This is a genomic window from Amycolatopsis bartoniae, from assembly GCF_014191255.1.
Taxonomy (GTDB): domain Bacteria; phylum Actinomycetota; class Actinomycetes; order Mycobacteriales; family Pseudonocardiaceae; genus Amycolatopsis_E; species Amycolatopsis_E bartoniae.
Genome location: NZ_JACHWH010000006.1, coordinates 54,102 through 167,366 on the forward strand (window position 1 = coordinate 54,102; position 113,265 = coordinate 167,366).

Consider the following 113,265-nt stretch of genomic DNA (forward strand, 5'->3'; position numbering starts at 1 on the left):
GGTGTGGACGAAGCCGAGTCCTGGTGCGCAGGCGAGTGCGACGATGATGGCGTGGACCGTGCCGTAGAGGCAGGTGTTGGCCGCTGAGAGGGCTTGGTTGGCCGGGGTGCCTGCGGCGAAGTCGTCGGAGATGCAGTCGCGGCGTTTCCATTCGATGCCGGTTCGTTCGGCGTTGTCGCGGTAAAGCCGTTTGACGCGTGTTCCCTCTCGCCACGCCGCGCTGCTTGCCGGAGGGCCTCAGGGCCCTTGTTCCGGGGCGAAATCCGTGGCGCCGCCCAGTGACCCCCGGAAGACGGCACTGGCAGTGATGGTGCGGCCGATGGCGGCCGCACAGTCTCGCAAGCGGGGGAGGATCGAGCCGAACAACGTGTCGTCGTCGATCTGGCTGGTGTGGGTGCCGACCGTGACGGCGGCGACTACTTGGCCGCTGTCGTCACGGAGCGGGACCGCGACGCTGCGCACGCCTCGCTCGAGTTCCTGGTCGATCAGCGCCCACCCCTGGGCACGGACTTCGTCGATCCGGGCCACGCTGTTCGCCCGGATGCCGTTGGGCCGAGCACCTGCGTCAAGGCCGCGATCATGTTCGCGATCCCCGCCGTGGTGACGTCGCCTGCTGTGGGGCGCCGCCGCCTTCGTCAGGTGGAAAAGCGCGCTGAGGTTCGTCGCTGGGGTTGTGCCCACTACTCGTCGGAAATGTCCTCGATCCACTCGTGGGACATCTGGAACGCCGCATTGCTCACCAGCACCGCCTAGCGCCCGGCTTCCTCGAGCCACCGTTGAGTCTCGCGCGCATCCTCGTACTCATCGAGGTAGGAGATGAGCACGTCCGCGCCGTCTCGGGCGAACGCGACCGCCACGGCACGGGTTCCCTGGAGCCGGTGGCGCCCGGTGGGGCCTGCTGCTGAGGTGGCTGGGACACGGGAGCCTTCTGTCGACGCCGTTGGTCCTGGTGCCCAGCCGATGCTCGCGACTGCCGTGGTTCACACCCCTGATCCTTGCCGCCGCGGTCACGACCACCTCCGGTGGACAGTCACGTGCTCGCACGCCGGGCAAGCGGTTGGGCCGCTGCGGTTCGCGGTCTCTTGACCTGCGCTGCAACCGGTTCGGTCGCCGATGCCGGGGGTCGCGCGCACAATGGGGATTTCACCGGCGAGCTGGAGATGCGATGACCGACGAGCACGGAACCTTGCCGCTCCGATCTCCGGTCGGAAGCCGGGACGAGCCGGAGCTCGAGGAAGCGTTCGACCGGATCATCGGCGAAGGCCGCGACCGGCTCGGACGCCCGTTGCTGCCGTTGGTGGCCACCGGCTTGCTCGGCGGGGTTGACGTCGCGGTCGGGGTGCTGGCCTATCTGGTCGTCGAGCACGAGACCGGGCAGCCGCTGCTGGCCGCCGTCGCGTTCACGATCGGGTTCATCGCGCTGCTGCTCGCGCGCAGCGAGCTGTTCACAGAGAACTTTCTCGTCCCGGTCACCGCCGTCGTGTCCGGAAATGGTTCCTGGTCACGGTTGCTCCGGCTGTGGGTGATCACCCTCGCCGCGAACCTCGCCGGAGGTTTCGCGATGGCCGGGATGGTCGTCGTCGCGCTGCCCGAACTTCGTGACACCGCAGCCGCGACCGGTATGCACTACGCCACGCTGGGCACGTCCTGGCGCTCGCTGGTGCTGGCCGTGCTGGCCGGCGCGGTGATCACGCTCATGACCCGGATGCAGCACTCGACCAACGACATGGGCGTCAAACTGGTCGCCGCGGTCGCCATGCCGTTCCTGCTCGTCGGAGCACAGTTGTTCCACTCGGTGCTCGACTCGATCGTCATGTTCGCCGGACTGCTGGGTGGCTCGGCGCACTACTCGTGGGGGGACTGGGCACTGGCGCTGGCCTGGTCATCGCTGGGCAACGTCCTGGGCGGCATCGGCCTGGTCACGTCGATCCGGCTGCTCCGGGTCTCTCACCGAGTCGAAGAGGCGCAGCGCGATGTCCGCGAAGAACGGGTTGACCAGACCAGCTGACTCCGTGGGGCGGGCATTCCGGAAAGGGTTGTGCGCAGTTGTCGCGTCCGCTGGTCGAGCAGGGATTCCTCTGACCCGATTTTCAGGGACTGTTCAGTCGTGTGGTCGTCGCCGACGGCAGCCGTGGGCGGACAGACTGTGCCTCATGAGAAGCCTTATGAGGAATTTTCGGCCCCGGCTGATCGTCCCGCTGCTCGCGACGACGGTCGTGCTGGTCCTGGGGACGACCACGGCAACGGCCGCGCAGACCAGCAGCACCGGGCTGGCACGGGCATTACGCGCCGAAATCGACCAGTACCTGGCCACCCGGGGCACGGCAGAGCACATCTCGGCCGTCTCGGTGCGGGTGGACTACCCCGGATTCAAGCCGAGTATCGACGAGACGGTCGGCACCACGCAGTACGGCGGAACGACGCCCGTGCCGCGCCACTCGGAATGGCAGATCGGCAGTAACACCAAGGCGTTCACCTCGGTCATGCTTTTGCAGCTGGAAGCCGAGGGGAAGCTGTCGATCCGCGACACGCTTGGCACGTGGCTGCCGCAGTACCCGGCCTGGCATGACATCACCATCCAGCGGCTGCTGGACATGACCAGCGGAATTCCCGACTACACGAGCCAGGCCGCCTTCGTGACCGCCGTGGCCACGGACCCGGACACCGTTTTCACCAGTGACCAACTGGTGTCGTATGTCGCGAATCTCCCGGTGGGGCCGGCCGTCTACGCCTACTCCAACAGCAACTACATTCTGGCCCAGCTGATCATCGAGCGGGCTACCCACGACACGTACGCGCACCAGCTCACCCGGCGCCTCATCGTGCCGCTCGGCCTGCGCGACACCTGCTATGCCCCCTACACCTGCCCACCCGGGACCGCTGACCGGATGGCGACGGGATACTTCGCCAACGCGGGCTTGCCGTCCCTGTTCGGCACCCCCATGCCGCCGCTGAACCTGACCTTCGCGCAGGGCGCGGGTGCCATCGTGGCGTCGCTGGCCGACTTGACCACCTGGGAACGCGCGCTGTACACGGGCCAGCTGTTGCCGCCGCGCCAGCAGCACGAGTTGGAAAGCCTGGTGTCGACCACGACCAGCCAGCCGATCGCCCGGACCAGCCTGGCCGATCCGACCGGTTACGGCCTGGGCGTCGGCCAGGCGACGACCACCGCGACGGGCACGGTCTGGACCTACGAAGGCCAGACATTCGCCTTCCGGGCGCTGCACATCTACGACCCGGAGACCGGCGTGATCGTCGTCGTCGCGGTGAACAGCTCAGTCAGCGGCGAGCAGGACAATCTGTCCGCCCTGGCGATCCAGGCACTTCAGACCGTCCAAGACAGCAACGTCTCGCCCTCCGGAACCCCTAACGACCGCACCACTGGCTGATTGCCAGAACGGCATCGACGCGGCCCAACGCGCCCGCGCCGAACACGTTGTGCTGATGTCGGTGACCCACCCGCAACTGGAGCCACTGCTCGACCACCAGTCGAAACTCGCCGCCGAGCGCCACCTCCTCGGCTCGCGGCGCCGACACTCGGCTCGTCACCGATCCGCAGGTCCGTTTCGTCCAGCGTGTCGAAGGTCAGGTTCTCGCCGAACAAGCCGTCCGCCAGTTCCGTCTCCGGTAGTGCCAGGCGGCTCGCCCAGTACGCGTAGCGCGGACTGCGGTCGGTACGGTGGCGTCGTCGATCACCTGCTCGCGGATGCGCCCGACCGGGAAATTGAGGAGCGTACTGATGCGGGGGACGCTCCGTCGCGCCGGACGGTGGATCGTGCGCGGCGGAATCAGGCTAGCTCTTCGGGTGTTTTCGCCGTGACCGGAGCCCGGCCGCCGTCGGTGTTGATGACGACTCCGGTGACGACGCGGGCGGCGACGGGGTCGGCGAGGTAGAGAAACGCGCCGGCGTGGTCTTCCGGTGTGGCCGTGGTCTGGAGCAGGGTGGTGGCGGCGATGCGTGCTGAGCGACCACCTCGGGCATCCACGGTGGATTCCGCCCCGCCAAGGGCGCTCAGGCCGGAGAACTTCGTGCCCGACGTGCCGCCGGGGGCGACACCGTTGACGCGGACCGCCGGCGCGAGGTCCACCGCGAGGTGCTGAACCACGCCGCGCAGCGCCCACTTGGAACTGCCGTAGAGCACCCCACCACCGACGGGGTGGAAGGCGGACTCGGACAGGGTCAGGATGGCTGAACCGCGGGCCCGCTCCAGCTCCGGCCACGCGGTGCGCACAGCCGCGAGCGCGCTCACCACGTTGCTGTGCCAGATCTCCTGTGCCGCGGCCACAAGGTCGGCGACAGGCAGGTCGCGGATCGACGCGTAGTGGTCGAACACGCCGACGCAGCAGGTCAGCCGGTCGAGCCGGCCGCCGGTGCGCACGGCGGTACGTACGGCCTCGGCCAGCACCTCCGATGAGGTGGCGTCGCCTTCCACGACGGTCAGTGGCAGTGCCGCGGCGTCGGTGCGCAGCGCCGCGGCGTGGGCTGGTGAGCGCTCCACGACAGTCACCCTCGCGCCTGCTCCCAGGTAGGCCAGGGTGGCGGCCCGGCCGATGCCGGAGCCGCCACCGCTGACGAGGATGCTCAGCCCGTCGAGGCTCACGGTTGGGGCCGCCGTTGCAACAGCGCCGAGATGAGTCCGGTTCCTGGAAACTGAGGCAGTCGAGCGCGACGGCGTCGAGTTGCACCCGCGAACCCCGGCGTGGTGACCAGATGTCCAGGCGCATCCCGTTGCGCGTCTCGACCTTGCGGACCACGACGTCGACGAACTCGTTCGCGATCACGATCGGCCCGTCACCCGGCTCGACGCCGAGTTCGACGACGTCGCCGATCGGTGGCCGTTCGATCGTCGGCTCCATGGCACACCTCCCTAGATGAAGATCGACAAGTTGTGGGCATTGATGAGCGACTGGTTGAATGCCGCCCACCGCCGCGCCAGCCGCCAGCCGCCCGCGGTGCGGCGGACGACGTCCTTGCGGGCCAGCGAGTAGAAGCTCGGCGTCGGGTTGTCGCCCCGGCTGCGGTGAGGACGGCTGGTCGATCACCCATTCCCGCCGGGCCGTGTTCCCGGTAACGCTGAGCCCAGCGGGCCGCGATCGTGGGCGAAGATCCAGTCGTCCTGGATGATCATCCGTCTGCCGAGCGGTGATGTTCAGGTGCCAAGTAGTATGAAACTCATATTATCTGTGACAGATATCATACCGTTCCGAGGGTTGCCCGCGGATACGCTGCCGTTATGACTGAAGAAACGCCGAAGGCGCGGAGCTACCGCCGAACGGTCAACAGGATCAACAAGGTGATCACCGGGCTCCAGCGGCTCGGCATCGCGTTCGGGCCGATGCAGCTGCTCACGGTTGCCGGGCGGCGAAGCGGTCAGCCCCGCACCTTCCCGATCGCCGTGCTCCCGCTGACCGGCGGTGAGTATCTGGTCCAGGCATTCCAGAACGCGGCGTGGGTCGCCAACGTGCGGGCCGCGGGCACCGCCACCCTCAGCCGTGGCCGGCGCAGCTCTACCGTACGGCTGATCGAGGTGCCGGTGGAGGAGCGCCGTCCGCTGCTGCGCGAGGTGGTGGAAACCCAGCCGGCGAGCGCGGCCCAGCGCTATGTGACCAACGGCCTCGCCGACGCGCCCACGCCCGACGCGGTGGCCGCCGCCGCGGACCGGATCGCCGTGTTCCGCGTCGAGGCGGTCTGATACCGGCAGGGATGCCGCGGGCGAGAACGTGCCTTCGGCCAAGCCGTCAGCCGGCGGCCAGGTCGTCGGTGGCGTCACGTCCCGCGTCGGCGACCCGGCGGAGAAAACCGGCGAGGAGCTCAAGTTCGGCTTCGTCGTACCCGGCGCAGATGTCGTCCATCAGGTTGTTCATCCCGGCGTACTGCCGCAGCAGTTCCCCGTTGCGTTCGCGAAGCGGCCGGACGACGACGGCACGCCGGTCGGCCCGGTCGCGTTCCCGGACCACCCACCCGCCCCGCTCGAGGCGGTCGAGAATGCCGGTCATGGTGGCGGGATGGAGCCCGGCCTGCTGCGCGAGGGCACTCGGGCTGAGCGGGCCGTGCCGGTTCACCAGGTCGAGGCAGTCCAGGTCGACGTCCTTGAGGTCCACCCGCGCGCCGACCCGGTGGTTGAGCAGGGCCAGCTGCACACGCAGATCCCGCAGCGACTCCTTCACGGCCGTCGTGAGCCGTCGACGCCGCCGCGCCTGCCCGGCATCCGACTTCGCTACCACTTGCTTCTCTCCTCGTACCATACGGATTGCCGATCATACGGGTGAGGACACCGTCATGGGGGCGTGGGCGGATGGCCGAACCGTCGGAAGACGCGGTGCGCTGGGCGGAGTCAGCCTGACGTGGCGGACGGCGGCGGGTAGGCGCAGGTGTCCCTGCGGCGTCACGCTGGCCGAGCCGTGTGGGACGAGGAGGCCCTGGGCTTCGCGGATCCCCAGGAGGGTGCCGGGGCGCCAGCCGAGTGCGGCGACGACGGCCCGGTCGGTGATCCGGCCCCGGCAGTCCACAGCGGACAGCCCCTACACGACATCGCTCGTGCGTCGTGTCGGCAAGGTCGGTAACGGCAGAACCCGGCGGCCCGCTATCCGAATCGGGTTCTTCGCCCGCGCAGCAGCGGACGGGACGGCCACGGGAGTGATGACGGGGCCGGTCATGACGACCACTGCCGGAAAGCACGAAGCCGTGGCCTGGAGGCCACGGCATGGTGTTGAAGTGCCTTCTGGCACTGATACGTCAGATGTAGCACGGTTGCCACGAAACTGTGCCCCAGGGGGGAGTTGCACACTAACCACACGGTTGCAGCTCTGAACAAATATGCTGAGCCGCGCGATCGCCGCTGCCAGCTCCAGAGCAGGGCGCCACCGACGATCGGCTACCCACGGTGAGAACGTTCCTCCAGAAGGGGGGACCACCCATTCACCCGCGCAAGTTTCTGCGCTAATCCGAATGCTTGAGTAAGGTCCGCCGATGTGGACGATCGACGATGGGGTTTCGAAGAAGCTGAGGACTGGGAGTAAGAGAGGCCGAGCGGTCAGCCGGTTTCCGCCGGAGCGTCGGAGGAGATACTGGTCGGGCAAGACGCCCACCGGGTAGTGGAGGTGGTGGTGTCGCCGACGGCGGAGGTGATCGCCGTGCGGTTGTCGCCGCGGTGGCGCGGGTCTGTCGATCCCCGTGCGCTGAACGCGAGTGTGCTTTCGGCCGCGAATGCCGCAACGATGCGCGCGCTGGCTCGCAGTCTCGAACACACCGACCTGTCGGCCTCCGCGCCCGCGCCGCCACACAACGGCGGTGACGAATCGCCGCTGACCAACCAAGACGTGCAGCGGCTGCTCGACTCGGCCTCAGCCGAATTGGATCAGTTCACCACGCGGCTCTCGGCGGTGGTGGACCAGCCGGTGCAGGTGCGCAGTTCCGGCGGCCACGTGCAGGGCTCGGCGCAGCGTGGACAGGTGCTCACGCTCGACGTTGACAGCACCTGGGCCGGGCAAATCCGTCACAGTGAGATCGAGATGGAGTTCGTGGAGGTGCTGCGCGGCCTGCGCGACGCCAGCACCCCGGGGGAGCTGGCCGCGGGGCCGGGTGACGGGGCGATTTCCGAACTGATGGCGCTGGCGGCGGACCCGCGCCGCCTCATGCGACGACTGGGCATGCCGGTGGGCACTGGGACTGCAGGGGAGTCCTAGAAGGTGGTTGACATCAAGACGGCGGTCGCCGCGCTGCGGTCAGACGCGGACATCTGGGACGGCGCGGCGAACGACCTGAATGCCCCGCGGCAGGCCATCGGTTCGCTCGGACTGAGCCCTCGTGATGTGTCGATTTACGGGGTGGATAAGGGAATCGATACCACCTACGCCGGCGCGCAGAGTGTGCTGCTGAACATGATGCAGCAGGCAGTGCAGAACTTTCACGACCTCGCGGGCGCGTTGCGGCACGCCGCGGACCTGTACGACCAGACCGAGGCTGACCACCAGCAGCGCATCCAGCGCGCCGCCGGGAACTGACGAAGGGTGACCTTGGCGTGACGAGCCCCGCCATCCAGCAGGCCAACGACAAGTTCCACGAGCTCCAGCAGAAGATTGACGACTTCTTCAACAAGGTCAATGACGTTCTGAGCTGGGTCCCTGGTTTCCTCTCCGATTTGATCAAGCCGATCGAGGACGGGATGAACGCGCTTCGCGACAAGGTGAAGGAATTCTGGGGCCGGGGCAACCAGCTGATCGACCAGCCGGGCAGCCCCGACCGGTTGCACCAGGTGGCCGAGGACTGGGTGAACAAGGTCGGCGACGTCGTCGGTGACATCGCGGGCCAGATCAGCCTCGATAAAATGCAAACCAACCTGGACTGGCAGGGCCGTGGCGCCGAGGCCTACAAGGCCGCCGTTCCGGCGCAGGTCAGTGGCCTGAACTCGGTGAAGGACCTGGCGAATCAGCTGCGCAGTTCGCTGGACAACCTCGGCAACGGGATCGAAACGTTCTGGACGGCGATGGCCGTCGCGGGCGGTGTCTTCGTGGTCGGGGCGATCGCCGCCGCGTGCACGGTGGTGGGCATTCCCGCGGCGATCGCCGCTATCGTCACCGCGGCGGGACTCTCGATCGGACTTATCACCACGGCGATCCTGTCGCTGCAGGCGCTGACCAACACCATCTCCACGGAGCAGACCACCATCGCGCAGAAGGTACATGACCTGGGGGACCAGTGGGCCAAGTCGAACATCGGAGCCATGCAGGAGAAGTCCGACTGGCACGTGACCAAGTGACGGCAGTGGCTCCCGCCACGCGCCCGGTCGCCGCGATGGCGATCAGTGTGGCCATTGTGGTGTTGGTGGCCGTGATCTGGCTCGGTTTCGCGGCGCCGGCTGGTATCCACCCGATGTTCTACTTCGTACTCATTTTTCTCGGTGGCGGAGGGTTGAGCCTCCTGTTCTCCGGTGTCGTCGCGGTCATGGCCGGATCGCGCGTGCCCACCACCCCGGCGCTGGATCTGCAGTTCTTCGCCGGGATCCGCAGGGGAGTGCTTGCGATGGCGCTGTGCGCGATCGTGATGGACGGTCTCGGTGTCCTGCTCATGCTCGCGATCGCGGGCGGACGGGGTACCGGCATACCTGTGGACACCGCCGTGTCTACGGTGGTGTTCGCCGCGGCGGCGGTCACAGTGGCGTGTGTCGTCATCGCGTCAGTCGTCCTCCGCCGTGTGCTGCCCACGGGTTGACGGTGCGCCGCCGAAGCCAGGGAGATCGTCTCGACTACCGAGCGATCGATCCTGGCCGTGCCCGACGTATCAGCGCGAGCGCCATGCCACTTGGGCTGGGCTCGCTCGCGTTGCCCGCGGCTCCCACCGCTAGTGTTGTGTACCTGCCGGCGGGGTGGACGTCGGAGGTGCCGCTGTTGGCGGTGACTGTGGGCACGGATGGAGCACTGGCGCTCATCGCCGGGGTCTTCGGAACCGTCGTCATGTCCATGCGCCGCGTGATCTCGGCGGGGCGGCTTGAACTTGGGTTGGCCAATGCGGTCCGCCGGAACCTGCTCGTCCTGTGGAATCTCTGCTTGCTCATGGCGTGCCTGGGGTGGCTCGCTTTCGGCGCCGGGGCGGCCACCGCGCGGACGCCGATCGGTACCTTGGCAACGATTGTCGAGATCCTCATGCCGACGGTGCTCGTGGTCTACGACGGTACTGTGATGGTGTTGGTCAGTCGTTGGCTGCGCAGCTGAGCAGCGCGCCCACAGCTGGTCGCACACCGCCAGCAAATACAGTGGCTGGTCCTCTCGGCGGGGACGCTGCTCCACGGCAACCAAGCGCTGCTTACCATTGGTGATGGCTGTCCCTGGGGACTTGAACCCCCACTGTGTCCGAGGGGGAGCTGTTCACTATCTACACGTCTGCCACTCGGCTAGTCTTCGCTAGCCAAGAGACGCCTCCAAACCTCACGCCGACACAGCCACCGGTCGTTTGGGTCAGCGCAGACGCTCACAGGACGGCACTGGTCTAATAAATCTCAGCTATGTAATTTTCCTTGTGCGCATAAGATGTAGCATCTTGAAGGCTGCCGATCAATAGGACAAAAGAGGTACCTTCGGCCGACATTCGCTACACATGGCAAACTCACGTAGGACAATGAGGTTCCGTGTCGCCCATTGGACGGATGCGTACGTCAAAGGTCACGTCTCAGACTGATCAGCATGGCCAAAGCGGGGCGTAGTCACAGCGAAGTAAGGGACGCCGTCGCAGAGCGATCGCAAGAACGCTTCAGCGACGACGACCTATTTCCGCCAGAACTCAAAGTTCTGCTGCGTCGGATAGCCGGGCAGGATAGAGCTCGCAGCGAAGCAACGTTGCAAGCAGATATCCGACAGTTGCTACTGACAGCAAATTTCGGCCTAACTGACCAAGATCTCGACGTTGACCTAGAGACAGCAGTCGGTGACGGTCGACGCATCGACATCGAACTCGGTTGCGTAGTGATCGAGGTCAAAAGAAGCCTTGCCCGGCCGGGGACGGTAAAGAATGCCGTTCAGCAGTTGGCAGGATACGTGAGGACGCGAACAGAACGTAGCGGTCAGCACTACTTAGGCGTCCTGACTGACGGTGCTCAATGGCGGGCATACCACTTATCCGGCGGCCACCTGGTCGAAATTACCCGGCACACCATCTCGGCAACTCGGCCCAACGCGATGGCGTTGTTCTTCTGGCTCGAAGGCGTGCTCGCCACCGGCAGAGGGGTGACGCCGACACCGTCCGAGATCGGACGCCGTCTCGGCGCCGAAAGCTCGGCGCACGCTGTTGACCGAGCAGCCTTAGCAGCTTTGTATGCCGAGCACGCAGAGACTCCGACGGTTGCACTCAAACGACAACTTTGGGCACAGCTACTCCGCAGCGCGCTCGGCACTCAGTTCATCGATGATGATGATCTCTTCATCGAGCACACCCTCTTGATGAACACCGCAGACGTGATCGCCCATCTGGTTGCCGGCCTTGACGTACTTGACCTTGAGCCTGCCACAATCCTAAGCGGCCAGCGTTTTGACCGTGCACAAATTCTCGGCGTAGTTGAACCAGATTTCTTCGACTGGACGATCGAGGTTCCAGGCGGCAGTCCCTTTATTCGCAGTCTGGCACGCCGAGTGGCACGATTTGATTGGTCCGAAGTAGAACACGATGTCCTCAAGGTTCTTTATGAGTCCATAATTGGACGCGACACACGCAAGCGAATGGGCGAGTACTACACGCCAGACTGGCTAGCCGAGCGTATTGTGGAAACGTGCGTTCGGCACCCGCTCAGTCAACGTGTACTTGACCCCGCTTGCGGCTCGGGAACCTTTCTATTCCATGCCGTCCGGAGATACCTAGACGCAGCAGAAAGAGACGGAACGCCGCTTGCGGCAGCTCTCACGAGCCTATCGTCGCATGTAATCGGGATTGATCTGCATCCGGTTGCAGTCGCCCTCGCCCGCGTGACCTACCTGCTAGCGATCGGACACGAGCGTTTGATCAGGTCGGATCGCGGCGCAGTGACCGTACCTGTGTACCTTGGTGACAGTATGCAATGGCGCGAAAGACTCGACCTATTCACTGAGGAACACCTCAAAATTAGCGCAGGATATGGCGAATCTCTATACGAGGATATCCTGCGGTTTCCCGAGAAGTTGCTAACAGACGCTGCGCACTTCGATCGACTGGTGTCTGGCCTGGCCGGCCTTGCAGCCAAACCACGTGATCCCGGTACCCTGCCTTCGCTTACCGCCCTATTCCGACGACTTGCAGTAGCACCAGAGGACCGGCCGATGATCACCGAGACCTTTGCCGTAATGTGTCGCCTGCACGACGAGGATCGCAACCATATCTGGAACTACTACATTCGAAATCTGGTTCGCCCGGTATGGCTTGCGATGCCAGACAATCGCGTCGATGTCCTCATCGGCAACCCGCCCTGGCTATCATACCGAAACATGCCGCCAGAGATGCAGGTACTCTTTCAGCAGCTCTCGAAGGAGCGTGGGTTGTGGCATAGTAAACAAGTTGCGACACACCAAGATTTGTCTGCATTATTCGTAGCTCGCACAGTACAGCAGTACTTGAACGTTCATGGGACGTTTGGTTTTGTACTACCCAATGCAGCACTCGACCGCGACTACTTTGACGGATTCCGCTCAGGTTGGTACGAGGACATTGTCGAACCAACCGCCGTCGCTTTCAGTAAACCGTGGGACTTACGGCGGCTCCGGCCACATTTCTTTCCGCGTGGAAGCTGTGTCGTCTTTGGCCGTCGCGCAGGCTACTCCAGCCGCAAGCCCCTGCCGAGGACCGCGCAATGTTGGTCTGGCGTTCTGCCCAAGAACGAAGGATCCTGGCGCGCTGTTAGTAGTCACATAACTCGCACCGATGCGCGCCTCGTCGGTGGCCACGAGGAGACCGAGCGCTCCCCGTACGCGGACCAGTTTGCCGAAGGTGCGACGATCGTGCCCAGAGTGCTTTTCATGGTGGAAACAGATTCGGCCGGGCCGTTGGGTCTCGGCGGCGGACGACAGGCAGTACGTTCAGGAGCCAGCAGCTACGAGAAGCGGCCGTGGCGGGACTTGCGCCGCTTGGAAGGCGTCGTCGAAGTCGAATTCGTTCGGCCGGTACTGCTTGGCGAGAACATTGTACCCTTTCGAGTTCTCAGTGCCCGAGAGGCCATACTTCCCATAATTGGCGATTCCCTAGCTGACGGCACCGATTCGAGAATCGACTATTACCCGGGACTTGCTGAGTGGTGGGAGCACGCGGTGGCGACTTGGGAAAAGTACCGGACCAGCGACCGACTCACCTTGACCGAGCGCCTAAATTTCCGCCGTGGCTTGACAAACCAGTTGCCGACCGCGCAGTTCCGCGTTGTGTACGGCAAGGCGGGTATGCACGTTGCAGCCGCCCTGGTCGACGACGGCTATAGCATTATAGATCACAAACTCTACTGGGGTTCTGTAGCTACACGCGAGGAGGGTCTATATCTCTGCACAATAATCAATAGTCCAGCCATCACCGAATTGGTCAGACCGTTCATGTCCTACGGCAAAGATGAACGGGATATCGACAAGCATTTGTGGAGATTGCCGATACCTAGATACGACGCGAAGGATGCGGTGCATCAAAGACTCGTTCAAATTGGCATAGAGTTAACCGACGAAATTGCCTCTCTATCAATGGTCGACGCCGGCTTTGTCGCACTGCGTCGACGAGTGCGAGAGTTCCTAAGTAGGCATGCCACGGCGAGCGAGATCGACCAGCTAGTTCGCAGTTTGATCGAGACGTGAGTACAAGTCTCAACCCGGAGGAAATAAGGCGCTGTCGTACCATCTTCGACTGCTGGACTCTTGGACGATCCGACGCGCGCGCCTTCTTGCTTCCTCGCCATTCCCTACCCTTCCTGAGCGGCGAGAGCCTGCTACAGGCAATCGCTACGCTCAGTCGACGGCTGCCTGCATCGTCAACGGCGATGCGCACCTCCTTGAGCTGTCTGCGCTGGATGGCGACCAGGGACCGCAGCTCGGGTATGAGGGGTTTATCGAGTTGGTCGGTGGCCAGGGTTCGGGTGGTGGCCACGGCGGCTTCTAGTTCGGGCCGGTAGGAGAAGTCTGTTTCGTCGAGGGCGGCGAGTCCCATGTCTAGCAAGTGCAGGCCGAAGTCCAGCAGTTCGCGTTCGGCGATCTTGCCCAGGTCTTTGATGCTGGTCATGGGGTTGAGGGTCTTGTCGAGTTGTTCGTCGAAGCGCTGGCGCAACCGCTGGTGCCAGTTGTGCACGTCCTCGTTCACGCCGTTATTCCTTTCCGGCCTTGGGTGTTGGTGGTCGTCTCCGGGGGATTCGTCGCAGGCGCAGGCCTCGGGCGAGGTCGCGGGGGTCCAGTTCCAGAGCGGCGGCCAGGTTTGCCACGTCTGTATGGGTGGTGAGGCCAGGCCGTGTTCCAGCAGCCACACCTGCGGCGTCAGCAGGCCGCAACGGTGGGCCAGCTGACGGCGGGTGAGGCCGAGAAGGTCGCGGTGTCGCCGCACTCGTTGCCCCAGTTCGCGCATGGCGGGTTGGGCGTTCCAGCGGCGACGCAGCCAGGTCATGGCAGGTCCTCGTCGTCTGGCGGCTCGTTGTCGGTGCGGTCGGTCGAGATGGTGAGCGTGAGGGGGCCGAGACGAAGCACCCGGCTTCGGCGACCGGGTGCGGCCGATGGGGCGGGTCGGTCGAGGGTGGCCGCAATACCGATCAGCTCGTCGATCGCGGTCTCGGCGTCGTCTTTGCGTCGCAGGAGAGAAGCGGTTTCGGCCTCGATGGCGTAGTCGAGACGTCGGAGCCGGGCATCGAAGTCAGTCATGGCGGGCACTCGCTTGCGGCCGGGCCGGTCCGTTCGGTCCCCGCAGGCGTTCGGAGACCGCGACGATGCCGGGCAGAACGGTGGCTTCGACTTCGGTGCTGTCGATGTAGGGGACCTCGCCGCACAAGTTGATGCCCAGGAGGTGACAGGCGATGCGAGCTGCTCGGTCGATGGCCAGCTTGCCGTCGTCAATGCGCTCGGCCAGCGGAACGAGTTCGGCACCGATGGCTTGGTCGATGCGGCGAATTTGGGCGGTGGCGTTGTTCATGAGGTTGAAGCCTCTCCTTTATAGGCAGTGGAACGAGGCCGGCGGTTGGCGATGTAGGTCCCTTTGGAGCGCACGGTCACGACCAGTCCGCGGAACCGCAGGAGCCGGGTGGCGTGCCGTGCTGTGCCGAGTGAGACGCCGTACTCGGAGGCCAATTGGTGCTCCGATGACAGCGACGTGTTCGGCGTCAGTTCGCCGGACTCGATTCGCGCGGTCAGGTGATCGGCCATCTGTTCGTAGAGGTAGCCCGCCGCGTCGTTCGGCGTGAAATCATTCATCGCGTTCTCGTGGATGTCGTGCTCGGCCATCGGTGTGTCAGGGACAACACGCAGGCTGGAACTGTGAGTCCTCAATAGACGCGGGAATCCAGCGCTGCGCGGTTCATCGCTCGTCATCGCTTGTCCCGCTCTGCTGCGGGGATGCCGGGGCGGGTATCTCCTGTAGGCCGCCGGCGAATTCGTGGAGTTGCTCACCCAGCAACAGCAGGTCGGCCGCAAAGTGCCGGTGCTGATTCCCGAGTCGCGTCGCCTTGGTAGCGGAGTTGTGCAGTCGATTGATCAGGTCGGTCAGCGTCGAAGGCAGAGATGCCCGATCATCACAAGATGACTCGCCTTCGGTCGAATGGACTTGTTCGCTCAGGCGGGCGGTCATAGCGCGCTGTCCTTCCGTCTGGGTTCTGTCCGGGGGCGGTCCGTCACGCAACAACCCGCACGCGGGGACAGCGGAACGGCGGGGGAGGCGGGAGCGGTGTTCCTCACGTGTCGTCCCCTCCGAGTGGTGTGGAAACGATGCTGTGAGCCTCTCGGCGACGGGACGCGGGCGGGAGGACACAGCCGTGCCACAGCGCGGCCATCACGGCGCGTCGCGTTAGTCCGCAGCCGGCCGGACCCGTCCTCGGTGCGGTCGAGGCAGGACGGCGATCGGGACGGGCCCAGACACCCCTGAGCAGGGACTATGAGGGCAACAAGTGTCGGGACGGGTTGCCTGCGACCTGTCCCGGTGGTCCCGGGGACACTAGGGATTGAATGGATCGTGGCGCTATGGGACGGGACACCTGGCCGCAAGTGTCCAGCGGGAGCCGCTGCGGATGGCGTAATGAAATCATGCGTAGATCAGCCTCAGGTCAGCTTCCGGCGACCGTGCGGTACAGGACGCTGCTGGAGCAGAAGATCCGGGAGCGCCGGCTGACGCTGGAGGAGGCGGATCTTCGCCGAGTATCTCGCAGGGAAGGGTGATCGGGCCATCGCCAACGGCCTGAACCGAGACGGCATCCCGTGTCCGTCCGCGCGGCGGCCGGAGCAGAATCGGCACCGGTTGGCGGATGGGTGGCAGGGGAGTTCGGTGCGGGGATTCTGGAGAACCTGCGGTACACGGGTTACGCGTTCTTCGGTCGGTGGGCTCGGCAAGAGATGTTGCGCGATCCGGAGGACGTGTCTGCCGGGCATATGGTGCGGTTCCGCAGGGCGGCGGCGGAGAAGGCCGTGCGTTCGCGGACTCCGGCTCACCCGGAGATCATCTCCGTGGAGGTATTCACCGAGGTTCAGCTTCTCCGCCGTTCAAGGGCGGCCGGAGGTTTTGAGCGCGCGGCGCAAGCTGGTACGTGGGCCAAAGCGAATGACCAAGCGGGCGTACCCGTTGCGGGGAAGGGTGCGGCCTCGGGCAGCGGCACGCGGCGGATGGAGGGCACGCCGCGCGAGGACCGCACGTATTACCGATGCGCCGCGGGGACGTTGGTTCCAGGCTCGCCCACCTTGAATAGGCACCCAAAGAACGTGTACCTGCGTGATGCAGCGGTCACGGAGTTGTTGAACACGTGGCTCGGCGAGGTGTTCGCTCCGGAAAATCGAGACCGGACGGTTAAGGCGCTGGTGGCTTCGCAGGGTGGGGCGGCGGAGACGGGTGCGCACGACGCGGCTCGGCATCGTCTGGAGGCTGCGGAGGCGAAGTTGCGTCGCCTCCGATCAGCGATCGAGGCAGGAGTTGATCCGGCCGCGCTGGTCGAAGTTATCAACGACGCGCAGGCGCAGCGGACAGCCGCGCGGGCCGAGTTGGACGGGGCGTCGGCGCCGAGTGTGCTGACCCCTGCCGAGGTGTACGCCATGATCGACTCGCTCGACAGAGGTCGCCCGTCGCCGCATCGCGTGGCTGCCCTCTAAGTGATCAGTTCAGAATGAGCTGGCGAAGGCAGATGATCGAGCAGGCCAGCCTGAGGATGGCTTGGTGGACATCAGCTCGTCGTTCTGTGCGGATGCGTAGTCGTCGGAAGCCCTTGAGCCAGGCGAAGGTGCGTTCGACTGGCCAGCGACGTTTGCCCAGGCCGGGAGCCGTGTTCGACGCCGCGGCGGGCGATGAACGGGGTGATGCCGCGGGCGCGGACCAGGCGGCGGTACTTGTCGTGGTCGTAGCCGCGGTCGGCGTAGAGCCGGCGCGGACGGCGGCGTGGTTTGCCGATCACGCCGCGGATCGGCGGGATGGCATCGATGAGCGGGATCAGCTGGGTGACGTCGTTGCGGTGGCCGCCGGTGAGCGTGACCGCGAGTGGGGTGCCGGTGGCGTCGGTGATCAGATGGTGTTTGGAGCCGGGTTTGCGCCGGTCAACTGGGCTGGGCCCGGTGTGGTCCCCCCTTTGAGAGCGCGCAAGTGGGTGGAGTCGACCAGCGCGGCGGACAGGTCCAGCAGGCCCGCCGCCCGCAGCTCAGCCAGCAGCCGCTCGTGCAGTTGCTGCCAGACGCCGGCCTCGTGCCACTCGGTCAACCGCCGCCAGCAGGTGGCACCCGAAGCGCCGAACAGGGCGGTGGGAAGCCGGTTCCAGCCGATACCGGTGCGCACCACGTACAAGATGCCTTCCAACGCAGCCCGATCGTCGGCACGTTTGCGACCCGGATGACGGAAGCGCCTTGGATGCACCGGAATCAACGGTTCCAGCCGTGCCCACAGCTCGTCGGTCACGACCTTCTCAGACACCGCTCGATCGTGGAACGTCCCGAGCCGCAGACAAAGCCGACACGCCAGCTCATTCTGAACTGCCCTCCAAGTGGCACCACGCGCCCCCACCGCCACACCCTCAGAGCTGGAAGGGCTTGTACTCCAGTGCCTTGTCCACGACCTGCTCCGCGGTCAGGCCCTCCTCGTTCTGGATCAGCCTGAGCACATGGGGGTTGCCGGTGGTGCTGCGGATCTCCTCGATCCAGCGGTCCTGCTCCTCTTCGGGAGCCTCGCCCTGCCACACCTTTTCGACCAGCTGGATCATTTCCTCGCGGGTCAGCTTCGCCATTCCCTTAACCGTTTCCGTAGTGGTACCGGGGGTCGAGTATATCACGGTGGTATCTCGGCGTGACGATCACGATATTGCGCATGTCGTAAACACCGCCGCCGTGCTGGATGGGTGTCACGTGGTGCAGTTCGTAGCGGCTGCGGCCGCCGAAGGTCTGCTCGTCCACGACGAACGGCGAGTGCCCGTTGGCCATGTTGCCCTGGCTGCCCGGCGGGAACTGTGAGCGCAGGTTCGGGTCGGCGTGCACCTCGCGCCAGAACGCCTCGCGGAACTCGTCGAAGTTGTTGAAGTGCCTGCCTTCCAGCTGTCGCGCGACCTGACCGGGGAAGCGCGCCGCGTTGCGCTGGCTGCCGCGCCGCCACTGCCCGTCCACGTCCGGGATGCCCGCGGAACCGTGCGCGGTGCCCGGCTGGTCGCGAGGGTCGCACTTCTTCAGCCCGAACGGGTCGATCCACTGCAGTGGGTTCGGCACGTACGAATACGGATTCGGGCCGCCGCCGAGGCCGAGCGGATCGGCACTGGAATAACGGCCGAGCGACGGATCGTAATAACGGAACAAATTGTAGTGCAGCCCGGTTTCGGCGTCGAAGTACTGGCCCGGAAAACGCAGGGGAGTGCCGCCCGCGGGCTGTTCTCCCCACACCGAGCCGCGGTTGTGCCACGCCACCGTGCCCAGCGGGTCCACCAGCTCGGCCGGGCTGCCCACGAGGTCCGTCACGATCGAGTCGAACTGCTGGTCCACCCACTGCTGCGGGGCGTCGCGCAGCGGCAGGCGCTCGGTCTGCGTCAGCGCCCGCAGGCCCGCGCCCCAGTTCCAGGTGGTCGCGCTCGTCCCGTCCCGCACCTCCTCGGCGAGGGTGACCCCGTCCCACGTGAAGTCCACGCGCTCGACGACCGTGCGGCCGTCGGGCGCCAGCCGCTCCTTCGCGATGCGGCGGCCCATCGGGTCGTAGGAGTAACGCCAGACCGTGCCGTCCGGCGTCGTCACGGCGGTCAGCCGGTCGCCCGCGTCCCAGGAGTACCGCCACGGGCCGGACTCCCCGGGCGCTTCCCGCACCGCCAGCCGGCCGTGACCGTCGTAGCGGTACCGCACGTTCCCGGCGCGCTCCACCAGCGTGCCCCGGTACTCGCGCGGCCCCTGCCCACGCCGGTCGGCGGACGGCCACGCCCCACCGGTGATGTTGCCCGCCGCGTCGTAGTTGTAGCGCTCGGTGTAGCCGTTGCGCTGAACGCCGGTGAGGCGCGACGCGGCGTCGAACTCGAAGCGGCGCACGCCCGACAGCAGGTCTTCGACCTCGGCGATGCTCCCGTCGGGCCGGTACCGGTACTGGCGACTCTGCACCACGCGCGGCGGCGCGGTGCGGGACACGGCCGACACGGTCTGTGTGGTCAGCTGGTTGTTCCCGTCCCACGACTGGGCGAGGATCGTGCCCGTGTCGAGTAACCGCTCCACCTCACGGCCCGCCGCGTCGTAGCCGAAGGTGAGCGTGCGCCCGGCGCAACGCAGCTCGGTGGGCCTGCCCTCGGCGTCGTACGACCAGGCCGACTCCGCTCCCGTGGGCGTGCGGCGGTGGGTGCGACGCCCCAGCGCGTCGTAGCGGGACGTCACGGTGCGGCCGTTGACCGTTTCGCTGACCACGCGACCGATCGGGTCGTGCCCCAGGACGAGCTCCGCGTTCGCGTTGACGGCCCGGACGAGCCGTCCGACCGGGTCGTAGGTGAACGTCGCCCGCGTGCCGTCGGGGAACTGCTCCTCGGCGACCCTGCCGAGCGGGTCCCGCACGAGGCGAACCGTCTCGCCCGCGCCGTTCGTGCGCGCGACGACCTGCCCCGCGGCATCGTGCTCGTAGGTGGTGGTGCGCCCGTCGAAATCGGTTTCCCGCACCAGATTGCCGCCACGGTCGTACTCGTAGCGCCACACCAGGCCCTGCGGGTTGCGCACGCTGACCGGTTTCAGCTCCGTGTCGTAGCCGAACTCGTACCGGCTGCCGTCCGGCAGTATCTGCGCGGCGACGAGGTCGAAATGCGTGGTCTCGACCGTGGTGACCCGGCCGAGCGGGTCGACGTGCCGGATCTCGTTGCCCTCCCCGTCGTGCACCCACCGCTCGGTGACGCCGTCCGGGGTGGTGCGCGACAGCAGCCGGCCCTCGACTGTCCACTCCAGACGGACAACACCGCCCGCGGGATCGGCGACCTCGACGAGGCGGCCGAACTGGTCGCGGCGGCAGCGGACCAGGACGCCGGAGGGATCGGGCACGGTCAGCGGCAGGCCCGCGGCGTCGGTCTCGATCCGGCGGACCTGGCCGTGCGCGTCGGTGACCGCGGTCAGGAAACCGCTTTCCCCGTAGCTGTACCGGGTCACCGCGCCCACCGGATCGGTGACCGCGACGAGGTTTCCGGCCTCGTCGTAGTCCTGGCGCCACACCGCGCCGTCGGCGTCGACGAGCACGGTGGGCAGGTTCAGCTCGTTGTACTCGGTGAGCCGCTGGGTGCCGTCGGGCAGGGTGGTGGCGAGCAGGTTGCCCCGCTCGTCCCAGGTGTAGCGGGTGGTGCGGCCCAGCGGGTCGGTGATCGACAGCAGCCGGTCGTGGCGGTCCCACTCGCGGACGGTCTCGCCGCCGAGCGGCCCGACCTCGCGGACCACCTGCCCCAGCTCGTTGAGGTGGTGCGCGGTCGCCTCGCCGAGGGAGTTCGTGTGGATGGTGACGCGGTTTTCCTCGTCGTAGTCCCAGGTTCCGGTCAGCGCGCCGCCGGAGCCCTCGGTGCGCACGCAGCGGCCGCGGCCGTCGAAGTGGTAGCGGTACCACTCGCCGTTGCGGTCGGTCCACTGCGTGATGCGCCCGGCGAGGTCGTAGCCGAACCGCGTCGCCTGGTTCGACGAGTTGACCACCTCGGTGAGCCGGCCGCGGTCGTCGTAGGCGTAGCGCATCAGCGTGATCGGCTCGCCCGCGACGTTGTGCAGCCAGAGCCGGGTGACGCGGCGGCCTTCGGTGTCGATGCCGAGGCGGTAGCCGCCGGAGTGCCGGATCTCGGCCGGCGCGCCCGTCTCGTCGTAGTGGAACTCGATGCGGCGGCCGCCCCGGTCGGTGATCGTGGCCAGCGGGATTCTTCCGGTGGTGCCGGGAAAGTCGAGCGTGCAGCCGTCGCGGAGGCGGGTGATGCGGTAGCCCTCCGCGGTGCGGGTGAGCGGCCAGCGCGGACCTTCGATCGGCAGCACCTCCGCCCCGTCGGTGAGCGGCACCGGGTAGACCAGCCGCATGCCGTCCGCCGCGGCGAAGTGGATGCCGTCGTCCTCTACCTCGACGCGCTGATCCACTGTGGACGTCCACGAAGGACCGAACCACGTGCCGGCGCGGTAGGAGGAATAGTGCGTGCGCTCGAACACCAGCGGGAGCACGCCCGGCAGCTCGGCGTCGATCTCGGTGGAGAACATCTGCCCGGTGGCGACGTCGATCGGGTCGCCGGAACCGGGCACGCACTCCTGCTCGCGGGACTCGGTTTTCGGGTTCTCGCTGCTCTCCTTAAGCGAACCCGGTGTGGTGCCGTCGCCGGGGTGACTGGCGCCGGGGAGGTCCGCGCCATCCGGCGTGTCCGGTGCGTGTGGCGCGTCGGGGCTGTGCACCTGCGGGGTGTCGAGGGAGTGTGCCGCCGAGGGGGTGGTGGCGCCGTCGGCGCGGCGGGCGAACTTCTTGCCCAGCTTCGCCAGTTTCTCGATGATCTCCCCGAGCTTGTCCACGATCCGCCGGATCTTCGGGGTCACGTTGCCGATCGTCTTGAGCAGCTTGCGCACCAGCTCCGAAACCTTGGTGATCGTGCTCGTGATCGCCGTGGTGGCCTGCGCCGCCACCAGCGGGGTGGCGAACCCCAGCGTGCACGCCTCCTCCAGCACCCACGAAATCAGCTTCCCCACCAACTCCGCCACCAGATCGCGCACGGTCTCCCGCACCATCGCCACGACCTGGCCCATCACCATCACACCGGTGGAAATCCCGTCCGCCAGCGTCGCCGCCCCCGCCAGCGCGTCCGTCTGCTCCGCCACCCGCCCCCGATAGCCCTCCGCGCCGGTACCCGACCAGCCCGCCGTGCCATTGGTGACCTCCGCCCGCAAATCCCCCGCAACCGCGGCCACCTCACCGGCGACATTGCCCCACGTGTCGGCGAAGGACTGGATCACCGGCGGATCCCCCGCCAGCCAATCCAGCGCCTCCTTCAACGGCTGCACGTGCTCGATCAACCACGACGCCCCGTACTGCGCCAGCGTCCCGATCGGATCCACCACCATCGACAGGGCTTCCATCCCCACCCCGACGGCACCCAGCCCGACCTCGACCCACGACCCGTCCTTGACCCCGTTGGCCAGATCCACCGCCGACTCGGCGATCCCGATCCCCGTGACCCCCGTCGTCTGCGACTGCGCCCGCGCCACCAGCGGGTTCCCGTCCGCCATGGCTCCGCCTCCCGTCGCCGCGCAGGGTTGCACGAAACGGGCAGCGCGGGCGTTCCATTCTGGCCCGCGCGAGCCGCGCCGGGAAGCGCTTTCCGGGAATCAGCCGCCCAGGGCGGCGGGATCGTAGCGGCAGGCGGCGTTCCACAGCAGGAACGAGTCCATGCCGTTCTCGTGCGCCGCGGCGATCTGGGCCTTGATCTCGGCCGGGCCGTAGGGGATGTGCATGCTGAACGCCTGCAGCCACGGCACCGTCACGGCCCCGCCCTGCCGTGCCTGCTTGGCGAAGTCCGCGAGGGAGCGGGCGGTGATGTCGTGCGGCGCGGCCTCGGGGTCGTCGAGCCCGTACTCGCCGGCGCCCCAGTGCGACGGGTACACCATCGGCGCGACGTAGTCGACCTCGTGCGACATGGCCGGGATGTCCTGCGCGATCTGGGTGGGCCGGGTGATCGCGATGCCGAAGACCGACGCGCCGAGGAACGCGCCGTGGGCGTGCACGGCGTCGCGGTTCTGCGCGAGGAACTCGGTGATCGCCTGCTCCGGGGTGCCCTGGAGGCCGGGCAGCCGCATCCGGTCGAGCGAGCCCTCGGGGCGGCGCACGTAGTCGTAGAGGATGTCGTCGAAACCCAGCGCCGCGGCCTCGGTGGCCAGCTGGGTGTTGTAGTCGCGGACCTCCTGGTTCGCGGGGTTGGTGAAGGTGTAGTCGCCGTAGCCGCTGGCCCAGGCCTGGCCGTCGGCGGTCTGCACGAGGCGGTCGTGGTGGCCGGAGTCCCACGAGGCGCGGGCGAGGATGGGGTCGCGGAACGCGACGAGCCTGCCGACGACGCGGATCTTCATCCCGTGCAGCTCGTCCAGTGCCGCGCGGGCGTCGTAGTAGCCCTTCGCCGCGCCGATCTCGCGTGCCAGCGGGACCTGCGAGTCGTAGCCGATCTCGCCGTCCTCGTCCTTGATGTCGAGCTCGACGGTGTCGATGAGCCCGTCGCGGGCCAGTTGCAGCACCGGCTCGCGCAAGGCGGGTGACGCCCAGGCGAGCGCGGTCATGTGGACGCCGCGCATGCCGGGGTGGTGTGCCTGGACCGTGACCTCGGTGCTCGCCACGTTGCCCGCTTCGTCCACAGCGGACAGTGCGATGCTGCCGGGCGGGGAGGGGAGCGTGGTGCTGAACGCGCCGTCGGGGTCGACGTTCACTTCGGAGCCGTTGATGTTCACCCGCTGCGCCCCGCTGGCCGAACCGCGGACCGTGACCGGCTCGTGCAGGTCGGTCGCTTCGACGGGGGCGAGGGAGACCTGGGGCGGGGTGTCGTCGACGGTGAAGGTGCGGGTGACGTCGGACTGGGGAAACGCTTCCAGGCGGCCGAGCCGGGCGGTGAGCGTGTGCGGGCCTTCGGGCAGGCGCAGCTTCGGCAGCACGAGCCGGTTGCCCTCGCGGACGACGGGCAGCGGCTTGCCGTCGAGCAGGAGCCGTACGGCGTTCGGGTCGTGGGCGGTGACGCTGACCTGGTCGAAGACGGCGGAGGTGGTGACCGCTCCGTTCGCGAGTCCCTGGACGAGTGGCGCGGCGGGCCGGGCGGCGAGCCCGGTCTGGACGGCACCGGTGAGCAGCGCTCCGGTGAGGACGGCGAGCAGGACAGGGCGCGGATCCACGCGGGTCTCCTCCAAGCGGCGGACTGGCCGAAGTCTTCCCTGAGGAAGATCACCTCATGCCGTGGTCCACTCGTTCGAGTTGCCCCGCTCGCCCGGTCGGGTGGCGGTGTGAGGGTGGGCGCCCGAGTGGGTGCCGTGGGGTGGCCGGGGTGGTGGCGGATCCGGCGGCGGTGAGGGCGATGGTGCCGCGCGACTGTGCGGCCGGGGCCGGTGGCGAGACTCGGTGGCGGTTGAGTCGCCGGACCCGGCGGCGGGGCAGCAGCGCCACCGTCAAGCAAGCTTCACCGGTGGGCCCGCCCGGGCGCGCCACTGGCGCAGTCGTCAGCTTTTGTGTGCTCGGGCGGCCGCGAAGCAGTACACGCCGAAGGCGGCGAGGCCCAGTGCGACGATTACCAGCAGCACCATGCCGAACGGCTGCGCCGCGAGGGTGTGCAGCGCCTTGTCGAGGCCGCCCGCCTGGCGTGCGTCCGAGCGAAGCGCCGCGTAGCCCAGCAGCACCGCGATGATCGCGTACACCACGCCCTTCGCGACGTAGCCCGCCAGGCCCAGCCACTCCACCGCCTTCCGGCTGCCGCCCGGCAGGTCGGCCGTGTCGAGGTCCTTCAGGAAGCTGCGCTTGAACCCCTTCACCGCCGCCGCGACGGCGACCCCCAGCACGACCGCCGCCGCGACCGCCACCAGGAACGGGCCCGCGGGCAGACTGAGCAGCTTCGCCGTGAACTCCTGCTGCTTCTGGTCGCCCGAACCGGAACTCCCGCTGCCCGTGGCGAGCCGGATCGCCGTGTACGCCAGCCCGAACACCACGACCGCCCGCGCGCCCGAACCGATGCGCTTGCGCGTCCGCTTGCCACTCTTGGTCACCCAGCCGTAGCCGTTCGCGGCGAGCATGCACTGCCACAACCCGAACGCCACCAGCCCCACCGCCAGCACCCACAGCACGACCTGCCCGAACGCCGTCGAACCGATCTCGGCCAGTGCGCCCTTCTGGTCGGTCTCCCGCCCGGGGTCGCCGAACGCGACCCGCAGCGCGAGGTACGCCACCACCAGGTGCACGACGCCCCAGCACGCCATCCCCAGCCGCCCGGCGATCTGCGCCGTCTTGCTGCCTTCGACGCGCGAAGCCCCCCGCGACGCCGCCCGTGCCGCCTGACTCGCCATCTGGTCGCCTCCTCGTGTCCAGAGCAGTTTCACCCGGATGGAGGGACACCGCCGGGCGACTGCTCCATTCGGCCCAGTGCGGAGGCGATTCCACTGTGGACAGTTTGGGTTTCGCTCTCGGCGGATTCGCCATCGGCGAAACTCCGCGCGCGACGAGACGCCCGTCGCCAGGGTGAACGCATGACGCACGACGAGCGCGCCGACGACGACCAGGCGGCGGCCGAGTTGATCGACGACGTGGTCTGGTTCCTCGCCATGCTCGACGGTGTTCCCGCTGAACCGCCGGGCTGCGCTGTCACCGAAGGCCGCACACCACGGCGGAGGCGGCGCGGGCCGTCACGGCCGGGGCGCCGCACCTCGTCGGCGGGTTTCCCTCGACAGCGCGCGACTTGAGCGGTACTGGTCAGGTATGACCGAGCCGGACCCCGGCGAGCAGTTGCTGCGCCTCATGGCGCCGATGCGCCGTGCGATCATCCGGGCGACGCGGGTCGCCGAGGGACTGCCCACCCTGCCGGAGGCGAAGGTCGCCGTCCTGCGCACGCTCGTGCGCACCGGGCCGCTACCACCCGCGCAGCTGGCGCTCGAACTGCACCTGGCGCGGCCCACGGTCAGCAACCTCGTGCGCGACATGGTCGGCGAGGGGCTGCTCGAACGCCGTCCCTCCGACCTCGACAAGCGCTCAGTCCTGCTCGTGCCCACGGCGCGCGCCCGGCGGGTGCTGGACAAGTTCACGCGGGGGCGCAAGGAAGTCGTCTCCCGCGCGCTGGCGGAGATCCCGGCCCGTGACCGCGCCCGCGTGCTGAACGCGCTCCCGTCGCTGCACCGCCTGCTCGTCCGCCTGGAGGCGATGGCCGACCAGTCCGGCGCGGAGGAGACGGCCTGAGCCGCCGTCGTCAGGGGGTGCGGAAGCCCCGGAAGGTCACCGGCTTGCGGAGCCGGAACCCGAGCCGTTCGTACAGCGCGATCGCGCCGGTGTTGGCCTCGGCGACGTGGAGGAACGGCCGTTCGCCGCGGGTCAGCACCCGTGCGACGAGCGCGGTGACCAGGCGGGCCGCGTACCCCCGACCCCGTGCTTCGGGAGCCGTGCAGACCGCGCTGATCTCGGTCCAGCCCGGAGGACGGAGCCGTTCGCCCGCCATGGCCACCAGGGCGCCGTTCTCCCGCACGCCGAGGTACGTGCCCAGTTCGCGGGTGCGCGACCAGAACGGTCCCGGCCGGGTCCGCGCGACGAGATCGAGCATCTCCGGCACGCTGTCCGCCCCCAGCTCGACCACCCCCGCGTCCACGGAGGACACCGTGCCGCCGCCCCACACCAGCTGCCGGCCCTGAAGCTCGAACACCGGCTCCCACTCCGGTGGCGGAACCGCCGGGTGGCTGAAGAGGTCGGCGAACTCGTCCGGGCCGAGCAACCGGGCGAGGTCGGACCAGTCCCGGGGGCCCGGGTCCGGGGCGAGGGTGGCGAAGGTCGCCACCTCGGGCGCGTAGGTGGCCGCGCGGCCGAGCCGCCGGGCCAGATGGGCGTGGTGGCCGCGGAGGGACTCACCCACCGGGTCGTCGAGCACGGCCTCGTCGTTCACTGTCACGTCAGGACGGCCGTGCCCCGGGCTTGCGGGCCACGCCGCCGATCACCCGGGACTCCGAAGGCTGCGCCGCGAACACCGTGTCCTCGTCGGGGTGCCACGCGGGCGCGTACACGAGCCCCGGTTCGAGCAGTTCCCAGTCGCCGAAGAAGCGGCTGAACTCCTCCGTCGTGCGCAGCTGCGCGGGGTTCGTGGTCTCCTCGTAGTACGCCACGAGGTCCGCCAGCGCCTGGCGTTCGTCCTCGCCGCGCGGGTTCTCGTTCGTCATCTGCGACAGCACCAGCAGCGAGCCCGGCGCGAGCGCCTCGCGGTACTCCGCGAGCATCGCGTCCGGATCCGTCTCGTCCTTGATGAAGTGCAGCACCGCGTTGACGACGAGCGCGACCGGCTGCTCCAGGTCGATGATCCCGGTGTCCAGCACCCGTTCGAGCACCTCGCCCGGCTGCCTGAGGTCCCCGGCGATCGCGCGGTGCCGGTCCGGGTCGGCGGTGTCGGCCAGCAGCAGCGTCGAATGCGCCAGCGCGACCGGCTCGTTGTCGATGTACACCACGTGCGTGTCGCGCTGCGGCCGCGTCTCGTCGGCCACGTCGTGCACGTTGCCCGCCGTGGGCAGGCCGGAGCCGATGTCGACGAACTGCGTCAGGCCCAGCTGCGCGGCCCGGCGCACCGCGCGGGCCAGGAACTGCCTGCTGGTGCGCATGTACTGCCCGATCAGCGGCACGCGGTCGCGGATCTTGTGCGCGAACTCGCGGTCGATCGCGTAGTGGGTGTCGCCGCCGAGGAGGTAGTCGTAGACCCGCGCGGCCGACGGCCGGTCGAGGCTGCTTTCCACGGCACGCAGTGCTTCGTCGTGGCCGAGCACCAGGACCTCCTCCGCGGTCGGATGTGAACAATATTCATCTTGGCCGGACGGGGGTTAGCCCGACGCGGGCACGGCGACCGCGTCGCGGCGGGCCCGTACCCGCGAGTAGCCCCAGATCCCCAGCCCGAGCACCGGAAGTGCCGCGCCGAACAGGCTCGACCCGGTCCAGCCGCTCGCATCGTAGAGGGCGCCCGCGATCGCCGACGCGACGGCACCGCCGACGAAGATGGTCGTCATGAACACCGTGTTGATCCGCGCCCGCGCGTCCGCCCGCAACCCGTAGATCTCCTGCTGGCTGAGCACCTGGTGCCCTTGTACGGCCAGGTCCAGCAGCACCCCGGCCACCGCCAGCGCCACCACGCTGTGCACGCCCAGGTCGGCCACCACCATCGCCACCGCGCCCAGCGCGAGCGCCGCGCCGCTGCCGAGCACGCCGTGCCCGCGGTCGCCCAGCCGGCCGGCGATCGGCGCGGCCGCCGCGCCCGCGGCGCCGACCAGCGCGAACACCCCGACCCCGGTCTGGCTCAGCCCGTGCTGCCGCGTCAGCTCGAACGCCACGGTGGTCCAGAACGCGCTGAACGCCCCGAACATCAGGGCCTGGCACCCCGCCCGCCGCCGCAGCGCGGGCTCCTCGCGCACGAGGGTCAGCACCGACCGCATGAGCTGCCGGTAGCGCACGTCGTGCCCGGGGTCGCGGTGCGGCAGCAGCCGGGTGACGGCGATCGCGACCAGCAGCATCAGCGCGGCCGAGACCAGGTAGATCGTGCGCCAGCCCCACGCCGCGGCCACGAGGCTCGACACCGTGCGGGCCAGCAGGATGCCCAGCAGCAGCCCCGTCATCACCGTGCCGACGAACCGGCCGCGCTCCCGTTCGGGCGCCAGGTGCGCGGCGAACGGGATGAGGATCTGCGCGACCACCGACGTCAGCCCGATCAGCACCGACGCGGCGAGGAACAGCCCGAACACCGGCGACAGGCCCGCGACGAGCAGCGCCGCCGTGGTGAACACCAGCGTGCGCGCGGCGAGCTTCCGGTTCTCCAGCAGGTCGCCCAGCGGCATGAGCAGCGCCATCCCGGCGGCGTAACCGAGCTGGGTCAGCGTCACCACCAGTGCGGCCGCGCCCTGGCTCACCGAGAACGCGGCGGCGATCTCGTCGAGCAGCGGCTGCGGGTAGTACAGGTTGGCCACGGTCGCGCCGCACGAGAACGCGAGCACGACCATGACGAGGCGGAGACTCCGCGCGGGCTGGACGTCGTCCGACATGACCCTCCTCCGGAAACGGCGACGCCTCCTGCCAGCTCCGGGGAGCCACACGGCATTCCCGGACGGGCACGCGGAGTAAGGCTCGTCACGCGGAAAAGGGACGAAACGGTTCAGCGGTCGGGGGTCACGATCCCGTACTCGTGGATCTTGCGGTAGATCGTCGCGCGCGAGATGCCCAGCAGCTTCGCGGCGCGCACCTTGTTGCCGTTCGCGTCGGCCAGCCCGCGCACGATCGCGTCCCGTTCGACCGTCTCGAACCGGTTGAGCGGGCGGCGGGTGAGCGCGTGGTACTCCGCGGGCAGGTCGGTCGGCACGATCGTGCCCGTGCGGCGGCGCTTGGTGATCTGCTTGAGCACCCGGTAGAGCTGCGTGACGTTGCCCGGCCAGCTCGCGCGCATGAGCAGGTGCAGCGCGGCGGGGGAGCAGGTGAGCGTGCCGCCGGGCGCGAGCCGGGCGAGGAACAGCGGGACCAGGTCGCCCAGGTCCTCGGCGTGGCGGCGCAGCGGCGGCACGGTGACCGTGCGCGGGAACAAGGCCAGCAGTTCGGGATCGGTTTCCGCGTCCGAGGGCAGCGTGATCGTCACCCAGGTCTTCGCCCGCGCCTCGCGCAGCACCGACACCAGCGTGTGCAGGTCCGGCCCGGCGAGCCGGTCCGCGTGCCGGATCACGAGCGTGTCCACCGGGTCGTCGACGAGCTCGCGGCGCAGGTCGTCGTGCCAGTCCGCGGTCATCCGGGCGGCGTCGAGCACGTGCAGCCGGCCCGCCGGGTTGCGCCGCTGGTGCACCCCGCGCGCGAGGGTGTACTTGCCGGTGCCCGGCTCGCCGGCCAGCACCAGCCACTCGCCGCGGGTGAAACCGGCGTCCACGTCGTGGCTCGCCCGCAGCCACGGCGGCGCCGAACCCACCACGCCGGGCAGGAACATCGGCAGCATCGGCAGGGACGTGCCGGTGCTCTCGTCGCTGTCGAGCAGCTTCACCGACAGCACCCCGCCCGCGACGTCGCCTTCGCGGTCCCCGGTCACCCGCCGGCACGAGACACGCACCTTGCTGCCACTCGACAGCGTGAGGGTGACGCTCGCGCGGCGGGCGACGCTCAGCTCCTGGCCCGCGCGGTTGAGCAGCATCGTCTGGTCGGCGGGGTCGAGCAGGCGGCGTGCGCTGTCGTTCATCATCACCACGTCGTCGTTGAACGCCAGCACGATGCCCGTCGTGCGGCGGCACGCCTGCAGGTAGGACTGGAACAGCACGAGCTCACGCAGGTTGCTGTGCGTCAGCAGCGCCTGGCGGACCTGCTCCGCGGCGGAGCGGGCGAGCGCGACGAGCAGCCCGCCCGCGTCCTTGCGCCAGCACGTCAGGTCGACCGCGCCGAGCGTCTTGCCGGAGATGGGGTGCTGGATCGGCACGCCGGCGCACGCGAGGTTCTCCAGGTGCTCGGCGTAGTGCTCGTGCCCGAACACCGACGTCGGGCGGCCGTCTTCGAGCGCGGTGCCGATGCCGTTGGTGCCCACGAACCGCTCGCCGTAGCTGTAGCCCGGCACCAGCTCCACGCGTTCCAGGTGGCGGTGCAGGTCCGCGTCGCCGGTGCGCTGGGTGAGCACGACGCCGGTGGCGTCGGTGAGGATCAGGCTGATCGGCTGGCCCTCCAGCTGGTCGGCGAGCCGTTCGAGCACGGGCGCGGCGCCCCGCAGCAGCGGGGTTTCCGGGTCGAGGTCGCCGGTGTACGGGGTGTCGATGCGGTCGGCGGGCACGCGCAGCTCGCGGGAACGCCACCACGACGCCAGTATCGGCCTGCGGACCTGCCCCGGCTCGATCGTCTCCGTGGTCAGGAACCGTTCGCGCGTGCGAGCCAGGCCCTCGTCGTCGGGCAGGATCGCGGGCGCGTGCTCCACTGGGCCTCCCGGCACGTCGTCGTGTCGCTCGTCACAGGGTAGGCCGGCGCGTGCGGTGCCGGTGTCTCAGATTGAGACACCCGCCGCGGGCGTGAACCGGATGTCTCAGATTGAGACCCGCGTGCGGCGCCGGGCGGCTTGTAATCGTCGGCACAGACTTCTGCGCCGTGAAGGAGCCGACATGAGCCGCCAGAGCGTGGCGAAAGCCCACCAGAAGATCCAGGAACTGTCCTGGGAACCGGCCTACCACGAGCCGGTGTCCCAGTACGGCACGGACTACACCTTCTCGAAGGCCAAGAAGAAGGACCCGCTCAAGCAGGTCCTGCGGTCGTACTTCCCGATGCAGGAGGAGAAGGACCACCGGGTGTACGGCGCCGAGGACGGCGCGATCCGCGGCAACATGTTCCGCCAGGTCCAGGAACGCTGGCTGGAGTGGCAGAAGCTGTTCCTGTCCATCATCCCGCTGCCGGAGATCTCCGCGGCGCGCGCGATGCCGCTGCTGTTCCGCACGGTGCCGAACCCGGAGCTGCACAACGGGCAGGCGATCCAGATGATCGACGAGGTCCGGCACTCGACGATCCAGCAGAACCTCAAGCGGCTGTACATGAACAACTACATCGACCCCGCCGGGTTCAACTCCAGTCTCCGCAACTTCCAGAACGACTACTGCGGCACGATCGGCCGCCAGTTCGCCGAGGGGTTCATCACCGGGGACGCGATCACCGCGGCCAGCATCTACCTGACCATCGTCGCGGAAACCGCTTTCACGAACACGCTGTTCGTCGCGATGCCCGCCGAGGCCGCCGCCAACGGCGACTACCTGCTGCCCACGGTGTTCCACTCGGTGCAGTCCGACGAGTCCCGCCACATTTCCAACGGCTACGCCACCCTGCTGATGGCGCTGTCCGACGAGAGCAACCACCAGCTGCTCGAACGCGACCTGCGCTACGCCTGGTGGAACAACCACTGCGTGGTCGACGCCGCGATCGGCACCTTCATCGAGTACGGCACGAAGGACCGCCGCAAGGACCGCGAGAGCTACGCGGAGATGTGGCGCCGCTGGATCTACGACGACTACTATCGCAGCTACCTGGTGCCGCTGGAGAAGTACGGGCTCACCATCCCGCACGACCTCATCGAGGAGGCGTGGAACCGGATCTGGAACAAGGGCTACGTGCACGAGGTCGCCCAGTTCTTCGCCACCGGCTGGCTCGCCAACTACTGGCGGATCGACCCGATGACGGACGAGGACTTCGAGTGGTTCGAGTCGAAGTACCCCGGCTGGTACGACCGGTACGGCAAGTGGTGGGAGAACTACAACCGCCTGTCGAGGCCGAACGGGCACCACCCGATCGTCGCCGAGGACGTCGACTACGTGTACCCGCACCGCTGCTGGACCTGCATGGTGCCGTGCCTGGTGCGCGAGGACATGGTGACCGACGAGGTCGACGGCCAGTGGCGCACCTACTGCTCGGAGACCTGCCACTGGACCGACGCCACCGCCTTCCGGCCGACCTACCAGGGCCGCAACACCCCCAACATGGGCAAGCTGATCGGCGCCCGCGAGTGGGAGACCATGTACCACGGCTGGAACTGGGCCGACGTGGTCGCCGACATGGGTTTCGTGCGGGACGACGGCAAGACGATGGTCGCCCAGCCGCACCTGGACCTCGACCCGAAGCAGATGTGGACGCTGGACCACCTGCGCCGCATGCCCGAGGTGCAGAGCCCGAACGTGCTGCTCAACCAGATGAGCGACGACGAGCGCGCCGCGTTCGTGGCCGACTACCACCGGCAGGGGCCCGCGGGCCGTCCGGCGCCGGCCGGCTGACATGGCCGAAAAGCACGTGGTCCGCTTCGAGCCGGTCGGCATCGAGATCGAGGCGGACGAGGAGCAGACGATCCTGCGGGCCGCCGCGGAACAGGGCGTCATGCTCATGCACGGCTGCAAGGAGGGGCAGTGCGCCTCCTGCAAGTCCTTCGTGCTCGAAGGCGACGACTTCGAGCACGAGCGGTACTCCACGTTCGCGCTGCCCGACTTCGAGAAGGAGGAGGGCTACACGCTGCTGTGCCGGGCGCACGCGTACGAGGACCTGACCATCGAGCTGCTCAACTACGACGAGGAGATGATCCACTCCGGACTGCCGATCCAGGAGTCGGTGGTGGAGGTGGTGTCGAACGAGCCCGTCACGCACGACCTGCGCCACCTCGTCGTGCGGCTGGTGGAACCGGAGACGCTGCGGTTCTTCCCGGGGCAGTACCTGGACTTCGCGGTCCCGGGCACGGACGAGACCCGCTCGTTCTCGATGGCCAACACGTCCTGCCGCGAGGGCGGCCGCCTGGAGTTCGTCATCAAGGTCTACCCGGGCGGGCTGTTCTCGCAGTTCCTCGACACCCGGCTGCGCCCGGGCGACCGGCTGGACGTGACCGGGCCGTTCGGGGTGTTCACCTTGCGGGACAACCCGGACGCGGACCTGCTGTTCCTCGGCGGCGGCGCCGGGATCGCGCCGATCCTCGCGCTGCTGCGGTCGATGGCCGAACGCGGGATCAGCCGCCGCACGGTGTTCTACTACGGCGCGCGCCGCCGCCGCGACCTCTGCTTCACCGAGGAGCTGCGCGCGCTGGAGCAGAAGCTGCCGGACTTCCGGTACGTCCCCGCACTGTCCGAACCGGACAGTGCGGACTGGGACGGCGAGACCGGGCTGATCACCGACGTCCTGCGGCGGCGGGAAACCGGGCTCGGCGGCGCCGACGCGTACGTGTGCGGGCCGCCTCCGATGGTGGAGGCGGCGCTGGAACTGCTGCCCGCGCTGGGTGTTTCCGAAAAGCGCGTCTTCTACGACAAGTTCACGACCACGGGCGAAGGGTGAAAGCCGATGTCAACGCCGACCACCGCACGCAGTGTGCCGAAACCGGTCTTCACCGACGCCGAGGCGGGCGCCAGGGAGTTCCCGGACTCGCAGCTGCGGCGGTTCAACTACTTCAACCCGGCCAAGCGCAAGCAGAGCCACTACGAGGACGTGACCGTCGAGGTGCAACCCGACCCGCGGCACTACCTCGCCCAGGGCTGGCTGTACGGCTTCGCCGACGGCCAGGGCGGCTACCCGCTGGACTGGACGAAGCTGAAGGCGTGGGGCTCGGACCGGCCGGTGCCCGAGCGTGGCCCCGGATCGGGGGGCCGGGGCTACGACTGGCCCGCGCACGGCTGGCACGAGTTCCGCGACCCCAACGAGGAGTGGGAGCTGACCCTCTACCGCTACAACGCCAACGTGGTCCGCCAGCTCAACCAGAACATCGAGGCGGCACGGCAGGCAGGAGCGTTCGAGCAGTGGAACCGCAACTGGACGAACTTCGTGGCGCACCACGTCGGCGCGTGGATGCACGTCGACCACGGCCTCGGGCTGTACCTGTTCGCCAACGCCAACCGCCGCGGCCCGACGAACATGCACAACACGGCCATCGCGGTCAACAGCATGCACCGCATCCGCGCGGCGCAGGACCTCGCGCTGTACAACCTGACGCTCACCGAGGAGGTCGAGGGCTTCGACGGCACCGCGCACCTGGCGACGTGGAACTCCGACCCCGCGTGGCAGGGCGTGCGCGAGGTCGCCGAACAGCTGACCGGCATCTGGGACTGGGCGGAGGCGGTGTTCGCCGCCAACGTCGTGTTCGAACCGCTGGTGGGCGAGCTGTTCCGCAGCAACCTGGTGCAGCAGGCGGCGCCGGCCAACGGCGACTTCGTCACGCCGACCCTGGTCGGGGCGGCGGAGTACGACTTCTCCGAGCGCGACCTGCGCTACACACGCGCGATGTTCCAGCCGCTGACGGAGGACCGCGAGTTCGCCGAGCACAACCGCGGTCTCATGCAGCAGTGGCTGGCCGACTGGGTGCCGCGGTGCCTCCACGCCGCGCGCACGCTGCAGCCGCTGTGGTCGCAGCCCGACGCCAAGCCCCCGCGGTTCGAGGACGGCCTGGACCGCGTGAAGAGCCGCTTCGGCGGCATCGTGGCCGACCTCGGCCTGCAGGCACCGAAGGAGCTGAACCAGTGACCACCACGAGTTCCCGGACCGAAAGCCCCTTCAAGGCGGACAGCACCGCCTCCAACCGGTGCGGCTTCACCCTGATGAACAACCAGGTCGGCACCATCGTCGCGGAGGTGCTCGGCAAGCTCGGCAACGTCGAGATCACCCACCTGCCGTCGATGATCCGCGTCGACGGCACCGGCCGCTTCGACGTGGTGTACGCCGACATCGACGAGGCCGCCGGCGAGGAGGAGGGCTGGTTCGACGCGGCGGAGTTCGAGGAGAGCATGTCCACCCACTACGGCCGCATGGTCCACCTCGACGACCGCACGATCATGTTCGCCAACCCCGAGGACGCCGCCGAGTACCTCGACTTCGACCTCAAGCCGATCTCCTGAAGGGGGTTGCCGTGTACGAGAAGGACGGCGAGAAGTACTTCGTGGTGGACGCGCACACCCACTTCTGGGACGCGAGCCCCGGGAACTGGGTGGCCGGGCAGGAGGAGTACGCGAAGGGCTGGATCGAGTGCTTCCACGCCTACCAGGGCCTGGGCCCGAAGGAGACGCACTGGCCGATCGACCGGTTCCAGAAGTACTCCGAAGAGCTCATGATGCACGACCTGTTCGAGGCCGGGCACGTGGACAAGGCGATCTTCCAGCCGACCAACCTGCGGCAGTGGTACCGGGAGGGCTTCAACACCACCGAAACCGACGGCGCGCTCGCCGAGAAGCACCCCGGGAAGTTCCTCGTGAACACCTACTTCGACCCGCGCGAAGGCGACGCGGGCATGAAGGCGTTCACCGAGCGCGTGAAGCGGTACGACTGCAAGGGCGTCAAGCTCTACACCGCCGAGTGGCGCGGCGATTCACGCGGCTGGAGCCTGACCGACCCGGAGGCGGCCAAGTACCTCGCGAAGTGCGAGGAGCTGGGCGTCCGCAACATCCACATCCACAAGGGACCGACGATCTGGCCGCTGGACAAGGACGCGTTCGACGTTTCCGATGTGGACCACGTGGCGACGGACTTCCAGGGGCTCAACTTCATCGTCGAGCACGTGGGCCTGCCGCGCATCGAGGACTTCTGCTTCATGGCCACGCAGGAGCGCAACGTGTACGCGGGCCTGGCCGTGGTGCTCGGCGGGCTGATGCACGCGCGGCCCAAGTTCTTCGCGAAGGTCATGGGCGAGCTGATGTTCTGGCTCGGCGAGGACAAGCTGATCTTCGGCGCCGACTACGCGATCTGGGAGCCGAAGTGGCAGGTCGAGGGCTTCGTCGACTGGAACATGCCGCCCGACGACGAGCTGTCGGACTTCCCGCCGCTGACGGTCGCGCAGAAGAAGAAGATCCTCGGGCTCAACGCCGCGCGGCTCTACGACATCGAGGTGCCCGCGGAGCTGCGGCTGGACGCACCTGAGGTCGTCGAACCGGTCGGCGTACCGAACCCGTGATGCGCGCGGCGGTCTGGGCCGCGCTGGGCACGGTCCGGGACCCGGAGCTGGACGAGCCCCTCACGGACCTCGGGTTCGTCGCCCGGTGCGAGGTGGTGGCGGGCGCGGTGCGCGTCGAACTGCGCCTGCCCACCTACTTCTGCGCGCCGAACTTCGCTTTCCTGATGGTCGCGGACGCCTACGACACGGTGTCCGCGGTCCCCGGCGCCGAGGCCGTGGAAGTGATCCTGCTGGACCACTTCGCGGCCGACGCGATCAACCGGGGAGTCGCGGCGCGGGCCGGGTTCGTCGCGTCGTTCGAGGGCGAGGCGGTGGCGGAGCTGGACAGCCTGCGCCGCGACTTCCTGCGCAAGGCCGTCCTCGCGGGCACCGACCGCGTGTGCCGGACGGTGCGCACGGCCGGGGCCGAGGTCACCCCGGCGCTGACCCTCGGCGAGGTCCCGCCGAGCCGGGACCTCGACCGGCTGCGGGCCCGCCGCCGGGAGCTCGGCCTGCCCGCGGGCGACGACGCGCCGCTGCTGGTCGACCCGGACAGCGGCGGCGGGATCGGCGCGGGGGCGGTGCGGCGGCACCTGGCCGTCGCCCGCGTCACGCGCACCAGCATGGAGGCCAACTCGGGGGTGTGCCGCGGAATGCTGCGCGTGCGCTACCCGGGGACCGGAGAACAGGAGGGCACGGGATGAAAGCCGTCCGGCTGCACGAGTACCACCGGCAGCCCGTGGTCGAGCAGGTACCGGAGCCGCGGGCGACGGGACCCTTCGACGTCGTCGTGAAAATCGGCGGCGCCGGAGTGTGCCGCACCGACCTGCACATCATCGAACAGCAGTGGGCCGAGAAGTCGGGGGTGCGGCTGCCCTACACGATCGGCCACGAGAACGCCGGATGGGTGCACGAGATCGGCCCAGGAGTGTCCACTGTGGAGGTCGGCGACACGGTGATCCTGCATCCCACGCCGACGTGCGGACTGTGCCACGCGTGCCGCGCGGGCGACGACATGCACTGCGAGAACAGCGCGTTCCCGGGCATCGACTGCGACGGCGGCATGGCGGAGTACCTGCTCACCTCGGCACGGGCCTGCATCAAGCTCGACCGCGGCACCGAGCCCGCCGACGTCGCGGCGCTCGCCGACGCCGGGATCACCGCCTACCACGCCGTGCGCAAGGCAGTGCCGCTGCTGTACCCGGGCACGGTCTGCGTGGTCAACGGCGCGGGCGGCCTCGGGCACATCGGCATCCAGTCGCTGCGCGCGCTCACGGCCACCACGGTGGTCGTGGTCGACCGCAACCCCGAGGCGCTGAAGCTCGCCGAACAGCTCGGCGCCGACGAGACGGTGCTCGCCGACGGCGCGCAGGTCGAGGCGGTGCTGGACCTCACCGCCGGGCACGGCGCCGAGGTCGTGCTCGACTTCGTCGCGGAACAGGGCGCGCAGCAGGACGCGTTCGCGATGACGCGGCGGGGCGGCTCGCACTTCGTCATCGGCTACGGCGGCAACCTCGACATCCCGGCGATCGACCTCATCTCCACCGAGCGCACCGTGGTGGGAAACCTCGTGGGCACCTACAACGACCTGGTCGAGCTCATGGTGCTGGCGCAGGCCGGCAGGGTCACCCTGCACACCCGGAAGTACCCGCTGGACGCCGCGCTCGACGCGCTGGCCGACCTCGACGCCGGCCGGGTCCGCGGCCGCGCGATCCTCACGCCGTAGGGAGTCGTCACGATGGCCAAGGAACTGCGGTTCGGCACGGAAGCCCGCGACCTGCTGCTGTCCGGAGTGGACAAGCTGGCCGAGGCGGTCAAGTCCACGCTGGGTCCCAAGGGGCGCAACGTGATCCTCGAAAAGATCACCGGTTCCCCCGTCGTCACCAATGACGGGGTCACCATAGCCCGCGAGATCCATCTGAAGAACCAGTTCGAGAACATGGGGGCGCAGCTGGTCAAGGAAGCGGCGATCAAGACGAACGACGTCGTCGGCGACGGCACCACCACGGCGACCGTGCTGGCGCAGGCGATCGTGCGCGAGGGGATGCGGGCGATCGCGGGCGGCGGCAACCCGGTGCTCGTGAAGCGTGGTATAGACCATGCCGTTGCGCGGCTCGTGGAGCATCTGGAGAAGGTCGCGCACCCGGTGGTGTCCGAACAGGACTACGCACGGGTGGCGGCGATCTCGGCGAACGACGACGACGCGGTCGGCGCGGTCATCGCGAAGGCGCTGCACACCGTGGGCGACGGGGGAGTGGTGACGGTCGAGGAGTCCCCGGAGCTCGGCATGTCGGTGGACTTCGTGGAAGGCTTCGAGTTCGACAACGGGTACCTGTCGCCGTACCTGGTCACCGATCCGGGACGGCTGGAGGCCGTGCTGGACGACCCGTACATCCTGATGTGCGCGGAGAAGGTGACGAAGGTCCAGCAGCTGATGCCGGTGCTGGACCGGATCATGCGGCAGCCGCGGCCGCTGGTGCTCATCGCCGAGACCGTCGAGGGGCCCGCGCTGAGCATGCTGGTGCACAACCACGTCAACGGAGTGTTCCGGTCGGTGGCCGTGCGCGCGCCGGGGTTCGGCGACCGGCGGCTGCACAAGCTGGAGGACCTGGCGGCGGTCGTCGGCGGCGCGGTGCTGTCGCGGCAGTCCGGGTTCACGATGGAGACGATGACGCTGGAGCACCTGGGCCGCGCCCAGCAGGTGCGGGTGACCGCCGACCGGACGACGATCGTCGGCGGGGCGGGGTCGAACGTGGACTTCCGGGTGCGGCAGCTGCGGTCGGAGCTGGAACGGGCGCAGTTCGGCATCGACGAGGACGTGCTGACCGAGCGGATCGGGGCGCTGACGGGCAAGGTGGCGATGATCCACGTCGGCGCGGCGACGCCGGCGGAGCTGAAGGAGCTGCAGCACCGGGTGGAGGACGCGCTGTCGGCCACCCGGGCGGCGATGGCGGAGGGCATCGTGGCGGGTGGCGGTGCGGCGCTGCTGCACGCGTCGCGCGTGCTGACGGACCTGGGGCTCGAAGGAGACTACGCGACGGGCGCCGACATCGTGCGGCGCGCGCTGAGCGAACCGGCGTTCCTCATCGCGGCGAACGCGGGCTATCCGGCGCACGAGGTGGTGTCGCGGGTGGCGGACATGGCGGACGACGAGGGTTTCGACGCGCTGGAGGGCCGGTACGGGAACCTGGTGGAGCTGGGAATCATCGACCCACTGCGGGTGTGCCGATCGGCGCTGCAGAACGGCGCGTCGGTCGCCGGGCTGCTGCTGACGACCAACTCGCTGGTCGCGGAGGAGCAAACCCCGTGGGGCGGCAGCCCGGCGCTGATGACGGAGTACGGGCCGCTCGACGAGGGCCTGCACCAGCCTTCGCCGGATTCCAGCACGCCCCAGTCGTTGGGGATGGGCCCTTCGGTGGGGTGAGGGTTCGGGGGTGGCTTGGGCGCACCGGGAGCTGGCGGGGCGGCGTTGCGTGGGCCTCCGGCGTGGTGGCGGCGGTTGGCTGGTCGTGCCCATGGGCGGCGGTTGGCTTGGGCGCACCGGGAGCGGACGGCGTGCTCTGGCGTGACGAGGTGGCTGGCTCGTCGTGCCGCGGTACCCGGGCTGCTCCCGCGGGCACTGGGGTCGGGGGTTCGCCACTGCCGGTGGAGTGAGGGCTCGCCGTTCCGCAGGATGGAGCGTTTCCCCAGGACGGCGGGCGCGCCGCTGTCCGGTCAGGTGAGGGCTGCCAGTGCGGTGCTGAGCCCGGTATGTCCTCGTCGTGCCGCGGGAGGTGGCCCGGCCGGGTGCGCTGCCGCCCACCTCCTCGCCGGGGTGCGGTCGCGTGTGGCGCGCGAGCGGGCGCGGCCCGTGGTATTCCTCGGACATGGATCCGGTGTGGGCGCTGCGGCAGATCGCCTTCCAGCTCGAGCGCGCCGGGGCGCCCACGTACCGGGTGCGGGCGTTCCGGCGGGCGGCGGCGGTGGTCGGCGACCTGCCGCCGGGAGAGCTGACCTCGCGCATCGACGCGGGGACGCTCAAGGCGCTGCCGGGCATCGGCGAGGCGACCGCGGCGGTGATCACCCAGGCGGCGGCGGGGGAGGAGCCGGAGTACCTGACGAAGCTGCTGTCGTCGGCACCGGCCGGCGTGGATTCGGCCCTGCGGGCGGCGTTGCGGGGTGACTGCCACACGCACTCGGACTGGTCGGACGGCGGCAGTCCGCCGAGGGAGATGGCCGAGGCGGCGCGGGCACTGGGGCACGAGTGGATCGCATTGACGGACCACTCGCCGCGGCTCACGGTGGCGCGGGGCCTGTCGCCGGAGCGGCTGGAGGCGCAGCTGGAGCTGGTGGAGAAGCTGAACGCCGAGCTGGCCCCGTTCCGCATCCTGACGGGCATCGAGGTGGACATCCTGGAGGACGGTTCACTCGATCAGCGGGACGACCTCCTGGAGCGGCTGGACGTGGTGGTGGCGAGCGTGCACTCCCACCTGCGCATGCCGGCGCGGGACATGACTCCCCGCATGGTCGCGGCGGTGGAGAACCCGCACACGGACGTGCTGGGCCACTGCACGGGCCGCCTGATCACGGGCCGAGGCCGCCCCCAGTCGGCCTTCGACGCCACGGCGGTGTTCACGGCCTGCCGCGACGCGGGTACCGCGGTGGAGATCAACTGCCGCCCGGAACGCCAGGATCCCCCCGACGAGCTGCTGTCACTGGCCGTCTCGCTGGGCTGCACGTTCGCCATCGACACCGACGCCCACGCCCCAGGCCAGCTCGACTGGCAGAACTCGGGCTGCGCCCGGGCGGAGGCACTGGGCGTCGGGCCGGAGCGGGTGCTGAACACCCGCACGGCGGAGGAAATGGTCCGATGATCCGTCGCACGAGAGGAAGATCCATGTACCGCATGACGGTGGTGTACGAGCACCCGGCCGAGCCGAAGCGGTTTTTGCAGCATTATCGCGACGTGCACGCTCCCCTGGTGGCCAAGCTGCCCAACCTGCTCGCCTTCGAGTGGGGCGTCTACGAGTTCCCCGACGGCTCCATGCCCGACCACTTCCTGATCGCCGTCCTGGACTGGGAGACCAAGGAGGACGCGCTCGCCGCGCTGGCCACACCCGCCGGGCGGGAGGCGAACGCTGACGTGGCCAACTTCGCGTCCCCGGGCACGGTCCACATCGGTTTCACCGAGGTCGAGAAGGTCGTCTGAGGAAGGCTGCCTGTCGGGCGCATGATTGTGCAACCCCGTGCGAATGCGCATACGAACCTGATTGGTGCAACCGGTTCCACGGCCACTCCGATTACGAGGAGGATCGTCGGCATCTGTCCGAATGGGAACACCGGATGTGGCTGACCTCCGAAGATCCCACGCGCCACGACTTCAGGTCGCACGGCGGAGGCATCGAACACTCGCCTTGCGAAATGGTGGTGTACCTCATGCAGGGCGATCGGGAAGTCGCACCACGGATTGTGTTCGAGGAGACTTTCCGGAGGTTCGACATCAAACTGACACTGGCGGAAACGAAGCAGCTCTTCGCGGTGCTGGGCCATGCCCTGCGGCTGGCCGACGGCTCCGCCGAGGAAGACCCGATTCTCCTTCCCGGGGACCGCAAAGCGGCCTGACCCCGAACCACGAAACCCTGAAAACCACGAAACCCTGAAAAACCACGAGAGCCCCGCGGCGCGCACCGCGGGGCTCTCGTTCCGGTAAGACTCAACCCTGGCGGGTGTTCCAGTGGGGGTCACGCTTGTTGATCACGAACGTGCGCCCGCGCCGCCGGATCACTATCGAGCCGGGCTTCTGCTTGAGCGACCGGACCGAGTTCCTGGCCTTCATGTTCGCTCCTTTCTCTCGCACCCCGCACAACATCCCCGGCGCCCCGCGCATTCCCTACCAGCGGTCGTGGTGCAGCACCTCCGCCAGCGGCTGCCGGGGAGCGGGCTTGAACGTCGAACCCGTGTAGTACGCCGTCGGGATCAGCGCCGCCTGGCGGATGTCGTCCGGCAGGCCCAGCACCTCCGCCGCCTCCTTCTCGAACGCCAGATGCAGTGTCGTGTACGCCGTCCCCAGCCCGAAGAGCCGCGCGGCCAGCATGTAGTTCCACACCGCCGGCAGGATCGAACCCCACAGCCCCGCCTGGTTCCCCGCCGCCAGCTCACCACCGGGCACGGTGATCGCCGGGACGACCAGCACCGGCACGTCCTGCATGTGCTCCGCCAGGTGGTCCGAACTGCTGCGCACCCGGTGCTGCACCGCGACGCGCTCGGCGTCCCCGGGATACCGCTCCTCCGGGCTCTGCCCGTGCTCCCGGTACGCCCGGTACGAACGCCGGTACAGCTCCGCCAGCGACGCCTTCTGCCCGGCGTCCGTCACCACGATCCAGTGCCAGCCCTGGCTGTTCGACCCGGTCGGCGCCTGCAACGCGATCGTCAACGCCCGCTCGACCAGCTCGGCGGGCACCGGGCGGGTCAGGTCGAGGCGCTTGCGGACGGTACGAGTGGTGGTCAGCAGCTCTTCAGGTGTCATACCCCCGATACTCCCAGCCCGCCCAGCTCCGCCCGCGAGGTGACACCGAGCTTGGGATACGCCTTGTACAGGTGGTAGGCGACCGTCCGCGGGCTCAGGTACAGCCGCGCCGCGATGTCCCGGTTCGACAGGCCCTGCGCCGCGAACCGGGTGATCTGCAGCTCCTGCGGGGTCAGCGCCGCGAACACGTCCGGCCGCGCCGCCTGCGCCACCGCCTCCCCGGCGGCGCCCAGCTCCGTGCGTGCCCGCTCCGCCCACGGCCCCGAACCGAGCTCCTCGAACGTGCGCAGCGCCGACCTCAACTGCGAGCGCGCCTCCGTCTTGCGGCGGCCCCGGCGCAGCCACTCGCCGTACAGCAGCTCCGTCCGCGCCCGGTCGAACGGGCGGCCCGCCGGTTCCAGCGCCCGCCGGTAGTGCTGCTCCGCCTCGTTCTCCGGCGCCAGCAGCGCCCGGCAGCGGGCGACCAGCGCGTCGAGCCACGGCACCCGCAGCGCCGCGGCCCAGCTCGCGAACTCCGCGACCGACACCTCGTCCGCGCGCCCCAGCCGGACGGCGGCCTCGACGAGGTCCGGGGTCGAACGCAGCACCGCGCCCTGGTGCCTGCGGGGGCCGCCGGCGAGGTCCCGCAGGCGGTCGAACGCGTCCCGCAGCCGCCCGTGGCCCAGGTCCAGCAGCGCGAGCGCGGTCTGCGCCCAGGCCGAGCCGACCTGCCCGGCGCCCGCCGCCTCGGCGTGCTCGCGGGACCGGGACTCGTCGCCCTCGACCGCCGCGAGGTAGGCGAGCGCGCCGTGCACGTAGCTGGTCCACAGCGGCTGACCGGTGTCACGCGCGATGCGCAGCCCTTCGTCGCCGCTGATCAGCGCGTCGCGATGCCGCCCCAGCAGGACCTGCGTCAACGTGAGGTGCCCGAGCCCGGGCGCCAGCGCGAACGGCATGCCGGTGTCCCGCGCCGTGCCGGCCAGCTCCGCCGAGACCTCGCACGACACGTCGTCGCGGCCCACGACGAACGACCGGCTCGCCACCTCCATCAGCCCCCGCGGACCGGCTTCGCGCGCGGCCACCCGCGCCCGGTCCAGCACGTCGTCCAGATCGGGATAGCCCGCCGTGTCCCAGCCGAGGCCGGGCGCGGCACCCCAGCGGGCCAGCCACGCCACCGACCGCAGCGGGTGGTCCGGCGCGAGGGCGAGCGCGTCGAACCCGTCGAGCGCGGCGGCCAGCAGCGGCGCCCCGTCCGGCGCGGCCCAGCCCGCGTGCAACGCCCGCAGCACCATCCAGAACGCCCGCTCCGGTTCCGGTGTCAACGGCGCGTGCTCCAGCAGCAGCTTGTGCGCGGACGACAGGGAACCCTGCGCGAAGTCGGCGGCGGCCCGCACCTCCGCGAGCCTGGCGCGCGTCGGCCCGTCCCCGACGTCGGGAAGGACCCGCTCGGCACGCGACCGCGCCCAGTCGAACCGTCCATTGTGGATCGCCGCTTCGCACGCGGACGTGAGCCGTAGTGCCGCGGCGACACTGGTTTCGCTCAGCTGCGCGGCACGTTCGTACGCGCTCGCGGCCGCCGCGTACGCGTGCCGCTCCTCCGCGCGCCGCGCCGTCCGGGCGAGCTTGTCCGCGACCTGCTCGTCCGCGCCGGGTGCGGCGACCGCCCGGTGCCACGCTTCGCGGTCCTCGTCGCCCCGCGCGGCGTAGGCGGCGGCCAGCGCCTCGTGCGCGGCGATCCGCTGGACGAGGGGAGCGCCGTGGTAGACCGCCGCACGGATCAGCGGATGCCGGAACGCCAGCTCGTTCGTGACCAGCCGCTGCTCCTCGGCCGGGCCCAGCTCGGCGACGCCCACCCCGAGCCGCTCGCCCGCGCGCAGGATCGCCGCCGGTTCGCCGCTGTCGTCGGCGGCCGCGAGCAGCAGCAGGGTCCGGGTCGCGCCGGGCAGGGACCGGATCCGGTGGTGGAAGGCGTCGAGCACCCGGGCGGTGAGCGGCAGCGGGCCGGGACCGTGACCCGCGACGACGGACGGCAGTTCCCGCAGCGCCAACGGGTTTCCCCGGGTCTCGGTGAGCAGCCGCGCGCGCAGCTCCGCGGGCAGGCGCTCGTCCAGCAGGGCGGCGGCGCTCTCGTCGTCGAGCCCGGACAGGTGCAGCTCCGGCAGACCCGAGCCGGTGAGGGCCTCCGCGTAGTCCCGCACCGCGAGCAGGACCGCCACCCCTTCGCGGTCCAGCCGCCGGGCGGCGAACAGCAGCGCCTCGGCGGAGGCGCGGTCGAGCCAGTGCGCGTCGTCGACCACGCACAGCACCGGCGACTCCTCGGCGACCTCGGCCAGCAGCGACAGCACTCCCGCGCCGACCATGAACCGGTCGCCAACCGCATCGCCGAGCCCGAACGCGCCCGACAGCGCCCGCCGCTGCGGCGCGGGCAGCGCGCCGAGCCGGTGCAGCTCGCCGCGCAGCAGCTGGTGCAGTCCCGCGAACGGCAGTTCTGCCTCGGACTCGATGCCGGCGCTGCGCAGCACCCGCATCCCGGCCGCGTCCGCCACGGCCTCCCGCAGCAGCGCGGTCTTGCCGATGCCCGGCTCACCCCGCAGCACCAGCGCGCCACTCACCCCGGCGCGCGCGGACCCCAGCAGCGCCTCGATCTCGGCCTGCTCGGTTCCGCGCCCCCTCAGCATGGCGTGACCTTACATAAGCAAGTACTGATGCCGGTACGGATTCCGGTACCCGGGTGCGCCCGTACCGTCTGCGGCATGACCTTGAACAGCAAGAACGCCATCATCTACGGGGCAGGCGGCGGCATCGGGTCCGCCGTCGCCACCACCTTCGCCGCCCAGGGCGCCCGCGTCTTCCTGGTCGGGCGGACCCAGGAGAGACTGGAGGCCGTGGCCGACGGGATCACCGCCGCGGGCGGCCGGGCCGAGGTCGCGGTCTTCGACGCGCTGGACGAGAACGCCGTCGACGAGCACGCCCGCTCGGTGGCCGAGCAGGCCGGCGGCATCGACGTGTCGTTCAACCTCATCTCCGGCGGCGACCTGCAGGGCATCCCGCTCGCGGACATGACCACCGCCGACTTCACCCGCCCCGTGCTGACCCGGCTCACCGCGAACTTCGTCACCGCCCGCGCCGCCGCGCGGCACATGGTCAAGCAGGGTTCGGGCGTGATCCTCGCGCTGGACAGCGGATCCGCGCACGGCAGCCCGATGATGGGCGGCACGGGACCGGCCGACGCGGCCACCGACACGCTGGTGCGCAACCTCGCCGCCGAGCTGGGGCCGCAGGGCGTGCGCGTGGTCGGTATCTGGACCGCGGGCCTGCCGGAAACCCTGTCGCCGGAGAAGATCGCCGCGCACAGCGGCGCCCCGAAGATGGACGACGCCGCGTTCCAAGGTCTCGTCCAGCAGCTCGACGGGATGCGGATGACGCGCAGGTCGCCGCGGCTGGAGCAGGTCGCGGCCACCGCGGCCTTCCTGGCGTCCGACGCCGCCGGGGCGATCACCGGCACGTTCGTCAACGTGACCAGCGGGATGTTCCCGAGCTGAGCACCGGCGCCCCCGAGGCGGCCGCCGCGCGTCCGCGGTGGCCGCCTCGCGTCGGGCAGTGGGGTTCCCACCAACCGGCCCCTTGTCTGGTTGGTCCAGACCATGCATACTTCGTTGTCACCCCGAACAAACCCTGCGCCTGGTGGTGACGCCGATGTCCCTCCGCCGATCGTGTCCCCTCCTCCTCGCGGTGCTGGCCGTGCTGGCCGGGTTCCTCACCGCGCTCCCCGCGCAGGCCGCCGGGGAGACCGTCAACGTCTGGCTGACCACGACGAACGACTCCCACGGCACGAACGTGACCCGTGGGCTGCAGCAGCAGAGCCCGGTCTCCTTCAGCGCCGGCACGGGCAGCGGCGGTCAGACGATCACCGTGAACGAGAACACCACTTTCCAGACCTTCGAGGGTGGCGGAGCGTCGTTCACCGACACCGCGGCCTGGCTGATGAGCTCCAGTGGCGCGCTTTCCCCGGCCACCCGCGACGACACGATGCGCAAGCTGTTCGACCCCGGCACCGGGATCGGCCTGAGCTTCCTGCGCAACCCCATGGGTTCCTCGGACCTCGCCCGCTTCGGCTACTCCTACGACGACGTGGCCGCCGGGCAGACCGACCCGGGCCTGGCGAACTTCTCGATCAGCCACGACCTCGCCGACGTCGTCCCCCTGACCAAGCAGGCCAAGCAGCTCAACCCGTCGCTCAAGCTCATGGGCACGCCGTGGACCGCCCCGGCCTGGATGAAGGACAACGACAGCCTCATCCAGGGCTGGCTGCAGGCGCAGTACTACCCGGCCTACGCTCAGTACTTCGTCAAGTACCTGCAGGCGTACGCGGCGCAGGGGCTGCACGTCGACTACGTGACCGCGCAGAACGAGCCGACCTGCTGCGCGGGCTACCCGTCGATGAGCTGGAACGGCGAGGGCCTGCGGTACTTCACCGAGACGAACCTGCTGCCCGCGCTGCACGCGGCGAACCTGACCACGAAGGTGCTCGCGCTCGACTGGAACTGGGACACCTACGCCGGCTACGGCGCGCCGACCGTCGACGACGCCACGATCCGCAACGACCCGCTGTTCGGCGGGATCGCGTGGCACGGCTACGGCGGGGACGTCACGCAGCAGACCACGGTGCACAACCAGTACCCGCAGGTGAACGCCTACGACACCGAGCACTCCGGCGGCACGTGGGTGAGCGACCAGCAGGCCGAGGACATGGCCGACATCGTCGACTACACCCGCAACTGGGGCCGCAGCGTGGTCAAGTGGAGCCTCGCGGTGGACCAGAACATGGGCCCGCACTACGGCGGCTGCGGCACCTGCACCGGGCTCGTGACCGTCCACAACGGAGACTCGCGCAGCGGGCAGGTGGACTACACCGTCGAGTACTACGACATGGGGCACCTGACGAAGTTCGTCAAGCCCGGTGCCGTGCGCATCGACTCCAACGACAACTCCGCGGTGCGCAACGTCGCGTGGCGCAACCCGGACGGCTCGAAGGCGCTCGTCGCGTACAACACCACCACCGGCACGCAGAACGTCCGCGTGAACTGGGGCGCGCAGTCGTTCACCTCGACCTGCCCGCGCACACCTCGGCCACCTTCACCTGGTCGGGCAGGCAGACCTCGCCCGGGCCGACCGGGCCGATCACCGGCCTCGACGGCAAGTGCGTCGACGTGGCCGGGGGCAACAGCGCCAACGGCACCGCCGTCCAGCTCTACGACTGCAACAACAGCGTCGCGCAGCAGTGGACCCGCGCCGCCGACGGCACGCTGCGCGCGCTGGGCAAATGCCTCGACGTGACCGGCCAGTCGACCGCGGATGGCGCGAAGCTGCAGCTGTGGGACTGCGGCGGCACCGCGAACCAGCAGTGGGCGGTGAGCACCGCGCGCGACGTGGTGAACCCGGCCGCGAACAAGTGCGTCGACGCGACCGGGCCGAGCTCGGCCAACGGCACCCGGCTGCAGCTCTGGACCTGCACCGGCGGCAGCAACCAGAAGTGGACCGTCCCCGCCTGAAAGGAGTTCCCGATGCGCAAGAGGATCCTCGCCGCGGCCGGCGCGCTCGCCTTGGCCGCGCTCGCGCCCTTCGCCACCCCGGCGACGGCACGGACCGAGGCACCCGTGCAGGCCGCCGCCGCGCCCATGGCCGTCGCGCCCTACCTGTACGAGGGCTGGGGCAGCCCGCCGAACCCGGCCGAGGTGATGAACGCGACCGGCGTCCGGTGGTTCACCCTCGCGTTCGTGCTGTCCAACGGCACCTGCAACCCGCAGTGGGACGGGCAGCGGGCGCTGACCGGCGGCGTGGACGGCTCGGCGATCAGCACGATCCGGGGCGGCGGTGGTGACGTCGTGCCGTCGTTCGGCGGCTACAGCGGCAACAAGCTCGAACAGTCGTGCACGAGCGCGAGCGCGTTGGCCGGGGCCTACCAGAAGGTCATCAACGCGTTCTCCTTCAAGGCGATCGACATCGACATCGAGGCCGACGCCTACTCGAACGCGACCGTGCAGCAGCGCACCGTCGACGCGCTGAAGACCATCCGCGCGAACAACCCGTCGATCAAGATCTACGTCACGATCGGCACCGGCCAGTCCGGGCCCGACACGAGCCTGATCAACCGGGCCGCCTCCAGCGGTTTCGCGGCCGACGCGTGGACCATCATGCCGTTCGACTTCGGCGGCGCCGGGCAGAACATGGGCACCCTGACCACGAAGGCGGCCGAGGGGCTCAAGAACGCGCTGAAGAGCGCCTACGGCTACAGCGACGACACGGCCTACCGGCACAGCGGGATCTCGTCGATGAACGGCGTCACCGACCAGAGCGAGACGGTCACGGTGGCGGACTTCACCACCATCCTGAACTACGCCAACAGCCACCACCTCGCGCGGCTGACGTTCTGGTCGGTCAACCGCGACCGCCCCTGCGGCTCGGGCGGCGCCGACTCGTGCTCGGGCGTCTCCCAGTCGAACTGGGACTACACCAAGGTCTTCGCCAAGTACGCGGGCTGAAAACTGTTGGTGAGGATCTGCGTGGCGGTGCGGGTAGCGGAACCTCAGGCGGCTTCTCACTCCGGGATCTCTCACTCATGAATGCCAATTCACCACGTTCGAGCTGTCCTCGCGAGAAGCCGCCTGAGAACCCGCGGCGGTGCGAGCTGACGGCCCACAGCAAGCGGCTCCGCCGCTTCTCGTGACTGACCCATAACCCCTTCCCGGCACGGAAAGTAACGGCCCCGGAAGTCCACTGTGGACTTTCCGGGGCCGCTTCGCGGGGCTAGCATGGCGGGGCATCGGTTCGACGACGAAACGAGGTGCACCGATGGCGGGCAACAAGGCAGTCGCGTACGTCGGCAAGGGCACCGTCGAGGTCCAGGACATCGACTACCCGGACTTCGTCCTGCACGACGGTCCCGGGGTGAACAAGGACAACGTGGGGCGCGAGGTGCACCACGGCGTGATACTGAAGAACGTCGCGACGAACATCTGCGGCAGCGACCAGCACATGGTCCGCGGCCGCACCACCGCTCCGGAGGGGCTGGTGCTGGGGCACGAGATCACCGGTGAGGTGGTGGAGACGGGCCGGGACGTGGAGTACGTGCACGTCGGCGACCTCGTCTCGGTGCCCTTCAACATCGCGTGCGGCCGGTGCCGCAACTGCAAGGAGGGCAAGACCGGCATCTGCCTGAACGTCAACCCCGACCGGCCCGGCTCGGCCTACGGGTACGTGGACATGGGCGGCTGGGTCGGCGGGCAGGCCGAGTACGTCATGGTGCCCTACGCCGACTGGAACGTGCTGAAGTTCCCCGACCGCGACCGGGCGATGGAGAAGATCCTCGACCTGGCCATGCTGTCGGACATCTTCCCGACCGGGTTCCACGGCTGCGTCAGCGCCGGGGTCGGCGTCGGCTCGACGGTGTACGTCGCGGGCGCCGGGCCCGTGGGCCTCGCCGCCGCCGCGTCGGCGCAGCTGCTCGGCGCCGCGGTGGTCATCGTCGGCGACCTCAACGCCGAACGGCTCGCGCAGGCCCGGTCCTTCGGGTGCGAAACGGTCGACGTGTCCGCGGGCGACCCGAAGGAGCAGATCGCGGACATCCTCGGGGTGCCGGAGGTCGACTGCGGCGTGGACGCGGTCGGGTTCGAGGCGCGCGGGCACGGCCGCGACGCGGAGACCGAGAAGCCGGCCACGGTGCTCAACTCGCTCATGGACCTGACGCGTGCGGGCGGCGCGCTGGGCATCCCCGGCCTCTACGTGACGGGCGACCCGGGCGCGGCCGACGAGGCGGCCCGCGAGGGCTCGCTGTCGATCCGGATCGGGCTCGGCTGGGCCAAGTCGCACTCGTTCGCCACCGGCCAGTGCCCCGTCATGCGCTACCACCGGCAGCTGATGATGGCGATCCTGCACGACCGCGTGCAGATCGCCCAGGCGGTCAACGCGACGCCCATCCCGCTGGCCGAGGCGCCACGCGGCTACGAGGAGTTCGACCGCGGCGCGGCCCGCAAGTACGTGCTCGACCCGCACGGCCTGCTTACCCGCGGCTGACCGCACCGGGCCCGGAATCCCGCCCGCCCGCTAAAGTGGCGGGCGGAATTCCGGCCCGCCGCCGAACCGATCCGCCGGCGGCCACGTGATGGGGTGCGGAGGTCGATTTGGTGGACTACGGCGGCGGCTACCGGCAGGGCCCGGCCCGGATCCCGGTCCGGCGGCAGGACCAGGAGCGCGGCCGGCGGCACGAGACCGTCTGGCGGCGGGTGCGGCGTACCCTGTACGTGCTGCTGGGCCTGGGCATGTTCGTGCCGGTCGCGGCGTTCGTCGTCGGCTACTTCATGGTGGACGTGCCGGACCCGAACGCGCTGGCGGCGAGCCTGAACCAGCCGGTCACGCTGTACTACGCCGACGGCTCCACGCTCTACACCAAGTCCAGCGCCGACGCGCACGCGGTCGTCACGTGGGACCAGATCCCGCAGGCGATGAAGAACGCGCAGATCGCGGCCGAGGACGAGACTTTCATGACGAACTCCGGCTTCGACATCAAGGCGATCCTGCGCACGGTGTACAACCGGCTCACCGGCGGCACCGGCGGTGGTTCGACCATCGGGCAGGAGTACGTCAAGAAGGCCACCGGCAACGACGAGGCCACGCTCTCGCGGAAGTTCGTGGAGATGGTCGAGTCGTACAAGATGACCCGCACCTACTCCAAACAGGACATTCTCACCGCGTACCTCAACACCGTCTACTTCGGACGCGGTGCGTACGGGATCTCCGCCGCGGCCAAGGCGTACTACAACGAGGACGTCTCGAAGCTGACCGTCGAGCAGTCCGCGCTGCTCGCGGGGCTGGTGCAGCTGCCGGGGCAGGCCGACAATCCCGCGTACCAGCAGCGCCGCTACAGCTACGTGATGGGGCGGCTGCTGGACAACCACTGGATCACGCAGGCGGAGTTCGCGTCGGCGCAGTTCCCCACGCCGGTCGCGACGGCGGCGAAGAACGGCGGCTCGAACCTCGGCGACCGGCAGTACATCGTGTCCGAGGCGTACGCGGAACTGGCGCAGGCGGGCTACTCGGAGCAGTCGCTGACGGCGTCCGGCGCGAAGATCTACCTGACGATCCAGCCCGACGCGCAGCAGAAGGCGGAACAGTCGGTCAGCAAGATCATGGCCGCCGACACCGAGTACCCCGACGAGGGCAGCGCGCTGGTGTCGGCGAACCCGCAGACCGGCGAGATCCTCGCCTACTACGGCGGCGACGGCTCGACCTCCTACGACCTGGCGACCACGCCGCAGCAGCCGGGTTCGTCGTTCAAGCCGTACGTGCTCGCGGCCGGCGTGCGCGAGCAGCCGGACAAGATCGGGCTCGACACCGTCTACGACGGCAGCGACAACCAGACGATCGCCGGGCAGGTGGTGCACAACTCCGACGGTGAGGGCGCGCCGCAGATCACTGTCAAGGACGCGATGACGAAGTCGGTGAACACGGTGTTCTACCGGATGGGCGCGGACGTCGGCGTCTCGGCGGTGCGCAAGGCCGCCTGGGACGCCGGGATCCCGAAGCAGATCACCACGTCCCTGGGCGCGCAGTTCGACTCGCTGCAGAACGACGACCCGCAGACGGGCAAGGGTACCGGCACCACGGAACTCGGCATCTCCATCGGGCAGTACCCGGTGCGCCCGATCGACCAGGCGCAGGGGTACGCGACCTTCGCCGCGAACGGGATGTACGTGCCGCTGCACATGGTCGCGCGCGTGACGGACGACAGCGGCAACCCGATCTACGGGTTCACGACGGCGCCGAAGCAGGCGTTTTCGCAGGACGCGGCGACGAACTCCGCGATCGCCTCCATCGTCACCGCGTCCATGACCGACATCGCCTCCTCCTCCGGTGACGGACTGTCCGGCTCGCGCCCGAACGCGTCGAAGACGGGCACGGCGCAGTTCAAGGACACCGGGCACAACTCCGAGGCCTGGATGGTCGGGTACACGCCGCAGGTGGTGACGGCGGTGTGGTTCGGCAACAAGAAGCAGCCCGCGCCGATCTACGGCAACTACCACAACGGCAAGGGCAAGGAGCACGGCTACGACGTGTACGGCCGCGAGGAGCCGGGCTACATCTGGCAGGCGTACATGGACGCGTACCTCAACGGCAAGCCGGTGATGTCGTTCCCGCAGGCCCCGGACCTGACCACGCCCACGACGACGGCCGAGCCGCCGAGCAGCACCGAGCCGGAGAGCTCGACGCAGGAGACCTCGAGCGAGCCGCCGAGCCCGACGTTCACGTTCCCGACCAAACCCGGGCACAACACGCCCACGTTCCCGACGTGCTTCCCGGGAGCCTGCGACGCGGACCCGACGCGCACCTCGATCTCCCACCACAAACCGATCAGGGAGTGAAGCGGGGGCGGTGGTGGCCCGGCGTCGGCTTGGGGCGGAAGTGAAGCGCGGGCGGTGATGGCCCGGCGTCGGCTGGGGCGGAGCGGCTCGCGGCAGCGCTGACCGATGCCGCACGGGCCACGCCGTGCCGCCGTGTCACGCCGTCTCCGGCTAGCCCTCCGCGGAGCGCTGGTGCAGCGTCAGCCGCCCGTCGGCGGTGCCCGACGGCGACCACTTGCCGCTGTCCGCGGTCCACTGCTGGCCGTTGAAGGTCACCGTGTCGACGCCGAACCGCGTGGCGTTCGCGACGAGCCACGTGGCCAGCGCCCAGCCGCTCCCGGAATCGTGGCTGCCGGTGAACGACGCCCTGCCCAGTTCGGTGTCCGCGACGGTCACGAGGTCCGCCTTCGGGGCGTCCGGCACGAGGTTCCGGCAGGTGAACGCGCCCGGGGTCAGGCCCGTCAGCGCGCTCGCCAGCGCCCGCGCCTCGTCCTCCCACTGGGCGTACGCGTCCGGCGCCCCCGAGTGCTGGACCTCCTGCGCCGCCTCCGTCACCGGCAGCTGCGCCCACCCCGGCAGCGCTTTCAGCCGCTGGTAGAACGCCGTCGCCGCGTGGACCGGGTCCGTGACCTCCTCATAGGTGCCCCAGCCCTGGCTCGGCCGCTGCTGGAACAGCCCCGCCGAGTCCCGGTCCCCGCCCGTGAGGTTCTGCAGCTTCGACTCCTGCAACGCCGTCGCCAGCGCCACCGTCACCGCGTGCGCGGGCATTCCCACCCGGATCCCGACACCCGCGATCGTCGCCGCGTTCTGGGCCTGTTCGGGCGAGAGGCTGTAGCTCCCGGCCGCGCACGACGGCGGGGGCGGCTTGCGCAGCGCGAGCACCAGCCACGTCACGCCGCCCAGCACCACGGCGAGCACGAGCACCAGACATCCCCACCGAGCGACCCGCACGCCTCGTTATAGCAGTTCAGCGCACCGCATCCGGCGGCAGCACCGCGTGCACGCCCCACGTCTCGTTCGCCACCTGGGTGACCCGGAGGTCCACCACCGCGCTCGCGAGCGCCAGCGCGGCACCGCGGCCGAGGCCGTGCAGGTGCTGCACCCACGTGACCATCGCGGCGAGCGCGTCACCCATCGCGTCGTCCAGGTGCTCCGCGAAGCCGAACGTGATCCGCCCGGCCGGGGTCTCCGCGTGCACCCCCGGCACGGGCCCGGGCGGCAGCACGTCGAGCACGACCTCGGTGGTCATCGGGCATTCGATGGCCGTGCCGGCCACCTCGCCGTCGCCCTGCGCGGCGTGCCCGTCGCCGAGTAGCAGGTGCGCGCCGGGCACCGTGACCGGCAGGTACAGCGCCGACCCGGCGACCAGCTCGCGGCAGTCGAGGTTCCCGCCGCCCTCGGTCCGCGGCGGGATCGTCGAGTGCTCGCCCGGCGCGGCCGGGGGCAGGCCGACGACGCCGAGGAACGGCGCGAGCGACACCGTGTGCCCCAGGTTGTTCGTGCCCGTTTTCCCGTCGAGCTCCCACAGCAGCCACGTCGGTGGCTCACCGGCGACGCCGAGCCGCCGCGAGAGCCAGTCGTCCTTCGTCTTGGCCACCGTCCAGCCCCAGTCGCCGGGCCGGATCGCGGCGAACCGCACGGCGAGCACCGTGCCGGGATCGGCGCCGCGGACGTCGATCGGCCCGGTGAGGCAGTGCCCGCGCCGCTGCCCGAACATCCTCGGCCGCACGTCGCCGGGCACGCGGTGGCGTTCGAGGGTGCCGTGTGCGTCGAGGGAGGAGACCACCACCGTGTCGCCGGGGTCCACCGTCAGCGCGGTGGGGGTGTGGCGGCTGAACACGTCAGCCGTCGTGCCCGGGCCCGCGTCGAGCCGGTGGGTGGTCACGACTCCGGGTCCCAGTCGAGCAGACGGACCCGGCGCACGGAGTCCAGGTGCGTGCGCATCGCCTCGACGGCCGCCTCGGGGTTCCCGGCGCGGATCGCGTCGGCGATCTCCGCGTGCTGGGCGAGGGACTGCTGCGGCCGGTCGGGCTGCTGCAGCGACTCGTGCCGCGTCTCGGCGATCTGCCCGGCGATCCTGGTCATGAAGTCCGCGAGCAGCTCGCTGTGCGCCGCCGCGGTGACGGCCGCGTGGAACCGCCGGTCGCCGTCCTCGCCGGGGGCCCCGCGCTCGATCTCGGCGTGCATCGCGGCCAGCGCCGCGTCGATCTCCTCCAGGTCGGCCTCGGTGCGCCGCCGCGCGGCCAGCTCGGCGAGTTTCGTCTCCACCGCTTCGCGCGCGTCGAGCACGTCCGGCAGGCGCCGCCGCCGTTCGACGAGCCGCTCGACCGGCTCCGGGTGCAGGCTGTCGGTGCGCAGGTACGTGCCGCCGCCGTGGCGGATCTCGACCAGCCCCTGCACCTCCAGCACCACGATGGCCTGCTTGAGCGAGGCGCGGCTGATCTGCAGGCGCTCGGCGAGGTCGCGCTCCGAGGGCAGCCGGTCGCCCTTCCGGAGCCCGGCCGCGTCGGCGTACGCCCGCAGCTGTGCCACGACCTGCTCGTACAGCCGCGGGCGGCTCACCGGGCGCAGCGGATCGGACATCCCGCCAGCCTAGTGAAGGAGTGGCTGAGCCAGCCCGCGATACTGGCCGCCGTGAGCGAGGCGACGGGGGAGCGGCACGCGTCCTGGCTGGAGCTGTTCTTCGACCTGGTGGCGGTGGCGGGGGTCGCGCAGCTGTCGCACCTGGTCCACACCACCACGTCCTGGGCCGACGCCGGGCTGTACGTGGTGTGCTTCCTGGCTTTCTGGACCGCGTGGATGTGCTTCACCGTCTACGGCAACGTGCGGCGGGACGACGCGCGGGTGGCGCCTGTGCTCGGCGCGATGCTCGGGCTGGCGTTCATGGCCGCCGCCGTCGACGAGGTCGGCGGGGAACGGGCCAGGCCCTTCGCCATCGCCTACATCCTGGTGCGCGTGCTGGCCGACCGCGTGTGGCAGCAGCGCGGGTCGCTGCGGGTGGTCGTCGACTGGCCGGTGGTCCAGGTCGGCACCGGAGTCGTGCCGTGGATCGTGTCGCTGTGGGCCGAGGGCCCCTGGCGGTACGGGCTGTGGGCGCTGGGCTTGGCGTTCGACCTGTGGCTCACGTTCACGGTTGCGGGCGAGCGGATGGTCGAAGGCTTCCAGCGCAGGCAGCAGGGCCGGCGACGCGACGTGCCGGTACCGGAGTTCGTGCACCTGGATCCCGCGCACATCGGCGAGCGCCTCGGACTGTTCATGATCATCGTGCTCGGCGAGGGCGTGCTGGTGGTGACCGAGGCGCTGGCCGGCGCCGGGCACTGGACGGCGCCGCTCTACGGCACCGCGACCGGCGCGCTGGCCCTGCTGGCCGCGCTGTGGGCGGTGGCGCTGCGCCTCGGGTTCGGCGGTATCCCGTTCCTCGGCGCGCACGCCCTGCCGCCGCGGCTCATGCTGCCCCTGCACTGCCTCACCGCCGGCATCGTGGCCGCGCTGGCCAGTGGCCTCGGCGACCTGGTGGCGCACGACGAGCTGACGCCCGGCACGCGCTGGCTCGTGTGCGGCGCGGTGGCCGCGCTCGGCGTCATCGGCGCGGGCGCGGGACTGGCCGCGGGCCGCCGGTGGTGGTGGGCGCTCGCCGTGGTGCTGCCCGTGCTGGTCCTGCCGGGACTGGCGGGCGGCCTGGAAACCGGCCCGCGGGCGACGGTCTGGTTGCTCGCCGCGGCACTGGCGCTTCAGGGGATCATCACGCGGGTTCGCGCTACGCGCCAGTAGGGTCTGTCTCGTGAGCGAGGAGCCGAGGCGGACACTGCGGGACACCGACTGGCACGGGCTCGCGCTCCGCGCGGCGCGCACGGTCCGGCGGCTGGCCCCGGGGTCCGAGTGGGTCTCGCTGCCGGGGTCGGACCGCCCGTCGGACCGCGTCGCGCGGCTGCTGGAGGAAGCGGCGGGGGACCGGCCGAGCGCGGTACGCGAGCTGGGGCTCGCCGCGGTGCAGGTGTGGCAGGCGTTCTCCCGGCCCGGCCTCGCCGGCGGGGACGTGACGATCCTGTTCACCGACCTCGTCGGGTTCTCCACCTGGGCGCTGGAAGCGGGGGACGACTCCGTGCTGCGGCTGCTGCGGGAGGTCGGGGCGGCCACCGAAGCGGTGGTCACCCGCCGCGGCGGCAAGGTGGTCAAGTCCCTCGGCGACGGCGTGATGGCGGTGTTCGCCGACACCGGGGCCGCGATCGAGGCCGCGGCCGAGGCGTGCACGGCGGTCAGCGCGATCACCCTCGACGGCTACCGGCCGCAGCTGCGCACCGGGCTGCACACCGGGCGCCCGCGCCGCGTCGGGCGGGACTACCTGGGCGTGGACGTGAACGTCGCGGCCAGGGTGGCGGCGGCCGCGGCGGGCGGTGAGGTGCTGGTGTCCGGTCCGGCACTGGCCACTGTGGACACTGCGCGCTACGTCGTGCGGCGGCGGCGCCGGTTCCGCGCGAAGGGCACGCCGAAGGACCTCGAAGTGTTCTCGGTGGTGCCGCGGCACGCGTGAACCACGCGGCCGGTTTAATGTGCGGCCGTGGACGGGAGCGGAAACGACGCGGGCCCGGCCTTCGGGGAGCTGCTGCGGCGCCACCGGCATTCGGCCGGGCTGACGCAGTCCGAGCTCGCCGAGGCCGCGGGCATCAGCGTGCGCGCCCTGAGCAACCTAGAGCGGGGTCGCGCGCGGACGGCGCAGCGGCGCTCGACCGAGGTCCTCGCGGACGCGCTGGGGCTGGCCGGCGGCGAGCGCGCCGCGTTCCTCGCCGCCGCCAGGGGAGGCCGCAGGCGCCCGCCGGAGCCGGTTCCGGCCGGCGCGGTGCTGGGGGCACCGCCGCCCGCCGTCGCGGACCTCGTGGGCCGCGCACGGGAGCTGGACCTGCTGAGCGAGGCCGCCGACGACGCCGCGCGCACGCCGGGCGGTGTCGTGGTGTCGGTGGTCGGGCAGCCCGGCGTGGGCAAGACCGCGCTGGTCCAGTCCGCCGCGCACCGCCTCGGAAAGCGCTTTCCGCACGGGTTCCTGTCGCTCGACCTGCGTGGGATGGACGACCAGCCGGTGACGCCGCGGGCGGCGCTGGAGTCGCTGCTGCGCGCGCTCGGCGTGCCCGCCGCGCAGATCCCCGCGTCCGACGGCGAGCAGTCCGCGCTCTACCGGTCGCTGCTGGCGGGCCGCCGCCTGCTCGTGGTGCTCGACAACGCCGCCGACGAGGCGCAGGTCCGGCCGCTGCTGCCGGTCACCACCGGGTGCCTGACGCTGGTGACGTGCCGCCGCGCGCTGGCGGGGCTGGAGTCGGCCCGGTGGCTGCGGCTGAGCCCGCTGGTGCCCGGCGACGCGACCGCGCTGGTCGAGTCGATCATCGGCGCCGAGCGGGTGGCCGCCGAGCCCGAGCCCGCCGCCGAGCTGGTCGAGCTGTGCGGGCACCTGCCGCTGGCGGTGCGCATCGCGGGCAACCGCCTCGCGAGCCGCCCCGACTGGTCGCTGGCGTACCTCGTCGAGCAGCTGCGCGACGAGCAGACGCGCCTGGCCGCGCTGGCGGCCGGCGACCTGGGGGTGCGGCCCGCGTTCGAGATCTCCCACCGGCGGCTCTCCCCGGCCGCGCGGCTGGTCTTCCGGCGCGCCGCCGTGGTGTCCGGCCCGGACTTCGGCGCCGAGCTGGCTGCGGTGGCGACCGGGCTCGCCGCGGTCGAGGTGCGGGCGCACCTCGACGAGCTGGTCGACGCCAACCTCCTGGTGCCCGCCGTCACGCCCGGCCGTTACACCTACCACGACCTGATCCGGCTCTACGCCACCGAGCGGTTCGAGGCGGAGGAGGACGCGCGGCAGGCGGGCGAGGTACGGGCCCGCGTGCAGGACCACCTGATCACCACGGCCGTCGAGGCGGGCGGGCTGTTCCTGCCCGTCGCCCGCGCCGAACGGGCGGGCCGCTTCGCCTCCCGTGACGAGGCGGGCGCGTGGCTCGACGCGGAAGCGGGCAACTGGCTGGCCGCGCAACGCAACGCGGCCCGCGCCGGCGACCAGCGCGCGGTGCTCGACCTGGCGCAGGCGCTGCACTGGTTCTCCGACGAGCGCATCCAGCAGCTGCCGTGGGACGAGGTGGCCGAGCTGGGCCTGGCCGCCGCCCGTGCCCTCGGCGACCGCCCCCGGGAGGCGGCGATGCTCAACTCGCTGGGCTGGGTGCGCTACTACTGCCTGGGCGACAACGAAACCGGCCGCGAGGTGCTCGAACAGGCGCTGGCGCTGTCGGGCGAGCTCGGCGACCGCCCGCAGCAGACGTGGGCGCTGGCGTACCTGGGCTCGGTGCTGATGCGGCTGGGCCGGTCCGCGGAGGGGCTGGACCACATCCGCCGTGCCGTGGCGATGTCCGACGAGCTGGGTTTCTGGCTGGGGCAGGCCACGATCCGCAACGCGCTCGGCCAGATCCTGTGCGCGGTCGGCCGCGCGGGCGAAGGGCTCGCGGTGCACCGCGCGGTGCTCGCGGACGCGGAGCTGACCCGGGAGCAGGCCGATCCGGACAGCTACCGGATGGTCCGCTCGTTCACCCTCCAGCTGATCGGCCGGGCGCTCGAAGCGCTGGAGGAGTGGCCGCAGGCGGGCGAGGCGTTCGCGAACGCGCGGGCGTTGTTCGCCGCCGCGGCCCTGCCGTTGCAGGAGGCCGACGCGGCGCTGCACGAGGCGATCGCGTGGCGCCGCGCGGGGCGCGACGCCGACGCGCTCGCCCCGCTGCGGTTCGCGCTGTCGGTCTTCACCGGGGTGCTGAACCGGTGGGAACGCGCGCAGGCGCTGGCGGAGCTGGCCGAGCTGCTGGCGCACCGGGGCGGGACCACCGAGACCACCGAAGCCGCCGAGCACCGCCGCGAAGCCCTGGCGCTGTGCGAAGCGCTCGGCACCGCCCGGGCGCGGGAGCTGGCCGCGCGCCTCACCTAGCCTGGCGCAGCGCGGCGAGCACGGCGGCGACGGAGCGGTCGACGTCGGCCTCGGTGGTGCGCCAGTTCGACACCGAGATCCGCGCGTACTGCCTGCCGTGCCAGGTGGTGCCGCCCATCCAGCACTCACCCGAGCGTTGCACGGCGGCGAGCACGCGGCGGGTCCGCTCGTCGTCGCCGAACGAGGCGAGAACCTGGTTGAGCACCACGTCGTTGCCGATCTCGACGCCCTCGGCGGCGAGCCGGCCGGCGAACCGGCGCGCCAGCGCGCAACAGCGGTCGACCAGCTCCGCGACACCCGACCGGCCGAGTTCGCGCAACGCGGCCCACGTGGCGAAGCCGCGGGCCCGGCGCGAGGACTCCAGCGTGTACGCGCTCGGCGCCCGGAACTCGTCCTGCCCCGTCAGGTACGCCGCGGTGTAGGCCATCGCGGCCGCGTGGGCGGCGGGGTGCGCGCAGAACGCGTAACCCGCGTCGTAGGGGACGTTCAGCCACTTGTGCCCGTCGGTGGACCAGGAGTCGGCCCGCGCCATCCCGGCCGTGAGGTGCCGGGTGCGCGGGCTCCCCGCGGCCCACAGGCCGACGGCGCCGTCCACGTGCACCCAGGCGCCGTGCGCGTGCGCGGCGTCGATCGCTTCGGGGAAGCGGTCGAACGCGCCGGTGTTCACGTCCCCCGCCTGCAGGCACACGATCGCCGGACCGTCCACAGCGGACAGTTCGGCCGCGAGGGCCCGGACGTCGGTGCGGCCCTGGTCGTCCGTCGGCACCGGCACGATCGCCGCGGTGCCGAAACCCAGCAGCCGCAGCGCCCGGTCGATCGTCACGTGCCGGTCGGCGCTCGCGAGCACCCGCACCCGGGGGGCGCCGCCCAGCCCGTCGCGTTCCACGTCCCAGCCCGCCTGCGCGAGCACGTGGTGCCGGGCGGCGGCGAGGCAGACGGTGTTGGCGCCCTGCCCGCCCGTGGTGAACCCGGCCGAGGCGTCCGCGGGCAGGCCGAGCAGGTCCTTGAGCCAGGTGCCCGCGACCTCTTCGACCGCCGCGGCGGCGGGGGAGGACGTCGCGTTGGTGGCGTTCTGGTCCCACCCGGTGGCGAGGACGTCGGCCGCGGTGGCCGCGTCGAGGGCGCCGCCGATGACGAACCCGAAGTAGCGCGGCCCGGTGGTCGCCACGAGCGCGGGCTCGACCACCCGGACCAGCTCGTCGACCACCTCCTCCGCGGGCGACGGGCCGTCCGGCAACGATCCGAGCGCGGCGCGGACGGCTTCGGGACCGGTTTCGGGGAACACCCGCCCGTCCCGTTCCCGGTGGTCGGCGGCACGGGCGGCGGCGGCGAGGAGCAGTTCGCGAAGCGGCATGATCCAAATGTAGTGAGCGGAACTCCGGTGGTATGCCCTGTTGTGCCACTGGAGAGCGAAAAGCCCGTTTTGTGCCGGGATAGTGTCACAGCCGTGGATGTTTCAGTTCTGGAACTGGTCCGCGCGCGGGCGGCGGAGGGGAGCGTGCCGGGGGCGCGCACCGACCCGTACCGGCTGGGACTGGCGATCGAAGGGGGCGGCAGCCGCGGCACCTACTCCAGCGGCATGGCGGTGGAGCTGGAACGCCGGGGGCTGACCGGGGTCTTCGACGACGTGTACGGCTCGTCGATGGGCGCGATCACCGCCGCGTGGCTGCTGTCGGGCAAGGCGGAGCACGGCGCGTCGTTCTGGTGGCACCCCGACGTCCTGCCGAACGTGATCCGGCCGCGGGCGCTGCTGCGCCGCAAACCGGTGGTCGACCTGGAGTTCCTGATGGACCAGGTGTACCAGCAGTGGGCGGGGCTGGACTTCGCGAGCGTGCTGGAGAGCCCCGTCCGGCTGCACCCGATCGGCACCGACGCGGACACCGGGCAGGCGGTCGACCTCGCGCCGCACCTGAACAGCGGTGACGAGCTGAAGCTCGCCCTGCGCGGCTCCGCCGGGCTGCCGCTGCTGGCGGGCCCGCTGGTCCGGCTCGCCGGGCACCGGCTGCTCGACGGCGGCCTCACCGAGGCGATCCCGTTCCGCACCGCGCTCCGGGACGGCTGCACGCACGTGCTGGTCCTGCGCACCCGGCGCGCCGACGAGCGCGCCACCCCGCCCCCGCGCGTGGAGAACCTCGCGGTCACCGCGTTCCTGCGCCGCACGGCCCCGGCCGCGCTCCCGGCGTGGCGGGGCCGGCCCGAGCGCCGTCGCGCCGACGACGAGCAGCTGGCCGCCGCCGGCCCGCTCACGCAGGTGCTGGTGCCGCCCGGTGCGCCGGACGTCTCCCGCCTGGCCGTCGACCCGGCGCTGTTGCGGCGGTCGTTCGACCTCGGTGCCGCGGCCATGGCGACCGCGCTGGAGGCGGGCGCGTAGTTCGCGCGTTGTTCAACCCGTGGTGGTCCTTCACGGCTACGTTGTGCGTCGTGAAAACTCCCGCCCGCCGCGCCGGTGCCGTGCTGTCCGCCCTGACCCTGGCCGCGCTGGCCGTGGCTCCCGCGCAGGCCGCCCCGGCCCCGCTGCGCGTCGCGACGTACAACATCCACGCCGGAGCGGGGGAGGACGGGGTCTACGACCTCGACCGGACCGCCGCCGCGCTGCGGGACCTGCACGCCGACGTGATCGGCCTGGAGGAGGTCGACGTGCACTGGGGCGAGCGCAGCGGGTTCGCCGACGAGGCCCGCGAGCTCGCCGCACGGCTGCACCTGCGGGTGTTCTTCGCGCCGATCTACGACCTCGACCCGGCCGCCGCCGGCGAACCGCGGCGGCAGTACGGCGTCGCGATCCTGAGCCGGCTTCCCGTGCTGGACCGGGAAAACCACGAGATCACCCGGCTCTCGACCCAGGACCCGGACCCCGTTCCGGCGCCCGCGCCCGGCTTCGCCGAGGTGGTCGTGAACGTGCGCGGCACGCACGTCCACTTCTACTGCACGCACCTGGACTACCGGCAGGACCCGGCCGTGCGGGCACGGCAGGTCGACGACATGCTCGCCGTCCTCGGCGAGGACCGGGGCCCGAAGGTGCTCGTGGGCGACTTCAACGCCGACGCGGCCGCGCCCGAGCTCGCTCCACTGTGGACACAGCTGCGCGACGCGGCACCCGGCGGCGCGCCGACCTACCCGGCGGACGTGCCGGTGAGCCGGATCGACCTGGTGACCGTCTCCCCGGACGTGCGGGTGTCCTCGGCGCACACCGTGGACACCGGCGACATCCCGGCGTCGGATCACCGTCCCGTGGTCGCGGACGTGCGCCTGCGCTGAAACCTCAGGCGTGCAGCCCGAGCCGTTCCAGCTCCCAGTGCGCGAGGCGGGCCAGCACGTCCGGATCGCGCTCGCGCCAGCCGGTGGTCACGTCCCCGGCCGAGGCCAGCCGGGACAGGCCCTGGTGCGTCAGCGCCCGCAGCGCGAGCAGGTCCTGGCCCGCCTCGCCGAGGTCGCGCAGCCGCACGCCCGCGGTGGCGCGGCGCACGAACCGCCACCGCAACGGCAGCCACGTGACCAGCAGGAACAGCACCGGTACGGCGATCAGCACCGCGGCGAGCCAGAACGCGAGCTGCCCGACGGCCTCGATCTGCCACTGCCCGGCGTCGGCGAGCTTCGTGCCGGCCGCCGACCCGGTGTGCAGCGCGCCCGCCAGCGCCTTGCCCAGCAGCGGGACGTCGTCGGCGTTGTCCGCCGCCGAGTCGAAGGTGCGGGTCAGGCTGGACCCGGCGTCCACCAGGCCGTCGCCGGGTGCCTGGAGCTTGAGGACCTGCTCGTGCGCGGTCAGCCCGAGCCACACCGCGAACGCGGTGAGGAGCAGGGCCAGCAGGTCGGCCACCGCCTGGGCGGTGCGGCGTGTCGGCCGTTCGGCGTAGAGCTTCATCCGGGGACCCTTTCGGCGGAACGGGGGAGCGGCCGGGGAAACCTACCGCCGGGCGGGACCGGGCCACCGGTCGGGCAGAATGGGCGTGGTGACCAGGGAACAGGATTGGGTCGCGGACCGGGTCCGGTTCGGGGCAGGCGAGGACGGGCAGGCGCACGACGGTGCCGAGCCCGGCTGGGCGGGGCCGCTGGCGGAGCAGTTCGCCGAGGCGGGACGCCTGCTGCTGGCGGGCAGCACGGTCGGCGAGGTTCTTTCCCAGGTCGTGGCGGCGGCCAAGGCACTGGTGTCCGCGGCCGACATGGTGAGCGTCACCCTGCGCGCCCCCTCGGGCATCTACACCACGCCGGTGCGCACCGACGGGCTCGCCGACCGGCTCGACCAGCTGCAGTACACCCACGACGAGGGACCGTGCGTGGAGGCCACGCGCACCCCGGGGGTGGGTTTCGTCGAGGTCCCCGACCTCACCGCGCACTCGCCGTGGCCCCGGTGGTCGCCCGCCGCGACGCAGGAGGGTGTGCACTGCGTGTTCTCGGTCGGGCTGTTCCCGAGCACGGCACCGCCGCGGCTCGGGGCGCTCAACTTCTACTCCTTCCGGCCGTACGGGCTCACCGGGCTCGACCGGCAGCTGGCGATCGTGCTCGGCAGCCACGCGGCCACCGCGCTGGCCGCCACCGAGGCCGTCACCGCCGCGGAGCTGGAGGCCGCGCAGCTGCGCCAGGCGTTGCGCACCCGGGACGTGATCGGGCAGGCGAAGGGAATCCTCATGCAGCGGCAGGGGATCGGCGCCGACGAGGCGTTCGACATCCTGCGCCGGACTTCACAGGATCTGAACATCAAGCTGGCGCAGGTGGCGAACCTGCTCGTGACCCACCGCAACGAGGTCTGAACCGCATTACCAGACAAACGCGCGGCTGTCAGCCGTGTTCGCCTCATGTTTGGCACTTTCGTACGAAAGTATCCGCGCGAATTCGGCCCCGGGTACGGGCAGGAAATCGAGGTGGCGCAACCGGTTCCCACAGCGGGGGTCCGGTTTATATCATCGGCCGGGCCGGGGGTCGGAGATGCTGCCGGTGGAACACGGGAACCGGGAGCAGTGCATGCGACGTGAAGACCGCCGGGCCGCCGAGCGGGAAGGCCGGAGAACCACCGCCCGGCGGGCGAAAGCCGGGGCGCTGACCGCGGCTTCCCTGGCACTGGTGCCGTTACTGGGCGGTGGCGGAGTCCCGGTCGCGCTACAGTCCACAGTGGACGTTCCCGCGACCGTGGACGCCGACGGGCAGGTGCCGCGGCAGCCCTCGCTGAGCCCGGACGTGCTGGCCGCGGCCGGGGATCCCGCGCTGCTGGTGCAGCAGCTGCCGTCGTTCGCGGACGTCCCGCTCTCCACCATGGGCACGCCCGTGACCGGGGCGCTGGGCATCCCGGAAAGCGCTTTGCGCGCCTACCAGCGCGCCGAGCAGGAGCTGGCGAAACTCGCCCCGGGCTGCCACATCGGCTGGTCGCTGCTCGCCGCCATCGGCCGCATCGAGTCCAACCACGCGCGCGGCGGCCGCGTCGACGGGCGGGGCACCACCGTCACGCCCATCCTCGGGCCGATCCTCGACGGCGCCGGGTTCGCGGCGGTGCCGGACACCGACGGCGGCCAGTACGACGGCGACACGCGGTGGGACCGCGCGGTGGGCCCGATGCAGTTCATCCCGGCCACGTGGCGGAAGTACGCCTCCGACGGCAACGGCGACGGCGTGGCGGACCCGGACAACGTCTTCGACGCGGCGCTCGCCGCCGGGAAGTACCTGTGCGCGGGTGGCGGGGACCTGCGTGATCCGCAGCAGCGGGCGCAGGCCGTGTTCCGGTACAACCACTCCGACGCCTACGTGAGCCAGGTGCTGCTGTGGGCCGACGCGTACGAGCGCGGTGCCAGCTCGGTGCCGGACGGGCAGCTGCCGGCGGGCCCGGTGGCCGGGTCGGCGGCACTGCCCGCGGGTCCGGTGGTCGAGGCGCCGCCCGCGCCGGTGGTGGCCGTCACGCCGCCGCCCGCCGCACCGGCCACCTCGACCACGCCGCCGCCCTCGTCGGCGAGCGGCACCCCGACCTCGACCACGAGCAGCCGCGGCGCGACGTCCACGACGACGAAGACGTCCACCACCAGCACGACCACCACCACGACGACGACACCCACGTCGGACAGCGGCACGCCGACCAGCGCGCCGCCCACGTGTGCGACGCCGTCGTCCACAACGGACACCCCGACCACGACGGCCAGCCCCACCAGCACGACGAGCGCGGCACCGTCCACTCCGGACACGCCCGCCTGCTGAGGGCGGGCTACGGGGCGCCGAGGGACTCCCACTGCTCGGTGAAGCGCTGGTGCAGCCGCTGCCCGCGCTCGGTCTCGCGCTGGTGCAGCACGCCGAACGTGAACGCGCCCGGCTCGCCGGCCAGGCCGCGCAGCACCTCCCGGGCCACCACGGAGTCGTGGTGCTCGCCGAGGGTGCCGGCGAGCGCTTTCACGTCCTGCCGCCACCTGCGCACCCGCTTGCCCACCACCGGCTCCACGGCCTCGGCCGCGTAGCGCGCCCGCTTCGCCTTCTTGCGCACCTCGTGCAGGCCGGTGTCCAGCTCGGCGCCGGGCGCCAGGTCGCCGAGGCGCCCGGCCTCGCGGGCCAGCCTGCGGTGCGTCCGCCGCACGGCGCGTTCGAGCACGTCCTGCGCCGGTTCGTTCGCCTGCCCCGTGAACGGCGGCCGCGCCACGAGCCGCTCCAGCGCGTCGAGCAGCTCCGCGTACCGCCCGCTCGACAGCGCTTCACGGACGCGGTCGCGGCCCTGGGCGGTCTGCTCGTCGAAGTACGCCGTCAGGCGTGCCTTCGCGCCGGGCGTCACCGCCTCCTCGGGCAGCCGCGCCAGCTCCCCGACCAGGTGCTCACGCAGTACCTCGGTGTCCCGCGCCGCCGACAGCTCCCCGGCAGCCCACCTCAGCTCGTCCGACACCTGCCGGGTCGCGTCCCGGTCGAGCACGTGCCGGAACGCGGTGAGCACGCTGCGGGTACGCCGCATCGCGACGCGGAGCTGGTGCACGGCATCCTCGGCGTCGCGCCGCACCCCGAGGTCGTGCGCGCGGATCGCGTCGAGCTGCGTGCCCAGGTACGCCACCAGGACCTCGCCGGCGGTGGCGCGGCGGCCCGGCGGCCCGGCGTCGTGCGCTCGTCCGGCAGCAGGTGCGCGATCATCCGCTTCAGCTTCGACGGCCAGTGTCCCGGCCGGGCCCCCGCTGCCAGCAGCGCGTCGGAGAAGGTGTCCAGCAGCGCGGGGTCGGCACCGGGCGCCAGCTCGACCTCCAGCTCGCGCCAGGAGTCCAGGTGCAGGACCTCGCCCGCGGTCTCGCCGGAAACCTGGTCGTCGGCCAGCTCCGCGAGCACGCGGCCGTCGGCGTCGATGAGGTCGTAGGTGCTGCGCCGCGTCTTCAGCCGCACCGCGGCGGACAGTTCGACGTCCTCGCCGAGCTGCTCGCGCACCAGCTGCAGTAGCTGCTCGGGGACCTCGGTGGCACTGGCGTCGAGGGGGACGTGCACCTCCTCGCGTGCCCCGTCGGCGGCCGGCAGCTTGAGGTGCCAGCCTTCGTCGTGGCCGCCGGTGCGGCGGCGCAGCGTCAGCTTCGCCCGCGCCAAGCGGAAGTCCGGGGTGTCGAAGTAGGTCGCGTCGAGCGCCGCCTCGACCGGATCCCGTTGCGCCGTCACGGGTCCCGTCCCGGCCAGGCTGGGCACGGGACGGCCGGGGTCGAGGTCGAACTTGCGCTCCCGTTCCACCAGGCGCGCGGGTGCGGGAATCGTCATGGTCCCGGCTTCCCGGGCCCGCGGCGGGTGAAACCGCGGGACTCCGGGAAACGTTCAGCGGGACCGGGACTGCTTGACGGCGTTGATGTACTCGTTCGACGAGCCGAGGTAGGCGAACACGAGCCCCACCACCGCGGCGAGGACGCTGACGTAGCCGAGGATGCTGGCGCCCTGGCCGGCGACGAGGGAGACCACCTGCAGGACGGTGAGCACGGTGAGGGTGATGCGGGCCCAGTTCCGCCCGGCCCGCAGCTTGAACGACAGCCACAGGAAGATCAGCCCGATGACCACCGCGATCACCGCGGCCACGATCACCGCGGCCTGCGCGGCCGTGTTGATCTGGTCCTCGGTGAGCCCGCTCGTGTTGTTCTTGCGCAGCTGGTCGGCCACCGTGCTCTTCGCGGTGAGCGCCAGCACGCCGGAGACCACGCTGATCACGGTGGCGACGAGGAAGCACCAGAACGCGACGTTGATCGAGTTGGGCGGGGCGGTGGCGGCGGTGGGGGACGACGACGACGGCGTGTCGGCGCCGCCGGCGGGGAAGGGCTCGTAAGGCCCGGGCGAATCGGTCATGCCGGGAAAGCTAGAGCACGGTGATCGGGTCCGCAGGCCCTTTTCCCGGCCGCGCCCAATCGTTATGTTCCGACCAGGCACGACGAGGGAGCACACCATGGCCGACTGGCCGGATGACAACGATGACGACGTCTTCGAGCAACTGGACGGAAGCGACACGCTCGAAGCCGGGCGGCCCGAGGACCCGCTCGACGAGGGCTACACCGCCGCCGAGCGCCCGTGGGCGGTGAACGACTGGGGCACCACCCCGGGCGAGGAGAAGTCCGGCGAGGGCCTGGACCGCCGGCTGGCCCGCGAGCTGGCCGAGGGCGGTGACTCCGGCGGCGACGGCCTCGGGGACTCCGATGACACCGACGGCGAGCTGGTCGACGACGAGGTCGGGGACCTGCGCGCGGGACGGCTGCTCGCGGCCGACGGCGGCGACACCGAGCTGTGGGCCACCGACGTCGGCGTGGACGGGGCGGGCGCGTCGGCCGAGGAGGCCGCGGTCCACCTGGTGGACGAGGGCGACCGGTACTGACCGGAAATCCTGGCCGGACAGCCGCCGCGGCGGCGGGGGAGACCCGGATGGCTTCCGGCCGCCCGGCCGGGCATGATGTGCGCATGGCAGCCAGCGAACCGGTGCGTCCCGGCGGCGCCCCGGAGGAGGACCAGGGGGCGGACGGCGTGGTCGTCGTCGAGCGCGCCCCCGGCGCGGTGGTGCTGCGCGTGACCGGCGAGCTGGACCTCGCCACCGCGCCGAAGCTCCAGCAGAAGGTCGACAGCGCCCTGCGCGAGGACCCGCCCGCGCTGCTGGTCATCGATCTGAGCGCGGTCACTTTCCTGGCGTCGGCGGGCATGGCGGTGCTGGTCTCGGCGCACCGCGGCAGCGGTGCCGGCACGGCGGTGCGGGTGGTGGCGGCCAGCAGGGTGACGCTGCGGCCGCTGGAGCTGACGAAGCTGACCACGGAACTGGCCGTGTTCCCGAGCGCGGAACAGGCGCTCGCGGGCTGAACCCCCGGTTCGAGAAAGGACTTGGCGATCGACGTCGGACGGCATCGTGCGCCCTCCGGGACACCGGAGCTGAGCGTCGTGCTGCCCGCGCTCGCCGAGAACGCCAGCGCCCTGCGGCACGCCTTCGACGACTGGGCGCGCGCCGCGAAGCTGCCGGACGAACTGGTGGAGACGATGAGCCTCGCGGTGTACGAGGCGATGGCCAACGCCGTCGAGCACGCCTACCGCGGCCGCGCCGCCGGGACGCTGCGGGTGCACGCGCTGGTGGCCGGGGCGCCGGAGCACGTCCTCATCACGGTCGAGGACGAGGGCCGGTGGCGGACGCCGGACACCGACGACGGGCTGCGGGGCCGCGGCATCCCGCTCATGGAAGCGCTCGCCGGATCGGTGGACATCGCCTCCCGGGCGGACGGCACCACAGTCACGATGGCGTGGCCCGCCGACGGGGGTGGCGAGCCCGGACGGTGACGGTGCGTCCGTGATGGCCGCCCATTAGGCTTACGGCCGGTGTGGGAAGGGAGTGGCCGTGGCTGACCGCCTCGCCTCGTTCGGCTTGTCGGCCGCGATGCGGCTCGCGGCCGCCGTGCGGCGCCACGGGCTTCGCGACCCGCGGCCCGCGCGGGCGGTGGCCACCGCGATCCACGACTGGTTCGGCGGCGACCTCTCGTGCGTCCGCGTCTCGGTGGACGGCGCGCCCGCCGGTGAGGCGGGCGTCAGCGACGCCGGGACGCCGGTCTCGTTCGGCGGGACGTTGTCGGACGGCCGGGACTTCCAGGTCACGCTCCGCGCCCCCGGACCGTTCCCGGCCGGGATCGAGGCCGAGTTCCCGCTGCTGGCCGAGGCGGTGCGCGGCACGCTGGAGCAGGAGGACTCCGCGGCGCTCGCCGACGCCGCCGCCGCGCGGGCCGCGGTGCTGGAGTCCGCCGTCGAGCGGCTGCGCAACGAGGCCGCGGTGGTCGACACGCTGCACACCGTCGGCAGGCGGCTCACGGCGCAGCTGGAGATCGACGTGCTGGTGCAGGAAGCCACGGACGCGGCGACGACCGCCACCGGCGCGGCCTTCGGCGCCTTCTTCTACAACCTGATCAACGAGTACGGCGAGTCGTACACGCTCTACACCCTCTCCGGGGTGCCGCGGGCGGCGTTCGAGAACTTCCCGATGCCGCGCAACACCGAGGTGTTCGCGCAGACCTTCGACGGTATCGGCACGGTCCGGAGCGCCGACATCAGGAAGGACCCGCGCTACGGGCACAACAAGCCGCACTACGGGATGCCCGAGGGACACCTGCCCGTGTGCAGCTACCTCGCGGTGCCGGTGATCGCCCCGACCACCGGCGAGGTGCTCGGCGGCTTCTTCTTCGGCCACGACCAGCCGGGGCGCTTCGACGAGCGCGGCGAGTACCTGGCGGAGGGGATCGCGGGGTACGCCGCGATCGCGCTGGAGAACGCGCGGTTCTTCGCCCGGGAGCGCACCATGGCCAGCGAGCTGGCCCGCGCGATGCTGCCGAAGGTGCCCGAGATCGCGGGGCTGCGGATCGTGTCGCGCTACCGCCCGGCGGCGCTCGGGTCGAAGGTCGGTGGGGACTGGTTCGACGTGATCGAGCTGGCCGGCGGGCGCACGGCGTTCGTGATCGGCGACGTCGTGGGCCGGGGCGTCACCGCGGCGGCGATCATGGGCCAGGTGCGCACCGCGATCCGCTCGTGCGCGCTGCTGGACCTGCCGCCGTCGGACGTGCTGCGCACGGTCTCGCAGCTCATCGGCGCCACCCCGGAGGCTTCGTTCGTCACGTGCTTCTACGCGGTGCACGACCCGGCGGCGGGCACGCTGACGTACGCCAACGCCGGGCACCTGCCCGCGGTGCTGCTGGGCGCGGACGGCGCCACCGAGCAGATCGGCGAGGCGCTCGCGATGCCGCTCGGCGTGGGGCAGGAGTTCCCGCAGGAGCAGTGCGCCTTTCCCGTCGGCGCGCGGCTCGTGCTCTACACCGACGGGCTCATCGAAAGCCACACGCGTGACCTGACCGAGGGCATCGAGGTGCTGCTGGGCAAGCTCGCCGGGCTCGCTTCGAGCACGGACGTCGAGGGCACGTGCGACGAAGTGATCAGCAGCCTCACCGGCGGCAGGCACGACGACGACGTGGCGCTGCTCTACGTGCACTACGAGGCGTGACCGCCCCGGTCAGCCGCCCGTGTTGTCCGATGCGCTCGAAACCCGCGGACGCAGGCTCGCCAGCGCCTCCTCCAGCGTCGGCCGCACGGACAGCACGCCGGTGACGCGGGTGATGCCGAGGATCCGGCGCACCGCGGGCGGGCCGTCCGCGGTCACCAGGCGCCTGCCGCGGGCCGCGAGCGCGGCGCCGAACCGGACCAGGACGGTGATCCCGGACGCGGCCAGGAACGTCACCCCGCCCAGGTCCACGACCACGTCGGTGTCGCGGGACAGCAGCTCCCGCTCGCAGTAGTCCTGCAGCACGCCGCCGGTGGCGGCGTCGAGCTCGCCGTGCGGCTGCCACAGCAGCACCGCCTCACCGGAGGGGGATTCGACGGGCCGGGCGGGTGGCCACCAGCAGGGAAAGGTCATGAAGGGCTCCCCAGGCGCATGAGCGCGAAAACCGGTGGCCGCCACGATTCTGGACATCCAGCCGGAAGAGTTGCCCCAAGAGTACCCCCGGCTGGGGGATCGGCGCGCCGCCGCCCGGCAGCGGCGCGCCGAAGATCACGTCGCCGCGGCCGCCTCGCGCAGCCGGGCCTTCGCCGCCTCCGCCGCGAGCACCGGTTCGGGTGTGGTCGCGGACTCCGGCTTGGTCACCGGCTCGGCCTTGGCCAGCGGTTCGCGCGGCTTCGGCGCTGTCTCCTCCAGCCGGTCGGTCACGCGGTCGACGGTCTCGCCGATCTTGACGAGCTGGGCCAGCAGGTCCTTGCGCAGCTCGCGCAGCCGCGACACCTCGTCCTCGGCGCGGGCGATCATGCGGCGGGACTCGTCCGCGGACGCCTTGGCGGCCTGCTCGCGGAACCGGCGGGCCTGGTCGGCCTCGCGCTCCATCTCCTCCCGCCTCGCGGCGGCGTCGTGCTCGGCCTGCTCGCGAATCTCGCGGGCCTCCGACTCGGCCAGCGCCACGATCCGCTCGACCCGCGCGCCGATCGTGCCGGACCCGGGGAACTCCAGCGGCACGTCGGGGTCGGCGCCGAGCTCGGCGAGCCGTTCCTCGGCCTCCCGCAGGGCCGCGGCCTGGCGCTCGGCGCGCACCCGCGCGGCCCGCACGAACTCGTCGACCTGTGCGCGGTTGTACCCGAGGAAGGCGGCGGAGAACTGGGGCGTGGAGCCGAGGTCCTCTTCCGCAACGGTGGTCTCTGCCATGCCCCGATCCTCAGCCGCGCGCACGCACCCTGCAATCCGGTGCCCCTGGTTACCGCCCGTTCGATGGAAAACCGGGAATCCGGTTTGCGGAACCCGCCGGGGCGGTGTTGATCACCCGGCCGGGCGAGCGACCAGGCGAAAGGGGTCCGCGGGCCGGTACCGTCCGGCTGTCGATCATCGGGGGTGGGTCGTGGACGGTGCCGGCTACGGGGTGCTCGGCGCGGGGCTGCTGGCGGTCGCCGCGGTGGCCGCCGGGCTGTACGTGCGGACGCGGCGCAAGCGGGACGCGGTCCGCGCGGCGCACGACGAGATGGCGCGCGGCCTCGCCGTGCTGACCCTGCAGGCCGGGGTGGCGCAGGCGACGCTCGCCGCGGACCAGGAGGCGGCGCGGCACGCGCTGGCGCGCACGCAGTCCGCGGCGCGCGAGGTGCTGGCCGGGCTGGGGAAGGCGCGCCGCGCGACGGGCTGAGCACTAGCCTTTTTCCATGGCCCGCACTCGCGCATACCGCAACGGCGTCCTCGAAGCCGAGGACTTCCCGCCCGAGGAGCTGTCCGAGTACCTGCGGGACACCAGCGCCACCGTCTGGCTCGACCTGTGCGCGCCCGCGGCGGAGGACCTCACCGTCGTGGCCGAGGAGCTGGGCCTGCACCGGCTCGCCGTCGAGGACGCCGTCTCCGAGCACCAGCGGTCCAAACTGGACAGATACGACACGCACTCGTTCCTGACCGCCTACGGGGTCCGGCTCGACGAGGAGACCGGGGTGCTGGCGGACGACGAGGTCGACGCGTTCATCACCGGGCACGCGCTGGTGACCGTGCGCAAATCGGACCAGTTCGACATCGAGGCCGTCGTCGGGCGCTGGAACTCGGCGTCGGAGCTGGCGAAGAGCGGGGTCGGGTTCCTCGTGCACGGCCTGCTCGACTACATCGTGGACGGCTACTTCGAGGCCGTGCAGTCGCTCGACGAGGAGATCGAGGCGCTCGAGGACACCGTGTTCGAGGACAAGGTGGACGCGAGGGCGATGCAGCGCCGGTCGCTGCGCCTGCGCAAGAGCCTGGTGAAGCTGCGGCGGGTGGTGCTGCCGATGCGCGAGGTGGTCAACTCACTGATGCGCCGCGACCTCGGCGTCGTCGACGACACGATGGCCCCGTACTTCCAGGACGTCTACGACCACGTGCTGCGGGCGTCGGAGTGGACGGAGTCGCTGCGGGACCTGGTCACCACGATCCGCGAGACGCAGCTGACCATCCAGGGCAACCGGCTCAACGTCATCATGAAGAAGCTGACCGGCTGGGCCGCGATCATCGCCGTGCCCACCGCGATCACCGGGTTCTACGGGCAGAACGTGCCGTACCCGGGGTTCGGGTCGTGGTGGGGGTTCGCCGTGTCCACGGCGGCGATACTGGTGATCGCGGGCGCGCTGTACCTGCTGTTCAAACGGCGGGACTGGCTCTGACGCCTCAGCCACCGCACGTCGCGGCCGAAGGACCAGGCGAGCAGGGCGAGGGCGGCGGCGGTGACGACCGTGGCGGCGAGGGCGGGCAGCACGCCCGCGCACGCGACGACGAGCACGATGCCCTGCAGCGCGGCGACCACCTTGCGGGCGCGGCTGTGCGGCAGCGCCACGCGCAGCCACGGCAGGAGCCACGCCGCCACGACGAAGCCGTACCGCATGGCGCCGATCGCCAGCACCCACCAGCCCTGCGCGAACGCCGCCTGCACGCTCAGCACGAGGATCAGGAACGCGTCGACCTCCATGTCGAAGCGCGCGCCGAGCGCCGACACCGTGTGCGTGCGCCGGGCGACCTGCCCGTCGACCGCGTCCAGCACGAGTGCGACCGAGGCCAGCGCCACGAACAGCACCACCGGTTGCGCGCCGCCCGCCCGGTCGGCGACCAGCGCCGCGACCCCGCCGACGAGCACGGCCCGCGCGAGCGTCACCAGGTCGGCGGGCCCCAGCGCGGTCGCGTGCGCCCGCCGCTGGGCGGAGGTGAGCAGCGCCCACAGCGCGACCGCGAAGGCGGCGCCCGCGGACCAGCCGACCGGGCCGAGGCCGACCGCGGATCCGAGCACGGCGAGCAGCAGCAGCTGCGCCGCGAACCCGGCGGTCTGCTCCTGGGCCGGAGGAACCGTGCTGTACTGAGCTCGCGTGATCATCCTGTCCCCTGAATCTGCCGTGGGAGGTCCTCCATGACACGAACCGGACGGGCGTTCTGGTTCAACCCGCCCGGCGCGGGGGAGATCCGGCCCGCGCCGCTCGGTGCGCCCGGCGCCGGTGAGGTGCTGGTCCGGACGCTGTTCACCGGCGTCAGCCGCGGCACGGAAACGCTGGTGCTGCGCGGTGGCGTGCCGGAGAACCAGTACGCGGTCATGCGGGCGCCGTTCCAGGAGGGCGAGTTCCCCGGGCCGGTCAAGTACGGCTACCTCAACGTCGGCGTGGTGGAGGAGGGACCGGCGGACCTGCGGGGGCGCACGGTGTTCTGCCTGTACCCGCACCAGACCGAGTACGTCGTGCCCGCGGACGCGGTGACCGTCGTGCCCGACACCGTGCCGCCGGAGCGCGCGATCCTCGCCGGCACGGTGGAAACCGCCGTGAACGCGGTGTGGGACGCGGCCCCGCTGGTGGGCGACCGGATCGCGGTGGTCGGTGCGGGCATGGTCGGGGCGAGCGTCGCCGGGATCCTCGCGGGGTTCCCCGGTGTGCGGCTGCAGCTGGTGGACCGGGACCCGGCGCGGGCGGAGATCGCCGAGGCGTTCGGCATCGCGTTCGCCTCGCCGGAGGAGGCGGCGGGGGAGTGCGACCTGGTGGTGCACGCCAGCGCCACCGAGGCCGGGCTCGCGCGCTCGCTCGAACTGCTCGCGCCCGAGGGCGAGGTGATCGAGCTGAGCTGGTACGGCGACCGGCGGGTGAGCGTGGCGCTGGGGGAGAACTTCCACTCGCGGCGGCTGGCGGTGCGCAGCAGCCAGGTCGGAATGGTCTCCCCGGCGCGGCGCTCCCGGCGGACCTACGGCGACCGCCTCGCGCTCGCGCTCGACCTGCTCGCGGCACCGGCGTTCGACGTGCTGATCACCGGGGAAAGCCCTTTCGACGAACTTCCGGAGGTCCTGCCGCGCCTGGCCAGGGGCGAGATTCCCGCGCTGTGCCACCGGATTCGCTACGGTTCGTGAAATGTTCGCTATCACCGTCCGCGACCACGTGATGGTCGCCCACAGCTTCCGCGGCGAGGTCTTCGGCCCGGCGCAGCAACTGCACGGCGCCACCTTCGTGGTGGACGCGACGTTCCGCCGCGAGGAGCTCGACGCCGACAACATCGTCGTCGACATCGGACTGGCCACCACCGAGCTCAAGGCGGTGCTCGCCGACCTGAACTACCGCAACCTGGACGACGTGCCGGAGTTCGCCGGCGTCAACACCTCCACCGAGTTCCTCGCCAAGGTGATCGCGGACCGGCTGGCCGGGCGCGTGCACGCGGGGGCACTGGGCGAAGGCGCGCGTGGACTGTCGGGGATCGCGGTGACCCTGCACGAGTCCCACGTCGCGTGGGCGAGTTACGAGCGCACGCTGTGAGATCCGTGCACGTCGTGCTCCCCGGCGACGTCGGCGACGAAACGGTGCCCAGTGGCGGCAACCGGTACGACCAGCGGCTCTGCGCGGGGCTGCCCGGCGTGCACGAGACAGCGCTTTCCGAAATGTGGCCGCGGCCCGGGTCCACCGCCGGGCTCGCGGCCGCGCTCGCGGCGGTGCCCGACGGCGACGTGGTGCTGCTGGACGGGCTGGTCGCGTGTGGAGTGCCGGAAGTCGTGGTGCCGCAGGCATCCCGGCTCCGGCTCGCGGTGCTGGTGCACCTGCCGCTCGCCGAGGAGACCGGGCTCGCCCCGGACGTCGCGGCGGAGCTGGACGCGCGGGAGCGCGAGACGCTGCATGCCGCGCACGCCGTCGTGGCGACCGGCGCCGAGGCCGCGCGTCACCTCGTGACCCATCACGGGCTCCCGTCCGAAAAGGTGCACGTCGTCGAGCCCGGCGTCGATCCGGCCCCGCTCGCCCGGGGCACCGACGGGGTTTCGCAGCTGCTCTGCGTCGCGTCCCTCACCCCCCGCAAGGGGCAGGACCTGCTGGTGGAAGCACTCGCGACGGTCGAGGATCCGTGGCGGTGCACGTTCGCCGGGCCGCCGAAGCACGCGGAGTACGTGGCCCGGCTGCGTCAGTCGATCCGGGACCACGGATGGGAAGACCGGTGCGAGCTGGCGGGGCCGTTGACGGGAAAGGCGCTCGACGACGCGTACGACTCCGCGGATCTGGTGGTGCTGCCGTCCCGCGCGGAAACCTACGGAATGGTCGTCACCGAGGCGCTGGCGCGCGGGCTTCCCGTGCTGGTCACCGACGTCGCGGACCTCGCGAAAACCGTGGCCGGAGCGGGAATCGTGGTGCCGCCGGGGAACGCCGGCGCGCTCGCGGAAGGACTGCGGTCGTGGTTCGCGGACGCGGGGCGCCGCCGTTCGCTGCGCGCCGCCGCCCGCGTCCGCCGTGGCATGCTGGCGCCGTGGACGGAGACCTCGCGCCGCATGGCGGCGGTGCTGGCCCGGCTCTGACGCCGGAGTTCAGCGCGGACTGGCTGACACTGCGGGAAAAGGCCGACGCGGCCGCGCGGGCCGTGGAGCTCGTCGAGCCGTTGCGCGCGGTGCTGCCGCCCCCGCCGCTGGTGGTCCACGACCTCGGCTGTGGCACCGGCTCGATGGCGCGCTGGCTCGCGCCGCTGCTGCCGCAGCCCCAGCACTGGGTTCTGCACGACCGTGACCCCGCGCTGCTGGCGCACGCCGAGGCGACCGTGCCCGTGTCCGCCGAGACCCGGCTGGGCGATCTGACGGACCTGCGTGCCGAGGACCTCGCCGGGGCGTCGCTGGTGACGGCCTCGGCGTTGCTGGACCTGCTCACCTTGGAGGAGGTCGACGCGCTGGCGGAGGTCTGCGTCGAGGCGGGCTGCCCGGCGTTGTTCACCCTGTCGGTGGCCGGGGAGGTGGAGCTGACCCCGCCCGAGCCGCTGGACCTGCGGTTCGCCGCCGCGTTCGACGACCACCAGCGGCGCACCACCGGCGGCCGCACCCTGCTCGGCCCGGACGCGGTCGCCGCCGCCACCGAGGCGTTCGTGCGCCGGGGCGCGGTCGTGCACAGCCGCCGCAGCCCGTGGCGGCTCGGTCCGGGTGAACTTTTCGGGCAGTGGCTTCGTGGTTGGGTGCAGGCGGCGTGCGAACAGCAGCCCGGACTGCGCGAGCACGCCGCCGGCTATCTGAGTCGCCGGCACGGGAGCGAGGCCGTGGTCGGCCACGTCGACCTGCTCGCGATCGGTGGTGCTCCGTGTTCGGAAAACTCTGGCCCTGGCTCCGGCTGACGCTCGCCGCCGCCCTGCTCGGAGTCCTGGTCTGGCGGCTGGGCACCGGCGCGTTCCTCGCCGGGCTCCGCGCCGTCGGAGTTCCGGCCGTCCTGGTCGCACTGGGGATCGGCCTGTTCACCACCGTCTGCAGCGCCTGGCGGTGGTGCCTGGTCGCCCGCCGGCTCGGCCTGCCGCTGCGCCTGAACACCGCCGTGCCGGACTACTACCGCGCGCTGCTGCTCAACGCCGTGCTGCCCGCCGGGGTGCTCGGCGACGTGCACCGCGCGGTACGCCACGGGCACCAGAGCGGCCACGTCGGGCGCGGGATGCGCGCGGTGTTCCTGGAGCGGCTGGCGGGGCAGGTGGTGCTGCTCGCGGCCGCGGCCGGGGTGCTGCTGTTCGACCCCGGGCCCGCGACCACGCTCGTGTCCGGCCGGATGCTGCTGCTCGGCGGCGGAGTGGTGGCGCTGGGAGTGGCCGGGTTCCTGGCCTGGGCGCACTGGCGCGGCCGGATGCCGGGCGTGCGCGCGGCGGGAGCCGCCGTGCTCGAACCGGGAGTCGCGCTGCTGTCGGCGGTCACGCTGGCCGGGCACGTCGGGCTGTACCTGGTGGCCGCCCGGGCCGCCGGGGTCACCGCCCCCGTTGCGCAGCTCGTGCCGCTGATCGTGCTGGCCCTGCTGGTGATGGCGGTGCCGGTCAACATCGGTGGCTACGGGCCGCGGGAGGCGTTTTCCGCGGTCGCGTTCGGCGCCGCGGGCCTCGGGGCGGCCGCCGGGGTCACCACCGCCGTGGTCTACGGGGTGCTCACGCTGGTCGCCGCGCTGCCCGGGGCCGTGGTGCTGTTCCGGCGCGGATCAGGACAGCAGCGCCAGGTACTCGCCGAACGACTCGACGAGCGCCGCGAGCACGTCGCGGCCCTTCTCCGCGGTCGCGAGCGACGGGCGTCCGAGCACACCGGACTTCGTGTAGCCCTCCAGGCCCACCGTCAGCAGGTGCCGACGGTCGTGGGCGACTGAGTCGGCGCTTTCGAACCCGGGACGCACGAGCCCGGGGTGCGCGTGCAGCAGGATCGACGTCTCCAGCTCGCCCGCGTGCATGTCGTCGTCGGCGGTCGTGGTGAGCCCGGCCGCGGCCCGCGCCGATTCCCATTCCGCGAGACCGGGGAACAACGCCATCCGGCCGCGGCTTTCCTGCACCACGTTCGCCAGCACGTAGTTCCCGCCGTGCCCGTTGACCAGCACCAGGTACGGAATTCCGCTTTCCCGCAGGGAACCGGCGATGTCGGTGATCACCGCGTGCAATGTTTTCGCCGAGATGCTGACGGTTCCCGGCCAGGCCGCGTGCTCGTGGGAGCACGAGATCGTCACAGGTGGCAGCAGGTGCACCGGGTGCGCGGCCGCGAGCTCGCGCGCGAGGGTGCAGGCGATGACGGTGTCGGTGGACAGTGGCAGGAAAGCGCCGTGCTGTTCGAAACTTCCCACCGGCAGCACCGCGACCGGAGCCGCCAGTTCCGAGAACGAAGTCGTCGTGGTGAACGGCAGCAGGTCCATCACTCGTGTATACCGGGAAAACGCGGTCCGAACATCCCGAAAGAGGGGGAGCGAATGCCCGACCCGATCTTCGCCCGCGAGGACGTCGCGGAGTCCGAACTGGTCACCCGGCGCGGCCGGTTCCGCGCCGTCGCCTTCGCCCACGGCGGGAGCGAGCACCTGGCACTGGTGTTCGGCCGCGAGCCGTTGGGCGAGGACGTGCTCGTGCGCGTGCACTCGGAATGCCTGACCGGCGACATCTTCGGCGCGGTGCGGTGCGAGTGCGGTGAGCAGCTGGGCGCGGCGCTGGACGCGATCGTGCGCGAGGGCAGCGGCGTCCTGGTCTACCTGCGCGGCCAGGAGGGACGCGGGATCGGGCTCGTGGCAAAGGTGCGCACGCACGTGCTGCAGGACGAGCAGGGCATGGACACCGTGGACTCCGCGACGAGCCTCGGACTGCCGGTGGACGTGCGCGACTACACGCCGGCGGCGCTCGTGCTGGCGCACCTGGGCGTGCGGTCGGTGCGGCTGATGTCGAACAATCCGGACAAGATCAGCTCGCTGGAGGAGCACGGGATCCGCGTGAGCTCCCGGGTTCCGCTGCTGATGCCCGCCAGCCCGGACAACATCGCGTACCTGCGCGCGAAACGCGACCGGCTGGGGCACGACCTGCCGCAGCTGGACCGGTTCGCGGTGGGGGAGCGGCATGGCTGACCACCGCGCGCTGCTGCCGGTGGCGCGGGAGGCGGTCGCGATCGCGCACCGGATCGTACGGGCGCGGGCGCCGGTTTCGGTGCGGGCGAAGGGTGATCGCGACCTGGTCACCGATGTGGACGTCGCCGTCGAGGAGGCGGTGCGAGATTTTCTGACCCGCGAGACCCCCGAAATCGGTGTGCTCGGGGAGGAACACGGACGGTCCGGCGCCGAAAACGGGCTGTGGTGGGCGCTCGATCCCGTCGACGGCACGGCGAACTTCGCGCGCGGCCTCCCGTTGTGCGGGATTTCGCTCGGCCTCGTCGACGGGCGGCGCAGCGTGCTCGCGGTGATCGACCTGCCGTTCCTGGGCGCGGACTACGCGGCCGTGGAGGGGTTCGGCGCGTACGCCGGGCAGGAGCGGATCCACGTCTCGGCGGCCACCGCGCTGCCGGACGCGGTGGTCGCGATCGGGGACTTCGCGGTGGGGGAGGACGCGTGGCCGAAGAACCGGGCGAGGCTGGTGCTGCTGGAGCACCTCGGCGCCCGCGCGCAGCGGATCCGGATGCTCGGCACGGCGGCGACCGACCTGGCGTGGGTCGCGCACGGGAAGCTGGAGGCGGCGGTGATCCTGGCGAACCTGCCGTGGGACACGATGGCCGGCGTGCTCCTCGTACGCGAGGCGGGCGGCTTCGTCCTGGACGGTGACGGCACCGAGCACACCACGGCTTCCGCGGCGACGATCGCCGTCTGCGGCGGCCTGCGTGACGAAATCCTCGGCGCGGTCGCGAAAGCGTTGCAAAGTGTATAACGGCATATACGGTACGGGTTTTTACGACCTAAACCAGCCGTCCGCCTGCGTATCCTCACGTCACCTCAAAAACGGCAAGGACGCGATCAGTCGCCCAGTTCCTTGCGCACCCGCGGCAGCACCTCGGTGCCGAGCAGCTCGATCGCCGTCATGACCTGCTCGTGTGGCACGCCGGACCAGTCCATCTGCAGCGCGTACCGGTCCGCGCTGGTGAGCTTCCCGACGGCGACGAGACGGTCGGCGACCTCGTCCGGCGTGCCGACGAACAGCGCCTGCGCGTTGTCCGTGTAGCGGTCGTACTCCGCGCGCGTCGGGATGGCCCAGCCGCGGGCGCGGGCGCCGTACTTCATGGTCTCCAGCCAGTACGGGTAGAAGATGTCCTTGGCCTCCTGCGAGTCGCGCGCGATGAACCCGATGGCGCTCATCGTGACGTGCAGTTCCTCCGGGGTGTGCCCGACCGACGCCCCGGCGCGGCGGTAGAGGTCGACCAGCGGCGCGAACCGCTCGGGCCTGCCGCCGATCACGGCGTACACGACGGGCAGCCCGAGCAGCCCAGCTCGCGCCGACGATTCGGGGTTGCCGCCGGTGCCGATGGAGATGCGCAGGTGGTCGCGGTACGGCCTCGGATAGACGTGCGCGTTCTCCAGTGGCGGGCGATAGCGGCCCGACCACGTGATCGGGTGCTCGCGGTCGAGGTGCAGCAGCAGGGCGAGCTTTTCCTCGAACAGCTCGTCGTACTCGGCCAGGTCGGCGCCGAACAGCGGGAACGACTCGGTGAACGAGCCGCGCCCGGCGAGCAGTTCGGCGCGGCCGCGGCTGAGCTGGTCGAGGGTGGTGAACTGCTGGTACAGCCGCACCGGATCCTCTGTGGACAGTACGGTGACCGCGCTGCTCAAGGTGATCTGCTCGGTGACGCTCGCGGCGGCGGCGAGCACGGTACCGGGGCTGGAGATCGCGAAGTTCTCCAGGTGGTGCTCGCCGAGCCCGTAGAAGGACAGGCCGAGCTCGTCGGCGAGCTTGATCCGCTCCAGCGTCTGCGCGAGCTTGTCCGCGACCGTGTCCTGCTGTCCGGTGATCGGGTCGGGGCTCCGGTCGCCGAAGCTGTAGATGCCCAGTTCCATGGTTCCGCCTGCCTTTGGTTGACGTGTCACCGTCTCCAACCGGCGGGCGGGTGGTTTTACTCCGCGGGGGTGAGCACGATGCGCTGCCCGGGCGCGGTGGGCGCGTGCCACGCCTGCTCGACCTGTGCGAGGGGTATCGGCAGCGGGTCCACCGTCACCCTGCGGGCGGTGATCTCCTCGGCGAGGGACGGCAGTTCGGCCACGATGCCCGCGGTGGTCACCGAACCCTGTCCGCTGCCGAGGATCGTGAGGTTGGCCGCGCGCAGCAGGAACGACGGGAGGGTGAGCTCGCGGCCCGCGACGGAACCGAGCTGGATCCAGCTGAGCGGCCGGGCGCGGTGGGCGGGCGGTCAGCACGGCGGCCTGTGCCACGTCGTCCAGGGTCACCACCTCGTCGGCGCCAAGGGGTTTGAGCAGGTCGAGGCGGTGCGGGTCGCGTCCGGCTCCGACGACGCGTGCCGCGCCGAGGCGCCGCGCGATCCGGACGGCGAGCTGCCCGGCGTTGCCGGTGGCGCCGAGGACGAGGACGGAACCGCCCGCGGGGAACGAGATCCGGCGGCGCAGCGCGATCCACGAGGACATGCCGGGGTTCATGCCGACGGCCACGGCGAGCGGGTCGGTGTCCGCGGGCAGCGGGATCGCGCGGCGGCGGTCGACGACGGTCTGCTCGGCGAACGTGCCCGGCGCGTCGTCGTAGGCGACGAAGTACAGCAGCTCGCCCTCGGCGGTGCGACCGACGGCGTCGACGCCGGGCACCAGGGGCAGTGCGCCGTCGGAGGTGTAGTGGCTGCCGTCGGCGGACGAGCGCACGCGCGGGTGGAGACCGGCGGCGAGGACGTCGACCAGGACCTGGTGCTCTCCGGACGGGACGGGCGCGGGGAACTCCTCGTAGCGGGGCGGGGGGCCGAACGAGTGGACGACGGCGGCGTGCATGGTGGTCGCCGCCGAGCACGAGCTGTCGGTCGTGCAGCTGCGGTTGCTCGGGGTGCTGCGCGACCGGCGGCCGGGGATGCTGGAGCTCGGCGCGCACCTGGGGCTGGACAAGTCGTCGATGACCGGGCTGGTGAGCCGCGCGGAGAAGCGCGGCGGCTTGATCCACTGGATCAGACCAGTTCCCCGAAACCGACTTCCGACCCCTTCCCTCCCGCGCGTCCGTGAAATATGTTGTGACCCGCAACATTGCTCTCCGCTGTTACCCCACCGGGTCACGACGCGTTCGCGTGACCCGATCTCGTCCTGCGCACACCTGCAACGAAGGAGGATCGTGTGAGAACGCTTTCCCCAGGACGCGGCACCCGCCTGGCGGGTGCCGTGCTCGCGGCCGCCGCGCTGACGGCGACCGCGGTACCGGCCGCCGTGGCGGCGCCGGACTCCGCGGACCGCACGCCGGCCTACCTCAACGCCCGGCTTCCCGTCGAGAAGCGGGTCGCGGACCTGCTCGGCCGCATGACGCTGGCCGAGAAGGTCGGCCAGATGACCCAGGCCGAACGCGGTGCCATCGACGCCGACCAGGCCCAGATCACGAACCTCGCCCTCGGTTCCGTGCTCTCCGGCGGCGGCTCGACGCCCGCGTCCAACACGCCCGAGGCGTGGGCCGACATGATCGACGGCTACCAGTCGCGGGCGCTGGCCACGCGGCTGCACATCCCGCTGCTGTACGGGATCGACTCGGTGCACGGCGACAACAACCTCGTCGGCGCCACGATCTTCCCGCACAACGTCGGCCTCGGCGCCACGCGTGACCCGCAGCTGGTGGGCCAGGTCGAGCACATCACCGCCACCGAGACCAGGGCGACCGGCCCGCAGTGGGTCTTCGCGCCCTGCGTGTGCGTCACGCGGGACGAGCGCTGGGGCCGCACGTACGAGTCCTTCGGTGAGGACCCGAAGCTGGTGCAGCAGATGGAAACCGCGATCGACGGGTTCCAGGGCACCAGCACGAAGGACCTCGACGACCCCGACCACGTGCTCGCCACCGCGAAGCACTACGCCGGGGACGGCGACACCACCTTCGGTACCTCGACCAGCGGCACGTACACCATCGACCAAGGCGTGACGATCACCGACTGGCAGCACTTCGCCCAGACCGATCTCGCGCCCTACGTCACGGCGGTGCGGCAGCACGACGTCGGCAGCATCATGCCGTCGTTCTCCAGCGTGCAGTGGACCGACCGGCCCGGCAGCACCCCGGTGAAGATGAGCGCCAACAAGGAGCTGCTGACCGACGTCCTGAAGCAGAAGATCGGCTTCGACGGGTTCCTGATCAGCGACTGGGAAGCGATCCACCAGCTGCCCGGCGACTACGCCACACAGGTCCGCACCGCGGTCAACGCGGGCATGGACATGTTCATGGAGCCCAACAGCGCGCCGCAGTTCGAGCAGGCGCTGACCGCGGAGGTGCAGGCCGGGCGCGTGTCGATGGCCCGGATCAACGACGCGGTGAGCCGGATCCTCAAGGCGAAGTTCGAGCTGGGCCTGTTCGAGCACCCCTACACCGACCGCTCGAACATGGGCACGATCGGCTCGGCGCAGCACCGCGCGGTGGCGCGCCAGGCGGTGTCGGAGTCGCAGGTGCTGCTGAAGAACTCGAACAACGCGTTGCCGCTCAAGGCGTCGCAGAAGATCTACGTGGCGGGCGTGAACGCCAACGACCTCGGCAACCAGGCCGGCGGCTGGACGGTCACGTGGCAGGGGCAGTCGGGCAACACGAGCTTCCCCGGTACCACCATCCTGCAGGGCATCCAGCAGGTCGCGAAGAACGTGACCTACAGCGCGGACGCGTCGGCCCCGACCGCCGGCGCGGACGTGGGTGTCGTCGTGATCGGTGAGACCCCGTACGCGGAGGGCGTCGGCGACGTGGGCAACGGCCACACGCTGAACATCTCCGACGCCGACCGGGCGAACATCGACAAGGTGTGCGGCGCGATCAAGACCTGCGTCGTGCTCGACGTGGCCGGGCGCCCGCAGATCGTCACCGACGAGCTGGGCAAGATGGACGCCTTCGTGATGTCCTGGCTGCCCGGCAGCGAGGGCGCGGGCGTGGCGGACGTGCTGTTCGGCAAGAAGGCGTTCACCGGCAAGCTGCCGGTGACGTGGCCGCGCAGCGAGGCCCAGGAGCCGATCAACGTCGGCGACCGCGACTACGACCCGCTGTTCCCCTACGGCTACGGGCTCACCACCCGCAGGTAGCCCGTCCCCAGGTCCGGTGCCCGCTCCTCGTCTCCCGCGGCGGGGCGGGCACCGGACCACCCCAGGCTCAGAGACTCACTCCTGCCCAGGCTCAGAGACTCACTCCTGGCCCGCCTCCCGGCGCGCCTTGGCGCGGCGCTTGCCCTCGTGCATCGCCTGCACCCGCGCCACCGGGATGGTGTGGCCCTCCTCGACGAGGTCGTCCGGCAGCCGCTGCGGCTGCGGCATCAGCTCGGCCCACGGGTCGCGGTCGCCGAGGACGCCGGGCGCCGTGCGGACCGTGAAGTCGTGCGGCGAAACCGCGTCCAGGTCGGCCCAGGCGACGGGGAACGACACCGGCAGGCCCGGGCGCACGCGTGGGCTGTAGACCGAGACGACGGTGGCGCCCCCGGCGCGGGTCGAGTCGAGGAACACCTTGCCGCCGCGGTCCTCGCGGATGAACGCGGTGGTCGCCAGCGCCGGATCCAGGCGCTCGGCCCGCGCGCCCAGTGCCCGGCCCGCGGCCGCGGCCACGTCGGCCGTGGTCCCGGGAGCCAGTGGCACGAAGACGTGCACGCCCTTGGCGCCGCTGGTCTTCACCGCGCCCGCGAGCCCGGCGTCGGCCAGCGCCTGGCGGACGAGGTGCGCGGCGCGGACGGCGAGGGCGAACGAGTCGTCCTGCTCCGGCGGGTCGAGGTCCATCACCAGGTGGGTCGGGTGGTGCGGTTCGCCTGCGGGGGCGAGCGCGGGGTGGTACTCGATCGCGCGCTGGTTGGCGAACCACAGCAGGGTACGGCGGTCGTCGCACAGCGCGTAGGAGATCTTCCGGTGGGAGCTTTCGGCCCACAGCGTGGCCCGCGGCACCCATTCGGGCGTGTACTTCGGCAGGTTTTTCTGCATGAACGCGTCCTGGCCGCGCAGGACCCGCACGACCGACAGCGGCCGCGTGCGCAGCGCGGGCAGCATCCGGCCGGCGACGGCGTCGAGGTAGTCGACGAGGTCGCGCTTGACGGCGTCCGCGCCGTCGAACAGCGCCTGGTCCAGGTGGGTCAGTGGAACGCCGTCGCGTACCTCGTCTGCGCTCATCGGCCCAGCCAACCAGGACCGCGACGGTCCGGCAACCGTCCACTGTGGATCGCGAGTGGACCCCGCCCGGCTGTTCCGGTCCCTGGGAGAACAGCCGGGCGGGCCGGCAACTCGTGGTCAGTTGAACACCACGAGCGGGTCGTTGCGCAGGTACAGCACGGGTCCGACGCACTGCCACTGGCCGGGGAGCCAGCGTCCGGCGAACTGCCCGGCCATGCCGGCGGCCTGGCAGAAGTAGCTGCTGCCGAAGTCCTGTGCCCTGATCCAGCCGCTTTCGTCGCGTGGCGCGGCCGAGGCCGGTGCCTGCGTGAGTGCGAGGGCGGTGCCCATCGCGGCCGCGGTCAGCAGGGCGTGGGTGGTCGTGCGGTTCATGTCTCCTCCACGTGTCGGGTCACAAGCTGTCCCACCACCAGGCGATGGCGGGGATGGGCAACGGTCCGGGCCGGGGGTCGGACGGGCCGTCGGCCCACGCGGCGCCGCCCGGCCGGGGGCTCTCGCCGTAGCCGCTGTAGCGGGGCACTCGCAGTGCCCAGTCGGTGTTGCCGCGGATCGCGTGCCCGAGGCATCGCAGGTACGCCCGCAGCGCGCTGCTGGTGCGCGGGTCCGCCGCGACCTGGTCGCGGAGTTCGAGGAAACGGGTCATCACCCGGTCTCGGAGGCGGTACGCCTCGGCGAGGGCGTCGGCGGGTGGCAGGCCCTCGTGGACGCGCAGGACGTTGATGAGGTTCTGGTCGGTGTGGTCCTCGGTGGTCTCCTTCCGGTGGGAGTGCAGGTCGTTGTCCCACGCCGCGACGAGCATGGCCATCTCGGTGAGGGCGCGGACGGCGGGTGAGTCCATTTCGGCGGCGGGGACCTCCTGGCCCAGCGCTATTTCGAGCATGGCGAGCGTCGGCGGGCCGCCCGCCGCGTTGGGGCGCATGGCGGTGTAGTCGGCGAGGGTGGGCATGCGCCCGGCGGCGCAGTTGGCGATCTGCCAGGCGACGCCGAACAGCCAGGCGCGGTGGGCGTCGGTGAAGCGGCGCACCTGTACGGGGGTGGCGCAGGCGGCGAACGCGCGCCCGATGTCCTGCAGCGCCGCGACATAGGGGTCGTCACCCGGCGGGGCGTGCCACGGGTTTTCCAGTGCCTGTTGCAGGGGGCCTGCCATGGCCAGGAACTTCACCGGGTCGGCGCTGAACTCGCCGCTGTCGCAGCGGGTGTCGTCGAAGGCGAAGCCCCAGTAGACCCAGTGCACGGCCGCCTGCAGTCCTTCGCGGCAGGCGGCGGGGGCGAAGCGGGCGTAGAACTCGGCGCTGTTGGTGCCGAGCACCCGGGCGCGCCCGGTTTCGCCGGAGTAGAAGCGGAACCGGTCGATCCACTCGATCGCGCGCCGTTCGACCTCGTCGACCTCCGGGTGGATCGCGGGTTCGATCGGGCAGTAGAAAGGGCGCAGTTCCAGCGTGGTCATGCGATGGCTCCTGACGATTTCCCGCGACGCGGCGGGAAACAGCGGAAAACGTAAGCGATTTCGGATATCCGGCGAGTGCCGGTGGAATTCACTATGGCCGTCGCCGGGCCGCGCGGGCAACCCGCATCACGCGAACGAGTAGCGGATTGTCCTTGCGTGGCAAGGGATTACGCAGTGGACACTGCTTCGCCCACATGGTCGGGGAGTCCACCTCGGACGGGTGGTGCGAGATGCCCCCTGGTTTTGCCGTGTCCGGTGGTGTTACTTCCGGGAACGGGCGCGAGTGCGCCGTGATCCGCCGTTCCGTCCCGCGAGGAGGATTCATGCCAGCCCGGCTCGCCCACGTGTCACCCGCTCCGTCGCCCCGTGCCCCGGCCGAAGTGGACTTCACGTCGTTGCGGCGCAGAGTGGACGCCGCGCTGGAGGAGTTCCTGGAGGCGCAGGCGCGGCATCCGGTGGACGCGTGCCTGCCGCCGCTGGTCGACGTCGTGCGGGAGTTCGTCGAAGGCGGGAAACGGCTGCGGCCGTTGTTCTGCTACTGCGGGTGGCTCGCCGGCGGCGGCGAACCCGGCGGTGGCCCGGTCGCGAAGGTGGGGGCGGCGCTGGAGCTGTTCCACACGTTCGCCCTCATCCACGACGACGTGATGGACCGTTCGGCGACGCGCCGCGGCCGTCCCACGGTGCACCGCGTGCTCGCGGACCGGTACCACGGCAAGGATCGCGAGGCGGCGGCGCGGTTCGGGGTCAACGCGGCGATCCTGCTGGGTGACCTGTGCCAGGCGTGGTCGGACGAGTTGCTGTGCGCGGCGGGCGAGCGCTGGCGCCGCCGGGCCGAGCCGGTGCTGCACGCCATGCGCACACAGGTGATGGTCGGGCAGTACCTGGACCTGGCGGGGGAGTGGACCGAGGACGCGCTGGACCGCAGCTGGCGCGCGCTGCGGCACAAGACCGCCGGCTACACGGTGGAGCGGCCGTTGCAGGTCGGTGCGATGCTCGCCGACGCCGGGCCGGAGGTGCTGCGGCTGTGCACCGCCTACGGTCGTCCGCTCGGTGAGGCGTTCCAGCTGCGCGACGACCTGCTCGGCGTGTTCGGGAGCCCGGAGGTCACCGGCAAGCCCGCGCTCGACGACCTGCGCGAGGGCAAGCCGACCGTCCTGATGAACCTGGCGTGGCGGCGCGCGGGCTCGCGCCAGCGCGCGCTCATCCGGGAGCTGCACGGCGACCCCGCGCTCGACGAGGCGGGCGCCGAGCGGCTGCGCGACGTGATCCGCCGGACCGGGGCCGACACCGCGGTCGCCGAGCTGATCGAACTGAAGGCCGGGCAGGCGCTGGCCGCCCTCGACGACGTCACCGTTCCCGCGCCCGCCCGCACCGCCTGCGCGGACCTCGCCCGCGCCGCCACCCGCCGCACCCGCTGAGAAGGAGCCGGACTTGCCCACCACGGACCCCGTCCTGCAAGCCATCGACCTGCACAAGTCCTACGGGCACCGCAGCGTGCTCTCGGGCGTCGAGTTCGAGCTGCGCCCCGGTGAGCTGCTGGGCATCATCGGTGAGAACGGCGCCGGGAAGTCCACGCTGCTGCAGATCCTGGCCGGGGTGCTGCGCGCGGACCGCGGCGAGGTCGTGCACCGCGGCAGCCTCGGGTACTGCCCGCAGCGCATCGTCGTCAACGACGACCTGACGGTCGGGCAGCACCTGCGGTACTTCCAGAGCGCGTACCGCATGCCCGACCTCACCCGGGCGTGGCAGCTGCTCGACCGGCTGGCGCTCACCCCGTACCGCACGATCCGGGCCGGGGCGTTGAGCGGCGGCACCCGGCAGAAGCTCAACCTGGTGCTCGCGCTCATGCACGACCCGGACGTGGTGCTCATGGACGAGCCCTACCAGGGGTTCGACTGGGAGAACTACCTGGCGTTCTGGCAGCTGGCCGGGCAGCTGCGCGACGAGGGCCGCTCGGTGCTGGTCATCTCGCACATCGCCCACGACACCGAGCGTTTCGACCGGCTGTACCGGCTCGAAGCGGGCAAGGTGACCGCGGTACGGTCCGAGCTCGAGGTGGTGGCGTCGTGACCACGGTGCAGTCACTGGTCACCGGCGCCCGCCGGTGGCGCACGGACGTGCTCGACGGCACGACGTGGCAGGCGGCGCTGGTCAAGGCCGTCGGGTTCGAGGCCGCCCAGCACGCCCGCAACAAGCTCGCGCTGGTGCTCGTGGTGTTCTTCATCCCGGTGTGGCTGGCCGTCGTGCGGGCGATCATCCCGTCGCGCCCGGTCGCCTACCAGTCCCGGATCACCGACGCGCCGGTGACGGTCGACGCGAGCCGGCTGGCGCTCATCTCGGCGGTGATCAACGCGGCCACGCTGATCATCGGGTTCATGCTGTTCGCGGCGATCCGGCGGGCGCGGGAGTTCGACCAGCGGCTCGTGCTCGCCGGGTACCCGCGCCCGGTGCTGCTGCTGGCGAAGCTCGTCGCGCTCGTGCTGGTGGCGCTGATCGTGGGCGGCTACGCGACGATCGTGCTGTCGATGTTCACCGACGTGCGCCAGCCCGGGATGCTGTTCCTCAGCCTGCTGGCCGGCGGGCTGGTGTACGGCGGGCTCGGGATCGCGCTCGGCGTCGCGGTGTCCACCGAGCTGGCCGGGATGTTCGTGATCATCATGGTCAGCCTGATCGACGTGATGGTGCAGAACCCGGTGATCAACCCGGGCCGCAACCAGACGGTGCTGCAGTTCCTGCCCACCTACGGGCCGATGCAGAGCGCGGTGGCGGCCACGTTCACCGACACGGGGTCCGCGGGCTGCCTGCTGCTGGGGCCGCTGTGGCTGGTGGCGTTCGCGGCGTTCGGCCTGGCCGCGTTCTACCTGCGGACGAAGGACCACACGCGCAGTGACGCGCAGCCGGACCTGGTGGCGGTCACGGTGCGGCTGCTGCCCGACGGCTCGTTCCGGATCGAGTCCCGGCGCGGCGCCGTCCTCGTGCGGACGGAGTCGGAAACCGGCTGACGGCGGTAAGGTGATGCATGGGCTTCCGCCGCGGTGGTCGGGAGACCGCCGCCGCGCGCCGCCTGCGGCTGGTCACGCTCCTGGAGCTGGTGCGGCGCGCGGTCGAGCTGCAGGACGACGCCGACGAGGTGATCGCCGCCTGCGGGTTGCCGGGTGAGCCGCCGGTGTCGGTGGCCCGCCGTGGGCGCCAGGTCGGGGCGGAGTACGCGCGGTTGCAGGGCTGGGTGCTGGACCTGTGCGAGGACGACGAGCCGGGCACGCTGGCGCGGCGGATCGGCGAGCTGCTGAGCTACCACACCGAGATGCTCGACCTGAGCCTGAAGCTGGCGTTCCCGCGGTACCGCTCGCCCCGCCTCGAACGGCGCCGCCAGGAGCTCACCGGGCTCGGTGAACCGGCCAGGACGCTGCGTGAGACGGAGGCGGCGCTGCGGTTGTGGCTCGACTCGACCCCGTGATCGCGTCGGCGGGTGCGTGTTCTATCGTGTGCGTGGCGGTGGGGCCCGCCGACCCCGTCGCGGGGTGAACCGTGAGACCCTCGCCAACGGTCCCTGCCAGGTGTGTCCATTCCGCTGGTGGGAGGCAGAATTTTCGTGGTCGATCCGGACGTTTCGCTGGCAGTGCCGCAGCAGCGGCGCGAGCTGCGCGACCATCCCGCCGCCGTGCTGGGCGCGATCGCGCTCGGCGGCGCCCTCGGCGCGCTCGCCCGGTACGGCGTGGGGGAGCTGCTGCCGCATGCCAGCGGCGGCTGGCCGTGGTCGACGCTGCTGGTCAACGTCAGTGGGTGCCTGGCGATCGGCGTGCTGATGGCGTTGATCGGACGGTTCTGGCCACGGCAGCGGCTGCTGCGCCCGTTCGCGGGAGTCGGCGTGCTGGGCGGTTACACGACGTTCTCGACGGCGACGCTGGAGGTGGTGCAGCTGGTGCAGGCCCACCGCCCGGTGCTCGCCCTGCTGTACCTGGCGGTGACGGCGCTGGGCGCACTCGTCGCGGTGGCCGTTGGGGCAGCCGTGGTGGGGCGCTCGTGACGGTGCTGCTGGTGGCGCTGGGCGCCGCGGTGGGTGCGCCGTCGCGTTACCTGCTCGACCGCGCGGTCCAGACCCGGCACGATTCGGTGTTCCCGTGGGGCACGCTGTCGGTGAACGTCGTGGGCTGTTTCGTGCTGGGGATGGTCACGGCGATGCCGGTACCGTCGGCGCTGGCGGCCCTGCTGGGCACGGGGTTCTGCGGTGCCCTCACGACGTACTCGACGTTCAGCTACGAAACCCTGCGGCTGCTGGAAAGGCGGGCCTGGCTGCTCGCGGGACTGAACGCGGGAATCTCCCTCGTGGCAGGCCTCGGGGCGGCCTACGTCGGCATCGCGCTCGGCCAGGCACTGTAAATTCCGTTGCACCGCCTCGTGGTGGCGGGTCATCATTGTGCCCAGGGAACGGACCCACTGACCACAATGGACTCAGCTCGCCCAGGGGAGGCGGGCACGCGAAAGGCCCGTACGCTACCGCGGGCCGCCCGGTGCCGGGCTGCAGGTGAGGACCTCGCCCGGCACCGGGGAACACACCCCAGTAGCTCAGCCGGACAGAGCGCGCCACTACGAATGGCGAGGTCCCGGGTTCGACTCCCGGCCGGGGTACGGCTTCGGGGAAATGGCGGCCGCTTCCCCCACGTTCTCCGGAAAGTGACACGCCACCCGCCGCCCCGGGGTGAGCTCCGCGAGGGGTGGTTCCTGCGTCCGGCAGATGTCCTGCGCCTTCCAGCAGCGGGTGCTGAACCGGCACGCCGGGGGTGGGGACTGGGGGCTCGGGGGTTCGCCGGCGAGGCGGATCCGCGTGCGTTTCGTGCGGGCGCCCGGGTCCGGGACCGGCACCGCCGACAGCAGGGCCACCGTGTAGGGGTGGTGCGGCTTGTCGTACAGGGCGTCCGCGTCGGCGAGTTCCACGATCTTGCCCAGGTACATCACCGCGACGCGGTCGGACACGTGGCGCACCACCGACAGGTCGTGCGCGATCAGCACGTACGTCAGCCCCAGCTCGTTCTGCAGGTCCTCCAGCAGGTTGATCACCTGCGCCTGGATGGACACGTCCAAAGCGGACACCGGCTCGTCCGCCACGATCAGTTTCGGGCGCAGCGCCAGCGTCCGCGCGATGCCGATCCGCTGCCGCTGCCCGCCGGAGAACTCGTGCGGGTACCGGTTGTAGTGCTCCGGGCTCAGGCCCACGAGTTCGAGCAGCTCCTGCACCGCCCGCTTCACCCCGTGCTCCGTCGGCAGCTTCTGCAACCGGAACGCCGCGCCGACGATCGTGCCGACCGTGTGCCGCGGGTTGAGTGACGAGTACGGGTCCTGGAACACCATCTGCACGTCCCGCCGCAACGGGCGCATCCGGTTCGCCGACAGGTGCGTGATGTCGTGGCCGTCCAGCACGATCCGCCCGTCGCTGGGCTCCAGCAGCCGCGTCAGCAGCCGGCCCGTCGTCGTCTTTCCGCACCCCGATTCGCCGACCAGCGACAGCGTCTCTCCCTTGTGGACGGTGAAGTCGAGGCCGTCGACCGCCTTCACCGCGCCCACCGCACGCTGCAGCAACCCGCGCCGCACCGGGAAGTGCTTGCGCAGCCCGGAAACTTCGAGCATCGTCGTCCCCTCGGTCACAGCGCCGGCCTGATCTCGTGCTCCCAGATCTCCCGCCGCGCCTCCGGCGGGAGGTGGCACGCCGCCTGGTGCCCGTCGCCGGTGAGCACCGGCACGACGGTCTCGCTCGCGCCGCCGTTGTGCCCGGCGTAGGCGCACCGCGGGTGGAACGGGCAGCCGGGCGGCAGCGTGATCAGGCTCGGCGGCGTGCCGGGGATGGGCCGCAGCCGCTCGCTGCGGCGCCGGTCCAGCCGCGGCATCGAGCCCAGCAGCCCCCACGTGTACGGGTGCTGCGGCTGCTCGAACACCTCAGCCGCGCGGCCGTACTCCACCGCCCGCCCCGCGTACATCACCAGGATGTCGTCGGCCAGCTCCGCCACCACACCGAGGTCGTGCGTGATGACGACGACCGCCGAGGAGAACTCCTCCTGCAGGTCCCGGATGAGCTCCAGGATCTGCGCCTGCACGGTCACGTCCAGCGCGGTGGTGGGTTCGTCGGCGATGAGCAGCTCCGGGTCGCACGACAGCGCCATCGCGATCATCACCCGCTGCCGCATCCCGCCGGAGAAGTGGTGCGGGTAATCGTCCACACGCGACTGCGGTTGCGGGATCCCGACCCGGGCCAGCAGGTCGATCGCGTGCTTGCGCGCCACCTGCCTGGTGACCTTGTTGTGCAGCCGGTACGCCTCGATGATCTGTCTGCCCACGGTGTAGTACGGGTGCAACGACGACAACGGGTCCTGGAAGATCATCGCCATCCGCCTGCCCCGCAGCCGCCGCACCTCCTCCGCCGGGGCGCCGACGAGCTGCTGCCCGCCCAGCCAGATCTCGCCCGACACCCGCGCACCCCGGTGCAGCCCCAGGATCGCCAGGCTCGTCACGCTCTTGCCCGAGCCGGACTCGCCCACGATCCCCAGCGTGCGCCCGCGCTCCAGCGAGAACGACAGCCCGTCCACGGACCGCACCAGCCCGTCGTCGGTGGGGAAGTGGACCCGCAGGTCCCGCAGTTCCAGGAAGCTCATGAGTACCGCACTCTCGGGTCGACGACGGCGTAACCGATGTCCACGACCAGGTTGGCCACGACGATGAAGAACCCGGCGAGCAGCGTCACGCCCATGATCGCCGGGAGGTCCTTGCCGTTGATGGCCACGATCGCGTAATGCCCCAACCCCGGCAGGGAGAAAGCGGTTTCCGTGAGCACCGCGCCCCCCAGCAGCAGGCCGAGGTCCAGGCCGAAGATCGTGAGGATCGGGGTCAGCGTGGCCCGCAGGCCGTGCCGGAGCACCACCGTGCGCTCGGGCAGCCCCTTGGCGCGTGCGGTACGGATGAAGTCCTCGCCGAGCGTTTCCAGCATTCCGGCGCGGGTGAGGCGGGCGTAGAGCGCGGCGTAGAGGAACGCGAGGGTGACCCATGGCAGCACCAGTGCCCAGAACCAGCGGGCCGGGTTTTCCGCCAGCGGGATGTAGGTGCCCGCGTCGGGGAAGACCGGGAGCGTGTCGCGGAAGAGCGCCAGGCAGATCAGCGCCGTGAAGAACACCGGCAACGACACCCCGGCCAGCGCGGTGCTCATCGCGGCGCGGTCGAACCACGAGCCGCGCCGCAGCGCCGAGAGGACCCCGACGCCCACGCCGCTCACGAGCCAGATGACGGCGGCCCCGAGCCCGAGCGACACGGTCACCGGCAGCGCGTCGAGCATCTGCGGCCACACCGGCAGCTGGTTCTTGAACGAGTAGCCGAAGCACGGGGCGGGGCAGTGCACGATCTGGGTGCCGGTGTCGTAGTCCTCGCCGGCGACGAGGCCCTTGAGGAAGTGCCAGTACTGGGCGTAGAGCGGCTGGTCGAGCCCGAGCCGCGCCTCGATCTGGTGCAGCACGTCGGGGCTCGGGCTCTTGCCGACGAAGTTCGCCGCGAGCTGGTCGGTGGTCTGCCCGGCCAGGCGCGGCACGACGAAGAAGATTCCGAACGTCACGACGCTGACGACGATCAGCAGGACCACGGCCGAGACCAGCCTGCGGAGGATGAACGTGATCACGAACGGCGGCGGCGGTGCCCCGGCGGGATCTCCGCCGGGCCACCGGTGCCTTCACCTGCTTTCGGGGCCTACGAGGACTTTTTGCCGAGCTGGGTGTAGTCGTACATGCCGTAGGCCTCGGTGACGAACACGTTCGTCAGGTTCGGGCCGCGGTAGAGCAGCGACCTCGCGTACAGCTCCGGCAGGATCACCGCCTGGTCCATCATGATCCGGTCGATCTGCGCGTAGAACCCGTTGCGCGTGCCGGCGTCCGTGGCGGCCGCGGCCTGGTCCAGCAGCTGGTTGACCTGCGGGTCGTTGAGCATCTCCATGTTCGAGTTGCCCGCGGACCGGATGGCGCGCCCGTCCGCGATCTGCGAGAGGTAACCGAAACCCTCGGGCCAGTCGGCGGCCCAGCCGTAGCTCGCCATGCCGATGTTGTGGTCCTTCATGAACTGCGGCGAACCCGCGTAGCTGGTGCCGTAGTCACCGGTCGGGTACTGCAGGATGTCGGTCTTGACCCCGATCTTCGCCAGGGACTGCTGCAGCGCCTGCGCGGTCGCGACCTCCTTGGGACGGTCGCCGCGCACCGCGACGTTGAACGAGAACCCGTTCGGCTGCCCGCACTTGGCCAGCTCGTCCTTGGCCTTCGCGAGGTCCCCGCCCGGCTGGGTCGTCGCCTCGTACAGGTCGAACTTCTGGTACCCCACGACGCTCGGCGGCAGCACCGTGCTCGCGATGTCCCCGCCGGCCTCCGGGCCGCCGTAGGCGTTCTGGAACAACGTCTTGTCCGCCGCGTACTCGATCGCCCTGCGGCAGTCGACGTTCGGGATCACCTGGGTGTTGATGGGGAAGTACCACTCGAAACCCGACGGCGCGGCGTCGGCGTTCTTCTTCTGCGTCGCGTTGTTGAGCACCTTCGCGCGGCCCGCGGTCTGCATGCCGGTGCCGTAGGCGTCGACGTCGAGGGATCCGTTGAGCAGCCGGTTGTCCAGGTCGTCCCCGGAGATGTTGAACGTCAGGTCGATCCGGTCCACGGTCTGCTTGACCGTGGGGCTGTCCGACTGCTTCCAGTTCGGGTTCTTCACCAGCGTGACCCCGGTGTCCGGTTTGAACGAGCCGGGCTGGATCATGTACGGCCCGGACGCGACCGGATCGGTCTGGTAGTTCGCGCCGGTGTCCTTGGCCTGCGGCACCGGCGCGGTCTGCGGGCTCGTCACCAGGTAGTCGAAGTCCGCGAACGGCTGCGCCAGGTGGAACACGATCGTCGTGTCGTCCGGGGTCTCGATCGACGCCAGCCCGCCGGGGGACTTGTCCTTGTACGGGCCCTGGTACGCCGAGCCGCCCGCCAGGTACTGGGCGAAGTAGCTCGGCCCGTTCGGCAGGATGTCCTTGGCGAAGTTGCCGCGCTCCACGGCGTACTTGATCTGCGCGGTGGTGATCGGCTCGCCGTCGGACAGCTTCATCCCGGACCGGATGTGGTAGGTCCACGTCAGGCCGTTGTCGCTGACCTGGCCCAGTCCCGTGGCCAGGTCCGGCACGAGCTTGAGCCCGTCCGGCCCCGGCGCGGGGTTGTAGGTCAGCAGCGGGCTGGCGTAGAGGCGGGAGAAGTTCCACATGAACGCGTAGTAGGTGTTGCCGGGGTCGATCGAGTCCGGGGTGTTGGTCATCCCGTAGCTCAGCGTCCCGCCGGTGGCGTTCGAGGCGTTCACCACCGAGGTGTTGGCCGCGTTGTACGCGGCGCTCCCGCCACCACCGCCGCTGCCCCCACCACCGCAGGCCGTGAGCAGCCCCAGCCCGGTCATGGCCAGTGCCATTCCGATCACGTTGCGCCGCTTCATCCACGCTCCTCGCACTCGATGGGAAAACAGGGCAGGAAAGCGCTATCGGGCGCGCGGGTCCAGCGCGTCGCGCAGGCCGTCGCCGAGCAGGTTGAACGCCATGACCGTGACGAAGATGGCCAGGCCGGGCACCAGCACGTACTCCGGGTCGGCCGAGTAGGAGCCGTTGCTCACCGCGTCCGACAGCATCCCGCCCCAGCTGGGCGCCGGCGGGTGCAGGCCGACGCCGAGGAACGACAGCGCCGCCTCGAACAGGATGTTCGTCGGGATCAGCAACGTGGTGTAGACCAGGATCGGGGCGAGCAGGTTCGGCAGCAGCTCGCGGCGCAGGATGTAGCCGGTGCGCGCGCCCAGGCCGCGGGCGGCGTCGACGAACTCGCGTTCGCGCAGCGACAGCGTCTGCCCGCGCACGATGCGCCCCACGTACGGCCAGTTGAAGAACCCGATCACGAAGATCAGCACGGCGACGTGCAGCGCGTTGCCCGAGAGCCCGAACGCCGACTGCTGCACCACCCCCGACAGCGCGATCGCGAACAGCAGCAGCGGGAACGCCAGGAACACGTTCATCAGCCAGCTCAGCGCGCTGTCCACCCAGCCGCCCGCGAACCCGGCGACGAGCCCGATCGTGACGCCGATCAGCACCGACAACAGCGTCGAGCCTGCCGCGATGAGCAGCGAGAACTGCGATCCCACGAGCACGCGGGAAAGCAGGTCACGGCCGTTGCCCGGGTCGACGCCGAGCGGGTGGGCCCAGCTGACCCCGCCGAACGCGCCCACCGGGCGGCCGTAGGTCGCGTCGATCAGCTCCGGGTGGTAGGTGTTCGGCTGCAGCACCCCGGTGGCGTCGAGCACCAGCGACGCGAGTGCGCCGAGCACGAGCAGGAGCACGACGATTCCGCCGGCCATCGCCCATCGGTCCCGTTTCAGCCGGAGCCACGCGATCTGCCCCAGTGAACGTCCCTGAATCGCGCGGCCCATTCCGGCCACGACGGATTCCGGCTGCGCCTGGGTGGACGAGACGTCCAGCGGAGCGCCCATCCGTTTCGACCCCTTTCCCGGTGCTGCCACGCGACTTCACGATCATGGTCCGGAAATCCCGGACAGCGTCTGCCCGCCGGGGCGGCCAGGACCAGGTCACGCCCGGCTTCGACGCCCAATCGTGACCGGGAGTCGGCCGAATGGCTCACGGGATTGGGAAAAGGGCCGGATTGAACCGGAAAAACAGGACTGGACCACTCGTTTCCGGTTTTCGGCGGAAATGTTTCGGTCGGTCAGTTCGTCCCGCGCGTGGAGGCCCGTACCACCAGTTCCGGGGTGAAGACGACCTGCTGGTGCTCGTGGTCCGGGTCGGTCGTCTCCTGCAGCAGCAGCTCCGCCGCGGTGCGGCCGAGGCGGCGGCGGGGCTGGCGCACCGACGTGAGCGGCACCGCGGCCGCGGCGGCGAAGTCGATGTCGTCGTAGCCGACGATCGCGAGGTCGTCCGGCACGCCCAGGTGCAGGCTCACGCAGGTCTGCAGCAGCCCGAGCGCGACGAGGTCGTTGACGCAGAACGCCGCGGTGGGCCGGGCCGAGGCCGGCAGCCCGGCCAGCCGCTCACCCGCGTTGCGGCCGTCGGCCACGGTGAGGCTCGTCGTGGTGAGGTCGACGAGGTTGTCCGGGCCCAGCCCGGCGTCGAGCAGCGCCCGCAGCGCGCCCTCGCGGCGGTCGCGCACCTGGCCGAACGTCGCCGGGCTGCCGATGAACGCGATCCGCTCGTGGCCCAGCTCGACGAGGTGCTTGATCGCGATCTCGCCGCCGTGCACGTCGTCGACCGCGACCGAGCAGTGCGTGCCCGCGGCGCGCGTGCGGTCGACGATCACGAGCGGGGTGCCGCGCAGGGGCAGCTCGTCGAGGATCGCCGCGTCGGGATCGACCGGGGTGACCAGGATGCCCTGCACCCGCTGCTGCTCCAGCCTGCTGAGGTAGGCGGCCTCCCGTTCGGCCCGGTTGTCGCTGTTGCACAGGAACAGCGACAGGTCGCCCTCGTCGGCGGCGTCCTCCACCCCGGCGGCGACGTCGGTGAAGAACGGGTTGCTGCCGTCGAGCATCACGTAGCCGATGACGCGGCTGCGTCCGGCGCGCAGCTGGCGGGCGGACTCGTTGCGCACGAACCGCAGCTCGGCCATCGCGGCCTCCACCTTGGCGCGCGTGCGGGGACTGACCCGGTCGGGCCGGTTCAGCACGTTCGACACCGTGCCCAGCGAGACGCCCGCGAGCGCGGCGACGTCCTTGATGCCCGCCGCGCGGACCTCGGCCGGTCCGGTCCCGTTTGAACCCTGCACCGTCATGGGGGAGCCTCCGTTGAAACGTAACAGCGAGGTGGATGCTAGTCGCACTGGGCGACCGAGTGCGGAAAAACCTCTCTGATCTGCGGCGGGAGGATTTTATTGACTTTGTGATCTGGTGCATAGTAGCGTCACCGCGCCAGGTTTGTGAAACCTTTCATTCCGGAGGTCGCGATGGAGCGCCCAGACCCGGGCCGTGTGCCCCTGCTGGAGGTCCGCGGCGTCACGAAGTCGTTCGGGGCGGTCGCGGCCGTCGCCGGGGTCTCGTTCCCGCTGTACGCGGGCGAGGCGCACGCGCTGGTCGGGGAGAACGGTGCGGGCAAGTCGACCATCGTGAAGATGCTCGCCGGTGTCCACCGTCCCGACAGCGGCACGCTGCTGGTCGACGGCGAGCCCGTCGAGTTCTCGTCCCCCGCCGACGCCAAGGCCGCGGGCATCGCGGTGATCTACCAGGAGCCCACGCTGTTTCCCGACCTGACGGTCGCGGAGAACATCGTGATGGGCCGCCATCCCCGCGGCAGGCTCGGGATGATCGACCGCGGCTCGATCCGCGCCGAGGCCGAGGCGCTGTTCAAGCGGCTGGGCGTGCGGATCGACCCGTCGCGGCCCGCGCGCGGGCTGTCGATCGCCGACCAGCAGATCGTGGAGATCGCGAAAGCGCTTTCCGCCGACGCCCGCGTGCTGGTCATGGACGAGCCGACGGCGGCGCTGAGCCTCGTCGAGGTCGAGCGGTTGTTCTCCGTCGCGCGCGCCCTGCGCGAAGAGGGCGCCGCGATCATGTTCATCTCCCACCGGTTCGAGGAGATCACCCAGCTGTGCCAGCGCGTGACGATCATGCGCGACGGCAGGCACGTCTCCACCGACCCGATCGACGGCCTCACCGTCGACGAGATGGTGCGGCGCATGGTCGGGCGCGAGCTCGACGCGCTGTTCCCCAAGCAGGACGTCGAACCGGGTGAGGTCGTGCTGGAGGTCGAGGGCCTGACCCGCGAGGGGGTGTTCCGCGACGTGTCGTTTTCGGTGCGGGCGGGCGAGATCGTCGCGTTCGCCGGGCTCGTCGGTTCGGGTCGCTCGGAGGTCGTGCAGGCGGTGTTCGGCGTCGACGAGCGCGACGCGGGCACCGTGAAGCTCGCCGGGAAGCCGCTGCGGCCGCACTCGCCGCGCACGGCGATGGCCGCGGGCATGGCGCTGGTGCCCGAGGACCGCCGCCAGCAGGGCCTGGTGATGGACCTGTCGATCGAACGCAACGTCACGCTGCCGCGGTCGCGGGCGCTGTCGAAGCTGGGTTTCCTGTTCGGCGGCGGGGAACGGCGCGAGGCGCTGAACTGGACGCAGCGGCTGCAGACGAAGTACGGCCGCCTCGGCGACCCGGTCGGGACGCTCTCGGGCGGCAACCAGCAGAAGGTCGTGCTCGCGAAGTGGCTGGCGATGGCGCCGAAGGTGCTGATCGTCGACGAGCCCACGCGCGGCATCGACGTCGGCACGAAGGCCGAGGTGCACCGGCTCATGTCGTCGCTCGCGGCCGAAGGGGTCGCGGTGGTGATGGTGTCGTCCGAGCTGCCGGAGGTGCTGGGCATGGCCGACCGGGTGCTGGTGATGCGTGAGGGCCACCTGGTGGCGGAGATCCCGCGGGCGGAGGCCACCGAGGACTCCGTGATGTTCGCGGCGATGGGACAGGGAGCGGCAGCGTGACGACGAAGGTGGCGGCTCCCGTGCCGCGCAAGGTGACCGCGCCGGGAGGGCGTTCGGTGTTCGGGGCGGTGTTCAAGGCGCGCGAGTCGGGCATCGTGCTCGCGCTGGTGGTGCTGGTCGCGTTCACCGCGACGCAGAACTCCCGGTTCCTGTCCGGGCAGAGCATCCGCGACATCCTGCTCGGCACGGCGATCCTCGCGGTGCTCGCGGTCGGGCAGGCGGTCGTGATGATCACCCGGAACATCGACCTGTCCGTGGGCTCGGTGCTGGGGCTCTCGGCGTTCGCGGTCGGCGCGCTGCTGCGCGACAACCAGGGCCTGCCGACGATCGTCGCGCTGCTCGCCGGTCTCGCGATCGGCGCGGTGTGCGGGGTGCTCAACGGCGTGCTCGTGCGGTTCGGCCAGGTGCCCGCGCTCGTGGTCACCCTCGGCACGCTCTACGCCTACCGCGGCGTCGTCTACTTCTGGGCCGGCGGCGAGCAGATCAACGCCGACAAGCTGCCCGCGTCGTTCCTGGCCTTCGGGCACGACTCGATCCTCGGCATCCCGTGGCTGGTGCTGATCGCGGTGATCGTGCTCGTCGTCGCCGGGATCGTGCTGCGCAACTACCGCGCCGGGCGCGAGCTGTACGCGATGGGGTCCAGCCCGCAGGCCGCGGAGCTGGCCGGCATCAAGGTCGGGCGCAACACGATCGCCGCGTTCCTCGTCAGCGGGGCGCTGGCCGGGGTCGCCGGGGTGCTGTTCGCGGCGCGGTTCGGCACGATCGACGCCGCGGCGGGCAACGGGATGGAGCTCAACGTGGTGGCGGCCGCCGTGGTCGGCGGGGTCGCGGTGTTCGGCGGCAGCGGCACGGTGTGGGGCGCCGGGCTGGGTGCGCTCCTGCTCACCGTCATCGGCAGCGCGCTGGCCGTGCTCGACATCAACCAGTTCTGGCAGCAGGCCATCGTCGGCGCGCTGATCCTGCTCGCCATCGGCGCCGACCGGCTCGTGGCCGTGCGCGTCGCCCGGGCACTGAAGAAGAGGGATTCCCATGTCTGAGAAGGGAACACGGCCCGCCTGGCTCTCGCGGCTGGCGAGCTGGGACGCCGCCGTCATCGTCATCACGGTCGTCGTGCTGGTCATCGCCTCTGGGGCGGTGGAGAACTTCGGCAGCAGCCGCAACTTCACGTTCCTGCTGCTGGACCTGCTGCCCATCGCGCTGGTCGCGCTGCCGATGACGTTCGTGATCGTCACCGGCGAGATCGACCTGTCGGTGGCCAGCACCCTCGGGCTCACCTCCGCCGTGATGGGCGACCTGTGGGACAAGGGCATGTCGATCGAGTCGATCATGCCGCTGTGTGTCGTGCTGGGGGCGGTGCTCGGGGCGCTCAACGGGTTCTTCGTGACCGTGCTGAAGCTGCCGTCGCTGGCGGTCACCATCGGCACCCTCGCCCTCTACCGCGGGCTGGCGTTCGTGGTGCTGGGCGACAACGCGGTGGCCGACTTCCCGCGGGACTACACGACGTGGGTCACCGGGACCATCGGCGGCGGGCCGATCCCGAACGTGCTCATCCCGCTGGTGGTGCTCGCGATCGTGTTCGGGGTGGTGCTGCACGCGACGCCGATCGGGCGCGCGGTGTTCGCCGCCGGCGCGAACGAGCAGGCGGCCCGGTTCGCGGGGATCCGCGTGGGGCGCCTGAAGTTCTGGCTGTACGTCGCGAGCGGCGCGGTCGCCGGGCTGGCCGGGGTGCTGTGGACCCTGCGTTACTCCAGTGCCCGCGCGGACAACGGCGCGGGCCTCGAACTCGCCGTGGTGGCCGCGGTGCTGCTCGGCGGCGTGTCCATCTTCGGCGGCAAGGGCACGCTCCCCGGCGTGCTCGCCGGCGTGGTGCTGCTGGCCACCCTCCAGAACGCACTGCGCCTGCAGGACGTGTCGAACGAGGCGCTCAACATCGTCACCGGCGTGCTCCTGATCATCTCGGTGCTCCTGCCCAACATCGTCACCAGAACCCGGGCTCACCTGCGGCGCCGGGCGACCACATAGAGAAAGGCAATTCCGACCATGACCAGACGACTCCTCGCCGGCGCGGTGTCAGCGGCCTTGGTGCTGACGCTCGCCGCGTGCGGCGGCACCACCAAGAACGACAGCAGCTCCTCCGGCGGCGGCAACCAGTCCACCGCGCAGGCCGACCCGAACGCCGCCACCAAGACCGGCGTCAAGATGGCGTTCCTGCCCAAGCAGCTGAACAACCCGTACTCGGACATCGAGGTCGGCGGCGGCCAGACCGCGCTGGGCGAGCTCAAGGGCGAGTACAAGCTGGTCGGCCCCAACGACGCGAGCGCGTCGTCGCAGGTCAGCTACATCAACACGCTCATCCAGCAGCAGCAGGACGTCATCGGGATCGCCGCGAACGACCCGAACGCCGTGTGCCCGTCGCTGAACCAGGCGCGGACCGCGGGCATCAAGGTCGTCGCGTTCGACTCCGACGCGGCGAAGGACTGCCGCGACGTGTTCATCAACCAGGCCACCACGCAGAGCATCGGTGAGCAGCTGGTGAAGTCGGCCGCCTCGCTGGCCGGTGGCTCCGGGGAGATCGCGATCCTCTCGGCCACGCCGAACGCCACGAACCAGAACGCGTGGATCGACGTGGTGAAGCAGGAGCTGGCCAAGCCGGAGTACGCGAACCTGAAGCTGGACAAGATCGCCTACGGCAACGACGACGACCAGAAGTCGTTCCAGGAGGCGCAGGGCCTGCTGCAGTCGTTCCCGAACCTGAAGGTGATCGTCTCGCCGACCACCGTCGGCATCGCGGCCGCCGCCCGGTACATCGACTCGTCGAACTACAAGGGCAAGGTCGCGGTGACCGGTCTGGGCACCCCGAACCAGATGCGCCAGTACATCAAGGACGGCACGGTGAAGGAGTTCGCGCTCTGGAACCCGGCCGACATCGGCTACCTGGCCGCGTACGCGGGTGTCGCGCTGGCTTCCGGCCAGATCACCGGCGCCGAGGGCCAGAAGTTCAAGGCGGGCAAGCTCGGCGACTACACCGTCGGCGCGAACGGTGAGATCGTGCTCGGCCCGCCGACCGTGTTCACCGCGCAGAACATCGACCAGTTCAACTTCTGAGCACGTCCGGCCGGGCCGCCGCGAGCGGCCCGGCCGGGTTCCACAGGGTTCCACAAAGGACGGATCGTGGCACGGTACTGCTTCTGCCTCCAGGTCAAGCCCGAGCGGATGGCCGAGTACGCCGAGCGGCACCGGGCGGTGTGGCCGGAGATGCGCCAGGCGCTGACCGACACCGGCTGGCGCAACTACTCGCTGTTCCTGCGCGAGGACGGCCTGCTCATCGGCTACGTCGAGGCCGACGACCTCGAAGCCGCGCAGGCGGCGATGGCCGAGACGGAGGTCAACGCGCGCTGGCAGGCGGAGATGGCGGAGTTCTTCACCGGCCTGGAGGGCCGCGGTCCCGACGAGGGGTTCCAGTTGCTCACCGAGGTCTTCCACCTAGAAGGAAAGTGATCCAAGTGTCCGACCTGACGGCTGTGAAGTCCGCACTGCGGGCCCAGCGGATCGAAACCCCGTCGTGGGGCTATGCGAACTCCGGCACGCGGTTCAAGGTCTTCCCGCAGCCGGGCGTGCCCCGCACCCCGGAGGAGAAGATCGCCGACGCCGCGACCGTGCACCGGTTCACCGGGGTCGCGCCGAGCGTGGCGCTGCACATCCCGTGGGACCGCGTCGAGGACTTCGGCGCCCTGACCCGCTACGCCCGCGACCTCGGGGTGGAGATCGGGGCGATCAACACCAACGTCTTCCAGGACGAGGACTACAAGCTGGGCTCGGTGACCAACCCCGACCCCGGGATCCGCCGCAAGGCCACCGACCACCTGCTCGAGGCGATCGACATCATGGACGCCACGGGCTCGCGGGACCTGAAGCTGTGGTTCTCCGACGGGATCAACTACCCCGGCCAGGACGACCTGCGCGACCGGCAGGACCGGCTCGCCGAGGCGCTGCGCGAGACCTACGAGCGGCTCGGCGACGACCAGCGGCTGCTGCTGGAGTACAAGCTGTTCGAGCCCGCCTTCTACGCCACCGACATCCCGGACTGGGGCACCTCCTACGCGCACTGCCTCCAGCTCGGGGAGAAGGCGACCGTGTGCATCGACACCGGTCACCACGCGCCGGGCACGAACATCGAGTTCATCGTCGCGTTCCTGCTGCGTGCCGGGAAGCTCGGCGCGTTCGACTTCAACTCCCGCTTCTACGCCGACGACGACCTGATGGCCGGCGCGGCCGACCCGTTCCAGCTGTTCCGGATCATGTACGAGATCGTCCGCGGGGACGCGCTCGACCCGGCCTACGGCATCAACTTCATGCTCGACCAGTGCCACAACATCGAGCGCAAGATCCCGGCGGTCATCCGTTCGGTGATGAACGTCCAGGAGGCCACCGCGAAGGCGCTGCTGGTCGACCGGGACGCCCTGCGCGCCGCCCAGCGCGAGGGCAACGTGCTCGAAGCGAACGCGATCCTGATGGACGCCTACAACACCGACGTGCGGCCGCTCCTGGCCGAGGTGCGCGAGGACGCGGGCCTGGACCCCGATCCCGTCGCCGCCTACGCCCGCAGCGGGTACCAGCAGCAGATCGAGGCCGAGCGGGCCGGCGGCCAGCAGGCCGGATGGGGAGCCTGAACCATGACCGTGCCCGAAGAGCTCATCGCGCGCAGCAACGCCCTCGGCGCCGACCCGCGCAACACCAACTACGCCGGCGGCAACACCTCCGCCAAGGGCAGCGAGACCGACCCCGTCACCGGCCGGCCCGCGGACCTGTTGTGGGTCAAGGGTTCCGGCGGCGACCTCGGCACCCTCACCCAGGCCGGGCTGGCCGTGCTGCGGCTGGACCGGCTGCGCGCGCTCGTGGACGTGTACCCCGGTGTCGAGCGCGAGGACGAGATGGTCGCCGCGTTCGACTACTGCCTGCACGGCCGCGGCGGTGCCGCGCCCTCGATCGACACCGCGATGCACGGACTGGTCGACGCCGCGCACGTGGACCACCTCCACCCGGACTCCGGCATCGCGCTGGCCACCGCCGCCGACGGGCCCGCGCTGACCAAGGAGTGCTTCGGCGACCGCGTGGTGTGGGTCGACTGGCGCCGCCCCGGTTTCCAGCTCGGCCTGGACATCGCGGCGGTCAAGCGCGCCAACCCGCAGGCGATCGGCGTGATCCTCGGCGGTCACGGCATCACCGCGTGGGGCGCCACCTCCGAGGAGTGTCAGCGCAACTCGCTGGACATCATCCGCACCGCCGAGAAGTTCCTGGCCGAGCGCGGCAAGGCCGAGCCGTTCGGCGCCGTCGTACCCGGCTTCGAGCCGCTGCCCGAGCAGGAACGCCGGGCACGCGCCGCCGCGCTGGCGCCGGTGATCCGCGGGCTCGCCTCCACCGACCAGCGCCAGGTCGGTCACTACACCGACTCGGACGTGGTGCTGGAGTTCCTGTCGCGGGAGAAGCTGCAGCCCCTGGCCGCGCTGGGCACGTCGTGCCCGGACCACTTCCTGCGCACCAAGGTCCGCCCGCTCGTGCTCGACCTGCCCGCGACCGCGCCGCTGGAGAACGTCGTCGCGCGCCTGAAGGAGCTGCACGCCGCCTACCGCGAAGAGTACCGCGCCTACTACGAGCGGCACGCGAACCCCGGCAGCCCCGCGATGCGCGGCGCCGACCCGGCCATCGTGCTCGTGCCGGGCGTGGGCATGTTCTCCTTCGGCAAGGACAAGCAGACCGCGCGCGTGGCGGGCGAGTTCTACGTCAACGCCATCAACGTGATGCGTGGCGCCGAGGCCGTCTCCACCTACGCCCCGATCCCGGAGAGCGAGAAGTTCCGGATCGAGTACTGGGCGCTGGAGGAGGCGAAGCTGCAGCGGATGCCCAAGCCGAAGCCGCTCGCCGGGCGGATCGCGCTCGTGACCGGGGCCGGTTCGGGCATCGGCAAGGCCATCGCCGAGCGGCTCGCGGCCGAAGGCGCCTGTGTCGCGATCGCGGATCTCAACGCGGACGCCGCCGAGGAGGTCGCGCGCGGGATCGGCGGCACCGACAAGGCCGTCGCGGTGACGGCGAACGTCACCGACGCCGACGCGGTGCAGGCCGCGATCGACGCGACCGCGCTGGCGTTCGGCGGGATCGACCTGGTGGTCAACAACGCCGGGCTGTCGATCTCCAAGCCGCTGCTGGAAACCACCGAGAAGGACTGGGACCTGCAGCACGACGTGATGGCCAAGGGCTCGTTCCTGGTCTCGCGCGCCGCGGCGAAGGCGATGATCGACCAGGGCATCGGTGGCGACATCGTGTACATCTCGTCGAAGAACTCCGTGTTCGCCGGCCCCAACAACGTCGCCTACGGCGCGGCGAAGGCCGACCAGGCCCACCAGGTGCGGCTGCTCGCGGCCGAACTGGGCGAGCACGGCATCCGCGTCAACGGGGTCAACCCCGACGGGGTCGTGCGGGGCTCGGGCATCTTCGCCGGCGGTTGGGGCGCGCAGCGCGCCGCGGTCTACGGCGTCCCGGAGGAGGACCTGGGCAAGTTCTACGCCCAGCGCACCATCCTCAAGCGCGAGGTGCTGCCCGACCACGTGGCCGCCGCGGTGTTCGCCCTCACCGGCGGCGACCTGACCCACACCACCGGCCTGCACGTGCCCGTCGACGCGGGCGTGGCGGCGGCGTTCCTGCGCTGAGGAAAGGGAAAACATGACGGACACCCTCGCGCGGCCCGCGGGCCTGGAGCGCATCACCCCGCGCCGCACCCGCGTCGGGCTCGTCTCCGGCGGGCTCGGCGCGTACTGGCCGCAGTTCCCCGAGCTGCTGCCGCAGCTGCGGGCCTCGGCGCGGCGGGCCGCCGAGCGGTTGTCCGGTCTGGACTGTGAGGTGGTGGACGCCGGGTTCGTCTCCGACGAGCGGGAAGGCGCGGCCGCGGCCGAGCAGCTGCGGGCCGCGGACTGCGACCTGATCGTCGGGTTCCTGACCACCTACCTGACGTCCAGCATGCTGGCGCCGGTCGCGCAGCGCAGCGGCGCGCCGGTGCTGCTGATCAACCTCCAGCCGACCGAGGCGATGGACCACGCGAGCTTCGGCACCGGCGCGTGGCTGGCCTACTGCGGGGCCTGTCCGCTGCCGGAGATGGCCAACGCGTTCCGCCGCCTCGGCGTCGAGTTCCGCTCGGTGTCGGGTTACCTCGAAGACGAGCGGGCCTGGGCGAAGATCGGCCGCTGGGTCAAGGCCGCGGGCGTGCGGGCCGCGTTCCGCCACGGCCGCCACGGCCTGCTCGGTCACCTGTATCCCGGGATGCTCGACGTCGCCACCGATCCCACGCTGGTGCCGGCCCAGCTCGGCGGGCACGTCGAGATCCTGGAGATCGACGACCTGCGCGTGCGCGTGGAAAAGGTCACCGACGCCGAGACCCGGGCGCGGATGGACCTCGCGCGCGAACTGTTCACTGTGGACAGTTCGGTCACCGGCGAGGACTTCGCGTGGGGCGCCCGGGTTTCCGTCGCACTCGACCGGCTGGTCGAGGACTTCGCCCTCGACTCGCTGGCCTACTACCACCGCGGCCTCGACGGGGAGACCCACGAGCGGGTCGGCGCCGGGTTCATCCTCGGCGCCTCCCTGCTCACCGCGCGCGGCATCCCCGCGGCCGGGGAGTACGAGCTGCGCAACTCGCTGGCCATGCTGCTGCTGGACCGGCTCGGCGCCGGTGGCTCCTTCACCGAGTTGCAGGCGCTGAACTTCCGCGACGGCGTGGTCGAGATGGGCCACGACGGGCCCGCGCATCTGGCGATCAGCGCCCGCAAGCCGCTGCTGCGTGGGCTCGGGGTGTACCACGGCAAGCGGGGGTGGGGCGTGTCGGTGGAGTTCGACGTGCGGCACGGGCCGGTCACCCTGTGCGGGCTGGGCCAGCGGGCCGACGGGGAGTTCGTGCTCGTCGCGTCCGAGGGCGAGGTGGTGCCGGGGCCCCTGCTGGAGATCGGCAACACCACCTCGCGGGTGGACTTCGGCTGCGACCCGGGGGAGTGGACCGACGCGTGGTCGGCCAGCGGCGTGAACCACCACTGGGCGCTGGGCACCGGTCACCGTGTGGCGGAGCTGACCGCCGTCGCGGACCTGATGGGCCTCGACCTCACCGTGGTGGCGCCGTGATGCGCGTCGCGGCGGTCGACCTGGGCGCCTCCAGCGGGCGGGTCATGGCCGGGACGGTCGGCCCCGGGCGGCTCGAACTCGACGAGGTGCACCGCTTCCCCAACGGGCCCGTGCGGGTGGCCCGCGCCGGCGGATCGACGCTGTACTGGGACATCCTCGGCATCTACCGCGAGACGCTCGCGGGGCTGCGGGCCGCGGGTGACGTCTCGGGTGTCGGCATCGACTCCTGGGCCGTGGACTACGGGCTGCTCGACGAGTCCGGCACCCTGCTCGGGAATCCCGTGCACTACCGCGACTCCCGCACCGACGGCGTCGCCGAGCAGGTGACCAAGAGCATCCCGCTGCGGGAGCTGTTCGACGTCACCGGCCTGCAGCAGCTGCCGTTCAACACGCTGTACCAGCTGGTGTCCGAACGCGACCGGCTCGCGGCCGCGGACACGATGCTGCTCATCCCGGATCTGCTGAACTACTGGCTCACCGGCGAACGCGGCGCCGAACGCACCAACGCCTCCACCACGCAGCTGTTCGACGTGCGGTCGCGGACCTGGGCGCTCGACCTCGCCGAACGGGCCGGGATTCCGCCGCGTCTGCTGCCGCCGCTGCGGGAGCCGGGATCGCGCGTCGGCACGATCCGGGCGGAGCTGGCGACGGAGCTCGGGCTGCCCGAGGTGCCGGTGATCGCCGTCGGCTCGCACGACACCGCCTCGGCGGTCGTCGCCGTGCCCGCCGAACCCGGCACGAACTCCGCCTACATCTCCTCCGGCACCTGGTCGCTGGTCGGGCTGGAGCTGGCCGAACCGGAGCTGTCCGACGCCGCGCTCGCCGCGAACTTCACCAACGAAGGCGGTGTCGACGGCACGATCCGGTTCCTGCGCAACGTCATGGGCCTGTGGGTGCTGACCGAAACCCTGCGCACGTGGGAAGCCCGCGGTGAACGCGTGGAGCTGGCCACCGTGCTCGCCGAAGCCGCCGAGGCGCCTGCACTGGCGGCGGTGGTCGACCTCGACGCGCCGGAGTTCCTGCCGCCGGGCGACATGCCCGCCCGGATCACCGCGGCCTGCCGCGAGACCGGGCAGCGGCCGCCGGAGACCCGTGGCGCGCTGGTCCGGTGCATTGTGGACAGTCTGGCCCTGGCCTACCGGCGCACGGTGCGGCAGGCGGCGGAGCTGGCCGGCCGGAGCGTGGACGTCGTGCACGTCGTCGGCGGCGGGGTGCGCAACGAGCTGTTGTGCCAGCTGACCGCCGACGCCTGCGGGGTGCCGGTGCTCGCCGGGCCGGTCGAGGCCGCCGCGCTCGGCAACGTCCTGGTCCAGGCCCGCGCGCTCGGCGCCGGGCTGCCCGACCTCGCCGCCATGCGGGCGCTGGTCCGTGAGACGCAGGCGCTGCGCCGCTACGAGCCTTCCGGCGGCGACTGGGCCGCCGCCGAAGCCCGCCTCACCACGGGAGCACTGGCATGAAGGTCGCCGTCCTGGTCACCTGCATCAACGACACGATGTTCCCCGACACCGGCAAGGCCGTGTTCCGGCTGCTGCGCCGCCTCGGCGTGGACGCGGACTTCCCGGCCGCGCAGACCTGCTGCGCCCAGCCGATGGTCAACACCGGCTACCTCGACGAGGCCGTGCCGGTGGTGCGGGCCTTCGCCGACGCCTTCGCCGGGTACGACGCGATCGTCACCCCGTCCGGGTCGTGCGCGGGTTCGGCGCGTCACCAGCACTCGCTCGTCGCGCGGCGGGCGGGGGAGCCGCGGCTGGCCGAGGCCGGGCCGAAGACCTACGAGCTGAGCGAGTTCCTGGTCGACGTGCTCGGCGTGACCGACGTCGGCGCGTACTTCCCGCACCGCGTGACCTACCACCCGACCTGCCACTCGCTGCGGATGCTGCGCGTCGGCGACCGGCCGTTGCGGCTGCTGCGGGCGGTGAAGGGCCTGGACCTCGTCGAGTTGCCCGCCGCTGAGGAGTGCTGCGGGTTCGGCGGCACGTTCGCGGTGAAGAACGCCGAGACCTCCACCGCGATGGGCGCGGACAAGGCCCGGCACGTGCGCGAAACCGGCGCCGAGGTGCTGGTGGCGGGCGACAACTCGTGCCTGCTGCACGTCGGCGGCCTGCTCTCGCGGCAACGCTCCGGTGTGCGGGTGCTGCACCTGGCCGATGTGCTGGCCTCAACTGAGGAGGACGCGTGACCGCCACGTTCGTCGGGATGCCCGCCTTTCCCGAAGCCGCCCGGGACGCGCTCGCCGACACCCAGCTGCGGCGCAACCTCGCGCACGCCACCGGCACGATCCGCGCCAAGCGGGCGGCCGTCGTCGGCGAGGTGGACGAGTGGGAGGAGCTGCGCCTGGCCGGCGCGGCGATCAAGGACAACACCCTGCGCCGCCTCGACGAGCACCTGCTCACCCTGGAAGCGGCCCTGACCGAACGCGGCGCCACCGTGCACTGGGCGCGGGACGCGGCCGAGGCGTGCGCGATCGTCGCCGGAATCGCGCAGGACCACCAGGTCGACGAGGTGGTCAAGGTGAAGTCCATGGCCACGCAGGAGATCGGGCTCAACGAAGCCCTCGCCGAGCACGGCGTCACCGCCTGGGAGACCGACCTCGCCGAGCTGATCGTCCAGCTCGGCGACGACCTGCCCAGCCACATCCTCGTGCCCGCGATCCACCGCAACCGCGCCGAGATCCGCGAGATCTTCCGCGACCGGATGGCCGCCGCCGGGCGCCCCGCGCCACCGGGACTGTCCGACGAGCCCGCCGAGCTGGCCGGGGCCGCGCGACTGCACCTGCGCGAGAAGTTCCTGCGTGCCCGGATGGCCGTCTCCGGTGCGAACTTCGCCGTCGCCGAGTCCGGCACGCTCGTCGTCGTCGAGTCCGAGGGCAACGGCCGCATGTGCCTCACGCTGCCCGAGGTGCTGGTGTCGGTGGTCGGCATCGAGAAGATCGTGCCCACCTGGGCCGACCTCGACGTGTTCCTCCAGCTGCTGCCCCGCTCCAGCACCGGCGAGCGGATGAACCCCTACACCTCCACGTGGTCCGGCATCACCCCCGGCGACGGCCCGCGGGAGATGCACGTCGTGCTGCTGGACAACGGTCGCACCCGGGCGCTCGCCGACGAGGTCGGCCGCCAGGCGCTGCGCTGCATCCGCTGCTCCGCGTGCCTCAACGTGTGCCCGGTCTACGAGCGCACCGGCGGCCACGCCTACGGGTCGGTGTATCCCGGGCCGATCGGCGCGATCCTCAACCCGCTGCTCAAGGGCGTCGGCGTGGACGAGCAGACCGACTCCCTGCCCTACGCCTCCAGCCTGTGCGGCGCGTGCTTCGACGCCTGCCCGGTCCGCATCGACATCCCCGAGGTGCTGGTGCACCTGCGCACCAAGGTCGTCGACGCGCACCGCGGCGGAGCCCCGAAACCGGAGGCCGCCGCGATGAAGGCCGCCGCCTGGACGCTCGCGGACGCGCGGCGGCTCGGGTTCGCCGAACGCGGCCTCGGCGTGGCGAACAAGGTGCTCACCCGGTTCGGCAAGCGCGTCCTGCCCGGCGGGCGCCGCGCGCTGACCCGCCTGCCGTGGCCGGGTTCACTGTGGACGAACGCCCGCGACGTGCCGGCTCCGCCCCCGGAGTCGTTCCGCACGTGGTGGCGCAGGGGAGGGCGGCCGTGAGCGCACGCGACGAGATCCTGTCGGCCGTCCGCGGTGCCCTGCGCGACGCCGACCGCACGGAAACCCCGGTACCCCGCGGCTACCGCTCGGCGCGCCCGGACGGCGACATCGTGGAGCTGTTCGCCGAACGGGTCGTCGACTACC

At 71.0% G+C, this 113,265-nt stretch carries 106 protein-coding genes, 1 tRNA gene and 6 pseudogenes (1 of these 113 cut by a window edge); 71 read left to right on the forward strand and 42 right to left on the reverse strand.

The annotated features are described in order from the left end of the window. Window positions 1–237: 237 nt before the first annotated feature. Window positions 238–528 (reverse strand): IclR family transcriptional regulator domain-containing protein, encoded by a 291-nt coding sequence (locus FHX82_RS25550; RefSeq protein WP_229880232.1) that lies wholly within the window; start codon window positions 526–528, stop codon window positions 238–240. 637 nt (window positions 529–1,165) lie between these two features. On the opposite strand from FHX82_RS25550, the gene FHX82_RS25555 reads away from it, so the two are divergent. Together FHX82_RS25555 and FHX82_RS25560 are read left to right on the forward strand one after the other, a co-directional pair. Beyond that, a complete protein-coding gene (locus tag FHX82_RS25555; protein WP_145938065.1) occupies window positions 1,166–2,008 on the forward strand; it encodes a formate/nitrite transporter family protein in 843 nt (280 codons plus the stop codon). Between the two features lie 145 nt (window positions 2,009–2,153). Further along, window positions 2,154–3,389, forward strand: coding sequence for a serine hydrolase domain-containing protein (locus FHX82_RS25560; protein WP_183176837.1), 1,236 nt, complete (start codon window positions 2,154–2,156; stop codon window positions 3,387–3,389). Here FHX82_RS25560 and FHX82_RS38080 read toward each other — a convergent pair. Together FHX82_RS38080 and FHX82_RS25565 are read right to left on the reverse strand one after the other, a co-directional pair. Continuing rightward, a pseudogene (locus tag FHX82_RS38080) lies at window positions 3,326–3,649 on the reverse strand (MOSC domain-containing protein); the annotation flags it as partial. The gene FHX82_RS25560 and the pseudogene FHX82_RS38080 sit on opposite strands and share 64 nt — an antisense overlap. A gap of 139 nt (window positions 3,650–3,788) precedes the next feature. Continuing rightward, entirely contained in the window at window positions 3,789–4,601 is an 813-nt protein-coding gene (locus FHX82_RS25565) for an SDR family NAD(P)-dependent oxidoreductase (RefSeq protein ID WP_145938067.1), read from the reverse strand. Window positions 4,602–4,711: 110 nt separating this feature from the next. On the opposite strand from FHX82_RS25565, the gene FHX82_RS25570 reads away from it, so the two are divergent. Together FHX82_RS25570 and FHX82_RS25575 are read left to right on the forward strand one after the other, a co-directional pair. Beyond that, a complete protein-coding gene (locus FHX82_RS25570) occupies window positions 4,712–4,876 on the forward strand; it encodes a hypothetical protein (protein ID WP_183176838.1) in 165 nt (54 codons plus the stop codon). A 358-nt stretch (window positions 4,877–5,234) separates the two neighbouring features. Then, window positions 5,235–5,693: a nitroreductase family deazaflavin-dependent oxidoreductase gene (locus tag FHX82_RS25575; RefSeq protein WP_145938068.1), complete on the forward strand. Its 459-nt coding sequence runs from the start codon at window positions 5,235–5,237 to the stop codon at window positions 5,691–5,693. Window positions 5,694–5,739: 46 nt separating this feature from the next. Here FHX82_RS25575 and FHX82_RS25580 read toward each other — a convergent pair whose 3' ends face one another. Further along, window positions 5,740–6,225, reverse strand: a complete 486-nt coding sequence (locus FHX82_RS25580; RefSeq protein ID WP_229880233.1) for a MarR family transcriptional regulator — start codon at window positions 6,223–6,225, stop codon at window positions 5,740–5,742. A gap of 870 nt (window positions 6,226–7,095) precedes the next feature. Here FHX82_RS25580 and FHX82_RS25585 point away from each other — a divergent pair. The 6 genes from FHX82_RS25585 (at window position 7,096) to FHX82_RS25610 (ending at window position 13,287) form a co-directional block, all read left to right on the forward strand. Next, window positions 7,096–7,686, forward strand: coding sequence for a hypothetical protein (locus FHX82_RS25585; RefSeq protein ID WP_221216556.1), 591 nt, complete (start codon window positions 7,096–7,098; stop codon window positions 7,684–7,686). Window positions 7,687–7,689: 3 nt separating this feature from the next. After that, a complete protein-coding gene (locus tag FHX82_RS25590; protein WP_145938070.1) occupies window positions 7,690–8,004 on the forward strand; it encodes a hypothetical protein in 315 nt (104 codons plus the stop codon). A 17-nt stretch (window positions 8,005–8,021) separates the two neighbouring features. Next, window positions 8,022–8,759: a hypothetical protein gene (locus FHX82_RS25595; protein WP_145938071.1), complete on the forward strand. Its 738-nt coding sequence runs from the start codon at window positions 8,022–8,024 to the stop codon at window positions 8,757–8,759. Beyond that, window positions 8,756–9,211 (forward strand): hypothetical protein, encoded by a 456-nt coding sequence (locus tag FHX82_RS25600; RefSeq protein WP_229880234.1) that lies wholly within the window; start codon window positions 8,756–8,758, stop codon window positions 9,209–9,211. Before FHX82_RS25595 ends, FHX82_RS25600 begins: the two co-directional genes overlap by 4 nt. Window positions 9,212–9,393: 182 nt before the next feature. Continuing rightward, window positions 9,394–9,711, forward strand: a complete 318-nt coding sequence (locus FHX82_RS37225) for a hypothetical protein (RefSeq protein WP_229880370.1) — start codon at window positions 9,394–9,396, stop codon at window positions 9,709–9,711. Window positions 9,712–10,179: 468 nt separating this feature from the next. Beyond that, complete coding sequence (locus FHX82_RS25610; protein ID WP_145938073.1) at window positions 10,180–13,287, forward strand: N-6 DNA methylase; 3,108 nt, start codon at window positions 10,180–10,182, stop codon at window positions 13,285–13,287. A 792-nt stretch (window positions 13,288–14,079) separates the two neighbouring features. Here the strand turns inward: FHX82_RS25610 and FHX82_RS25615 are convergent. The 4 genes from FHX82_RS25615 to FHX82_RS25630 all read right to left on the reverse strand — a co-directional run bounded on the left by FHX82_RS25615 (window position 14,080) and on the right by FHX82_RS25630 (window position 15,253). Next, on the reverse strand, window positions 14,080–14,334 hold the full coding sequence (locus FHX82_RS25615; RefSeq protein ID WP_145938074.1) for a hypothetical protein: 255 nt from the start codon (window positions 14,332–14,334) through the stop codon (window positions 14,080–14,082). Further along, window positions 14,327–14,602, reverse strand: a complete 276-nt coding sequence (locus FHX82_RS25620) for a hypothetical protein (protein ID WP_145938075.1) — start codon at window positions 14,600–14,602, stop codon at window positions 14,327–14,329. The genes FHX82_RS25615 and FHX82_RS25620 overlap by 8 nt, the downstream gene beginning before the upstream one ends. Beyond that, entirely contained in the window at window positions 14,599–14,910 is a 312-nt protein-coding gene (locus FHX82_RS25625; RefSeq protein WP_229880235.1) for a winged helix-turn-helix domain-containing protein, read from the reverse strand. Before FHX82_RS25625 ends, FHX82_RS25620 begins: the two co-directional genes overlap by 4 nt. Window positions 14,911–14,983: 73 nt before the next feature. After that, window positions 14,984–15,253, reverse strand: a complete 270-nt coding sequence (locus FHX82_RS25630) for a hypothetical protein (RefSeq protein ID WP_145938076.1) — start codon at window positions 15,251–15,253, stop codon at window positions 14,984–14,986. 674 nt (window positions 15,254–15,927) lie between these two features. On the opposite strand from FHX82_RS25630, the gene FHX82_RS37815 reads away from it, so the two are divergent. Then, window positions 15,928–16,758 carry a hypothetical protein gene (locus FHX82_RS37815; RefSeq protein ID WP_229880236.1) on the forward strand — a complete coding sequence of 277 codons (831 nt, stop codon included), beginning with the start codon at window positions 15,928–15,930 and terminating at the stop codon, window positions 16,756–16,758. Between the two features lie 4 nt (window positions 16,759–16,762). Here FHX82_RS37815 and FHX82_RS25640 read toward each other — a convergent pair. The 5 genes and pseudogenes from FHX82_RS25640 to FHX82_RS25660 all read right to left on the reverse strand — a co-directional run bounded on the left by FHX82_RS25640 (window position 16,763) and on the right by FHX82_RS25660 (window position 25,122). Continuing rightward, window positions 16,763–17,566 (reverse strand): annotated as a pseudogene (locus FHX82_RS25640) (IS5 family transposase). A 100-nt stretch (window positions 17,567–17,666) separates the two neighbouring features. Then, window positions 17,667–17,876: a bacteriocin immunity protein gene (locus tag FHX82_RS25645; protein ID WP_145938077.1), complete on the reverse strand. Its 210-nt coding sequence runs from the start codon at window positions 17,874–17,876 to the stop codon at window positions 17,667–17,669. Window positions 17,877–17,880: 4 nt separating this feature from the next. Beyond that, window positions 17,881–22,323 (reverse strand): pyocin-S2/colicin E7-DNase domain-containing protein, encoded by a 4,443-nt coding sequence (locus FHX82_RS25650; RefSeq protein ID WP_183176839.1) that lies wholly within the window; start codon window positions 22,321–22,323, stop codon window positions 17,881–17,883. Window positions 22,324–22,422: 99 nt separating this feature from the next. After that, a complete protein-coding gene (locus tag FHX82_RS25655; RefSeq protein WP_229880237.1) occupies window positions 22,423–23,964 on the reverse strand; it encodes a putative glycoside hydrolase in 1,542 nt (513 codons plus the stop codon). A gap of 321 nt (window positions 23,965–24,285) precedes the next feature. Beyond that, a complete protein-coding gene (locus FHX82_RS25660) occupies window positions 24,286–25,122 on the reverse strand; it encodes a DUF1206 domain-containing protein (RefSeq protein ID WP_229880238.1) in 837 nt (278 codons plus the stop codon). A 180-nt stretch (window positions 25,123–25,302) separates the two neighbouring features. Between FHX82_RS25660 and FHX82_RS25665 the strand changes: the two genes are divergently transcribed. Continuing rightward, window positions 25,303–25,515, forward strand: a complete 213-nt coding sequence (locus FHX82_RS25665; RefSeq protein WP_145939021.1) for a hypothetical protein — start codon at window positions 25,303–25,305, stop codon at window positions 25,513–25,515. Window positions 25,516–25,531: 16 nt separating this feature from the next. Continuing rightward, the gene (locus FHX82_RS25670) at window positions 25,532–26,005 is read left to right on the forward strand and encodes a MarR family winged helix-turn-helix transcriptional regulator (protein ID WP_145939020.1); all 474 of its coding nucleotides are present in this window, start codon (window positions 25,532–25,534) and stop codon (window positions 26,003–26,005) included. Window positions 26,006–26,015: 10 nt separating this feature from the next. On the opposite strand, the gene FHX82_RS25675 is transcribed toward FHX82_RS25670, so the two are convergent. The 4 genes from FHX82_RS25675 to FHX82_RS25690 all read right to left on the reverse strand — a co-directional run bounded on the left by FHX82_RS25675 (window position 26,016) and on the right by FHX82_RS25690 (window position 30,716). Then, entirely contained in the window at window positions 26,016–26,699 is a 684-nt protein-coding gene (locus FHX82_RS25675; RefSeq protein ID WP_373308569.1) for a GNAT family N-acetyltransferase, read from the reverse strand. 7 nt (window positions 26,700–26,706) lie between these two features. Further along, a complete protein-coding gene (locus FHX82_RS25680; protein WP_145939018.1) occupies window positions 26,707–27,564 on the reverse strand; it encodes an SAM-dependent methyltransferase in 858 nt (285 codons plus the stop codon). Window positions 27,565–27,618: 54 nt separating this feature from the next. Beyond that, complete coding sequence (locus FHX82_RS25685) at window positions 27,619–28,827, reverse strand: MFS transporter (protein WP_145939017.1); 1,209 nt, start codon at window positions 28,825–28,827, stop codon at window positions 27,619–27,621. A gap of 110 nt (window positions 28,828–28,937) precedes the next feature. Next, the gene (locus FHX82_RS25690) at window positions 28,938–30,716 is read right to left on the reverse strand and encodes a sigma-54-dependent Fis family transcriptional regulator (RefSeq protein WP_145939016.1); all 1,779 of its coding nucleotides are present in this window, start codon (window positions 30,714–30,716) and stop codon (window positions 28,938–28,940) included. A gap of 181 nt (window positions 30,717–30,897) precedes the next feature. Between FHX82_RS25690 and FHX82_RS25695 the strand changes: the two genes are divergently transcribed. From FHX82_RS25695 to FHX82_RS25745, 11 genes are all read left to right on the forward strand, one after another. Then, a complete protein-coding gene (locus FHX82_RS25695) occupies window positions 30,898–32,547 on the forward strand; it encodes a ferritin family protein (RefSeq protein WP_145939015.1) in 1,650 nt (549 codons plus the stop codon). A gap of 1 nt (window position 32,548) precedes the next feature. Then, a complete protein-coding gene (locus FHX82_RS25700) occupies window positions 32,549–33,586 on the forward strand; it encodes an FAD-binding oxidoreductase (protein WP_145939014.1) in 1,038 nt (345 codons plus the stop codon). A 6-nt stretch (window positions 33,587–33,592) separates the two neighbouring features. Continuing rightward, window positions 33,593–34,765 (forward strand): ferritin family protein, encoded by a 1,173-nt coding sequence (locus FHX82_RS25705; protein ID WP_145939013.1) that lies wholly within the window; start codon window positions 33,593–33,595, stop codon window positions 34,763–34,765. Continuing rightward, the gene (mimD, locus tag FHX82_RS25710; RefSeq protein ID WP_145939012.1) at window positions 34,762–35,136 is read left to right on the forward strand and encodes a propane 2-monooxygenase effector subunit MimD; all 375 of its coding nucleotides are present in this window, start codon (window positions 34,762–34,764) and stop codon (window positions 35,134–35,136) included. The genes FHX82_RS25705 and mimD overlap by 4 nt, the downstream gene beginning before the upstream one ends. An 11-nt stretch (window positions 35,137–35,147) precedes the next feature. Beyond that, complete coding sequence (locus FHX82_RS25715) at window positions 35,148–36,185, forward strand: amidohydrolase family protein (RefSeq protein ID WP_145939011.1); 1,038 nt, start codon at window positions 35,148–35,150, stop codon at window positions 36,183–36,185. Beyond that, window positions 36,185–36,868 (forward strand): iron-sulfur cluster assembly protein, encoded by a 684-nt coding sequence (locus tag FHX82_RS25720; protein WP_145939010.1) that lies wholly within the window; start codon window positions 36,185–36,187, stop codon window positions 36,866–36,868. Before FHX82_RS25715 ends, FHX82_RS25720 begins: the two co-directional genes overlap by 1 nt. Further along, on the forward strand, window positions 36,865–37,890 hold the full coding sequence (locus FHX82_RS25725) for an NAD(P)-dependent alcohol dehydrogenase (protein WP_145939009.1): 1,026 nt from the start codon (window positions 36,865–36,867) through the stop codon (window positions 37,888–37,890). The genes FHX82_RS25720 and FHX82_RS25725 overlap by 4 nt, the downstream gene beginning before the upstream one ends. Window positions 37,891–37,902: 12 nt before the next feature. Further along, entirely contained in the window at window positions 37,903–39,588 is a 1,686-nt protein-coding gene (gene groL / locus FHX82_RS25730) for a chaperonin GroEL (protein ID WP_145939008.1), read from the forward strand. A 442-nt stretch (window positions 39,589–40,030) separates the two neighbouring features. Continuing rightward, window positions 40,031–41,017 (forward strand): PHP domain-containing protein, encoded by a 987-nt coding sequence (locus tag FHX82_RS25735; RefSeq protein WP_145937339.1) that lies wholly within the window; start codon window positions 40,031–40,033, stop codon window positions 41,015–41,017. A gap of 23 nt (window positions 41,018–41,040) precedes the next feature. Then, window positions 41,041–41,352 carry an EthD family reductase gene (locus FHX82_RS25740; protein WP_145937338.1) on the forward strand — a complete coding sequence of 104 codons (312 nt, stop codon included), beginning with the start codon at window positions 41,041–41,043 and terminating at the stop codon, window positions 41,350–41,352. Window positions 41,353–41,564: 212 nt separating this feature from the next. After that, entirely contained in the window at window positions 41,565–41,765 is a 201-nt protein-coding gene (locus tag FHX82_RS25745; RefSeq protein WP_145937337.1) for a hypothetical protein, read from the forward strand. Window positions 41,766–41,856: 91 nt separating this feature from the next. Here the strand turns inward: FHX82_RS25745 and FHX82_RS25750 are convergent, their stop codons facing one another. The 3 genes from FHX82_RS25750 to FHX82_RS37820 are packed head-to-tail and all read right to left on the reverse strand — an operon-like array spanning window position 41,857 to window position 45,326. Continuing rightward, window positions 41,857–41,979, reverse strand: coding sequence for a ribosomal protein bL36 (locus tag FHX82_RS25750; protein ID WP_145937336.1), 123 nt, complete (start codon window positions 41,977–41,979; stop codon window positions 41,857–41,859). 54 nt (window positions 41,980–42,033) lie between these two features. After that, window positions 42,034–42,669, reverse strand: coding sequence for a nitroreductase family protein (locus FHX82_RS25755; protein ID WP_145937335.1), 636 nt, complete (start codon window positions 42,667–42,669; stop codon window positions 42,034–42,036). Continuing rightward, complete coding sequence (locus FHX82_RS37820; RefSeq protein ID WP_145937334.1) at window positions 42,666–45,326, reverse strand: ATP-binding protein; 2,661 nt, start codon at window positions 45,324–45,326, stop codon at window positions 42,666–42,668. The genes FHX82_RS25755 and FHX82_RS37820 overlap by 4 nt, the downstream gene beginning before the upstream one ends. Window positions 45,327–45,401: 75 nt before the next feature. Between FHX82_RS37820 and FHX82_RS25765 the strand changes: the two genes are divergently transcribed. The 6 genes and pseudogenes from FHX82_RS25765 (at window position 45,402) to FHX82_RS25785 (ending at window position 53,066) form a co-directional block, all read left to right on the forward strand. Further along, on the forward strand, window positions 45,402–46,190 hold the full coding sequence (locus FHX82_RS25765) for an SDR family NAD(P)-dependent oxidoreductase (RefSeq protein ID WP_145937333.1): 789 nt from the start codon (window positions 45,402–45,404) through the stop codon (window positions 46,188–46,190). 442 nt (window positions 46,191–46,632) lie between these two features. Continuing rightward, window positions 46,633–47,703 (forward strand): annotated as a pseudogene (locus tag FHX82_RS37245) (glycoside hydrolase family 30 protein); the annotation flags it as partial. A gap of 155 nt (window positions 47,704–47,858) precedes the next feature. Next, window positions 47,859–48,200: a ricin-type beta-trefoil lectin domain protein gene (locus FHX82_RS37250; RefSeq protein ID WP_229880239.1), complete on the forward strand. Its 342-nt coding sequence runs from the start codon at window positions 47,859–47,861 to the stop codon at window positions 48,198–48,200. 12 nt (window positions 48,201–48,212) lie between these two features. After that, window positions 48,213–49,190, forward strand: coding sequence for a chitinase (locus FHX82_RS25775; RefSeq protein WP_145937332.1), 978 nt, complete (start codon window positions 48,213–48,215; stop codon window positions 49,188–49,190). Window positions 49,191–49,500: 310 nt separating this feature from the next. After that, window positions 49,501–50,721 (forward strand): formaldehyde dehydrogenase, glutathione-independent, encoded by a 1,221-nt coding sequence (gene fdhA, locus FHX82_RS25780; protein ID WP_145937331.1) that lies wholly within the window; start codon window positions 49,501–49,503, stop codon window positions 50,719–50,721. Window positions 50,722–50,831: 110 nt separating this feature from the next. Next, window positions 50,832–53,066: a transglycosylase domain-containing protein gene (locus FHX82_RS25785; RefSeq protein ID WP_145937330.1), complete on the forward strand. Its 2,235-nt coding sequence runs from the start codon at window positions 50,832–50,834 to the stop codon at window positions 53,064–53,066. A 150-nt stretch (window positions 53,067–53,216) separates the two neighbouring features. Here FHX82_RS25785 and FHX82_RS25790 read toward each other — a convergent pair whose 3' ends face one another. The 3 genes from FHX82_RS25790 to FHX82_RS25800 are packed head-to-tail and all read right to left on the reverse strand — an operon-like array spanning window position 53,217 to window position 55,628. Continuing rightward, a complete protein-coding gene (locus tag FHX82_RS25790; protein ID WP_145937329.1) occupies window positions 53,217–53,996 on the reverse strand; it encodes a VldE C-terminal domain-containing protein in 780 nt (259 codons plus the stop codon). Window positions 53,997–54,012: 16 nt separating this feature from the next. After that, complete coding sequence (locus FHX82_RS25795) at window positions 54,013–54,930, reverse strand: acetamidase/formamidase family protein (protein WP_145937328.1); 918 nt, start codon at window positions 54,928–54,930, stop codon at window positions 54,013–54,015. After that, window positions 54,927–55,628: a FadR/GntR family transcriptional regulator gene (locus FHX82_RS25800; protein WP_145937327.1), complete on the reverse strand. Its 702-nt coding sequence runs from the start codon at window positions 55,626–55,628 to the stop codon at window positions 54,927–54,929. The genes FHX82_RS25795 and FHX82_RS25800 overlap by 4 nt, the downstream gene beginning before the upstream one ends. 51 nt (window positions 55,629–55,679) lie before the next feature. Here FHX82_RS25800 and FHX82_RS25805 point away from each other — a divergent pair, with 51 nt between their 5' ends. The 3 genes from FHX82_RS25805 to FHX82_RS25815 are packed head-to-tail and all read left to right on the forward strand — an operon-like array spanning window position 55,680 to window position 59,988. Beyond that, the gene (locus FHX82_RS25805; RefSeq protein WP_145937326.1) at window positions 55,680–56,816 is read left to right on the forward strand and encodes a low temperature requirement protein A; all 1,137 of its coding nucleotides are present in this window, start codon (window positions 55,680–55,682) and stop codon (window positions 56,814–56,816) included. Between the two features lie 10 nt (window positions 56,817–56,826). After that, complete coding sequence (locus tag FHX82_RS25810) at window positions 56,827–57,576, forward strand: adenylate/guanylate cyclase domain-containing protein (RefSeq protein WP_145937325.1); 750 nt, start codon at window positions 56,827–56,829, stop codon at window positions 57,574–57,576. A 27-nt stretch (window positions 57,577–57,603) separates the two neighbouring features. Continuing rightward, window positions 57,604–59,988 (forward strand): ATP-binding protein, encoded by a 2,385-nt coding sequence (locus FHX82_RS25815; RefSeq protein ID WP_145937324.1) that lies wholly within the window; start codon window positions 57,604–57,606, stop codon window positions 59,986–59,988. Here the strand turns inward: FHX82_RS25815 and FHX82_RS25820 are convergent. Then, window positions 59,981–61,342 (reverse strand): pyridoxal phosphate-dependent decarboxylase family protein, encoded by a 1,362-nt coding sequence (locus FHX82_RS25820; protein ID WP_145937323.1) that lies wholly within the window; start codon window positions 61,340–61,342, stop codon window positions 59,981–59,983. The genes FHX82_RS25815 and FHX82_RS25820 overlap by 8 nt on opposite strands. A 93-nt stretch (window positions 61,343–61,435) precedes the next feature. Between FHX82_RS25820 and FHX82_RS25825 the strand changes: the two genes are divergently transcribed. Together FHX82_RS25825 and FHX82_RS25830 are read left to right on the forward strand one after the other, a co-directional pair. After that, window positions 61,436–62,359, forward strand: coding sequence for a patatin-like phospholipase family protein (locus FHX82_RS25825; protein WP_145937322.1), 924 nt, complete (start codon window positions 61,436–61,438; stop codon window positions 62,357–62,359). 50 nt (window positions 62,360–62,409) lie between these two features. Beyond that, window positions 62,410–63,243, forward strand: coding sequence for an endonuclease/exonuclease/phosphatase family protein (locus tag FHX82_RS25830; protein WP_222425983.1), 834 nt, complete (start codon window positions 62,410–62,412; stop codon window positions 63,241–63,243). A 4-nt stretch (window positions 63,244–63,247) separates the two neighbouring features. Here FHX82_RS25830 and FHX82_RS25835 read toward each other — a convergent pair whose 3' ends face one another. Further along, the gene (locus tag FHX82_RS25835; RefSeq protein WP_145937320.1) at window positions 63,248–63,847 is read right to left on the reverse strand and encodes a hypothetical protein; all 600 of its coding nucleotides are present in this window, start codon (window positions 63,845–63,847) and stop codon (window positions 63,248–63,250) included. A gap of 79 nt (window positions 63,848–63,926) precedes the next feature. On the opposite strand from FHX82_RS25835, the gene FHX82_RS25840 reads away from it, so the two are divergent. Next, window positions 63,927–64,733: an ANTAR domain-containing protein gene (locus tag FHX82_RS25840; protein WP_221216559.1), complete on the forward strand. Its 807-nt coding sequence runs from the start codon at window positions 63,927–63,929 to the stop codon at window positions 64,731–64,733. Window positions 64,734–64,944: 211 nt separating this feature from the next. Further along, window positions 64,945–66,162 carry a lytic transglycosylase domain-containing protein gene (locus tag FHX82_RS25845; protein ID WP_145937318.1) on the forward strand — a complete coding sequence of 406 codons (1,218 nt, stop codon included), beginning with the start codon at window positions 64,945–64,947 and terminating at the stop codon, window positions 66,160–66,162. Between the two features lie 7 nt (window positions 66,163–66,169). Here FHX82_RS25845 and FHX82_RS25850 read toward each other — a convergent pair whose 3' ends face one another. From FHX82_RS25850 to FHX82_RS25855, 3 genes and pseudogenes are all read right to left on the reverse strand, one after another. Beyond that, window positions 66,170–66,994, reverse strand: coding sequence for a CHAD domain-containing protein (locus FHX82_RS25850; protein WP_183176840.1), 825 nt, complete (start codon window positions 66,992–66,994; stop codon window positions 66,170–66,172). Between the two features lie 185 nt (window positions 66,995–67,179). After that, window positions 67,180–67,674, reverse strand: a pseudogene (locus FHX82_RS37255) (CYTH domain-containing protein); the annotation flags it as partial. Window positions 67,675–67,728: 54 nt separating this feature from the next. Continuing rightward, window positions 67,729–68,247: a hypothetical protein gene (locus FHX82_RS25855; protein ID WP_145937315.1), complete on the reverse strand. Its 519-nt coding sequence runs from the start codon at window positions 68,245–68,247 to the stop codon at window positions 67,729–67,731. Between the two features lie 97 nt (window positions 68,248–68,344). Between FHX82_RS25855 and FHX82_RS25860 the strand changes: the two genes are divergently transcribed. The 4 genes from FHX82_RS25860 (at window position 68,345) to FHX82_RS25875 (ending at window position 71,410) form a co-directional block, all read left to right on the forward strand. After that, window positions 68,345–68,767 (forward strand): DUF5709 domain-containing protein, encoded by a 423-nt coding sequence (locus FHX82_RS25860; RefSeq protein ID WP_145937314.1) that lies wholly within the window; start codon window positions 68,345–68,347, stop codon window positions 68,765–68,767. Between the two features lie 83 nt (window positions 68,768–68,850). Beyond that, window positions 68,851–69,240, forward strand: a complete 390-nt coding sequence (locus FHX82_RS25865; protein WP_145937313.1) for an STAS domain-containing protein — start codon at window positions 68,851–68,853, stop codon at window positions 69,238–69,240. Between the two features lie 21 nt (window positions 69,241–69,261). Next, window positions 69,262–69,708, forward strand: coding sequence for an ATP-binding protein (locus FHX82_RS25870; RefSeq protein ID WP_145937312.1), 447 nt, complete (start codon window positions 69,262–69,264; stop codon window positions 69,706–69,708). Window positions 69,709–69,766: 58 nt separating this feature from the next. Beyond that, window positions 69,767–71,410, forward strand: a complete 1,644-nt coding sequence (locus FHX82_RS25875; RefSeq protein ID WP_229880242.1) for a PP2C family protein-serine/threonine phosphatase — start codon at window positions 69,767–69,769, stop codon at window positions 71,408–71,410. Between the two features lie 9 nt (window positions 71,411–71,419). On the opposite strand, the gene FHX82_RS25880 is transcribed toward FHX82_RS25875, so the two are convergent. Together FHX82_RS25880 and FHX82_RS25885 are read right to left on the reverse strand one after the other, a co-directional pair. Next, window positions 71,420–71,821, reverse strand: coding sequence for an STAS domain-containing protein (locus tag FHX82_RS25880; RefSeq protein ID WP_183176841.1), 402 nt, complete (start codon window positions 71,819–71,821; stop codon window positions 71,420–71,422). A 135-nt stretch (window positions 71,822–71,956) separates the two neighbouring features. Further along, window positions 71,957–72,598, reverse strand: a complete 642-nt coding sequence (locus FHX82_RS25885; RefSeq protein WP_145937310.1) for a hypothetical protein — start codon at window positions 72,596–72,598, stop codon at window positions 71,957–71,959. Between the two features lie 190 nt (window positions 72,599–72,788). On the opposite strand from FHX82_RS25885, the gene FHX82_RS37825 reads away from it, so the two are divergent. Both FHX82_RS37825 and FHX82_RS25895 read left to right on the forward strand, forming a co-directional pair. After that, window positions 72,789–73,067, forward strand: coding sequence for a histidine kinase (locus tag FHX82_RS37825; RefSeq protein ID WP_183176842.1), 279 nt, complete (start codon window positions 72,789–72,791; stop codon window positions 73,065–73,067). Window positions 73,068–73,083: 16 nt separating this feature from the next. Next, window positions 73,084–74,055, forward strand: a complete 972-nt coding sequence (locus FHX82_RS25895; protein ID WP_145937308.1) for a magnesium transporter CorA family protein — start codon at window positions 73,084–73,086, stop codon at window positions 74,053–74,055. Window positions 74,056–74,153: 98 nt separating this feature from the next. Here FHX82_RS25895 and FHX82_RS37830 read toward each other — a convergent pair. Further along, window positions 74,154–74,756: pseudogene (locus FHX82_RS37830) on the reverse strand (CDP-alcohol phosphatidyltransferase family protein); the annotation flags it as partial. A gap of 33 nt (window positions 74,757–74,789) precedes the next feature. On the opposite strand from FHX82_RS37830, the gene FHX82_RS25905 reads away from it, so the two are divergent. The 5 genes and pseudogenes from FHX82_RS25905 to FHX82_RS25925 all read left to right on the forward strand — a co-directional run. Continuing rightward, window positions 74,790–75,767 (forward strand): zinc-dependent alcohol dehydrogenase, encoded by a 978-nt coding sequence (locus FHX82_RS25905; RefSeq protein WP_145937306.1) that lies wholly within the window; start codon window positions 74,790–74,792, stop codon window positions 75,765–75,767. 1 nt (window position 75,768) lies between these two features. After that, window positions 75,769–76,167 (forward strand): 6-pyruvoyl trahydropterin synthase family protein, encoded by a 399-nt coding sequence (locus tag FHX82_RS25910; protein WP_145937305.1) that lies wholly within the window; start codon window positions 75,769–75,771, stop codon window positions 76,165–76,167. After that, window positions 76,164–77,189, forward strand: a complete 1,026-nt coding sequence (locus FHX82_RS25915; RefSeq protein ID WP_222425982.1) for a glycosyltransferase family 4 protein — start codon at window positions 76,164–76,166, stop codon at window positions 77,187–77,189. Before FHX82_RS25910 ends, FHX82_RS25915 begins: the two co-directional genes overlap by 4 nt. Continuing rightward, window positions 77,141–77,986: a class I SAM-dependent methyltransferase gene (locus tag FHX82_RS25920; protein WP_183176843.1), complete on the forward strand. Its 846-nt coding sequence runs from the start codon at window positions 77,141–77,143 to the stop codon at window positions 77,984–77,986. The genes FHX82_RS25915 and FHX82_RS25920 overlap by 49 nt, the downstream gene beginning before the upstream one ends. Beyond that, window positions 77,953–78,735, forward strand: a pseudogene (locus tag FHX82_RS25925) (lysylphosphatidylglycerol synthase domain-containing protein); the annotation flags it as partial. The gene FHX82_RS25920 and the pseudogene FHX82_RS25925, both read left to right, overlap by 34 nt. An 87-nt stretch (window positions 78,736–78,822) precedes the next feature. On the opposite strand, the gene FHX82_RS25930 reads toward FHX82_RS25925, so the two are convergent. Then, window positions 78,823–79,518, reverse strand: a complete 696-nt coding sequence (locus FHX82_RS25930) for a creatininase family protein (protein ID WP_145937302.1) — start codon at window positions 79,516–79,518, stop codon at window positions 78,823–78,825. 54 nt (window positions 79,519–79,572) lie between these two features. Between FHX82_RS25930 and FHX82_RS25935 the strand changes: the two genes are divergently transcribed. Beyond that, entirely contained in the window at window positions 79,573–80,211 is a 639-nt protein-coding gene (locus tag FHX82_RS25935) for a GTP cyclohydrolase II (protein ID WP_145937301.1), read from the forward strand. After that, entirely contained in the window at window positions 80,204–81,001 is a 798-nt protein-coding gene (locus FHX82_RS25940; protein ID WP_145937300.1) for an inositol monophosphatase family protein, read from the forward strand. Before FHX82_RS25935 ends, FHX82_RS25940 begins: the two co-directional genes overlap by 8 nt. 86 nt (window positions 81,002–81,087) lie before the next feature. Here FHX82_RS25940 and FHX82_RS37835 read toward each other — a convergent pair whose 3' ends face one another. Beyond that, window positions 81,088–82,122 (reverse strand): LLM class flavin-dependent oxidoreductase, encoded by a 1,035-nt coding sequence (locus tag FHX82_RS37835; protein WP_145937299.1) that lies wholly within the window; start codon window positions 82,120–82,122, stop codon window positions 81,088–81,090. Between the two features lie 931 nt (window positions 82,123–83,053). Here FHX82_RS37835 and FHX82_RS36635 point away from each other — a divergent pair. Both FHX82_RS36635 and FHX82_RS25960 read left to right on the forward strand, forming a co-directional pair. Beyond that, on the forward strand, window positions 83,054–83,392 hold the full coding sequence (locus FHX82_RS36635; RefSeq protein ID WP_221216560.1) for a winged helix DNA-binding protein: 339 nt from the start codon (window positions 83,054–83,056) through the stop codon (window positions 83,390–83,392). Further along, window positions 83,389–85,308 (forward strand): glycoside hydrolase family 3 protein, encoded by a 1,920-nt coding sequence (locus FHX82_RS25960; RefSeq protein WP_222425981.1) that lies wholly within the window; start codon window positions 83,389–83,391, stop codon window positions 85,306–85,308. The genes FHX82_RS36635 and FHX82_RS25960 overlap by 4 nt, the downstream gene beginning before the upstream one ends. A 99-nt stretch (window positions 85,309–85,407) precedes the next feature. On the opposite strand, the gene FHX82_RS25965 is transcribed toward FHX82_RS25960, so the two are convergent. The 3 genes from FHX82_RS25965 to FHX82_RS25975 all read right to left on the reverse strand — a co-directional run bounded on the left by FHX82_RS25965 (window position 85,408) and on the right by FHX82_RS25975 (window position 87,820). Further along, entirely contained in the window at window positions 85,408–86,373 is a 966-nt protein-coding gene (locus tag FHX82_RS25965) for a DNA polymerase domain-containing protein (RefSeq protein WP_145937298.1), read from the reverse strand. Window positions 86,374–86,490: 117 nt separating this feature from the next. Beyond that, window positions 86,491–86,745 (reverse strand): hypothetical protein, encoded by a 255-nt coding sequence (locus FHX82_RS25970; protein ID WP_145937297.1) that lies wholly within the window; start codon window positions 86,743–86,745, stop codon window positions 86,491–86,493. Between the two features lie 19 nt (window positions 86,746–86,764). Next, window positions 86,765–87,820 (reverse strand): terpene synthase family protein, encoded by a 1,056-nt coding sequence (locus FHX82_RS25975; protein ID WP_145937296.1) that lies wholly within the window; start codon window positions 87,818–87,820, stop codon window positions 86,765–86,767. Between the two features lie 323 nt (window positions 87,821–88,143). On the opposite strand from FHX82_RS25975, the gene FHX82_RS25980 reads away from it, so the two are divergent. From FHX82_RS25980 to FHX82_RS26010, 7 genes are all read left to right on the forward strand, one after another. Beyond that, the gene (locus FHX82_RS25980) at window positions 88,144–89,238 is read left to right on the forward strand and encodes a polyprenyl synthetase family protein (RefSeq protein WP_145937295.1); all 1,095 of its coding nucleotides are present in this window, start codon (window positions 88,144–88,146) and stop codon (window positions 89,236–89,238) included. Window positions 89,239–89,251: 13 nt separating this feature from the next. Next, entirely contained in the window at window positions 89,252–89,890 is a 639-nt protein-coding gene (locus FHX82_RS25985; RefSeq protein ID WP_145937294.1) for an ABC transporter ATP-binding protein, read from the forward strand. Then, window positions 89,887–90,822 carry an ABC transporter permease gene (locus FHX82_RS25990; protein ID WP_145937293.1) on the forward strand — a complete coding sequence of 312 codons (936 nt, stop codon included), beginning with the start codon at window positions 89,887–89,889 and terminating at the stop codon, window positions 90,820–90,822. Before FHX82_RS25985 ends, FHX82_RS25990 begins: the two co-directional genes overlap by 4 nt. A gap of 17 nt (window positions 90,823–90,839) precedes the next feature. Next, complete coding sequence (locus FHX82_RS25995) at window positions 90,840–91,277, forward strand: hypothetical protein (RefSeq protein ID WP_145937292.1); 438 nt, start codon at window positions 90,840–90,842, stop codon at window positions 91,275–91,277. Between the two features lie 117 nt (window positions 91,278–91,394). After that, window positions 91,395–91,847, forward strand: coding sequence for a fluoride efflux transporter CrcB (crcB, locus tag FHX82_RS26000; RefSeq protein ID WP_308431536.1), 453 nt, complete (start codon window positions 91,395–91,397; stop codon window positions 91,845–91,847). Beyond that, entirely contained in the window at window positions 91,844–92,200 is a 357-nt protein-coding gene (gene crcB, locus FHX82_RS26005) for a fluoride efflux transporter CrcB (protein ID WP_145937291.1), read from the forward strand. Before crcB (FHX82_RS26000) ends, crcB (FHX82_RS26005) begins: the two co-directional genes overlap by 4 nt. Window positions 92,201–92,375: 175 nt before the next feature. Beyond that, window positions 92,376–92,449, forward strand: a tRNA-Arg gene (locus FHX82_RS26010). Here FHX82_RS26010 and FHX82_RS26015 read toward each other — a convergent pair. The 6 genes from FHX82_RS26015 to FHX82_RS26040 all read right to left on the reverse strand — a co-directional run bounded on the left by FHX82_RS26015 (window position 92,408) and on the right by FHX82_RS26040 (window position 99,621). Continuing rightward, a complete protein-coding gene (locus tag FHX82_RS26015; protein ID WP_183176860.1) occupies window positions 92,408–93,445 on the reverse strand; it encodes an ABC transporter ATP-binding protein in 1,038 nt (345 codons plus the stop codon). The genes FHX82_RS26010 and FHX82_RS26015 overlap by 42 nt on opposite strands. 14 nt (window positions 93,446–93,459) lie before the next feature. Then, a complete protein-coding gene (locus FHX82_RS26020) occupies window positions 93,460–94,464 on the reverse strand; it encodes an ABC transporter ATP-binding protein (RefSeq protein WP_145934258.1) in 1,005 nt (334 codons plus the stop codon). Further along, on the reverse strand, window positions 94,461–95,474 hold the full coding sequence (locus tag FHX82_RS26025) for an ABC transporter permease (protein ID WP_145934259.1): 1,014 nt from the start codon (window positions 95,472–95,474) through the stop codon (window positions 94,461–94,463). Before FHX82_RS26025 ends, FHX82_RS26020 begins: the two co-directional genes overlap by 4 nt. A gap of 68 nt (window positions 95,475–95,542) precedes the next feature. Further along, window positions 95,543–97,294: an ABC transporter substrate-binding protein gene (locus tag FHX82_RS26030; protein WP_145934260.1), complete on the reverse strand. Its 1,752-nt coding sequence runs from the start codon at window positions 97,292–97,294 to the stop codon at window positions 95,543–95,545. 42 nt (window positions 97,295–97,336) lie between these two features. Further along, on the reverse strand, window positions 97,337–98,332 hold the full coding sequence (locus FHX82_RS26035; protein ID WP_145934261.1) for an ABC transporter permease: 996 nt from the start codon (window positions 98,330–98,332) through the stop codon (window positions 97,337–97,339). A 233-nt stretch (window positions 98,333–98,565) separates the two neighbouring features. Beyond that, window positions 98,566–99,621 (reverse strand): LacI family DNA-binding transcriptional regulator, encoded by a 1,056-nt coding sequence (locus FHX82_RS26040; RefSeq protein WP_145934262.1) that lies wholly within the window; start codon window positions 99,619–99,621, stop codon window positions 98,566–98,568. Between the two features lie 171 nt (window positions 99,622–99,792). Here FHX82_RS26040 and FHX82_RS26045 point away from each other — a divergent pair, with 171 nt between their 5' ends. The 12 genes from FHX82_RS26045 to FHX82_RS26100 all read left to right on the forward strand — a co-directional run. Then, window positions 99,793–101,310 (forward strand): sugar ABC transporter ATP-binding protein, encoded by a 1,518-nt coding sequence (locus FHX82_RS26045; RefSeq protein WP_145934263.1) that lies wholly within the window; start codon window positions 99,793–99,795, stop codon window positions 101,308–101,310. 20 nt (window positions 101,311–101,330) lie between these two features. Then, window positions 101,331–102,347 (forward strand): ABC transporter permease, encoded by a 1,017-nt coding sequence (locus tag FHX82_RS26050; RefSeq protein ID WP_145934353.1) that lies wholly within the window; start codon window positions 101,331–101,333, stop codon window positions 102,345–102,347. Then, window positions 102,340–103,332 (forward strand): ABC transporter permease, encoded by a 993-nt coding sequence (locus FHX82_RS26055; RefSeq protein WP_145934264.1) that lies wholly within the window; start codon window positions 102,340–102,342, stop codon window positions 103,330–103,332. Before FHX82_RS26050 ends, FHX82_RS26055 begins: the two co-directional genes overlap by 8 nt. A gap of 18 nt (window positions 103,333–103,350) precedes the next feature. Next, on the forward strand, window positions 103,351–104,415 hold the full coding sequence (gene rhaS, locus FHX82_RS26060; RefSeq protein WP_145934265.1) for a rhamnose ABC transporter substrate-binding protein: 1,065 nt from the start codon (window positions 103,351–103,353) through the stop codon (window positions 104,413–104,415). 108 nt (window positions 104,416–104,523) lie between these two features. Then, window positions 104,524–104,808, forward strand: a complete 285-nt coding sequence (locus FHX82_RS26065; protein ID WP_221216592.1) for an L-rhamnose mutarotase — start codon at window positions 104,524–104,526, stop codon at window positions 104,806–104,808. Further along, window positions 104,805–105,980 carry an L-rhamnose isomerase gene (gene rhaI, locus FHX82_RS26070; RefSeq protein ID WP_145934267.1) on the forward strand — a complete coding sequence of 392 codons (1,176 nt, stop codon included), beginning with the start codon at window positions 104,805–104,807 and terminating at the stop codon, window positions 105,978–105,980. The genes FHX82_RS26065 and rhaI overlap by 4 nt, the downstream gene beginning before the upstream one ends. Before the next feature lie 3 nt (window positions 105,981–105,983). Next, window positions 105,984–108,014 (forward strand): bifunctional aldolase/short-chain dehydrogenase, encoded by a 2,031-nt coding sequence (locus tag FHX82_RS26075; RefSeq protein WP_145934268.1) that lies wholly within the window; start codon window positions 105,984–105,986, stop codon window positions 108,012–108,014. Window positions 108,015–108,027: 13 nt separating this feature from the next. Continuing rightward, complete coding sequence (locus tag FHX82_RS26080; protein WP_145934269.1) at window positions 108,028–109,473, forward strand: L-fucose/L-arabinose isomerase family protein; 1,446 nt, start codon at window positions 108,028–108,030, stop codon at window positions 109,471–109,473. After that, window positions 109,473–110,930, forward strand: coding sequence for a rhamnulokinase (locus tag FHX82_RS26085; RefSeq protein WP_145934270.1), 1,458 nt, complete (start codon window positions 109,473–109,475; stop codon window positions 110,928–110,930). Before FHX82_RS26080 ends, FHX82_RS26085 begins: the two co-directional genes overlap by 1 nt. Further along, window positions 110,927–111,652: a (Fe-S)-binding protein gene (locus FHX82_RS26090; protein WP_145934271.1), complete on the forward strand. Its 726-nt coding sequence runs from the start codon at window positions 110,927–110,929 to the stop codon at window positions 111,650–111,652. The genes FHX82_RS26085 and FHX82_RS26090 overlap by 4 nt, the downstream gene beginning before the upstream one ends. A gap of 17 nt (window positions 111,653–111,669) precedes the next feature. Continuing rightward, the gene (locus FHX82_RS26095; protein ID WP_145934354.1) at window positions 111,670–113,121 is read left to right on the forward strand and encodes a lactate utilization protein B; all 1,452 of its coding nucleotides are present in this window, start codon (window positions 111,670–111,672) and stop codon (window positions 113,119–113,121) included. Next, window positions 113,118–113,265 carry the start of a LutC/YkgG family protein gene (locus FHX82_RS26100; protein WP_145934272.1) on the forward strand. It continues 437 nt past the right edge of the window, so 148 of the gene's 585 nt are visible here — the first part of the coding sequence; its start codon is at window positions 113,118–113,120; its stop codon lies beyond the right edge, outside the window. Before FHX82_RS26095 ends, FHX82_RS26100 begins: the two co-directional genes overlap by 4 nt.

Coding starts and splice junctions, on each gene's coding strand:
- FHX82_RS25860 (WP_145937314.1), top strand. CDS start 68,345: ATGGCCGACTGGCCGGATGACAACGATGACGACGTCTTCGAGCAACTG.
- FHX82_RS25570 (WP_183176838.1), top strand. CDS start 4,712: ATGTCCAGGCGCATCCCGTTGCGCGTCTCGACCTTGCGGACCACGACG.
- FHX82_RS26015 (WP_183176860.1), bottom strand. CDS start 93,445: ATGCTCGAAGTTTCCGGGCTGCGCAAGCACTTCCCGGTGCGGCGCGGG.
- FHX82_RS25885 (WP_145937310.1), bottom strand. CDS start 72,598: ATGGCAGAGACCACCGTTGCGGAAGAGGACCTCGGCTCCACGCCCCAG.
- FHX82_RS25650 (WP_183176839.1), bottom strand. CDS start 22,323: ATGGCGGACGGGAACCCGCTGGTGGCGCGGGCGCAGTCGCAGACGACG.
- FHX82_RS25800 (WP_145937327.1), bottom strand. CDS start 55,628: ATGTCCGATCCGCTGCGCCCGGTGAGCCGCCCGCGGCTGTACGAGCAG.
- fdhA (WP_145937331.1), top strand. CDS start 49,501: ATGGCGGGCAACAAGGCAGTCGCGTACGTCGGCAAGGGCACCGTCGAG.
- FHX82_RS25615 (WP_145938074.1), bottom strand. CDS start 14,334: ATGACTGACTTCGATGCCCGGCTCCGACGTCTCGACTACGCCATCGAG.
- FHX82_RS25670 (WP_145939020.1), top strand. CDS start 25,532: ATGACCGAGCCGGACCCCGGCGAGCAGTTGCTGCGCCTCATGGCGCCG.
- FHX82_RS26090 (WP_145934271.1), top strand. CDS start 110,927: ATGAAGGTCGCCGTCCTGGTCACCTGCATCAACGACACGATGTTCCCC.
- FHX82_RS25645 (WP_145938077.1), bottom strand. CDS start 17,876: ATGGCGAAGCTGACCCGCGAGGAAATGATCCAGCTGGTCGAAAAGGTG.
- FHX82_RS25845 (WP_145937318.1), top strand. CDS start 64,945: ATGCGACGTGAAGACCGCCGGGCCGCCGAGCGGGAAGGCCGGAGAACC.
- FHX82_RS25930 (WP_145937302.1), bottom strand. CDS start 79,518: ATGGACCTGCTGCCGTTCACCACGACGACTTCGTTCTCGGAACTGGCG.
- FHX82_RS25820 (WP_145937323.1), bottom strand. CDS start 61,342: ATGCCGCTTCGCGAACTGCTCCTCGCCGCCGCCGCCCGTGCCGCCGAC.
- FHX82_RS25740 (WP_145937338.1), top strand. CDS start 41,041: ATGTACCGCATGACGGTGGTGTACGAGCACCCGGCCGAGCCGAAGCGG.
- FHX82_RS26095 (WP_145934354.1), top strand. CDS start 111,670: ATGCCCGCCTTTCCCGAAGCCGCCCGGGACGCGCTCGCCGACACCCAG.
- FHX82_RS25865 (WP_145937313.1), top strand. CDS start 68,851: ATGGCAGCCAGCGAACCGGTGCGTCCCGGCGGCGCCCCGGAGGAGGAC.
- FHX82_RS25685 (WP_145939017.1), bottom strand. CDS start 28,827: ATGTCGGACGACGTCCAGCCCGCGCGGAGTCTCCGCCTCGTCATGGTC.
- FHX82_RS25755 (WP_145937335.1), bottom strand. CDS start 42,669: ATGACACCTGAAGAGCTGCTGACCACCACTCGTACCGTCCGCAAGCGC.
- FHX82_RS26075 (WP_145934268.1), top strand. CDS start 105,984: ATGACCGTGCCCGAAGAGCTCATCGCGCGCAGCAACGCCCTCGGCGCC.
- FHX82_RS25695 (WP_145939015.1), top strand. CDS start 30,898: ATGAGCCGCCAGAGCGTGGCGAAAGCCCACCAGAAGATCCAGGAACTG.
- FHX82_RS26065 (WP_221216592.1), top strand. CDS start 104,524: ATGGCCGAGTACGCCGAGCGGCACCGGGCGGTGTGGCCGGAGATGCGC.
- FHX82_RS25555 (WP_145938065.1), top strand. CDS start 1,166: ATGACCGACGAGCACGGAACCTTGCCGCTCCGATCTCCGGTCGGAAGC.
- FHX82_RS25975 (WP_145937296.1), bottom strand. CDS start 87,820: ATGACCACGCTGGAACTGCGCCCTTTCTACTGCCCGATCGAACCCGCG.
- FHX82_RS25620 (WP_145938075.1), bottom strand. CDS start 14,602: ATGAACAACGCCACCGCCCAAATTCGCCGCATCGACCAAGCCATCGGT.
- groL (WP_145939008.1), top strand. CDS start 37,903: ATGGCCAAGGAACTGCGGTTCGGCACGGAAGCCCGCGACCTGCTGCTG.
- FHX82_RS25995 (WP_145937292.1), top strand. CDS start 90,840: ATGGGCTTCCGCCGCGGTGGTCGGGAGACCGCCGCCGCGCGCCGCCTG.
- FHX82_RS25560 (WP_183176837.1), top strand. CDS start 2,154: ATGAGAAGCCTTATGAGGAATTTTCGGCCCCGGCTGATCGTCCCGCTG.
- FHX82_RS25840 (WP_221216559.1), top strand. CDS start 63,927: ATGGGCGTGGTGACCAGGGAACAGGATTGGGTCGCGGACCGGGTCCGG.
- FHX82_RS37820 (WP_145937334.1), bottom strand. CDS start 45,326: ATGCTGAGGGGGCGCGGAACCGAGCAGGCCGAGATCGAGGCGCTGCTG.
- FHX82_RS25630 (WP_145938076.1), bottom strand. CDS start 15,253: ATGACCGCCCGCCTGAGCGAACAAGTCCATTCGACCGAAGGCGAGTCA.
- FHX82_RS26040 (WP_145934262.1), bottom strand. CDS start 99,621: ATGACGGTGCAGGGTTCAAACGGGACCGGACCGGCCGAGGTCCGCGCG.
- FHX82_RS25855 (WP_145937315.1), bottom strand. CDS start 68,247: ATGACCGATTCGCCCGGGCCTTACGAGCCCTTCCCCGCCGGCGGCGCC.
- FHX82_RS26085 (WP_145934270.1), top strand. CDS start 109,473: ATGCGCGTCGCGGCGGTCGACCTGGGCGCCTCCAGCGGGCGGGTCATG.
- FHX82_RS37835 (WP_145937299.1), bottom strand. CDS start 82,122: ATGGAACTGGGCATCTACAGCTTCGGCGACCGGAGCCCCGACCCGATC.
- FHX82_RS25940 (WP_145937300.1), top strand. CDS start 80,204: ATGGCTGACCACCGCGCGCTGCTGCCGGTGGCGCGGGAGGCGGTCGCG.
- FHX82_RS25625 (WP_229880235.1), bottom strand. CDS start 14,910: ATGGCCGAGCACGACATCCACGAGAACGCGATGAATGATTTCACGCCG.
- FHX82_RS25970 (WP_145937297.1), bottom strand. CDS start 86,745: ATGAACCGCACGACCACCCACGCCCTGCTGACCGCGGCCGCGATGGGC.
- FHX82_RS25880 (WP_183176841.1), bottom strand. CDS start 71,821: ATGACCTTTCCCTGCTGGTGGCCACCCGCCCGGCCCGTCGAATCCCCC.
- FHX82_RS25765 (WP_145937333.1), top strand. CDS start 45,402: ATGACCTTGAACAGCAAGAACGCCATCATCTACGGGGCAGGCGGCGGC.
- FHX82_RS25835 (WP_145937320.1), bottom strand. CDS start 63,847: ATGAAGCTCTACGCCGAACGGCCGACACGCCGCACCGCCCAGGCGGTG.
- FHX82_RS25895 (WP_145937308.1), top strand. CDS start 73,084: ATGGCCCGCACTCGCGCATACCGCAACGGCGTCCTCGAAGCCGAGGAC.
- FHX82_RS26080 (WP_145934269.1), top strand. CDS start 108,028: ATGACGGACACCCTCGCGCGGCCCGCGGGCCTGGAGCGCATCACCCCG.
- FHX82_RS25775 (WP_145937332.1), top strand. CDS start 48,213: ATGCGCAAGAGGATCCTCGCCGCGGCCGGCGCGCTCGCCTTGGCCGCG.
- FHX82_RS26020 (WP_145934258.1), bottom strand. CDS start 94,464: ATGAGCTTCCTGGAACTGCGGGACCTGCGGGTCCACTTCCCCACCGAC.
- FHX82_RS25905 (WP_145937306.1), top strand. CDS start 74,790: ATGACACGAACCGGACGGGCGTTCTGGTTCAACCCGCCCGGCGCGGGG.
- FHX82_RS25610 (WP_145938073.1), top strand. CDS start 10,180: ATGGCCAAAGCGGGGCGTAGTCACAGCGAAGTAAGGGACGCCGTCGCA.
- FHX82_RS36635 (WP_221216560.1), top strand. CDS start 83,054: ATGGTGGTCGCCGCCGAGCACGAGCTGTCGGTCGTGCAGCTGCGGTTG.
- FHX82_RS25965 (WP_145937298.1), bottom strand. CDS start 86,373: ATGAGCGCAGACGAGGTACGCGACGGCGTTCCACTGACCCACCTGGAC.
- FHX82_RS25725 (WP_145939009.1), top strand. CDS start 36,865: ATGAAAGCCGTCCGGCTGCACGAGTACCACCGGCAGCCCGTGGTCGAG.
- FHX82_RS26035 (WP_145934261.1), bottom strand. CDS start 98,332: ATGGGCGCTCCGCTGGACGTCTCGTCCACCCAGGCGCAGCCGGAATCC.
- FHX82_RS25750 (WP_145937336.1), bottom strand. CDS start 41,979: ATGAAGGCCAGGAACTCGGTCCGGTCGCTCAAGCAGAAGCCCGGCTCG.
- rhaS (WP_145934265.1), top strand. CDS start 103,351: ATGACCAGACGACTCCTCGCCGGCGCGGTGTCAGCGGCCTTGGTGCTG.
- FHX82_RS25665 (WP_145939021.1), top strand. CDS start 25,303: ATGACGCACGACGAGCGCGCCGACGACGACCAGGCGGCGGCCGAGTTG.
- FHX82_RS26030 (WP_145934260.1), bottom strand. CDS start 97,294: ATGAAGCGGCGCAACGTGATCGGAATGGCACTGGCCATGACCGGGCTG.
- FHX82_RS25910 (WP_145937305.1), top strand. CDS start 75,769: ATGTTCGCTATCACCGTCCGCGACCACGTGATGGTCGCCCACAGCTTC.
- FHX82_RS25705 (WP_145939013.1), top strand. CDS start 33,593: ATGTCAACGCCGACCACCGCACGCAGTGTGCCGAAACCGGTCTTCACC.
- FHX82_RS26055 (WP_145934264.1), top strand. CDS start 102,340: ATGTCTGAGAAGGGAACACGGCCCGCCTGGCTCTCGCGGCTGGCGAGC.
- FHX82_RS25735 (WP_145937339.1), top strand. CDS start 40,031: ATGGATCCGGTGTGGGCGCTGCGGCAGATCGCCTTCCAGCTCGAGCGC.
- FHX82_RS25935 (WP_145937301.1), top strand. CDS start 79,573: ATGCCCGACCCGATCTTCGCCCGCGAGGACGTCGCGGAGTCCGAACTG.
- FHX82_RS25660 (WP_229880238.1), bottom strand. CDS start 25,122: ATGGCGAGTCAGGCGGCACGGGCGGCGTCGCGGGGGGCTTCGCGCGTC.
- FHX82_RS25575 (WP_145938068.1), top strand. CDS start 5,235: ATGACTGAAGAAACGCCGAAGGCGCGGAGCTACCGCCGAACGGTCAAC.
- FHX82_RS25745 (WP_145937337.1), top strand. CDS start 41,565: ATGGTGGTGTACCTCATGCAGGGCGATCGGGAAGTCGCACCACGGATT.
- FHX82_RS25700 (WP_145939014.1), top strand. CDS start 32,549: ATGGCCGAAAAGCACGTGGTCCGCTTCGAGCCGGTCGGCATCGAGATC.
- FHX82_RS25980 (WP_145937295.1), top strand. CDS start 88,144: ATGCCAGCCCGGCTCGCCCACGTGTCACCCGCTCCGTCGCCCCGTGCC.
- FHX82_RS26045 (WP_145934263.1), top strand. CDS start 99,793: ATGGAGCGCCCAGACCCGGGCCGTGTGCCCCTGCTGGAGGTCCGCGGC.
- FHX82_RS25720 (WP_145939010.1), top strand. CDS start 36,185: ATGCGCGCGGCGGTCTGGGCCGCGCTGGGCACGGTCCGGGACCCGGAG.